Raw genomic sequence first — 115,343 nt, 5'->3', positions numbered from 1 at the left:
GCACTGTCCCTGTTTCTTCCTCTTCACCGGTCACGTTTTCGGTTTGTTCCTCTTCAATTCCGGACTCAAGACCCGGAGTTACTGTTTCCTCGGGCGTTTCGTCCTCTTCAGCCGTTTCTGTTTCTTGCGGCGTCTCTGCTTCTTCTAATGTTTCCGTTTCTTCAGATGTTTCCGTTTCTTCAGATGTTTCCGTTTCTTCAGATGTTTCCGTTTCTTCAGATGTTTCCGTTTCTTCTGGTGTTATTGCCTCTTGCGGTGTCTCCACTCCTGTTGGTTGCTGTGTTCCTCCTGAAGTGCCACCCGAACCCCCGGAATCCCCCATGGCTTCTTCTCGCTCCTGATTTCCTCCCCACCAGTTCATGTAGGCAAACACTAATACTGCCAGGACTACGAGGAGCAGAATGAGTTTTTTTATCACTATTATTTCCCCCCTGTGTAAGTTTTCCTTTTTTACTCCCAATCCAATATAATCCTCATTAAATAATAATACTTTCTTATATTAAGCCTTGTTTTAAAAAATAGTTTGTTTGTAGGCGATTTTGCCACTTCTGACCTGAGAAACGACTTTCTGAAAAAATAGTTAATCGGCTAATTGGCTGGCCTATCAGCTATTTATTGGCTGATTTTTTGCTTCCGGGCCTTTTTCTTCAGGAGGAAGAGGTAGAAAGATCATGGAAATAGGGTCGGGAAGGTTCAAAAATCAAAATAAGCAGGAAAGTTCGGAAGCTAAAAAAAAGTGAATTTACTGGAAAGTTTTGCTTACTTTCCAGATAGCCGTACATGCCTTTTGAGTTATCCTATCTCTCGGTCCCTTCGAAAAATTTCTTCAGGTAATTTTTTCAGGGTTCGCTCACAGTTATATTTACACTCATTTTTGGTTGCCCGACAACGGTAAAGTTGTAAGCTCCTGTTTCATTGAAAGTGTAGGGAAAGGAACGCCTGTACACAAGGCTCTCGTTTTCAAAGAGGCCCTGTTCGCTAACAAGGGTAAAGACTCTCCTTGGGCTGTCCTGATAGTTCATCCAGGCAACCGTTTCCCCCTGTTTAATGTTCAGGCTTGTGGGATATGCTCTGTAACTAACAAGCCTTACGAGATAGGGAGTTGTCTTTATATTGGATGTGTTAATAGTCGGTCCTTCTTCTGTTTCATTTTCAACCGGAGTTACTACTTCTGTTTCATTTTCCTCCGGGGTTTCAACTTCTTCCTCGGTCTCCGTTACTTCCGGGGTTTCGGTTTCTTCTGGAGTTGAAACTTCCTCCGGGGTTACGGTTTCTTCAGGTGTCACGTTTTCTTCCGGGGAGGTTTCTTCATTTCCAGCGCATCCCGAGAATAAAACTGCGCTTAAAACTAGAAGCAGAACAATGATTTTTGCTTTCATTTTATTCCCCATGATCTCTTTTGGTTATGGAATTAGAACTCTACAGAAATAATTCCAAGTTCCATACAATTTTTTTAATGTAATTCCAAATTCAATTCAGTTTTTTTGATGTTTTACTTTAAAGTCTCTAAATCTTTCGAATATTAGTTTTTTATTCTTGTTTATTTAATATCTAATGTTATTTAATCTTAAGTTCCTGCTTTAATGGACTTTTCAAGCTTTCAGCTTTGTCTGTACATTCAAGTACATATAAATATATTTTTGTATTTTTCTTTTATATTGCCTGTTTTCAAGGCAAAATTCTTTATGAAATCTAAGTGCTTTGCTTCCATATAAAGATATTTTAGACTTCTTCGGTCACAATTCGAGCCGGGATAAAACTGTTTTCACATCAAACACTTCTCACCTTAAGAAGTTCTTTAAAAATCTAAACAACCCACACAATACCTTAGATATCCTACATATTGATGTAAAAAAGTAAGTTCGGCCATAAAAAAAATCTTTCCAGAGCTTGTCCTCGCTTACAAGGACAAAGATTCTTTTTGGCTTGTTCAGGTTGCGCCATATAACTGTATCATACTGGTTTGTTTTGAAAAGATGAAAACTCCTATTAATGATATGAAGGCGCCTTAATACCCCTTATTCTCTCTTTTTGCTTTCTCTCACCGGATGTTCCATAAAAGCAAAGCAATGGTTCCGGTTAATGCAATGATTCCGAATGCTTTTTTGGAGAGGGAAAATAGGTTTTCAGAACCTGATATTCTTGAAAGCAAAATTTTATTTAGAGTACTTATGATGCTTGCGAGCACTGCAGTGTTTGCTGCGACTTCGTAAGAGATATTTCCGTTTACGGCAAGGAGGGCTACGGAGACTATCACTCCTGAACTGCTGACAAGCGCGCCGAGGGCGGTTACGTATATGCCGGCAGTCCCTGCAAAGTCATAGGCATAGTTTCCTATGATAAGAATAAGGGTAAAGGCAATGCCGAATTTAAACGCCTGTCCCAGAGAGAAAGGAGACCGGATCTTAAGTTCTCCCCCATCTATAGAGCAGAATTTCTTACTGTGCCTGAGGACTATTACTATGGAAACGGCAATGAGTACAAGCTGGGGAGGGAGCATAAGCAGGGTTATCTTTCCTTTCGGGTCAACTATAAAGGCGAGTATAAGGTTTCGAATGAGCATGGAAATATTGCAGAGTAGAATTCCCGTAAGGACAGGATCGGCCATTGTCTCTGTTTTTTTTGAGAGCCCTGCAAGGGCTCCTGTGGTAGCTTCACTGTTAATAAAGCCCCCCAGAAAGCCCGAATAACAGAGGCCGCGTTTTGCCCCGAACTTTCTCAGGAGGACATAACTTAAGAAACTGATCAGGGAAACAAGAATCACAATCAGAATTGCAGACCTGAGGTTTACAAGCCCGAGGATTTTTTTTTCCGGCATCACCGGATAAAGTATGAAGGCGACAGCCAGAAACTGTACGGCATTGAAAAGCTCTTCTTTTGTCAGGCTCCCCGCGAACTGGTGGAGGGGCTGCTTCTGGATCAGGAGAAAAGCTACGACTATTGAGGAGACTATGGCAAACATGCCATAGTTATAGCCAACAAGGACTCCCATCACGAAAATAAAGAAGAGGGTGATAGGACTTGTAACCCCTATCCGCCTGTAGAGAAATATCTTGGAATAGGTAATTATGGAACAGATAGCTGCAAAGAAAAGCGTGGCTACGTACACGAAACCGGGACCTGCCGATTCGCTTGCAAGAGCAACCAGCATGCCTGTTATGCAGGTTATGCTGTAACTCCTGACTCCTGCAAAAATCTCGTGTTCCAGGCCTCTGTGCTCCCTTTCCACACCTACCAGGATCCCTATCAAAAAGGCAATGGCAAGTTTTGTCAGGAATTCCACAAAAACCGGGTCGAAACCGAAATCGTTGATTACGTCCGTAGCTAAACCTCTTATCTTTTTTTAGCTGTATGTCCCATATTCTATAAAACAAAATATAATTATATAGTAAGGATGTTCTTGCTAATGAATATACTCCTCAAAGGAGAAAAAGGTTCAGAGTGTACGGAAATATCCAATAATTTATCCCAGTGCCTCTGAATGTCCGAACAGAACTTTTTCAGACTTCCACTAATTCAACTTCGATGGGCTTTTTTCCGTTTTCTTCAATCTCTATAAGGGCACAGGCTCCTTTGCAGGCTTCTCCGGGGTTTACGACAATGGTTTTCCCGACTTTTTCCATACCTTTTGCTTCATGGATGTGCCCGCAGACGATCAGGTCAACCCTGTCCAAGAATTTCTGGATGGATTTGCTGCCCACATGCCCGAAAGGGAGTTCGTCCCTTGCTCCGAGGGGAGGGGCGTGAGTCAGGAGCACTATTGTCCCGCATTCCCCTGAATTTTCGGCGGAGCAGACCATTCCTTCAAGGGCATTTTCAATTTCTTCTTCGGAAAGCTCAAATGGTGTGTTAAAAGGAGTGGGGTTTGAGCCTCCAATCCCGATAAACCGGATTTTTCCAATCTGTTCGGCTTTTCCATGAAGGTTTACGGCTTTTGAATTTTCAAGGGCTTCGAGGATGGTCCTCTGGTCGCAGTTCCCGGGAATTGCAAGCAAGGGCTTATCAAACATCTCAGCCAGTTCATCCACCTGTTCATCGGGCCCGAAATTGGTAATGTCTCCGACTACCACGGCAAGGTCAAAGTCCCCGGCTTTTTCTATGATCTGTTTCATCTTCGAGTAGTCCCCATGGGGGTCGGAAATTGCGAGTATCTTCATCCGTATCCCATCCTTAATGATTTATTTAATTCTCTTATCGTTAAATTATAATTTTTTAGTTCTTGTTTGAATTCTTAGATACAATCTCTTTTACACTTTCGTTATGTGTTTTTCTGTGAACATGCACACATCTTTTATATCCCTTACGTAATATACTGCCGCATGCGTGATATCGTTATCATAGGGCACAAAGCAAAGACGAGCGGCGATTTTTCTTTAAACGACCTCCCGGGGTCTGCAGGAAGAATGGATATACTCTGCCGCTGCGTAAGTTCTGCCCTTTTTCTCTCTTTCGGAATGCGCAGGGATGTAAACGTTCACCTGCTCCTTCTGGGAGATCCTGAGCCCGGAAAAATTATCCGATTCGAAGGCCTCCACCTGAGGTACCTCAACCCGGATGAAAGAAGCAGCGGGTCTCTGATCCAGAAAGCCCTTCAGAAAAACATAACCGAAAGAGACATCCGGTCAACTCCCGGGGTCTGGATCCGGAACGGAGACTTAAATACCCTGCTGGCTTCTTTTGAAGGGAGGACCCTCCTCTACCTTCGGGAAGACGGCGAGGATATCCGGGGACTTGCGGGAGAAATCCGGGACCCTGTCTTTATCCTGGGCGACCATACAGGCGTTACGGAAGAAGAGGAAAAACAGCTCCTAGAAGCCGGAGCAAAAATTATCTCTGTTGGGCCTATTTCCCTTCACTCCAACCACTGTATAACCCTTATCCACAATGAACTGGACAGGGCCGAAGCGGAAAGAGGGGAAATTCCGGGAGGGGAAAAATTAAGGGTTAAGGAATAAGCTCCGGTTTTTTCCAATTATAATCCAAAAAGTTATATTACACTTCCCTGTATCAGGATAGAAACTTATCCGGATACGCTTTTTAGAGTACATGCTTCAATTTGCGCATTCCCTTCAATGTAATCTTTAATTATCTCCAATCCAATCTACCAATCGATCCAATATGTCAATACTATTTCCCATGTCAATATTTTTCCCAACATAAGCTTTCAACTCATCTTTCAATTAAACTCTTAAACTCTAAATTACCCTCAAACACTCAAATAAATTCAATTATCCACTTCCAGGTCTATTCCCCGAACAAAGAGCTTAGAGAAAGTGAAACCAAATGGATGTACTTGAAATATCAAAAAAAATTCTGCACGAAGGTCCTGTCTGTGACCACTGTCTTGGCCGTCAGTTTGCAAAATTATCTACGGGCCTCAGCAACAGAGAACGCGGGCAGGCGATGAAACTCGCGCTTGCCCTTGAAGGGGACCGCATTTACAAAAGTGAAAACGACGACTCCCTCTTAAAGGAACTTGTTCCCTGCAGTGCCTTTGCAAGAAAAGCCCTCCGGGTAGAGGGGGAAGACGAGCAGTGCTGGGTCTGCCTTGACCAGTTCAAAAAACTGGACGATTGGGCGGCTGAGGTGGCAAAGGCTCTCGAGGGGCTTGAGTACTCCACCTTCCTTGTCGGTACGAAGGTAAGCGGGCTTCTGAGTGAAAACGAAGAGATGCTCTGGGCTGAGGCAGGGACTGCCTATGCCGAACAGTTGAAAACCGAGCTTAATCGGGAAGTAGGCAAGAGGATCGCAGAAAAGGTTGACAAGGAAGTGGACTTTGGAAACCCGGATATTGTGATTACCCTTGACCTTGCAACACACAAATTCGAGCTCCAGGTCCGTTCGGTATATATTTACGGGCGCTACCTCAAAAAAGTCCGCGGAATTCCCCAGACCCGCTGGCCCTGCAGGAAATGCAAGGGCAGGGGCTGCGAAAGTTGCGGATTTACCGGCAAACAGTACCAGGAGTCCGTAGACGAGCTTATCAAAGGGCCGGTAGTTGAAGCATTCGAGGCAACTGATACGGCTTTCCACGGATCGGGCAGGGAAGATATAGATGCCCTGATGCTCGGAAGCGGCAGGCCTTTTGTGGTGGAAGCAAAGTCTCCTGTAAAGCGCAGTACTGACCTTGGGGCACTTGCTGCCCGAATTAACGAAACTGCCGCAGGAAAAGTTGAGGTAAAGGATCTTCGCTTTGTCGAAAAAGGCATGATTGAGACCCTCAAGAGTTCCAAGGCGGATAAAACTTATAAGCTTAAAGTTACATTTAAAGAGCCTGTTTCAGAGGAAAAGCTTAAATCCTGCCTCGAGGCTTTGAGTGGCAAGGAGATTGCCCAGCAGACTCCAAAGCGCGTGGTTCACAGACGTGCAGATCTTGTCCGGAAAAGGTATGTGCACAGCATCACGCTTGACGAGCTGAAAGATGACGGAAACGCCTACATAACTGTGAACTGTGAAGGCGGGCTTTATGTCAAGGAACTGATTTCCGGAGACGAAGGCAGGACAAATCCGAGCCTTACAGGGCTTTTAGGATTCCAGGCACTTGTGGAAGACCTCGATGTGGTCAACGTCGAAATTTAAGCTCCGGGCATCTGAATCTAATCTGAATAAACCAAATCGATCCAATCTAAATCAATCTGGATTTCAATCTGGGTCCGTTTCATTGGCCGATCGGGACACAGAGAACGAGTGCCTTAATGAACGGTTCATTTAAATAATATCCATCTTATTTAGAGGAAAATCAATTAATTGAATAGAAAATTTCTTAGAGAGAAATTACTCGAGCATTCTAACGGAGGAACATGCGATGACAAATTCCCACGGTGAAAAACGCTGCACAAGGTACAAATTACAGAAGACGGTTCGCGAAAGAGGGATTTCCCCTGTAAGCAGGGCAATTCAGGAATTCGAAGAAGGACAGATGGTTCACATCGACATCGACCCGAGCGTCCAGAAAGGTATGCCAAATCCAAAATTCCAGGGTTCTACCGGAAAGGTTATCGGACAGCGTGGTCGTTCATATGTGCTGGAAGTCCGCAGCGGAAACGCAATGAAGGAAGTTATTTCCCTTCCGCAGCACCTGAAGCCGCAGAAGTACTGATTCTGGGCAGTTAGGTTTTTACACCCTAATTTCCCTTTTCTTCCGAAATTTAAGGTATTCAGGCTTCCGACCGGAGGTTTGAAATCCTTCCGGGAATTCCGGCAAATTACAGCTTGAAGAACGCCGTTAAAGGATTGGATGTGACAGAACTGGTATCCCTTAAACTAAAAGGGCACACTTACAGGGGATCTGGAACAACTGCTTTTTGAAAATTAGTCTTTTATCCCGGAAAAGGAACATCTATAATTATATATCATTTGTAAACCATATAGCTGAGATAGCTCAGGATAGTGTTATTCAATACAGTTCCGGCTTATCGGGTGATGCCGGATACTGAAAGGCAGAAAATGCTTGCAGCAGGAATTAGGGTTCACAATAAAATATCAATTACAGGTTGTTCTACAAGGAAGCAAAACTACCTGAAATTTTTAAGTTAAAAGAGTGTATTCCAATGATAGTTAAGGAAGTCCTCAATGAAGAGTTATTGACATTGGCCGAGGTCAAGGATATACTTACAAGGATCGCTGACGAGCGCAGAGAGAAGGGGATTGAGGTAGCATACAGCTTTAGAAAAGCCCTTCATCATGCGGAACAGTTCTCTAAAATCAGCGGAGAAAAGTCAAGAGAACTTGTTAGCAAGTTGCTTGAGCTTGAAAAAATGAAGCCAGTTATTGCGGTCCGGATCGCAGACATCCTGCCTCAATCCAGAGACGAACTAAGGTCAATTTACGCTAAGGAAAAGTACACCCTGAGCAATGAAGAGCTGGATCAAATTCTTGACTATGTATTTGAAGCTATGGAATAATTAGAAAGTAAAGAGGATAAGCTATATAGCAGTTTATCTTGTTATTTATGAGGGAAGTATCCGAAATCTGGCTAGAGTACTTTAAAGTATAAAGAAAGTATCCCGGCCTGCAAAATTTAGGAGCAGAGGCTTCTCCGTTTCTCTAAATTCCCGAGAATGCCGGGATACAGGTCAGTCTCCAGTTTCGGAAACTGGTGTGCGGGGAATAGTTCGACAGGCCTGGTAGCTTGGAAAAAGCCTGAACCAGACAGGAGAGCTAAAGAAGCTGGGCATATCTATGTGAGAAATCCCCGGCTGGAGTATAATACACCGGACATAAATCAGATTCATGGGGTTTCATATTTATTTACAGGATGGGTGCTGATGAAAATAGAGAAGTCGCAATCAGGTAGACCGTACACTGGCAGATCATCTGCCGAAAGACCTTCTTCTGGCGGCAGGCGGCCGACAGGCAAACCGCAGTCCGACAGGCAGTCAGAAAGAGCTCCGCGCTCATCCGGGAAAGGCATGGAAGGTTCGCAGGACAGGGAGGAATATGTATGGGTGCTCGATTATCTTCCCTATGGAAAATCCGTTGACGGCACTTCAGCGTACCAGAAAAAACCTCTTGTACAGGCCGTAGGGGATAAAAAGTTTACTCTTATGGAACTGGTCCCAAAAGTCGGCGTAATACCTGATATCCAGTCAAGAGTCTATATCGGACCCGGGGATAGGGATGAAATAGACCACGTAAAGCAGAGGATAGGGTATACTGACCTGACTACCGGAGCAAACCTCGAATTGCCCTTCATTCTCGAAGCCGTCGTCAGGCATAAAGAAGAAAGGTTCGTAAAGTTCTTCAACGATGCCCATTCCATCACAACCCGCCTGCATATGCTTGAACTTCTTCCCGGGATCGGGAAAAAGCTCATGTGGTCTATCATTGATGAACGCAAGAAAGGGGAATTTAAGAGCTTTCAGGATATTCGCGAGAGAATCCCGAGCCTTCATGACCCTGCGAAGGTCATCTCCCACAGGATCGAAGAAGAGCTCAAGGACGATTTCATCAAGTACAGGCTGTTCACCACTCCTCCTCGCCGGCAGGGCTCGAGTGGGCGGTGATCCTTTTACTTTCTTTTTTCAATTCCATTTCCGGCTATCTGACTTCTGACGGTTCGGCTTTTGAGAATTTATCCAAATATTACTATTAAGAACTCTTAATCTACTCAGGAGGTTTCGGCCCTGGTTCGTTCTATTCTTAAAAAGTACAATATAAAAGGAGGTACCTTTGACCAGCACTTCCTTATTGATATCGGTTACCTGGATCGGATAGTTGCTGCTGCCGAGCTGAGTCCGCAGGATACGGTTCTTGAAATCGGCGCAGGGATAGGAAACCTTACAGAAAGACTTGCAAGGCGAGCAAAAAAGGTAATTGCAGTCGAGCTCGACCCCTCCCTCGTTTCAGTCCTGCACGACCGTTTCGATAAGGTTGAAAATATAGAGGTTATGGCTGGCGATGCCCTTAATGTCGATTTTCCCGGGTTTGACAAGGTTGTTTCAAACCTCCCTTATTCCATCTCCTCGGAAATCACCTTCAAGCTCCTGCGACACAAATTCAAGCTCGGAATCCTTATGTATCAGTACGAGTTTGCAGCCCGCATGGTCTCTCCACCGGGGCGTAAGGACTACTCCCGCCTGACGGTCGATACCTATTACTTTGCCGATGCGTCCATCATCATGAAAGTCCCAAAAGGCGCCTTCCAACCAGCCCCTGAAGTCGACTCTGCAGTGGTCAAACTGGTTCCGCGCCCGTCTCCGTTCGAAGTCCGGGACGAAGCCTTCTTCCTTGAATTTGTGGTCGCAGTTTTCAGCCAGCGCCGAAAAAAGTTGAGAAATTCGATCCTGAACACAAACAGCATGCTCAAAATTCCGGATATCAAAGAGGTCGTTAACCAGCTCCCGGAGGACTTCATGAACAAAAGGGCTGAAAACCTGACTCCTGAAGAGCTTGCCAGTGTTGCAAACATGCTTTTTGACCTCAAATCCGATAAGCCATGGTTGAAATAGAATACAAAAATACCCGGGTCAAACTCGGAGCCTCAGACCTTGTCTACGAGCCTGCGGAAGATTCCTTCCTGCTTACGGACACAGTCCTTGAAGAAGCAGAGCCGGGTATGCACGTCCTTGAAATAGGGACAGGCTCGGGTTTCGTATCAGCCGTGCTCAGGACAAATGTTAAGGGCATCCGCGTCCTTGCAACCGAGATCAACCCCCATGCAGCCCTCTGTGCAAAAGCAAACGGGGTTGAGGTAATCCGCACCAACCTTTTCAGTGGCCTGAAACCGGGAAGCTCGAAAGCCTCCTTTGACCTCATCCTCTTCAACCCCCCCTACCTTCCCACTTCCGAAGAAGAAAAAGTCCCAGGCTGGCTAAATTATGCTTTTGACGGAGGGATCAGCGGACGGGAAACCCTTGACCGGTTTCTGGACGAGGTTGGAAACTACCTGAAACCCGGAGGAAAAATTCTGGTGCTGATTTCTTCAATTACCGGGCTGGAAGCTGTTACGGAGAAGATGAAGAAACTGGGATTCGAGATCGGTGTTGTTCGGAGAAAAAAGGTTTCATTTGAGGAATTGATGGTGGTCAGAGGGAAACTCAAATAATCTTCCCTTGATCCGGTAAGCTATTTTTATCTTTAAATTATTGGAATGCCTCCCGCAGACTTGCTGGCGACCTGCTATAAGATATTGTATGAATGAGGAAGAATGACCCGTATAATGAATATCGTTTTTAACCAGGAAAATTCGGACTGTACGCTACTCTAATCATATATAGAACAAAACCCAATAGTATAAGCATTATGAGCCTCACAAACAGGGAAAACCCCAGTTACCCGAAATTCATCGTAGGCATAGAACCGCCGGCCGGAAGGACCGAAAAGGCTCTCTGGTTCATTTTCCGGGGGCGTGATATTCTTTTCAAAGTCAGGAAAAATCCCAGTGCTATTCCGAAGCTTGTGGACTTCGGGGAACTCGGGCTTCCTGTGGTAAGGGAACAGTACCTTGGTATGCTTGAGGGGACACACTGCTACTCTGTGGAGCTGCCTGCAGATACGAAGGCTCCGGAGGGGATGGAGTTTGTCGACCTCAGAAAGGCACATTCGGAGATCAGTGAAGGGTGCTTTGAACTTGTGAATAAGGCAGTGCAGGTAGTGGAATGGGACCGGACAAACCAGTTCTGCAGCCGCTGCGGAACAAAGACCGTGCAGAAACCCGGAGAAAGAGGAAAAGAATGCCCCTCCTGCGGAGAACTTTTCTATCCCAGGATTTCGCCTGCTATAATCGTGCTTATCAGAAAGGGTCATGAGGTTTTGCTTGCAAGGTCCCCGAATTTCCCTCCCGCTGTGTACAGCCTAATAGCCGGTTTTGTCGAGCCCGGAGAAACGGCCGAGACAGCAGTTGCAAGAGAAGTCTGGGAGGAAGTCGGGCTCAAAGTAAGGAACATAACTTACTTCGGAACGCAGGCCTGGCCTTTTCCGAACTCCCTCATGATCGGCTTTACCGCAGAATATGATTCCGGGGACATCCGGCCTGACGGGTTTGAAATTGAGGATGCAAAATGGTTTTCGGTAGAAGATTTGCCTGCTCTACCCGGGAAGATCAGCATTTCCCGAAAACTGATCGACCATTTCCTCAAAGAAGAAGGGTTGGAAGTTTAAAACGGATTCATATTTGATTCAGAGTTTTATTCATCCTGCTGTGACCTTTTTCTATTCTTCTTTCTTTTTTGTTTCGGAGGCATTTGCAGAGAGAACCGCTCCACCTCCGGATAATTTTATTGGTATACTTTTATTGGTATACTTTTATTGGTATACTTTTACGATCTCGGGCTGAATTCGCCTGTTTCGTATGGAACAGGCGTGAATCAAGAATATAAAATACAACGGAGGTGAAAAAATTCAACCTCAAATTCTAAAAAATTTAAGATTTTTCTCTCTTTTTCTTCCCAGGTGCCACAGGCTCGGTTAAAAAGAATCCAAACGATGTGAAATCTTTGACATCCATTTTGTGAGATTCCTCACCGGAAGAGATAGCAGGAGTAATGAACCGGAAAAACTCACTGGCAAACTGCTCGTAGCTGAACCCCTCTGCCTCGATCACCAATTTCCATTTATTTTCCATTGACAGGATACCCATGAAGGAGATCATAAGGTACATCGAGGTCAGGAACGGATCGAGATCGGCCCGGATTGTACCGTCATCGATACCCTCCCGGATCGCATCCCGCAGGATCAGACGGCAGGCACCATATCCCTTTCCAATCTCTGCGGTACACGGGTTCTCTCTGGAAAAACGCTCAGAACCGTAAAAATGGATCATTCGAAGATAATCGGGGTATTCCTGTGAAAACTGGTAATAAACCTGGCCCATCAGGGCTACCTTGACAATACCCGGGACCTCTTTTTCCATGCATTCCATGTATTTTTCTTTAAGGATCCGGACACCACGGAGTACAATAGTTGCGAAAAGTGTCTCCTTATTTTTAAAATACAGATAAATAGTAGCCTTATTCAGTTCGACCTCGCGGGCGATGTCTTCCATGGAAACATCTTCATAACTTCGAGAAAAAAAGAGACGTTCGGCTGCCTCGATGATCTCGGTCTTTCGCTGTTCCTTTTCTCGTTGTCTTCTATCGGCAATTCCCATAGTTCCACTCCACCTGATCCATATTCACAAGCCCATATTTACATTATGACTGTTAGTTATAAGATTCAAGGACTGACTGTATCCCAATTTTCCGCTTTTACCAACCGGGACATATTCGGGCTATATTCATTAGATAAAACATTCAGGCTCCTTTCGCTGGCTATAGAGCGTATGGAGACGCACTGATGCGTCTTTAACCAGCCCGGGTTTCATCGATCTGGCATTTTGCGGGCAGTTTTTGATACACGCACAGCAGGTAATGCATTTTTCGATATCAATCAAACGGGAATTTTCTGCATCAACAGCACCAGCAGGACACACCTCCGCACAGGTTCCGCACTGTGTACACTCCTCACTGACTGCGATAAAATCAACAATCCACAGTTTTGTATCTCTTCTATAAGGGTAAGTGCCAGGCACCTGCACATCAGAAACCTGAGAGATTGATGAAACAGATTGCAGTTTTTCACGTATTTTCCGTCCAAAGACTTCTGCATGGTGTAAATCATCTTTATCGGGACGTCCCTCGGCTGTTGGCATCTCGGAATTTGAGAATGAGTGTTCCCCGATATATCCTGCACAGGCAATGGGAATACACCCACATTTCGTTACAATATTTTTTAGTTCGAGTAATGCATCGTCATATTCCCTATTGCCATAAACCACAACACAAACCGTCGGTGTATTATGAGCTTGAATTGAATTCAGCCATTCATTTAATAATGCCGGCACTCTCCCCATATAAACAGGAACTCCAAGTACAAGCAGTTCATTTTCCGAGGTCATTAACGGTTGTTTTCTTGCATCCGTTCTGGTAATATCAATTAATTCCGTGGTGCCTGGATTAATGCCGTGCGCAATGCCCTGAACAACCGCTTTTGTTGTCCCGGTAGGTGAAAAATAGACTAATTTCACAGATTCTATGTTCATTTCATTTACTCCATCAATTGTGTAACTCCAAGTTATAGTATAACTAGTGATTATTAAATAACTATTGGTTAGTAAATAACTGATAGTTAGTTTATAATTGTTTTCCAGGGAAAATATCAGATATCTGGAGAAGGCTAAAATTTTGTATGGGGTGAAGAAACAGAATTATTTAAGGTAGTAAATGTATCCCTGCAGGACACGATTGAGAAGTTTGTACAACTGGCAACCGGAACGGCAGAAAATCAAAAAGAACATTTTACAGGAAAATATAGGTGTAAAGGTGAATATATCTGTCTATTCTGGACAAAACACTTGAAAACATGAAATGTTGCAGGAAGAACTACCCATGATTTTTCCGGTAGTACCATAATAGAATACGATACAGTTTTTAATAGTAACTATGCTTGGTCGACTACCGATGAATGTCCGCCTAATTGTCTTGATGTGCGGAATGTTGCTACTCATGAATTCGGACACTGGCTTAGATTGTTAGATCTGGACGGTATTTTCGATACCCAGAAAACAATGTACTATCAAACCAATCTAGGTGAAACAAAGAAACGAAGTCTTGAGTCGGACGATATCTCAGGCATTAAAGCTATCTATCCTTAAGAGGTGACGATTTATGACAATGAGAAATAATACAAAATATGGAATACTTTTAATTGGGGCGATTTCTTTGTTGACATTAGCTGTTTTAGGGTTATCAAATTTCTCAGATGGTAGTGCTAAACTAGCAAATAATCACTCACAAGATAGTGCCAAACTTGTAAACAACGATAAACCTTTATACGCTGAAGTCAGTGGATCACTTATAGGGTTCAACCACACAGAATTAAATAACCGCTCCGATACAATTGTCATAGGCACAGTTAAAGAGATACTTCCACCCAAGTGGAATACTGTCGATGGAAAAAAATCCGGTGAAGATGTTAAATTCAGTATACGTAATACTATTTATACTGATATTATCATAAGTGTGGACGAGTATGTTAAGAATCCATTAGCATCAAACGAGGTTAGGGTGAGAGTAGAAGGTGGAACAGTCAGAAATGATACCTTGGTAGTTGAGTATGAACCTAAATTCCAACCGGGTGAAAAGGTTTTGCTCTATCTGATGAAAGACGATAATCCTGGTACTAAGGATATTGACCCTGAACACTTCATAGTTACAGGAGCTTTACAGGGTAAGTTTACATTAACAGATGATGGGAAAGCTATGCGACCCGACGAAACGGTTAATAAGGATGAATTATTGAACACAATTAAAGAATGAATGTAACTCATATAGCTTCTTTTTCACAAAATAAGGTAGTAGTGTTCATAGATTTTATTGCATCCCCAGTAAATCTTCTTACCAATATTTTGGTAGAATACATTACAATACTAAAAATGATTTTTTTAAATAAAGTCGTTTGTTTGTGCTTTGATTGTTCTGTATGCTACGGACTTAAATTTACTGCTGTGTTTTTGCAAGATAACTATTTTCCATAAATTTAGTGATCCAGATTCTTAAATTCTAACCCATGAAGTCCTTCGATAGTTCCAGGGAATTCATATGCTACTATAATTTTTAATTTTGAGCCTATCCCAAAAGCCATCTTTAATCCCATATTGGGAGGTGCCCATGACTATTTTCCTGATCAGTAATTCGATTGTTCCTTTCAAAACAAGATTCAAAGAAGTAGTTTTTGAGTTTTGGGATCAGCTCATCCAATATATTACATGAAAGTGAAACCGGCTGCTCTTCTTGAATTCACAGAAAAAGTTAGAATAAGCAAGAGATCTTTTAAGAATTTTCCAATATTCCTTATTTATTTGGAATGAAAGTAAGTTACTATTTATTGTTCACACACTCTCTCTTTCATTTTTTCCTAAAAGCTGCTCCCAAAGCCAATCCAAGAGCAGGTCCGAGAGCAAACCCCAGGGCTATATTATCCGTCATAATGCCTATTATCAAACCCAGTGAGATGCCGAGGGCAAGGCCTGATCCCACTGCATCCTCGTTCCCGTTTTCATTACCATTTTCATTCTCGTTCCCGTAGCTTTTTGTATATTTTCCAGTCTGATTTACTTTTTTCCCCTGCCGGTAGGAGACGAGGAAAAGAGCTCCTGCTGTGACAGCCAAAATTATAAGTATTGGGATAATAACTGGATTGTCCATCAACCTAAACTTACTATTTTAATATAAAAAGAGTTTGAAACATTGACAAATGTCCGGACGAAGAAGATTTGCAGCTGGTGAAGGAAAAAGTTTCAGTTGAAATTGGTCGGAATCGACCGGTAACGGATAAAGTATCAAAAGAAAAAGACTTAACCATGTAAAACTGATAGTCAATTTAATGAACGAGCATTGCGAAGCAGAAAGTCCGGATCATAGTTCAGATAACAGTTCTGACAACAGTTCAGGTAATGACCGCATGAAGGTTATTCCCGGCTGGGACGAAGAGCTTGAATCGGCCTTTTCGGTCTACCAGAGTTCCTACCTTGCCGGAAGAGTCGCATCAAGGCATAAAACGGTCTGTGAGATCCTTATTCCCGGGGCAGTCGTACAGGCGGGAATTTCCGGAGCCCTCCAGCGAATTGGCAAACAGCCGGTTGTAGGGGATTTTGTCGTTTTGCTTGACCAGCCTGAGACTGGTTCACGCATGGTTGTGAATATCCTGCCCCGAAGAACCTGCCTTTCAAGGGGTGCAACAGGAGATGGGGGCGGAGAGCAGGTGATTGCCGCAAATCTTGATACCATCTTTATCGTTACTTCCGTAGGAAAGGACCTCAACCTTCGAAGGCTTGAACGGTATCTCGCCATCGTATATTCTTCCGGGGCAAGCCCGGTGATTTTGCTTAACAAGATCGACCTTGCGGATGACCCTGCCCTATTGGTCGAAAAAATCCGGGGAATTGCAGGGGACGTGCCGGTTATTCCCTTAAGTGCCCTTTCAAAAACAGGGCTTGACGCACTAAGTCCTTACCTCAACCCGGGAGAAACAGTTGCACTCATAGGTTCTTCAGGCGTCGGAAAGTCCACGCTTATTAACTCTCTGCTTGGTGAAACCGTCCAGAAAACCGCAGATATCCGAAAAGACGATGAAAAAGGCAGGCATACAACTACAGTCCGCCAGATGTTCCTTCTTCCGAACGGAGCAGTTCTTATAGACAACCCTGGGATAAGGGAAATCCAGCTTGGGGATTCTGCCGAAGGGCTTGAAAAAGCGTTTTCCGAGATTGTTGATGCAGCCCACAATTGCAAGTTTAAAGACTGCACCCACCGGGACGAACCGGGCTGTGCTGTCCTGCAGGCAGTAAAAGACGGGCTTATTCCTGAGGAGCGGCTGGAAAGCTATCACAGGTTAGCTGACGAACTCTCATTCCAGTCAAAAAAGTCAGAAATGGGGCTGAAACGGCTTGAAAAGGAAAAATACAGGGAAATAGCGGTAACCAGTAAGAAATATCGGAAATTTACAGGCAAGCCATGAGATGAAGCTCGTTTTTTGAAACTTCACAAAAGATGTATACTGATTTGTAAATATTTGGACGGATCATTGGCCAATTACAAAATTCTGGATGTGTTTTAAGAAGTAGGGAACCATAGTCGAAGGATTACTTTCGATCGACAATAGTTTAATTCCATTTTCAAAATGATGTTTTTTCAAATATTCTGCATGCATCATAGCGATTTCCATGTCTTTTTCTAAGACATCATAATAATCCACATTTTTCTTATAATCGCTTATGTAGTTTTTCAATTTCGCTTCAAGACCTTCTTGGCTAAGTGGCTTATCGCACAATTCAAAGTGTAGAAGATACCAAAGCTCAAAAGAAGGATTTGATAGGCAGATGTTTACTTTGATTTTGCTCCCGTTTTTGTTTCCTTTTGCTAGTTTTATAGCTTGATTGATATTTTCACTTTTGTTTGCGTCACAATCTATAACACAGATTAAGCAATCTCCATCTCGATCCGAAACACCCTCATTTCTTGCATAACTATTTATGAATTCGATATTAGCAATTGCTCCACAATTTTTAGAAGGGATCACTTTAACTTCCGGAAGTTTTCGCCTTATGCATCGTCCTTGACATATCTTTGATTTATATCTTTCAAAGTATGTTTTTTCTGTCTTCAATCCCTCACAAAAAATATATACATTCCCACGGGGATATCTAGTATTTTCTTTTCTTTTAAGTACTTTTTTTTTAGGATTTTTCATACAAATACGTCCCTAAAACCTTTTAAGTAGGGTATTGCTCCGTACTTTCCTTTCAGATATCCTTTTTCAAAGTTTACACCTTGCCTCTGCTTGATCTCAAGCAGTGAATAGATTTCAGTATTTCCTGTATCGATATTTTTTTCGGTGAACCATATTTGGTCTCTTCTTAATAATTCTGAATTAATTAGAAAGGTATTGTGTGCGGAAAAGATTAACTGAGCATTAGAGGTGTTAGATTCCGGACTATTAAACATTTGGATTAAGTATTCGCAGAGTAGAGGATGTAATTCACAATCTAATTCATCAATTACCAGTACTATCCCTTTTTTCAATGCATCAATCCAAGGTCCCATCAATGAAAACATTTTTTGAGTACCATCTGATTCTTCTGAAAATTCAAATGGAATTGTAATATCATGGTGCTCTTCATCAAACCCCTTATGAAAGATTTGTAAATCTAAGTGATTTAAGCTATCAAGTTTTTTTTCTGAAATGTCTATTATTTTTTTAAGTTCCTCTGGAAGTTCTTCATAAGGTACTTCTTCAACCTTTGATTCAAAATCAATAATACCCAAATCAGCATAAATTAATGCCTTTTTAATGTTCTGCTTTAGAACTTCGTTTTTACTAACTAATTCTGCTGTGAAACCAATGGATATTTCTTTCGGAGAAACAATTACAGCTAGTGTTTCTTTAAACCACTTAAAAGCCTTAATTGTCTTGTCATAATTTCTTTGTGAAGAACTTGCTAAATAGAATACATTCTCATTAGTATCGCTTGCAATTCTGTTTTGCTTAACTTTATCAACAGTAAAGCTATAATCTTTAGTATTGACTCTTTCAAATATTGTTGAAATAGAACCTTTCGGATAGTAATAAAGATATTCATTAATTACTTTTTTAGCTGTGAAAGAAGCTCCATAATTGTATCTTATACCCTCATAAATAAACTCAATATTAAATTTGCAAGGCTTATTTAAGCATTTTTTGTCAAGTTTAAATGGGTAGAAAGGAATTTGGTCCCCTGGCATAGTTTTAATTGAATTTGTAATTATATGTTTCAAATAACCAAGAGCTTTTAAGGAATTACTTTTTCCTGAAGCATTTGCCCCGTATATTGCAGCACTCCGGAGTAAATTATTACCCTTTCCCAGTGAGTTTCTTGTGATACCACCATCCATATTTATGGCTTTCTCCCCCAAAATTAGATTTTTTTCAAGAGAGTGATCACTTTTTGAAGCCACCAGACTAAAAGAAAACCCTTCTTTTAAAGAAAGATAATTCTCGATATTAAACTCAATTAACATATTCTACCTCCTCTTTAGTTAAATAATTCTTCATAAGGAAGGCCAATATTTTGCAGATAATTGTAAATTTGACATTTACTTAACTAATAATCCATATTGAAACATGAAGTATAATATATTTTTGGTAATACCTCTAGTGTCGCGTCAACGATGAAAGGACTTAAGAGATACATAGAATGATCTTCATAAGTATCATTTATGATTAGATATACTGTGACACTTACTGAAGATGAACGTAGATCTCTTTGTGAACTTGCTTCAAAGGGAAAACATAACTCTCAACAAATTCTCAATGCTCTGATCTTGCTTAATTGCGATAAAAGTGAATTGAATGTTACCCATTCAACCAATGAAGAAATCTCACGTGTCCTGAATATTAGTATGAAAAAAATTGACCGTGTTAAGAAGCGATTTGTTGAAGAAGGACTTGAAGTTGCCCTCAACGGGAAAGAAAGTGATCGCATTTATAATAAAAAAGTTGATGGTGACGCTGAAGCCCATTTAATCGCCCTTAGTTGCAGTCAACCCCCTGAAGGTTTTGCAAGATGGTCTTTGAGATTATTAGCCGATAAGGCTGTAGAACTTGGCTATTTCGAGGATATTTCTCACGAAACAGTACGGCGTACTTTAAAAAAACGAAATCAAACCCTGGCAAAAGAAAGGATGGGTAATTCCTCCGGAACAAAACAGTAGCTTTGTTGCGAATATGGAAATGGTTCTGGATGTTTATAAACGTCCGTTTGATCCACGAAATCCTGTTGTATGTATGGACGAATCCCCAAGACAACTGATTGCAGAAACCAGAATTCCTATTCCCTGCTCACCAGGAAAGCCAGCCAGGTACGATTATGAATATGAGCGAAATGGAATGTGCAATGTATTCCTTGCCTGTGAACCGTTGACAGGGAAAAGAATGGTAAAGATTACTGAAAGAAAAACAAAGCTAGACTGGGCTTATTTTCTGGAAGAAATAGAAGTTCAACATGAAAATGCAGATAAAATTACTTTAGTAATGGACAATTTAAACACGCATATACCTGGATCTCTCTACGAAGCATTTCCACCACCCAAAGCAAAGGCGCTATGGGATAGATTTGAGTTCGTGTACACACCAAAACATGGAAGCTGGTTGAACATGGCAGAGATTGAACTGAACGTACTTACAGGTCAATGTTTAAAAAGGAGAATGGATAACATCGAGCTTGTTAGTAAAGAAGTATTCGCATGGCAAAATTACAGAAACAACAAAAATTCAAAGGTTAATTGGCAATTCACAACAGATGATGCAAGGATAAAATTGTCACGTCTTTATCCGACAATTGAGGATTGACTCGACACTAGCCCTCTTTCAACTTTTAAAAAGTTCATCTCTATTGCCTCAGTTAAACACTAATATTTTTTATTAATTGTTTTTGAACCATTTTGGTTCCTGTTACAAATTTAAAATCGGTAAGTTTTCGAAATTATAAGTTTCATTGTTACATGTTTTGAATACTCAAACTCCAATAGATATCCATTTTATTTTTCGAGTTTCAGATTATTGAAAGAGGAAGTTGTGTGTAGAATCTGCATTTTACTTTCTTCCTTAACAGCGTAACACCTAAAAATGAAAAAGGCTTTCTTGACTACACAGGACGGGTAGAGTAATCAATTCGATTCATTTGATTTGATTTAATTCGATTTCTTTCATGGGAGGTATTTGAACGGCAAGTAAAGTCTATTTCGCAGACCTGAGGGCAAAAAACCCGAATGAAAACACGATAAGCAAGATCCAGAGACTTTTTGACGAAGCAGGTTTTGTCGAACTGCTGGGAGCAGACGACCTGACGGCAATCAAGATCCATTTCGGAGAGTACGGAAACGACGGGTATATCAATCCGGTCTTTGTCCGGCAGGTGGTGGAAAAGGTCCGGGCAGCCGGGGCAAAACCGTTTGTTACGGACACGAACACCCTTTATTCCGGAAGCCGGCATAATGCGGTTGACCACCTGACCACAGCCATTGAGCACGGGTTTGATTTTTCAGTTGTCCGGGCTCCACTTATAATCTCGGACGGGCTCAGGAGCCAGAGCATCGCAGAGGTCGAGATCCGGCAGAAGCACTTCAAGTCCGTAAAAATCGGGTCCGACATCGTTTCAGCTGACTCCATGATCGTGATGTCCCATTTCAAGGGGCATATCATGGCAGGCTTTGGAGGCGCGATTAAGAACCTGGCAATGGGCTGTGCGCCTGCGGCAGGCAAAAAGGACCAGCATTATCCGACAAGCCCGCATGTTGTCGAAGCAAAGTGCATTGGCTGCGGGAGATGCGTGGAAATCTGCCCTGTGGGAGCAGCATCTCTTGAAGGGGATGTTTCCAGGATTGACCCGGGCATCTGCATCAGCTGCGGGCAGTGTATGGAGGTCTGTCCCGAAAGCGCTATCGACATTAACTGGGAAGAGGACATCCCCGAATTCCTGGAGTGCCTGACCGAATATGCGTACGGCGCAGTAGAAGGAAAAGAGAGTAGGGTAGGCTATATCAATTTCCTGCTCAAAATCACCCCGGACTGCGACTGTGTGCCCTGGAGTGACGCCCCTATTGTGCCTGACATCGGAATTCTTGCATCAACCGACCCCGTGGCCCTGGACCAGGCAAGCTACGACCTTGTGAACAGGCAAAAAGGGCTTGTTGGCTCTGCTCTGGAGTGCAATCATGAAGCCGGGGCCGACAAGTTCAAAGGTATCTGGTCTAAAATTGACGGTACCCACCAGCTTGAATATGCTGAAAAAATAGGGATGGGAAGCAGGGAATACGAGCTGATCGAGGTCTGAGTTAAACGATTTTTGACTTTTTGATCAACTCATTTTCATTATTTTTTAATTTCTGTATTTTTTGGTGATCCTGTATTGATCCGTTGAGCTTATTCAGCTATCTAAGACTGGTATCTTTTATTTTTGATCCTACCCCTTGCAGGGCTGAACTTGTCTTGTCTCCAGCGCAAACAAGGAGCAGACAAATTCATATCTTGACCGAATGAACCTTCTTAAAATTCACAAATAAATATAAGCGCCTCCGCCAGCTTGTCTGGCGGCCCTACACAAAAAACAGAAAAAGCAAAAAACAGGAATTATAGGGCTTTCCGGTCACTTCTAGCTGTTAGTTTTTTTCCGTTCCATTAATTTTTTTTATTTGTTAGCTTTTATTTCTTTTTATTTCTTTTTTGCGGGAAAAACCGCTCTCCTGCGTCGAGCGGGACAAGAACGACTCGATATAGAGAGTAACATTGTGTGGGGCGAAGAAATCTTAATTTAGTTCGGCTGAGTGAAGCGCCTGTCTCTAATCTATAAAGTAGTCTGCTTGAGCGTAGCGAAACAGACCTCGTGCTCCCGAAGCGAAACTCGGGAAGCGAAATTCGGGATATCAACCATGTAGAGGTGGACGAACTATTTTTTAATCCCTTTATTTTTTAATTTCTCTTCCTAATTTTTTGTCTTTTCTAATTTTTGTGATTTTTTAATTTCTTTTTCTAATTTTTGTCTTTTTTAATTTTTGTGATTTTAGGGAAGTGTTTCTTTAGGGAAACATTCAGGGATTTATAACTCAGCAGGTCACATGGAACATTGCGATTACCCTGCCCCTGTCTTTATTCCAGAGTTTGATTGCTTCAGGGGTTGGGTGGAGTTTGACCTTACAGTCTTTTTTCCTGAAATATTTCTTTGCTTTTTTCGAAAGCTCCACATAGCCGGTCTGTCCGGTTCCAACAACGAGCTTTTCTGCCCCCTTTTCGTAGATATATTTCGCTTCGGCAAGCGAGATCTTATGAGACGTCCCGTAGAGCTTTTTCGAGAGCTTCTTTCTGCGCTTTTTGACCTGCCCGTCCAGCCGGATGAGGATGTCGTTCTCAAAAGTTTTTCTTTTGACCGTAATCGAACCGAAACTTGTGGAATTTATCTCTGGTTTCATTATAGCCTCCCCTTTCAAAACAAATGATCTTCTTCTGACGTGGAAAAAAACCTCCGCAGGAAGAGAAAAATGCAAACAATATTGTTTATGAAACCACAGGCTTATTACCCTGCAGGAAGCAAACGAACAGGGGACAACATTATCATACCTTTTTCAATAACTGCATAATCTGAAACAGGGGATTTAATATAATGATTCAGGAAGCCATGTTTTATGAGAAGCTTGAAGACAACAGGGTTCGCTGCAAGCTCTGCGCCCATAGGTGCAAAATCAATCCCGGAAAAAGGGGCATATGCCGGGTCCGGGAAAACTGCGAGGGTTCCCTCTTTTCCCTGGTCTATGGGGCTGTTGCAAGTGAGGCAGTGGCAAATATCGAAATAAAGCCTCTTTACCACTATTACCCTGGCTCCCGCGCCTATTCGGTAGGGACCGTAGGCTGCAACTTCAGGTGCAGGCACTGCCAGAACTGGCTGCTTTCCCAAAAAGCTCCGGAAGAGGCTTTTCTGGAAACCCTCAGCCCTTTGCAGCTTGTCCTGCAGGCTAAAATGGCGGGCTGCCAGTCGGTTTCCTGGACTTACAATGAACCTACCGTCTGGTACGAATACACTTATGACGGGGCAAAACTTGCAAAGGAGGCAGGTCTTGGGACAAGCTACGTGACCAATGGTTACATCACTTCCGAAGCCCTTGAGCAGCTTGCTCCTTACCTTGATGCCTTCAGCGTGGACATAAAGGCATTTTCCGAAGAATTCTACCGGGATGTGTGCAGTGCAAAACTGGCTCATGTACTTGAAGCCACTCTGCTTGCAAAGCAGCTTGGAATCCATGTGGAGGTTGTAAACCTGATAATTCCCACCCGCAACGACTCCCCTGACGAGCTCCGGGAACTTTCCCGCTGGGTCTACAAAAACCTCGGGCCTGACACTCCTCTTCACTTCAACCGCTTCCACCCCCAATACGAGATGAAGGATCTTCCTCCGACCCCTGTAAAAACCCTTGACCTGGCACGCTCGATTGCAATTGAGGAAGGAATGCATTTTGTGTATGTGGGCAATGTCCCCGGTCATCCCCATGAAAATACTTACTGTCCCGAATGCGGGGCTCTTTTGATTGCAAGAGGTTTTTTTGAGGTCCAGGAGTACAAGATAAGCCCTCAAAATACCTGCCCGAAATGCGGAGAAGTTATTCCGGTTGTAGGGGGATATGTCGGGGAAGAATAGATTCTATTTTCTAAATTGCCGGGCTGGCTTGAAGGTTGTGTTTTTCCGGTCGGGGCCGCTCTTTAGATCCCTGCGGCGCAGGAAAGAAAAGCTAAGAGATTTCCTTCGGGATTCCGGAAATTATCAATTGACTAATCCAAGGACACTTAGTTTTAGAAGGAGAATATTTCGAAAGTTTTATAAATCTTGAACCTTTTTTCATATTCGAGCATAAAAATCTAAAAAATATTAACAACAAATGCTAATTCAATTGCTCTGAATTTTAATTAGTACTTAATTAATCGGATGTTGTATACAAAATTAATTGGATGTATATCCAAAATTGAAAACTTTCTTTGTTTATTGAAACAATAAAGTTCAAAGAGAGGTCCAAAAATGAAAGTTCTTGTATGCGGAAAAGGTGGAAGTGGCAAAAGTACGATTACTGCCCTGCTTGCAAAGGAAATGTCAAGAAAGGGGTACAATGTGCTCGTGGTGGACAGCGATGAGTCGAACTTCGGGCTGCACAGGCAGCTTGGGGTTGAAATGCCGGAAGATTTCATGAATTACCTGGGAGGAAAGAAGGCCCTGGGAGAAAAAATGATGAAAGCTTTTCAGAGTGGGGAAGCTGCAAGCATTTTTGATGAGAAATGGGGAATATCTGAAATTCCTGAGACTTACACGGTGTCGAATGGGAACATAAAAATGATGGTTGTAGGAAAAATTCATGATTTCGGGGAGGGATGCGCCTGTCCTATGGGTGCGCTGGCAAAGCACCTGCTGAAAAACATTGAAACCACATCCGAAGACCTGGTGCTTGTGGACACCGAAGCTGGTATCGAGCATTTCGGGAGAGGTGTTGAGGAGGGTTGTGACCTTTTACTGATGGTGCTTGATCCTTCCTATGAATCCATAAGGCTTTCAGAGAAAATAAGACAGCTTGCAGAAATAGCCGGAAAACCCCTGTATTTCATTCTCAACCGTGCGGACAAAATCGGGACCCATTTTATGCTTGAAACCGTGGATAAGACTCATGTCCTGGCTTCAGTGCCATCGGATATGGATGTTTTCCGGGCAGGGTTTGCAGGAGAAGAGCTGAACGTGGACCTCCCGGAAATAGGAGCTGTTGCCGATTTCCTTATTTCCGGGGACTGGACCTGAAATAATTCAAGGAAGAATGTTTCGGGAAAGGGAATTACAATGAATAAACGGGTTTCTGGACTGCCCTATAGGCTGCCGGGCAGACGGCTTGAAAATAGACTATATAACTGGAAAACGAAAAATAAGGATAGAATGGATGCGCAGAGAATGAAGAAGTTTTTTCTTCCCTGCGTTTTCCTTTTCCTGTTGGGGCTTGCCTTTCTTCCCACAGGAGCTGCAGCAGGACATGTGAATGTAAAAAGTATTACTAGAGACGTGCCTGATGCATTTTCCGGGGGGGAACCGATGGAAGTAACCCTGAACATCGACGGAGAGCTTCCTCTGGCTGTGGGAATAGTAGAGAAAATCCCTGAAGGCTTTCAGTTTCCGGAAAATGATGAGGAAGTGTCGGATGCTGCCTATTTTCAGGTGGACCGGGAAAACGGAAAAATAGCTTTTTCTGCGCTTAACGTAACAGAAATCAAATACAGGGTCGTTGCTTCTTCTGCAAAGGGAAAAGACGGCTTTGAAGGACAGTGGGTTGATCTTCTGGTACAGACCCAGGAGCTTGATGAAGGAAAAGAACGCTGGGAATCCGTATTCGATTCCAATACACTTGCCTCTGATATAGAAAGCAGAAATGTAAAAGCTGCCAGTGGAACCGATGCCGAAAATAAAGAAGAGTCCGAGGCTTCGGCTCCGGGATTCGGAACGAGCCTTACCTTGCTTTCCCTTCTTTCCTGTCTGTTTGTATCCCGTATTCAGGTTTCAAAAGGAAAAATTGGGGGGAATAAATAATGAAGAGGACCTTTTTGCGCTTTACCCTGCTGTTGTTGTTTTTAACTCCTTTACTGCTCCTGATGAACCCTGCTGCTGCGTCCTCGACTCAACTCCCCTGTGCCGGGGAGGACAACGAGATAAGTAAAGAAGAACTCTCGGCTGTTGTCTGTGCCTACATGCTCGGGGACGAAAGCTATTCCCTGGACGATATCGGAGATGCGGCTTTCGTTTATATATTCTGGGATGGAAGGCCAAAAACGCTTACTGACATGAGCGACCGCCAGGTGACTTTTTACAGGCCTGTCGAGAGGATCATAACTACGAATCCTGACAATTCCAGAATAGTTATCGCGTTAGGGGATCTGGAAAAAATGGTGTCAACGGATGAGGCCACAAGGGGAAGCAGCGTACTCCCGAAGGATGAGGAAGGAAACAAGCTTGCCCCCAAAGCCTGGGAGGCTTTGCAAATTTACGGTGGCGGTCAGCTTGATGAACTTCCCGAAACTAATACGCGTCGTGAGATTGATTATGAGACTATGGCTCTTCTGAAACCTGATGTGGTCTTCGATAGCCTTGGGTACAACCGTGGAGACCTGGTGGAAGAAAAGGTCGGATGCCCTTGTGTGGATGCTGATTTCGGTTTTACCTTTGAGGAGAACTATATCCAGATTCGTCTCCTGGGTGAGGTGCTTGACAGGGAAGCGGAGGCAGAAGACCTTGAAAACTTTGTCCAGTCTAAAGTTGATATGGTAAAATCCGTGACAGACCAGCTTGACGAAAGTGAAATCCCGACCGTTTACTTCGCTCCCAGAGGAGCAAAAAAGGGGTTCTACGATTCCGTAGAAGGCAGGGACTTTACAAGGACAGAAGCAGTGTATGAACCCCTTACCATTGCAGGGGGAAACAACCTTGCAAAGGACTGTACCGGAGAAAATATCAACGTAGCCCCTGAACAGATCGTTGCCTGGGCTCCTGAATATATTTTCGTTGCCTGGAGCAGCTGGGATAACCAGACCGGCAAAGACTTCGTAATGGAAACCCCGGAACTGTCCGGGATCCCTGCTGTGAAAAACGGGAATGTGTACGACTGCTTCTACCCTTATTCCAGAGGCCGGCCTCTTGACCGCAGCCTTTTGAACATGATGTATATGGCCAAGTGCCTCCACCCCGAGGAATTCAAAGACCTTGACCTGGAAAAGGAAGGGAACGACATATATAAAAAACTTTTTGGAGTTGACGGAGTCTTTACGGCCATCACTGATTATCAGGAGTTTCCCAAAGATGTTTACTGATAATTCAAAGCGGGAAATGATGTCGAAAGTTTCAGGGAGGAGAAAATAATGGGAAGCTTTCCGGGAAAGCCGACCCCGGGTATGGAAGGAACTTTTTCCAGCAGGTCAGCCTACCGCCGCTATGTAGGGAAAAAGCTTCTTTTCATGGTCTTTCTCCTTTTTCTGGTCGTATTCCTCTCAGGTTTCATCATAACAATAGGCCCTCTTGATATTTCAGTCCTTGAAGTCTACCGCATCCTGCTTGACAGGTTTATCCCCGGCTACTTTGCCACGGATAGCCTCCCTGTCCAGATTGTGTGGAACATCCGTTTCCCCAGGATAGTGGGCGGGCTTCTTGCAGGGTTCGGGCTTGGAGTCTGCGGCTGTGTGATGCAGGCTGTCCTGAAAAACCCAATGGCAAGCCCCTTTACTCTCGGGATTTCCGCAGGGGCTCATTTCGGGGTTGCGGTTGCAGCCGTTCTCGGAGTTGGAATCATAAGTGGGCCCTACCTGCTGGTGGGAAATGCATTTTTGTTTGCCATGCTCTGTTCTCTTTTTATCATATCTCTTTCAAGCCTTAGAGGGGCAAGTTCCGAGACTCTGATTCTTGCAGGCATAGCTGTAAATTACCTTTTCAGTGCACTCAGCAGCCTTTTTCAGTACTTTGCAACTGATGAACAGCTCAGGATTATGGTAAGCTGGGGTATGGGAGATCTTTCGGCTTTTTCCTGGAGGAACTTTCCTCTGATGTTTGGTCTCTTTGCAGTTTGCTTACCCTTTATTTACCTGAAGGCAGGAGACCTGAACATTATGACCGCAGGAGACGAGAGCGCAAAAAGCCTTGGGGTCGATGCAAACAGGGTCAGGATATTCAGTATGCTGCTTGCAAGTCTGCTTGTGGCAACAATTGTCTGCTTTACGGGCACAATTGCCTTTATCGGACTCGTTGCTCCCCACATGGCCCGGATGGTCATTGGGTCCAACCACAGGTATTTGTTCCCTGCTTCCGGCATTCTGGGAGCTCTTATCCTGATTTCTGCTGATGCTCTGGGTATGAACATCATAAGGCCTACGATTATTCCCACAGGCATTGCCAGTTCGCTTCTTGGAGTCCCATTTTTCATGTACCTCATCCTGAAAAGGAAAAGAAAAGAATTCTGGTGATACGGAACGCAGGAGAATTGTGAAAGAAGGAATGGAAGAAGAGGATGGAATGAGGAGTGGAAAGAGGAGATGCTAAGATGGTAAAGTTGCAGGTAAAAGACTTAGTCTTCGGGTATACGGGCACTAATATCCTGAAAGATGTCTGCCTTGAGATCGGGGCTTCGAGCCTGGTCAGCATTGTAGGCCCCAACGGGGCCGGAAAGTCTACACTTTTGAAATGTATCGACAGGATCCTTAATGTAAAAACCGGGAAGATTATTGTTGACGACAAGGACATTAAGCAGATGGGTCGGCTGGAAGTTGCAAAAAACCTGGCTTATGTTCCCCAGAGTTCGAACCGGGTATTCCCTACTTCCGTTTTTGAGACAGTGATGATGGGAAGACGCCCTCATCTCAGCTGGTTCGACGGCAAAAAAGATGAAGAAAAAGTCTGGGAAGTTCTGGAAATGCTTGGGATCGAAGACCTGTCTCTCTCTATTTTCAATGAACTGTCGGGGGGGCAGCAGCAGAAAGTTTTGATTGCAAGGGCTCTTGTTCAGGAGACAGGAGTAATTCTCCTGGATGAGCCGACCAGCAACCTTGATATCTGGCACCAGCTGGACGTTATGGAAACTGTACGGAAGCTTGTACGGGAAAAACAGGTCACAGCAATCATGGCAGTCCATGACCTGAACCTGGCTTCCAGATATTCGGAGAGTATAATTATGATGCAGCAGGGAAAAATCATTGCTGCAGGTTCCCCGTGTGCGGTGCTCACCTCCGAAAACATAGCAGAGGTCTACGGGGTTGAAGCTCGTATAAGTACACATGCCGAAGTCCCGTATGTCGTGCCTCTGAGGCAGCTTGAAATCGCCTGAAGAGCAGGCTTGAGAATGGGGCCTGAGAATTGGACTTTTAAAGTTAAAAACTCCTATTTATTCATATGAACCCACGTCCCAAATGTAAGATTTGAGGTTGAAAACTTTGTTCCCCGGGGTTCAGGAGCAATTTTACACTCGTCTTATGCTCAGCCCTTCAGCTTTACGTCTGGATTTGCCTGTTTTTAAACTACTACGGAAGTATACGGTTTCTGCTGCAGAACCGAAAGCTGGTTTTTGGTTGGAATCAATTAAAGTTGATTTAATCGCAAATCTATTTTTTAAAAAGATACATATAGAAGATTCCACCAGTTAATATATAGTATAATATTAACCCAATTTTACTGGAGATGAATAGAAGTGACCATCTGGGAATACGATGTTAAAGAGATTAGGTTCAGTGAGTGGTCAAAAGCAAAAGAAGATCTTAACAGCCTGGGAGTTGAAGGTTGGGAGCTGATCAGGTTTTCAAACGAGATTGACGAAAACGGCATGATCACAGCTGTTTTCAAAAGACCCGTAGATTACGTTGATGCAGCTTTCTAATACTCTGTTTTCTAATTTATCATTTCCTGTTTCTGGTTTCTTCTAGCAAAGTTGCAGATCTTCATCCTGAGTTTCGCTTCCCGAGTTTTGCTTCGGGACAGAAAAATCTATGATTTTTCTTTTAGTTTCGATGTAATCACAACAGCCCGTTGTTCTTTTCGCTCGCTTGCATATAAAGTAGTTGCAGCTTTTTTTTATTGCTGCAATTTCATAAAAACGATACGTAAGCTGGGATGGTAGTTCCCCTCGCTTACGGCAATTGCCCGGCTTAATCTGTCTCAAAAAGTTACCGGGGGAACGATGCTCTCTGCTTCTTTTACTACCTTTATGTTTTTTTGAGGGGGCTGCCGGACAAGCTTACGGAGACATTTCATAACTTGTGATTAAACAACTACTCCCGGGTCTGATCAGAACTTTCATTTCCTGAAGCTAGCAAATTTATTAATACTAGAAAATATCTTGACTGATGAAATGAGAAGAGTTTACTTCAAGGAAAAATGAGCCCGTTAAAAATCCTGCAGTCTGGAAAGGACCGTCTTTTATGTGAAGATGGTATGGATCTTCCTGCCGGGCTCAGCACTGAAAACCTTTATCATTTTTTTGAATATTTTGGTCAACGGGCTATGGATCGCAGGCTATAGATAGAAAAATGACCTTATGTTAATTAAGAAAATGTAATTTTAGGGAGTAGAGGGTCGAAGTGTTTTGTGGGGATCGTTTTAATGAATCAAAGTATAACAAGTACTGATGAAGCAAAAGAAGCATCTGTAACCGAACTCCTGGAGAAGCTATCTTCAAGTGAAAGAGGGCTTACCGATTCGGAAGCAAAAGAGAGGCTTCAAAAATACGGGCCCAATGAAATTACGGAAAAGAAGACCAGTGCACTCGTCAAGTTTTTGAGCTATTTCTGGGGGCCTATTCCCTGGATGATCGAGATTGCAGTAATACTGTCGGGAATCCTGCATCGATGGGATGATTTTGCAATTATTCTTACTTTGCTGCTGCTGAATGTAACAGTGGGCTTCTGGCAGGAACACAAAGCCGATAATGCTATTGAGTTATTGAAGCAGAAACTGGCTTTGAGAGCAAGGGTCCTACGCGACAACAAATGGCTTGAAATATCCGCAAATGAAATAATACCCGGAGATGTGATTCGACTCCGGCTTGGAGATATTTGCCCTGCAGATGTCAAACTCATTACAGGAGATTACCTGCTTGTCGATGAATCCGCATTGACAGGAGAATCCCTCCCTGTGGAAAAGCACATGTCCGATGTCGCATACTCGGGTTCGGTTATCCGGCAGGGAGAAATGGATGCGCTGGTAGTTGCAACCGGTATGAACACCTTCTTTGGGAAAACTGCGAGGCTGGTAGAAGAGGCTAAAACCCGGAGCCATTTCCAGAGGGCTGTCATCAAAATAGGAGACTACCTTATTGTTTTTGCCCTTGTCCTTGTTGCCTTTACTTTCCTTGCGGTGCTCTTCCGTCATGAAAGCCTGCTTGAATTTTTCCAGTTTGCTCTTGTCCTGCTAGTAGCAGCAATTCCGGCCGCCTTGCCTGCAGTCCTGTCGGTAAGCATGGCAGTAGGCGCAGTTACCCTGGCCAGGGATGGAGCTATCGTAAGTAAGCTGGCGGCTGTTGAAGAAATGGCAGGAATGGATATCCTGTGTTCGGATAAGACCGGGACCATTACCAAAAACGAGCTTGTTCTGACCGAAATAAACCCTTTTCAGGATTTTTCCGAAAACAATGTACTTCTCTTTGCCAACCTGGCTTCAAGGGAAGAGGACCGGGACCCGATTGATGATGCAGTTCTCGCCAGAACAAAAACACTGCAGGGTTTTTCCGAACTTGCCGGGAGTTACAGGGTACTTTCGTTCAAGCCGTTTGACCCGGTTTCAAAAAGGACGGAAGCCGAAGTAGAGGACTCGGCTGGCAATAGGTTCCTGGTAACAAAAGGGGCGCCTCAGGTCGTTTCGGCTCTCATGGACAGTGAAGCTTCCGTAACCAGTAAAATTACCATTGATAGCAAAGTTACCACGGATGACAGTGAGAATACAGTAGGGTCTCAGGTTGAGAAATACGTTGACGAGTTTGCTTCCAGAGGGTACCGGGCTCTGGGAGTTGGTCGAACCGATGCTCAGGGAAACTGGCATTTTGCGGGGCTTCTTGCTCTCTACGACCCTCCTCGTGATGATTCGGCAGAAACCATCAGGACCGCACAGGCCATGGGCGTGGACGTAAAAATGATTACAGGCGACCATCTTGCTATTGCAAAGGAGATTTCCAGGCAGGTAAACTTAAAACCGGATATCATGCTTGCAACGGCCTTTCTGGATCTGCCCGACCGAAAAGCAGAGGAAATAGTCGAAACTGCAGATGGTTTTGCCCAGGTGTTCCCGGAACATAAGTACCATATCGTGGAATTGCTACAGCACAGGGGCCACATCATAGGCATGACCGGAGACGGGGTCAACGACGCACCAGCCCTGAAAAAAGCCGATGCGGGTATTGCTGTTTCCGGGGCTACGGACGCAGCCAAGTCCGCTGCCGACATCGTGCTGACAAAACCCGGGCTTTCTACCATTGTCAATGCACTCAAAGAAAGCCGTAAGATATTCCAGCGGATGAATAATTATGCCCTGTACCGTATTACCGAAACGATTCGAGTCCTGCTTTTCATAACATTTTCAATTCTTGCGTTTAAGTTCTATCCCGTTACTTCCCTGATGATAGTTTTGCTGGCACTTCTAAATGATGCCCCAATAATGACTATTGCTTACGATAACGTCAAATACTCCGATCTGCCGGAAAAATGGGACATGCGAATTTTGCTGAGTATGGCAACCCTTCTCGGAGTTATCGGGGTCATAAGTTCATTCGGGATCCTTTACATAGGCCTCCATACTTTTCAGCTTAGCCACGAAATCCTCCAGTCTTTCATATACCTGAAGCTTTCCGTAGCGGGTCATTTAACAATATTTGTGGCAAGGACAAAAGGCCACTTCTGGTCGGTAAAACCGGCCAAAATCTTATTCGCAGCTGTGGTAGTTACACAGATCATTGCCACACTCATAACCGTGTACGGATTCCTGCTTCCTGCAATGGGCTGGAACCTTGCCCTTTTCGTCTGGGGATATGCGTTGACTGCCTTCATTATAACAGATTTTATCAAAGTCCAGGCTTACAGGTTGCTGAACCATACCGGGATAAAGTTTCATGTATGAAAGGGGCTGGAGTTTCTTCGGGATCTTCCGGAGAATCTTTTAGAGGGAAACTTTAAAATTCCATACCTTACCAAAATAATTTAGACGATTTTCAGGCAAATTATAATAAATACAGGAGCCTGATCAGATGTCATTGATAAGTGTTAAAGACGCACCAGGGAAAGGCAGAGGCGTATTTGCACAGAGAAATTTGAAAAAAGGTGAAGTAATAGAAACCTTTTTATGAATAATTTTTATTTATACATTTTATGTTATAAAATAAAATACGTAGCTGTTTAATCCTTAATAAACCACAATATGCTTTAATATCCGTCACAAAACGGCTTGTTCTTTGAAGCTCCTCAGGGGCTGCAGCGGTCGGTATCGATCCAGGATCTTTTTCCCTCCTAAAAACGGAAGAGGCGCCTTTAATGAAGAAATAGAATCCAGAAGTGAGAACACTTCTTTTAAAAAAGAAGCTGCAGAAATAATCTGCAACTTTTCCTGCAATAAACAGGTTACTTCATTTTAAATTTCATCCTATTAAATGGTTAAACCTAAAGGGTTAAGGTTTTACCTGTGCATATTAAGAGCAGGGGCTGACATGCCGTCGTAGGTACTTGCCATATGCTCGGGTTTGACATCCTGCATATCGGCACGCTGGGCACGAAGCATACTGTCCACGCGGAGTACCATTGTTGCAGCTTCGGATCCTGCTTTGATAGCGTTGACCTTTACCCTGAGGGGATCAACAACACCCTTTTCAAGCATATCTTCAGCAGCACCGGTCTGAATGTTTAAACCGGCATTTTTGTTTTCTGCATGCTTTGCACGGAGGTTGAGGACGGAATCGATAGCATCCAGGCCTGCATTTCTTGCAATTGTCCTTGGGATTTCTTCAAGAGCTTCGGCAAAAGCTGTGATTGCCGTCTGTTCACGCCCGCCTATGCTGGAAGCATAGGAACGGATGGAGAGTGCAACTTCCATTTCCGAAGCCCCGCCTCCGGCAACGACTTTGCCGTCTTCGACCACACATTTCACAACTCTGAGGGCATCATCAATTGCACGTTCCAGATTGTCCACCACATGCTCGGTCCCGCCGCGCAGCACGATTGAGACCGATTTTGCACCCCTGCAGTCCCTGAGATAGGTTTTGCCCTGGTCTTCGTCCCTGTCCTGCTCAAGAAGCCCCGCATGCCCGAGTTCTTTATCCGTGAGTTCCTTGATGTTCCGGACAGGTCTTCCTCCAGTAGCGTCAGCAAGGTGCTGCATATCGTCGTTTTTCACCCTGCGGGTTGCGTAGATTCCCCTGCTCTGGAGGTAAGCTGCAATCTTGTCATCCATGCCTTTTGAGCAGAAGACAGCATTTGCGCCTGCCCTGATAATGTAATCCGCCATCTTAAAAAGGGAAGCATCTTCCTGTTTCACGAAATTTTCAATCTCGCTTACGGTACTGATCTGCAGCTTTGCCTTGTTTGCGGTCTTTCCGGTTTCCATAGGGGTATCAATAAGCGCGATATTGGGATTTACAATTTTTAGAGGGGAACTCTTATCGAGTGCAACCTTATCGATTACAACTCCTTCTACGAATTCCGTATCCTCAACACGCCCACCTACATCTTTTGTAAGGATGACATGTTTAAGGTCGGCTTTCCCTCCCTCGTGAATCGCAAGCACTGCACTCACACAGAGCTCTGCGATCAAAAGGTTATATTTTTCGGAAGCCTTGCCAGTGATAGAGGTGCTTGCAGTCTTTACAAGCAGGTTTCGGTCTTCCTCGCCCGCGGAAACTGCCAGGTTCTCAAACATCTCAACAGCTTTCTCGGCTGCAAGTCTGTACCCTTTGACAACAACTGCAGGATGAACTCCCTTTTCAATAAGGTTCTCGGCTTTTTCCAGCAGGGCACCTGTGAACACGACCGCGCTTGTTGTCCCGTCCCCGGCAGAACTTTCCAGAGACTGGGCAACTTCTACAATCATCTTGGCTGTAGGATGCTCGATGTCCATGTCATGTAATATAGTGGCACCATCATTTGTGATGGTGATGTCTCCCAGAGGATTCACAAGCATCTTGTCCATGCCCCGGGGTCCAAGCGTACTCTTAACTATGGTTGCCACTGCTTTTGCAGCTGCAATATTCATGCTTAGTGCGTCTCTTCCCTTTGTTTGTTCTTTATTCGGATCTATTATGAAGACTGGCTGGCCACCTTTATCCATTTGAACAAAACCTCCTGAAAATCTATAGTACGAATTGAAGGATAAATGATCGATAATTTGAATTATTATCCGGCTTGCGGCTGCTTGCTCTCAGGTATCGGACCCAAGAACCCTGTTTTGAACGATTTGTTAATCTTGCAAATTGTAATTGATCAGGAAATTACTGATAATACTTCTATAAAAATATACCGGTAAGACCTGCAGCTTTACAAAAAGAACACTGGTTCTGCTTCCTGTTATGCTTGAGATGAAAAAGGCAGTAACCTGTATCCTGCTTGCCACAGGAACCTGAAGGAAAACGTTTGCAGGAAGCACTTCTAAGAAGCACTTCCAGGAAACCCTTCTCTCTTTAACTCCTGGCTTTAATTTTTTGGAATCCTGTTTATTTCTGCCGGGTTATAACCTTCACAGACCCGTCCTTGTTCCCTATGTAAAGCTCGTCCACATTGCAAAAAATCCCATGCCCAACTACACCCGGGATTGAAGATAGTTGAAGGGCGAGTGCCTCAGGTTCTTTTATAACTCCAAATTCGACGTCAAGGACAAAATTTCCATTGTCGGTTATTACAGGCCCGTCTTTTTTTACAGCAGACCTGAGCTGGGGTTTTCCGCCCAGTTCCCGGATCTTTTTTACCACAGGTTCTTTTGCAAAAGGCAGGACTTCCACAGGCACGAGTTTATCAAGCTGCTTGCTCGTTTTCGACTCGTCGACTATAACCACAAACCGTTTTGCAGAAACAGAAACTATTTTTTCTCTTGTATGAGCCGCTCCTCCTCCTTTAATCGCACGGAGTTCGGAATCGATCTGGTCAGCCCCGTCAATGGCAAGGTCCAGTTCGGGGTGCTGGGCAAGGGTTGTCAGCCTGATCCCGGCCTCTATTGCGAGCATCTCGGACTGGTAAGAGGTAACTACTCCCAGGATATCGAGCCCTTCCTCCCTCACCCTGCGCCCGAGTTCCTTTATTGTGTATGCAACGGTTGAGCCTGTCCCGAGTCCTACAAGCATCCCGGAGCTGACAAGTCCTGCTGCAGCAATTCCTGCTGTCCTTTTTTCTGGGGAATCAGTAGAAGTATTTCTTTCCGTCATGTTATGTTCCGCCTTTCAGCTCTAAAAAAGGAAAAAATATTTTTCAAAAACAGGATGTCCTTTCAAGCTTAAAAGGAAAAAATGGGAGGATCAGGGAGAAAGTCTTCTCCTGTCCCTCGGGAAGAGTACCGTATCTCTGATGTTTTCAGTTCCGAGCATTGTCATGATAAAACGCTCACAGCCCATTCCCCAGCCTGCATGAGGGGGCATTCCGTATTCGAAGGCTTTAAGGTAGAACTCAAAACCATCAGGATTCAGGCCCTGAGACTCGATCCGGCTCTTGAGCAGCTCAGGAATGTGAATCCGCTGGGCTCCCGAAGAAAGCTCCATTGTGCGGTGCATCATGTCAAAGGACTTGCTGAACTCAGGCCTGTCCTCATAAGGCATGGCATAGAAAGGTTTGATCTCTGTTGGCCAGTCGATGATAAAGTAGTGGGATTCGCCTGTTGTTTCGTAGACATAATTTCCGACCGTGTGTTCACCGAGGGTACCAAGGTCATCTCCCCAGTGCATTTTTTCTTCACAGCGGCTGTTTACGATCTCAATTACCTCGTCATAGGTAAGTTTCAGGAAAGGAGTCTTCGGAACCTTCAACTCAACCCCGAGTATTTCAAGGGAGGCTTTGCAGTTCTCAATTACCCGGGTATAGACATAAGCAACCAGGTTTTCCAGAATTTCCATTACATCAAAGTGGTCGGCAAAACTGACTTCCACATCGATAGAAGTGGCTTCGTTTAAGTGCCTGCGGGTATCGTGTTCCTCTGCCCTGAAGATGGGCCCGATTTCAAAGACCCTGTCAAAACCGCCGCCCATGAGGATTTGTTTGAAGAGCTGGGGGCTCTGGTTAAGGAAAGCTTCCCTGTCAAAATAAGTGATAGGGAAAAGGGCAGTTCCGCCTTCGGTTGCGGTAGCAACGACCTTGGGGGTTGCGGTCTCAATAAAGTTATTCTTGACAAAATATTCCCTGATCGCCTGGAGAGACTCGTGCCTTATCTTAAAAACCGCAGTCGTCTCGGCTCTTCTCAGGTCAATGAAACGGGAGTCAAGCCTTGTGTCCAGTTCGGCTTCTACTTTTCCGGTCGTGTCCATCGGAAGGGGAGAACCTGAAACGTTCAGGACCTTGATCTCTTCAGGAAGCAGTTCGTAGCCGTTCGGAGCTTTTTCTTCAAACTTGACAGAACCGGTTACGGAAATCACGGACTCTCGGACTAGCCTTCTTGCTGCATCGAAGAGTTCTTTGTCAATTTTTTTCTTTACAAGTGTAACCTGAGCCTTTCCTTCCCTGTCCCTGAGAACAACGAAACAGATCCCTCCGAGGTCTCTGACCTCATAGACCCAGCCTGCAAGGGTAATTTTCTGGCCGTTATCAACTTTTTCAGGTTTGACGTCGGCTGTATAATGTGTTCTGAGATTTGCTAAAGACATAAATTCACCTTAATTCGGGGGTAAATTAAACGTAATTATGAGAATGAAGCTGAAACGTAGGTGAATAGTCATAACTCATTATTAATGTATTTGTTGCACCGCCCGAATTTCACTTCGGGAGCATGAGGTCCTTTTCGCTCGCTTTGCTCGCTCAAGAGGTCTAATTATGGGTTTATTATTACTTTTCTTCATCAAAGATCATTTCCGGCATTTTTTCAGGTAGAGAAAAACAATAACGTGATAACTGAATAAAGTCATACTTGAAATTTACGTATATAAGACTGCATTGATCATGGAATTAAAAATCAAGGAAATATAGTCCTTAAAGAGATATGGTAAAAACAATCACATTCTGCTTAAATGTAAAACCTGTAAACGTTGTTTTAGTGAAACCAGAAGAACAATATTTTTCGAACTCAATGATGCATACGAAAGCGTTTGATTTATTCCGGGCATGGTATAACTTCATAAAACCTCATAAGCCTCTAAGATTAGGAATAAACTCTGGAAACAGAAAATGGTTCCAAAGGACTCCAGCAATGGAAGAGGGAATAACTGATCACATATGGAGTTTAAAGGAACTATTAACGTTTAGAGTTCCTGTTCAATAATTTGAGGACACTACTCCTTTCTTCCTTTCAGTTAATTGCCTTACACAGCCTGCTCGATAACTTTATATCCAAGATCATATATAATTCACAATTGTGAATTTTTCCTGTATACTCCTTAATCAGGTTATTGTCAGGATCAATTCAGGTCGGAATAAACTGCGGAGAAAAGCAGATTTCAGGAAAATGAGAAACGAAACGGTGAAAGAGATGGGTCAAATATACTCGGACATAACCCGGACAATCGGGAACACACCGCTTGTCCGCTTAAACCACATCACTGAAGGTCTGCATGCGGATGTGCTGGTTAAGGTGGAGTCCTTTAACCCGATGGGGAGCGTAAAGGACAGAATCGGACTGGCAATGCTTGAAGAATCCGAACGTGAAGGAAAAATCAAAAAAGGCACCACAATTGTTGAAGCCACAAGCGGGAACACCGGAATCGCCCTTGCAGGGGTGTGTGCTGCCCGTGGCTATAAACTCATCCTTGTTATGCCTGAGACGATGAGCATAGAACGAAGAAAGCTGCTGAAAGCTCTGGGCGCAGAACTAGTCCTGACTCCGGGCTCCGAAGGAATGAAAGGGGCAGTCAATAAAGCAGAACAGATAGCTGCAGAGGACCCCGATCTTTACTATATGCCACAGCAATTTCAGAACCCTGCAAACCCTGAGGTCCACCGCAGGACAACTTCCGAGGAGATCTGGAGAGATACGGATGGGAAAGCGGATGTTCTCGTAGCAGGCGTGGGGACAGGAGGGACAATCACAGGTATTGCCGGAGTCCTCAAGAAAAGGAAACCCGGATTCGGGGCGATTGCGGTCGAACCTGCCGAATCTCCCGTACTCAGCGGCGGAAGCCCTGGCCCGCACAGGATCCAGGGAATAGGTGCGGGTTTTATCCCGGATGTCCTCGAACTCGGCCTTATCGACGAAATTATCAAAGTCCCTTCAGATAAGGCCATTAACATGGCTAGAAGGTTGGCCAGAGAAGAAGGCATTCTTGCAGGCATATCTTCAGGAGCAGCCACATACGCAGCCCTGCAGGTAGCATCCAGGAAAGACATGAGCGGAAAGACGATTGTTGTCATCCTGCCGGACACTGGAGAGCGTTATCTGAGCACGGATCTGTTTGACTGAACTATTTGACTGATCTACTTTCAACCATACTGGAAGATTCAAATGGGAATCAGGGAAGATATAAAAACAGTTTTTGAAAAAGACCCAGCTGCAAGGTCAACACTCGAAGTGCTCTGCTGCTATCCGGGCCTGCATGCTATCTGGATGCACCGGATAGCCCACTCGCTCTGGAACAAAGACCTCTTTTTTCTTGCCCGTTTGACATCTCATCTCTCAAGGGCGCTCACGGGTATTGAAATACATCCTGGAGCAAAGCTCGGGAATCGGGTATTTATTGACCACGGGTCAGGAGTGGTAATCGGAGAAACTGCCGAAGTAGGGGATGACGTCCTCATATACATGGGAGTCGTGCTCGGAGGGACTGCCCTTGAGAAGAAAAAGCGACACCCCACTATTGAAAATAATGCTGTTCTCGGCTCAGGTGCAATTGTACTCGGACCAATTACGGTAGGAAGAGGGGCAAAAGTAGGTGCTGGTTCGGTTGTGGTTCGGTCAGTCCCACCCGAAGCCACCGTAGTCGGAGTCCCTGCCAGGATTGCAGGAACGCCACAGTCGTCCGTACCCTCAGAGCAGCTGGATCACAATAAGTTACCAGACCCCGTGCTTACCGTAATAAGTCAGGTGCTTGACCGCATGAGCAGGTTAGAGGAACGGTTCCAGGCCCATGAAAAAGCATCAACCACGCCCGTGCCATTGTCCTTTATAGGCTCAGAGAGCCTCCCCAAAAAAGATGAGCAGATTTATTCCCTGCTAAAAGATGTGATCGATCCTGCAGTTGGAGTAGATATCATCAACCTGGGTTTTGTCAAGGAAGTTATAGTGGACGGGAAAAATGTAGATGTAGATCTTGTATTGACATCGAGTTCCTGCCCCATGATAGAATACTTTAAAACTCAGGTAAAGAGAAAAGTAATGAGCATTAAAGGAATAGAAAACGTTACTGTCAATATCCTTGACGAGCCATGGAAATGGGATCGGGACAGCCGGCAGGCTTTCCGTTAAGCCTGCCATGAGGTTTGAAATTACAATTTCTACTACCGTTACAACCTTATTCACTTTATCATGTCGTTCATTTCCCGCCCGAGTTTCGCTTCGGGATCACAGGAAATCGGAGATTTTCTGGGAGTTGCGATGTAATCGCAACAGCACGAGGTCTGTTTCGTTACTCTCAAGCAGACGCCTATGGGAAAAAGTAATCCATGCTCAAAGAAGACTTACTTAAAATAATGGTAAAATAAAGAGATGCAGGAGAGCGGTCTTTCCCAAAAAAACGATGAGAACGCTAAAAAAGAGGAAAAGAAAGTAGAGGCAGCCCGGAATTCTAGTTATTCTACTTTTGTGAAGGGCCGCCAGACAAACTGACGGAGACGTTCTATCTTCTGGAGAAATGGCCTTGGGGGCCAAAAAAAGGTATTTCTCTGCTAACAGGCCGGCTCCATCCCTGTACGGCATGGGTAAGGAAAAAGGAAAGGTTCAAGTTCCCGAGGCCCGGTAGTATATTAACCGGCTGATTATTTTCGGCCTGAGTTTTTTATATGACGAATAATCTCAATAAACTCTCTGGTTTCCCTTTTTACATCGTCGCTGCAAACGACTGCAGAAATTGCAACAAGGCTGTCAGCTCCGTTTTCAACCACAGGTATGCAGTTTTCCTTGTTTATTCCGCCAATGGCGACGACCGGAATTTTTATCGCGTTTTTTACTTCCCTTATGCTGGCAGGACCGATCCCCTTTCCGGCATCTTTTTTTGTTGAGGTATCGAAGATGGAGCCCAATCCAATATAATCAGCACCACTTTCCTCGGCTTTGACTGCTTCCTCTACGTTGTGAACGGTGAGGCCGATAATCTTTTCCGGACCCAGGAGTTTTTTTGCGATTTCAATCGGCATGTCATCCTGGCCTATGTGAACTCCGTCCGCATCGACTGCCAGAGCAACGTCAATCCGGTCATTTACAAGGAATATTGCTCTGTCTCTGCAGATTCTCTTAATTTCGGATGCTTCGTCAACCATTTCTTTTGTGCTCTTGTTTTTCTCCCGGTACTGCACAATCTTGCAGCCTGCGTCAACTGCTTCTCTTACATCGGATAAAGTCCCTTTCTTTGAGAGTCCGGAGTCGGTTACAAGGTAAAAGTCGATCTCTTTTAGAAGGGAAATTTTTCGGGGAGGATTTTTCGGATCGGAGTTTTTCTGGTTCATAATACTTCAGCCCATTCATCATGAGTGTTTTAAGAATAATTAGAACCCAGCCGGTAAATTGTTAATATTATAACAATCGGCTTTTCAGTGTCTGATATTTATGTCTCCATTTCTTCAAAGACAGGGGGTCCGGTTGCCTGGACACATAACTAAATAATAGGGAGATTCCGTTCAGGATTTACTGGATGGGTCACTGGCAGGGAGGCACTTGAAGGGCGCCTGAATAGTATCCAGGCCGATTCAACAAATCGGGGGAAGTTCCTTTTCTAGATTCATTTTTCTTCGACATTCTTCATACTTTTTACTTTCTCATCGGACAGGTTGAACACTTCGTCATAGAGGTGAACCTTGAAACTTCCGGGTCCGCCGGATTTTGCAGCTGCCAGTTCTCCTGAGACTCCGAAGTAGCATAAGGCATCTTTGGCGGCATCACAGTAGTCCCGATTGACCGAAGCAAATAAACCGATTATGGAGGCAGCCATGCAGCCGGTCCCTACAATTGACCCCATCAGTTCGTGCCCGTTTTTTACGATAAAGGTCCTGTTTCCGTCACTTATTATGTCTTCTTTTCCTGTCATTACCACAACACAGGATTCTGCTTTTGCGAATGCTTTTGCAACTTTTGCAGGGTCGGCATTAATTGAGGTTGCTTCTACGCCTTTTGTTTCAGCTTTTTCGCCTGCAAGTTTTGCAATTTCGGAGTAATTGCCTTTGATGATGTCAATATGGACCGAAGACAGGATTTTTGCAGCCATTTCGTCCCTGAATTTCGTAGCCCCTACGCCGACTACATCGAGTACCACCGGGATATCCCTTTCGTTTGCAGCGGCAGCGGAAAGCAGCATGGAATCTATGATTTCGGATGTCAGGGTTCCGATATTAAGTACAAGAGCCGACGAGATCTTTGTCATGTCAGCACATTCTTCAGGGGCATGTGCCATTACTGGAAGCGCGCCGAAAGCCCTTGTCATATTGGCGCAGTCGTAAATAGTTACCCAGTTGGTGATGTGATGAATCAGGGGTTTTGTTTCCCTTATTGTTTTTATTGGCTCGTTCATCAGTATTCCTCAATAGACGTTTTAAATTGTATTTGGTTACATACATCAGAAAGCCTGCCTCGCAGGCCTCTGGAGAATGGATAAGACTCCTGGTTAAGCGCCGGGATTTGTAATAAGCATCAGTAGAAGCATTGACCAGCATGAGTAGCACTGAGACCTGTAGTTAAACATACAGGACTCGTAATAGTGCATTAAGGACTCATAGTTACAAGTGCTCCTGAGTTTTGATTCTTTCCGTGTATAAAAACCCTGTTCCGTAGAGTGTGGTGTTCCTTGCTTTTGTCATGCCGTAACCATCATACGGAGAACAGATTTCTAAAACACTGGCAGAAGGATAGAAAAAAGACATATGTTAAAAATGAATTAATGAAGGTGAACCTGCCCATCTGTCAGGAGCCAAAGGCATCACCACCAATTTTCTGTGACTGCTTTCTCCACTCCTTCTACCGCTGGAATTCCTTTTTATTACATATATATTACATATATTATATTTTTTATCACTTGTGTCGTACTTATTTTACACTTATTGTAACTAACTTCGAATCCGTACCGTTTGCGTTGTTTACGGTCAGACAGGCTGTATAGTTTCCTGCTGATACATATGTATGAACCGGGTTCTGTTCGTTTGAAATCTCGCCATCCCCGAAATCCCAGTACCACGTATCCGGTGTTCCCGTACTGGTGTCAGAAAAAGAGACGTTCAAAGGGGCAGTTCCCTTACTAACATTGTCGGTGAAATTTGCGACGAGACTATTCGATGTGTTTGAGAGATCATACAGATAAATATCCCTTGCTTCACAAAATTCCGGATTATTGCGACAATCTGCATATACTATTTTATCGCCGTAGACGGACGGATTGAATGCAAAAGTACTGTTAGTTATGCGGGTTGTCCTGGCAGCAGGTATCTCATACATGTAGATGTCTTTATTGCCCCCAATATAAGGATTGCCTATCGTATATACGATCCGGTTCCCGTAGATTGCAGGCTGGTATGAATTTCCGTTGCTTGTTACCGGAGTTGTTTTATTGGCAGCAATATCATGCATGTACACGTTGTCTGATTCTGTCCATACCACGACATTTCCGAAGATCTCGAGTTCGGATTCGGGCTCTGATCTATTTGTAGTTGCTATTTTGCCTGTTTCTTGAGTGGATAGGTTATATAAGTAGATATCATAAGCACTGCTGTTATTCTCCTGCGACCACACTACTCTGTTACCGTATATGGCAGGAAAGCTGTAAACTGCAGCGATTTTGGTTTCATTCTGAGTCTCCAGGTCGTAAAGATAAATCCCATCATTCTCCTGATCCTGATTATAATAATAGTTATTGGTATAGACTATGTAGTTTCCGTAAATATCAGCGACACGCCGTCCGTCTGCTATCATGGTTTTATTACCTGTAGAAATGTTGTACATATAAACGGATTCCCCGTCCCCGGTCCATACCACCTTATCTCCGTATGCATTAATTTTACCTCCTGCCGAATTTCCGGTAATATCCGCTCGGTTTCCGGTAGTCAGGTCGTAAGCATGTACATCATTCCCGGCACTCTCTATCCAGAAAACATAGTTTCCATAAATTGCCGTGCGCTGTGTTAATCGCTCATCCTGTGTGAGCTGAGTTTCCGTTCCAGCCAAGGCAACTGTCCCCAGTGCAATAAAAATTAAAAGGACTACACATATTGTCCGAGCTTTATTTTTCATATCCAATCCCCACGTGTGCCACTAAAAGACCTTAACTCTGCCTATTTATAGGGACTATATCCTCTAATTTGCTTATTTTTTCTCATTTTTAATATCAGTAGAACGATTTCAAATCGAAACTTATATATGTCTATATTCCCTACATAATAGGGATTATGGAACCCTGGGCAAGATGCTGGCTTGAAGATCAGCGTAAAGCTGGAGAAAAATGTCTTGAAATCAAAGTTCGAGGCGCTTGTCATTATGTTTATCGCTCTACGAGTAAATATGACAAAAAAATTAAGAAGGGTCGTAAAGTTTCAGTTTACATTGGTAGACTCGACAAAGATTACGGCTTTATACCTAAAGGTGAGAAACCTAAAACTAATGTGATACCTGTGCCTCACTCTGTCACTGCCTATGGAAATTCAATGATTTTACATAATATGATGGGAGAGCTCAAACCTTTTCTCATGAAAAATTTTCCGGAATATTGGGAAGAACTCTATGCAATGTCAATTGTTCGTGTAAATGGATATGTCCCCCTCAAACGAATTAAAGATACTTGGGAAGATCTCTATAATCTTGAAGGTATAAAACCAAATCTTAATCCATCCAATCTTTCAAAAGTGTTAAGGGAAGTAGGCTGTGATAGGTTTGGGCAGAATGAGCTATTCAATCATCTCAAAAATGCAGACACTCAACTCGTCTATGACTTAAGTTCCTGTTTCTCTCGATCTATGAATATTCTACAGGCTGAAAAAGGCTACAACAAAGACTGTATTCAAGTTCCCCAAATCAACTTTGCCCTTCTTTGTGGTCTTGATAGTGAAATGCCTACTATGATCAAATCAGTTCCAGGCAGTGTGAAGGACATAAAGACATTATACAAAACAATAGAAGAGTTGGATATCAGCGATAAGATACTTCTTCTTGATCGTGGTTTTTTCTCAGAGAACATCCTTAACTGCTTAGAAGAAAAACATATCAAATTTGTGTTACCAACAAAAAGGAACAGCCACTATTATGACACAAGAATACACCTTAATGAAGAATTCATCTATCATGATAGACTCATCAAATGTGGTAAAAGAAAGTTAGGAAATAGGTTCCTATATTTATATGAAGACCTGGATCTAAGACTTGAAGAACAGAAGACGATCTTCAGAAAGAGAGAGGAAGGGAAGATCAGCGATGAAGAGTACTCTTTAAAACAAAATAGAGCGGGGAAGTTCTTGATTATCTCCAATTACGACATAGGAAAAAAGGAGATGTATGAACTCTACAAAAAAAGAGACTCGATTGAAAAGTTGTTTGATGCATACAAAACAACATTAGACGCTGACAAATTGTATCTTCATGATGATGAGAGCGTTTATGGGCATGTGTTTGTGGCATTTCTTTCATTATATGCGTACTGTAAATTGTTGAAGGCAATTAAAAAAGCAGAGATAAATGACAAGGTCTCACCCATTGATATCCTATTGAAGTTTAGAAAAGTGAAAAGTATAAACTTTGGTGAAAAAAGTATCATTACTGAAGTTCCTAAGAAAGTAAGAGAATTAGATAAAACTCTCAAATTCAACATATTCCCTACAAAAAATGGGAGTTAAGGTAAAAGAGTTTAACAGATTTCTGATTTAGTTTTACAGCATATATTATTTATTTTGTATTATAAAACATATGTATATATATAATCCTTAGAAAGTAATCTGTTATTAAAGTTAAAACAGGGAAAATAATCAATAGCAAAAATAATCAGTAGCAGATGCGAAAGAGTTGAGAGTCAACAGCTAGTAATCTGCCGACTCCCGCTGAAATAACCTGAATCGTACCTCCGGTAACAGTGAACCGGAACCGCTGACACCAGAAAAAAATAATGTAACATTTAGAGTTTATCCGGTATCGGTGTTATCTGTCGTTGTTATTTGTCTGTGTCCTCCGTCTTTAACTGGTAGAAGTGATACTCGTATGGTTTCCAGGTGTCTTTGACGGTCCCATCAGTAACGGTCACGGTTCTGTTCTCCCACAAGACATCATACGTCCCGTCTGGTACGCCGGTAATTGTTGCGTTATTTGCCGCGCCGTTTGCTTCGGTAAAATCAAGCATACTGGATGATGCAATCAATTTTCTACCATCCGCGTCCGTGAACATATAAGCAGTAACCGCATCGATTATCCCGCCCGGGTCCGAAGTTATATCTGTCCTGCCGCTGGTTACGTTTGTTGTCAGGAGTGTCCGGTTTCCTTCCATAATCCAGGGCCAGATCTGTTCATATTTCGGCTTAAAGCTGACCCACCCGGTATAGCTCGGAGTATCTTTTGCGTATTTGTAAGCATATGAGAAAACACCCTGCGCACCGCCTAAAATTCCCATTACAATCTGACTTTCATGACGGTCAGCTACTTTCTGCGTAGTGTTCAGGTCCGGGTCCAGAGCATTTACCTCAGTAGCCTGACCGAAAGCTTCCGTTGTTACGTATACTGTTTTTCCCGCATTTTTCCAGTCAGGGGCGTTAGCAATAAGATTCCCATATACCCAGGCGTGCGGGCGTTCAGGATGAAATTTCGTGTAGGTGGTGAAGTAACTAACATCCAGGCCCGGAATAAAATCTTCATCGTCAGGCCCGGTCTGCATATCCCCTAAATAATCTCCTGCAACCGCGTTAGGGAAGTATTTCTTCATAGCTGTGTACATTGCGATAAGCGTTGAAGGATTTCCTTCCTCGTCAGGGAAATATACCCCGTAGAAATCATTGTCAGTAACTCCCATATCTTTGACATCTTCCCAGAAGCTTTCGGAATCCATTTGCGGACCGCTCGTCGCTACCAAATATTTCGGGATTCCCAGCTCTTTGCCTCTGTTAATGTTATCGACAAACTGCTGTGGCGTTATGGAAGTGCTCCATCCGAGGTGAACAAGCGTAGCGTTATCTGTTAAAAATTGAGTGCCGGTCTCCCATCCCATCATCCCGTATGGCGGGGCTGTACCGCGCGGATACGGAAATTCATTACTGGTTAATGAAACATCATCCGAGGTGTTTTCTTCGCAGGATCCCAGTGCAGTAGATGAGCTGATAATTAAAAAGCAAAGCAGGACTGCAGAAGCTAAAAGTGCTAGGGACAAATTATCCCTGGTTTTCATCTTTCCCATCCCCCATTTCCTATCTGGTTGTGTATGTAAGTTATCTCGTAATTATTATAAAATTCAAGGATATTTATAATTACAGGTGCATGTGAGATTGATTAAGAGTTTTTCAGAAAAGTAAAGAGTAATACGGTATAGCAGGCGCATAACCCTCTCAGATAGCTGGGAGTTTAGTGAATATGAGCAAATTTTAGAAATGCCGTTAAAAAGTATTATTGTCGGGACGTAAACTAAATATTTTTTAATTTTCAGTTTTGCCATGAACCTGGGTTAGTAAGGAATATTGGAGCACATATTGGAGAGTTAATGGTCAGGCTTGAAATAATAAACCAGGGATACACCTCATTTTCCTTTCCGAATTCAGGCCTGTTCTACCAGTTCCTTTAATTTTCCAAATAATTCGTCAGCCAGTTTTGTCGGATCTTCCGTACTCTGGAGTTTGAGCTGCATTTCTTCTGCAAAGTCCCAGAGGAGTTCGATGCATTCCCTGTATCTTTCGCAAGACCCGCATTCTCCTTCGTGTTCATACCAGACCTGCATCCCGTGTTTTGCCGAGACAAAAATTATTGCGTTGGCTTTGAAAGGAATTGATCTCCCGAAGAGGATTCCTTTTTTTGAGTCCAGTTTCTCCACTTCTATCCTGTTTGCCCTGGCCATCTCAAGCAGAGTTTCTTCTATACGTTTATCCATACTGAGGAGGGCTCGCGAGACTGCCTGTCTGGAGACCCCGAAATGCTTTGCAATATTGATGTTCGGGAGCCCGTTTCGGCTTAAGACCCAGAATTCAAACTGTTTTTCACCTGCCGGAAGAAACATATGTAAACGTATCAAGATTGACAATATATATTTTTCTGTTTTAGAATTTTTTAATTAATATAACTATTATTCCCTTGAAATTAAGAACAATGATGGCAGTTCTTATCCATTAACATCCAATATTAGTTTATAAATCCGGAGAATTGCTGGAAAATATGGGTACCTTGTTATAAAGGTTATAATACTCACCTTTTAATTCAAGCAACTCCTTATGTTTTCCACACTCAACAATCTCTCCTTCTTTTAATACATAAATTACATCCGCATTTTTTACTGTGGACAACCGGTGTGCGATGGTTATTACTGTCATATCCTTTGAGATCCTATCAATTGATTCCATTACACGCTGTTCAGCTATGTTGTCAAGTGAACTTGTTGCTTCATCCAGGAGCAAAATTTCAGGCTTTCGCAAGATTATCCGTGCAATTGCAATACGTTGCCGTTGTCCTCCTGAAAGTTTGATGCCCTGGTCACCAATTATTGTATCGTAACCTTCGGAGGTAGACATAATGAATTCATGGGCATCGGCAAGTCTTGCAGCTTCGATAATTTCGTCATCATTGCAATCCAGACCAAACCTTATATTTTCTTTGATGGAGTCGTGATAAATAAATGTCTCCTGCCCGAGGTACCCCAATCTCTTTAAATAATCCGAATGTTTAAATTCATTAAGATCTGCTTCATCAACGAGGATTTCTCCGGATGTCGGCTGATACAAAAGTGCTAGCAGGTTTGCAATTGTAGTTTTTCCAGCACCGGAATTACCGACGATTGCAGTTTTTGTGCTTTTTTTAATTGTAAACGACAAGTTCTTGATTGTATATTTTTGAGTGTCATTGTATCTGAAAAAGACATTTTTGAAAATAATCGAGTTTTGAAACCGGAATTCTCTCTTCGGCAAATTATTAAGATGAGTGTTCTTACTGTTGTTCTCCTGCAAAAAATCGTAGACTGCTTCAATTGCAGGAAGCTGCTGTACAATTGTACCAAACTGTGACTGGCAAGCGTTTAGGGCGGGTATTGTCCTGTAAAGAGCAAGCAGGAGCGTTCCAAATATCCCTATGTATGGTAAAAAATGACCATCAGTTATATAATAAAGCCCTGCAGCACCAAGTGCAATAATCTGAAAAATTAGAAGGTTATTTGCTGCGCCTGGAAGCCGTTGGAGAATCATAGAAAATACGTAACTTCTTCTAATATTATATACCGCTTTATTATAATTGCCGGCCCAAAAATCGATTGAATCGGTAATAAATATTGTTTTAATTCCTGAAATAAACTCGTTATATATGACAGATTTTGCGCGTGCGAAGCGGTTCAAAACCAGTGAATGTTTGTAAATTCTCGAAAAAATAATGTTTTTCATGAAAAAAACATAAATGGCTCCGAGAATCAGCATTAAAGTACTGATCTTAAAGGATAAAATAAAAATAAATGAAAGGTAGAACAGACAAAACAGTATATTCTGAAGAAACCCTACCACATTAAAAACGGCAAGTCCTGTCTGTTCAACTGCCTGTTGCCCGATATATAGAATATCCCCCTGCTTATGGCTGGCAAAATATTCATAAGGCTGATTTTTCAGGTTATTAAAAACCGAGCGATCAGTTGTATCTCTTACAGTAGCAAATGTTTTGCTTCCAAGATATGAAACGCCTACTTCTACTCCTGCAATTATTATACTTACAATACTGAGCACAATAGCATATACAAGAAATGGATGAAGATTTCCAAAGCTAACGGACTGATAAATCCTGTCAATTAAAGTGGAATTCTGATTAATGTTGAGTCCATAGTTGATAAGCGGGTAGATGAGGAACACCCGCAAAACATCCAAAAAGCTGAATACAAGAAGACTTACGAAATAGATGCCTAACAGTTTTCTATGTGGTCTGAAAAGGAAATAGAGTATATGAAGCGAATTATTCTTACTGGTCATTAGAACAAGTTCCCTGGAGCGTTTCTAAAATCACATTTTTATTACATTTTTCTCATTTTTTAAAGTTGATAGAACCCAATCATCTATTCTGTGGAACCCTGAAGCACTATTAATGCTTGAAGTCCGCTTCATCCATGGCTCAAAAGCGCAAACTATCTTTTAATTTACAGAATGAACATGTGCAAATGTACGGACATTGACAATATATATTTATCCATGGTTCCATTATACGTAAAAATTAGCCTGTTTCTCCTGCTAATTTATTAAGCGCAAAAAAATTCTGAGAAATATAAAGCATTAAAACACAACCATTCGGTACATTAAACGCTGAAGCTCCGGCAGAGATATTGTTTTATGTGGGTACGGATAATTCAAATGGTAATATCTTTGAGATGGGTTGAATGTATTGCAGGTATCTCGTTACAGCGAATCCGGATTACGATACCGAATTCTATACATGCGAAGTTGCCCCAAAAAAAGGCAAGTTACCTGCCGAAGTGCTATCGAAGTACTGCAAAGGCGAATACGAAAATTGTCAGAGATTTACATATCGCTCACGTTTGATGGGCTGAGAAAAAGGTTCAGGATTCTATCGTTTTTTAACTGGACTGTTTTTGTTCATGGGTTCGAATCCCATCCCTCGCACTGACTTTGTTATAATTTCTTATTTTAGTTCAAATTTTCCTGATACTAACTGTTTTTACTTTATTGGTGGCAAGATTAAGTCTTGCAACCGGCCCAGAATGTAATTATCATATACGAGGAATTACGTTATCAAACATTTTCGCAAGTTTTTTAAACTGTAATTTAGTATTTAATGCGTATGCCCGTGCTAAATCTATACTTTCTCGCCTTTGAGATTCTGGTTTTAGTGCTCTTTCTGGCCTGTCTGCAAAATGCATGGCAACGAGGCTCCCGGGTAGTCTGGCAACTTCTTGCCGGCGTGTTCTTCGGCTTGCTACTGGAATGGGCTACAATCCAACAGCTTGAAGCCTACGAATACGGACGCTTTCTTGTAATGCTTGGGCCTGTTCCTGTGGTCGTTGGGGTAGCCTGGGGAACTATCATCTATAGCGTCCGCTCTTTTTCCGATAAAACCAATCTTCCGGAATGGGCACGACCGGTGCTCGATGGCCTGATGGCCTTGAGCATCGACCTTTCCATAGATGCAATAGCCATCCGCCTGGGCATGTGGGATTGGGGAAAAGGTTTTGATCATCAGTACTTCGGTGTTCCTTACAACAACTTCTGGGCATGGTTCTGGGTTGTGTTCTCATTTTCAGCAAGCCTTCGATTGCTATCAAAGCTCCCTGGCTTCTGGGGACGCCGGTTATCTCCTGCAGGAGCTATAATCTGCGGCACTACGGGCGTGCTTATTACCAACCACCTCATCACCAACATTCCCAATGAACTGATACATTACGCTACTATCGCTGCAGTCTTAGGAGGCGCTCTGCTATTGATTTTGGCATTGCGCCCGGAAGTCTCGGCCCAGTCTCAGGCTGCATTTGTCTTTCTTGTGCCTCTCGGATTTCATGCCTATTTCCTGATAGCAGGATTAGTTTCAAACGCCATCCTGGACCCACCCTTTTTGCTGGTGGTAAGTATAGTTATGAGCATAACAGCACTTGAAATTCACCGGGATGCTCTAAATTACTGGTATCGGTCTAACAGAAAAAGCAAAACAGAGAAAGCAAGTAATTAGGCCACCGATTAACCCTTATCTTATAATCCTTTCATGTCCGTTTTTTAAGGGAGTTTTCAAATTGCGTCACATCTCTAAATGACAAATTAAGTTAAAACTAAAATAATTTAAAAGCAAAGAAGGTTTGGGTGGCTTTTGGCCTATTATTCCGATCCTCTGATCAGTCGGCTTGAATGCAAATAAAAACAATCAGTTTTTTTCTACTTATTTACCTAAGATTCTTAAAGAAATTAACTTCAATGTACACTACATACATTAGATAAATATAATATCAGCATCAGTCAGTTCATTTTTCGAAAAATTTATATGCTGCTGATATTTATATATCCTGATGTAATAGTGAGACCAGCGGCAAATGTCATAAAATATCTGCTGATAAATTGCTCTATTTTGAAAACAAAAGCAGAATCGGGCATTTTGAAACCCTATTGCAAAACAGCTCCCAGCAAGACAAGGACTGAAAAATAAAAAACAAAGGAGGAACATATATAAAACGAAATGAAGATGATTGGGATAAGGAACTTAAGCCAGACATGAAATACTATCGAGGCTGGCATTTGATAGGTCTGGTTCTTCTTATGCTTGTCAACGTATATATAGAAGTTAAATGGCTTTTCTTTAGCTAAAAATTGCAAAACGGCTTTTTTGCAGGATAAACTTGTTCAAACTTCTAATCTAAAAATATTTTTATATGTAATATACTTTACCTCTACCATTTTTTCAACAGCAACCTTCCTACTTATCTCGTTTTTGTTTTCATATTGGTTTAATGAAAACTTGAGCTCCAATTACATCCAAAAGCTGATCCTCAATATTATTGGCTTTCGTTCCAATGTAGACCAGCCCATCAGCTTGAATGTGTTTTCTCTCTAAAACTCCGATTTCCCCATCAAACTTGTATATTATTAATCTTAAAATGGTTTTTCTATATCTTTACAGATAGCAGTTTTAGCTTCCATGTAAGAGTTAATTGCTACATTCATTGTTCCATTAACATTGATAATCTTCATGTCAAATATTTTTGCAAATTCGGAAGCATTCCTATGAAAATTAACATCTTTATAGTCTTGATTATTAATCTTAAAAAGAAGACTGTACATCGGAGAGATTAGATATTTGCTGATCTTTTTATAAGCTTCAGAAGATTTGTAATTAGTTCCATTCAGGTCGGAAAGCACCATTGGTGTTGCATACATGGCACCTTTGCCATTTCCCGATAACATCGTTTTTGTGTAAATCTCGTTTCCTCCGAGAGCTACGCTTATACAGTCATCAACAATATTTCTCCCCTCATCCCTAAGAAAATAAACAGGACAACCAAGTTGCTGCAATTCTGCTTGCATTTTTTCAGAACTAAAGCCACATTTTCCATAGAATAGAAGAATACCATTCGAGATTTTTGACATTTCTCTGGCGTTCAGATATACTTCGGATTGCAAAAGATCAACATCCGAGTGTAAATCTCTTCTAAGAAGATTCACAACAACAGTTAATCCCTGTTTCTTCTCTTTACGGAGTATAAAGTCGTATATTTTCTTACAGAAAGGAATATTTGAGAGTTTCCTCGTAAAATTATCGGGTGGCTCTCTGAGCGGCTCTTTGAATGGCTCTCTGCGCGACTCTCTATTGATTTCCGATACAACAGGATACAACCTGTCAGACGGAAACATAAAAGGCTTAAGATTTTCAGACTTAAGTTTTTTTACAAATCGGAAACTGTTTCTGTTCTCTACTACAAACAGCCTTTTAATTTCAGGGTCTTTTGAGAGAACATATACTAATTCATCTTCAAGCATTTCACAGGCAACTATACTTAAGACCGGCATAATTATCTATTATTAACAGTTATCACAGATTTCATCCTTTATTGAAAGATAACATTTCTCGAATATTTCCTGATTACCGCTGATCTCAAATGTGCTGTATCCGAACAATTTAGCATATTCTTCGATCTTTGCATCGATGTCCTTTACATATGTCAGACCTGTATTGACTTTTGCAACTCTTGAATATCCTGCCAGGTCATTGACCATTTTTGCCATTTTCAACGCTTTTTCAGGATTAGAATGAAGTTTATTGATGTTCAAAAGTTCTTTCCATGAACTGGCATACATAGGTGTAAAAAAGAAAGCAGGCTCTTTACTATGGGTTTTAAGCAATTTAAGGTAGTTTGCACCACCACCTACCGTTGCTCCTATGCAGTCATCTACAACTCTTTCATCGTCCCTCAGTATCCGCACAGTACAACCATCTTTTTCCAGGCAGAAGTCTTCCTCCACATCGCCCAGAACGTTACCACAAAGACCGTAAAAAATGAGTAGCCCATTGGAGAATGGTATCATTTCCCTGATATTTTGATAGACTTCGGATTTCAATATTTTTGGCGCTGCATGAAGTCCGAGTTCCATAAGGTTGACTACAACAGTGAGTTCGTCCCTATCGACATTATTAAGCGCCTTTGGTAGCTTTTCGAACGGAATAATGTCATAAGGGATGTGCTGTTCATCCAGTTTTCCTGTAAATTCGGAGATATTCCCATTTGCTACAATTAAAGTTCTCTTTATTTGCGAATCGTTTGCAATAAGCCAGATAATTTCATCTTGAAGAATTTTACAGCCCAATATACTCAAAACGGACATTACAAATCTCCTCCAAATTTATGTATCCTGTTAGTTTCAATTCTTTTGAGTAAAATTGATTTGATAATTAGAACCTGTCTACCTATATATAGGTAAGTTCGGGATTGGAAAAAAAAATCAATCCTTCCACCCAAGGTCAGATTTGATTAAGGAAATAGATCTGACAAGTGTTTTTCTGCCCTGGATGCTGGATAACAGTCTGGCACCCATCAACGTTTCGACTACCAATTCCGCGCGTGCTTCGACGGGGTCTGAAAAATTGAATTCCCCCTTTTCCAGGCCGGTTCTGAGAACGTCGGATATCCAATCCAGTATATAGTGCAGTAACAGCAGATTTTGCTTTTTAACTTCCTCTGGAAGTTCTTCAAAATCAAGGATCACTGAGCCAGGAGGGCAGATACTTTTACCTTCATCAAACTCCTTCAATGCATAATCGAGATAGTATTGAAGCTGCTCGCGAGCAGACCCTCCGGATTCCACTATTTGGGTAATCTTCTCAGCTAAATTCTTTCTGCTCTCTTCAAGCAAGGAAGCAACCAGATCTTCTTTTTTAGGATAGTAATGATGTATTGAAGCGTTTTTTATCCCCAGCTTCCGGGAAATATCCTTATAACTAAACCCGTTATAACCCTGACATTGTAAAAAATCTCTTGCGTAACGACGTATTTGTTGATTGGTCTGGCTTATTTCTGTCATATAAATACACATGTTTCTTATAAGTGCTTGATTAATAGTCAATCATATAAAACTTAGTTTCTGGGTCGGTCTGAACAAAAAACACCTCGCATTTCATATGCATTAGATACCAAGTTGCTTACAGTCCCACAATGCATTATTGCTAATCAATGCAGTATTGCTAATATTCCTATCGGGAGTGAGTTGAAAGATACACTTTCCCCTGTTCATTGATAAAGGCATGTTCAGAGCTCCGGTGGACACGAATCTATACATTTGTTACACTACCGGGACAATTTAATGAATGTGTAGACATATCATATTCAGTTTCACTGTCTTCTTCTATCGAATCCACTGGTGTTATCCCACATAAATCGTAACTATTTCCAAGGCTTTTTCTTTGATACGTGATGAGAGATGTGTACTGCTCAATTAATTGCTTCCCGAATTTATACAAAATTTCCATACTCTAATTGATTCTCATACAACATTCCTACCTATATGCAGGTAGATACCTGCATGTAAGTAGATGTTTTTTCATATAAGTAGATGACGATTAAAATGTGAAGTAATAAAAAAAACTCTGATTTAGGGGAATCGAAATAACTCTTTTATATGAAACCTCTCGGAACCGGGTATGCTGAAGATCTCACACAAAATAAAGTGTGCATCAAAACTAGAAAATTCGTCCCTCTCTGTTTATTCCTCGATAGAGAGATTGTTTAAAGCTTCATCAATTAAATATGGAGCTTCTATTGGTTCAATCCCCTTTTTCCTTAATTCTTCCTGCGGCCTGCTCCCGATTCTGGCGCAAAGTAAAGCCTTGCAGTCCGAAACCACGGAAATTGTTTTATTCAAAATCTCCTCCGGGTTCCCGTAATCCACCGAGCCGCACAGAGGTGTGCACTCTCTTACTTCCAGAAGTCGGATTTTGCCCCCGCCTACTTCAAATATGTAAAAACAAGAGGCTTTTCCAAAATGCTGATTGATAACCTTACCGTCAGTTGAAATAACAGCGACTTTCATTTCTTTAATCTCCATTTTCTCCTGTTTACGGCTGAATAGATATTGACTTTTTGTAATCTCACGCGGTTTATTATATATTATTCGATGAATATGATTAATAATATCTGCGTGCAGAGAATGGTCAGGACTCGTATTCAGGTATTAAGGGCTCATAATTAAAAGTACCAATTATATATTTAAAAATCCTCGTTATATAATTAAAATTCTCCTTATATGATTAAAACTCGTGAAGTCGCCCATTTTACAGGTAACTTTTGAATTATCTCAATTCTTTAATCAGGATATAGTTCCGATTTCTTAGAAATTGATTTACAATATTTCTTGCAATGCTCCATTTTGTTTCAAACCATGTAATATAGGTTCTTATTCTTTGCATTTCAAATCTGAGAGTTTTCCTTGCCTTACATCGTTCCACTCCACAATACACTTCCTGTAAAAATGAAATGTATACCTGGGGGTGGTGGTTCCTTATATCGAACTCAAGCGCTGATATTGTAAACAGGCTCATTGACGGTCAGACAAATTATTGAGGGATTTTTCATAATCGAATAGAGAAGTAAGAATATATTGAAAATAGACATATATAGATCTATAGATTATATAGAGCGGCCTAAAATATATGGAAAACATAAAATATAATGAAATTGTCTGGAATACCATAAGAGACATTGATGAAACATGGATTTAGGAGAACACGTTGAGACTCCGTAAATCAAGCATGAAATTGAAGAAATCAAGAATTTCTCACAATTATAACAGTTTTGGAGTTTAAAATCTCGGAGTAAGGAAAAAAAATGGATTTACTTGTCATAGCAATTATCCTCGCAGGCTTATACATGGCCTGGAACATAGGGGCAAACGACCTCGCAAATGCTATGGGGACTTCAGTAGGAACGGGGGCCCTTACAATCAAGCAGGTCATTATAATTGCCGCCGTGTTCGAATTTCTGGGTGCCGTGTTCTTCGGAAAACGGGTAACCTCAACAATTGCAAAGGGGATCGTCCCCATTGATATGATCAGCAGCATTCACCCGGATATCGTGGTGCTGGGGATGCTGGCTGCAATTCTTGCCGCAAGTTTCTGGGTCACGCTTGCAACCTTTTACAACCTCCCCGTCTCAACCAGCCATTCAATCGTCGGCTCGGTGCTTGGCTTCGGGTTGATAGCATCCTTTAAAGGAATTATCTCTTTTTCTGACATTCACTGGTTAGTCCTTCTGAAAATCATTGCCAGCTGGTTTATATCACCGGTTCTTGGAGCTGTTCTTGCGTTTCTGATATTCTCTGTAATAAGGAGCCTTTACCTGCACAGAGCATCGGACTTGCCTGGCGTTGAGAAAAAATTCATATTCTTACAGCTCATAACTGCCTGTTATATTGCATTTGCGCACGGGTCAAATGATGTCGCAAACGCTGTAGGTCCTCTCTCAGCCGCACTTAATGTGATGGGAGTAACAGGAACCGAAATCCCGATCTGGGTGCTTGTAATGGGGGGCCTCGGCATGGTAATAGGCATGGCAACCTGGGGCTATAAGGTGGTCGAAACCATAGGGTCAAAGATCACGGAACTCACCCCAACACGTGGCTTTTCCGCACAGTTTGCAACCGCGTCTGTTGTTCTGCTCCACAGTTACAGCTCTCTCCCTATTTCAACCACGCACACCCTTGTAGGTTCGGTAATTGGGGTGGGGCTAGCAGGAGGGCTTGCAGCCGTTGACCTGGGCGTAATCTGGAAGATTATTTCTTCCTGGATAGCAACAGTCCCCATAGCTGCCCTTACATCGGCAATAATCTTTGTAGGGCTCGAGGTGATCTTTTTATGAAAGACTACATCCGTTCCGTACTTGACGTGGTCGCAGAATCTCCCTTCGTCCCCCTTGAAATGCACGCCAGAAAAGGGGTGCTTGCCGTCGAAAAACTTGCTGAAGCAATGGAAGCTTACTGCAACGGAGATCAAGCCCTTCTTGATGAGCGTACCGAAGAAATCGATGTCCTGGAGCATGAAGCCGACAAAATCAAACAGAAAATCAGGGCAAGTATACCCTCTTCCGTCAGGCTGCCGGTGAACAAGAAAGATCTCCTTTCTTTCCTAAAGCAGCAGGACTCCATAGCTGATTTTGCCCAGGCTTCAGCCTACTGGATGACCCTGCGGCCCTGCAAAGACCTCCCTGATGAGATAAAGGAAGGCTTTCTGGAACTCATGGCAAACTCTCTGAAAACCGCCAGGGTGTATGACCAGCTAGTAGGTGAGCTTTACAAGCTTCTTGCCACATCTTTTAGCAAAGAAGAAATCAAAGAGACTATGCAGATCGTCCCGGAGGTCGAAAAACTGGAACATGATGTGGATGTACTTGAGACAGCCCTCTTAAAAAAGATCTTCGAACACGAAGGCGAGATCGGAGGGGCAGGCGTCTGTCACCTTATGGGGCTTGTTGAAAGGATAGGAGGCATTGCCGATAAGTCCGCAAGCGCAGCCGACCGCCTGAGGTCCATGATCCTCAGAAGGTAATTCTTCTTTTTGTTTCAGCTTCTTTTTATTCTATAACTCCTTTTTTATTTCATCTTTTTTCGTGAATTCTGCAGTTTGGTGAGTAATCAGTGTATCTACTCAGGGTAAGTGCTGGAGCTTTTGTTTTTCTTTCCCTGCGCGCCGCACCGGGCCTGAACCGGCCCGTCAGCAAGATAAAAAGCTCCCCGAAAAGGCACTGCAATAAAGAGACGAAATACATTGGAATAAATTCCCCCTGACCAGGAGAATCCATACTTAACCACAAAAACCGTTTTTTAATTCATATGTAAATATCAGCGCCTCAGCCAGCTTGTCTGGCGGCCCTTCACAAAAGGAAAAAGAAGCAGAAATTTAAGAGAAATGAGACCAAAGAAAGACCTCTCTCCTGCGTCGAGCGGGACAAAACTCCCAGAAAATCTCCGATTTCCTGCGATCCCGAGGCGCAATTCGAGTGTTGCAACTCGGGTGGCTCAGCCAGGAAAGTCCAGTTAATGTGTCCGGGAGAGCTAACACCGGACTGGTTTTTCCGCTGTTACAATAAAGCTTAAATTAAGTACAGTAATACTGAATAAACTAATTGGCGTGCAGTGAATGCTTTTATCTGTCGGAAAAGTGCAGTTTCGCTTTTATGGATAGGAATATTTTGTGCGTCAGATATTTGTCTTAAGTACAGTATATAAGCGGTCGGTAAAGAACATTAAAAAGACTTTTAATATACTTACTGTAGATTCGGTACTTACGGATCAGAGCTTTGTTATAGTATGCTGACCAGTAATTTACCCTGAAATTTGCCCTGAAATCAAGCTTACTGATTAGAGTTCATTGTACGAGCTTATCGTTGTAGAACTTACTGTTTATCAGTTTTCAGTAGCAGTTTCTAAATATAAAAATCAGTATTAGTATTGTCACAATTCAGTATTGTCACCGTTTGCTGGTTATCAATTTATAATGAGTTGTCCGCCAGCCGCAGGGTAGGTCCTGCACAGGCGACGTTTATTTAGTTTATCTTTCATCAGGGAGACCCCCATATGATAAAAGAAATCACTGCCAAATACGATGCAGAACAAATCGAAAAAAAAGTAACGCAGTTCTGGGAAGACAGCGATGCCTACCGGAAAACCCGGGAGAGACGCAAGACCGGAAAAAGGCTTTTTTTTGTTGACGGCCCCCCGTACACTACAGGACACATCCACCTGGGGACTGCCTGGAATAAGATCATTAAAGATTCCATTCTCCGCTATTACTCCATGAACAACCGCTACATCCTTGAACGCCCCGGCTGGGATATGCACGGGCTCCCGATTGAGGTAAGAGTCGAAGGTGTGCTCGGTTTTAAATCCAAGAAGGATATCGAGAGCTTCGGGGTAGAGAATTTCATCGAGAAATGCAAGGAATTTGCCATTACGCAGAAACAGGCAATGACCGAGCAGTTCCAGAGGCTCGGGGTCTGGATGCAGTGGCCGGAACCCTACATGACCTTAAAAGACGACTACATCGAGGCTGCCTGGTGGACTCTCAAACAGGCCCGTGAAAAAGACCTCCTTGATGTGGGCAAGCGGTCGGTAAACTGGTGCCCGCGCTGTGAAACTGCAATTGCCGATTCAGAAGTCGAATATTCCGAGCGGACTGACCCTTCGATTTATGTTAAGTTCAGGGTCAAAGGTGAAGAAAACACTTTCATAGTCATCTGGACAACCACGCCCTGGACAATTCCTGCAAACGTAGCCGTAGCTGTTCATCCGGCTTACGAATACTCAAAATTCAGGGCAATCCGGCAGGACGGCTCGGAAGAGGTCCTTATTGCAGCCACGGAACTGATCAAAAATGTCCTCAAGCAGGGAAGGTATACGGACTTTGAAGTGCTTGAGACAATGCTCGGAGAAGAGCTCACAAATCTTGAGTACGAAAGCCCCGTCGGAGACCTGGTGCCCATCCAGAACGAGATTAAGCACGGAGTCTATCTTGCCGATTTCGTAACCGTCGAAAATACCGGCTGTGTGCATATAGCCCCCGGGCACGGTATGGACGACTTCACCCTCGGGATAAAGCACAAACTTCCGATCCTCTGTCCTGTGGGCCCAAACGGCTCCTACACCGAAGAAGCCGGGGAGTATGCAGGCAAGAACGTCAGGGAAGCAAACCCCATTGTTATCGAAGACCTCAAGGCCCGTAACAGGCTCCTTGCCGAAGGGACGGTCACGCACAGGTACGGACACTGCTGGCGCTGCAAGACTCCCATCATCTACCTTGCAACCGAGCAGTGGTTCCTCAAGGTCACCGAGATCAAGGAAAAAATGCTCGAGGAAATCGATGCTGTTGACTGGTACCCTGACTGGGCGGGTTCAGCCCGTTTCAGGACATGGGTCGAAGGGGCAAGAGACTGGTGCATCTCCAGGCAGCGCTACTGGGGAATTCCGATCCCTGTCTGGAAATGTAAGAAGTGCGGAAAACTTGAGGTAATAGGGACAAAGGCCGAACTGCTCGAAAAGGCAGGGTTAAGCGGGGATATCGAACTGCACCGACCCTATGTGGACAGGGTTACCGTGCCCTGTGAGTGCGGAGGAGAGAAAAAGCGGGTTGAAGACGTTTTCGATGTCTGGTTTGACTCGGCTGTTGCTTCCTGGGCAACCCTGAAGTTTCCGCAGACGCATGATCAGTTTGATGAATGGTGGCCTGCTGATTTCGTAACCGAAGGACATGACCAGACTCGCGGCTGGTTCTATTCCCAGCTCGGGGCAAGTATGGTTGGCTTTGGTCGGGCACCTTATAAGAGTGTGCTCATGCACGGCTTTACTCTGGATGCAGGCGGAAAGAAGATGTCCAAGAGCCTTGGAAACGTGGTATCTCCCCTGGACATTATCGATAGGTTGGGGGCAGACACACTGCGTGCCTACGTACTTTCCTCAAGCGCACCCTGGGAAGACCTGAAGTACAATTTGGAAGAGGTAGAAACCGTCCACCGTTCTATCAATATCCTCTGGAACGTTTTCAGGTTCCCGCTCCCGTATATGGCGCTTGACAATTTTGACCCGATGCAGGTCAGCCTGGATTCCGTAAAAGCCGCCCTGAGAGAAGAAGACCGGTGGATTCTCTCAAGAGCCCAGTCCGTGATAAAAGCCGTGAACGAAGCAATGAGTGGATACCTCCTCCATAAGGCAGTCCGTGAGATCCTGGAGTTTGCCCTTGAAGACCTCTCCCGCTGGTATATCCAGCTTATCCGTCCGAGGACATGGACCGAAGCTGACGACCCGGACAAGCTTGCGGCTTACTGCGTACTTTACGAAGTCTATGTAATAATCACAAAGCTGATCTCGCCTTTCATGCCCTACCTGGCTGAAGAGATGTACCAGAACCTGATCCGGAACGTGGACCCGAGTGCTCCCGAATCCGTGCACATGTGCGACTGGCCTAAGGTCAATGACGCTTATCTGGATCCCGAACTTGAAGAGGCCATGGACACTGCTCGCTCGATCGTGGAAGCCGCTTCAAACGCCCGCCAGAAAGCAGGAAGAAAGCTCAGGTGGCCCGTATCAAGAATTATTATTTCGCCTGAAAACGAGGCTGCTACAAAGGCAGTTGACAGGCTGCGTTCCGTACTTATGGACCAGACCAATTCCAAAGCCATTGTGCTTACCGGGATTGGCAAGAGCTGGGAAGAACTCGGGCTTGAGGTAATCCCTGACCCGGGCAAGATAGGACCTGTTTTCAAGAAGGATGCCGGAAAGGTTATCCCTGCCCTGCAGAAAGTAGAGGGTTTTGCTTTAAAGAAAGCCTTTGCCGAAACCGGGGAATTCGAACTTACCCTGGCTGACGGAACCACTGTTACAGTCACCTCTGACATGGCAAACTTCAAAGAAACCCTGCCTGAAGGCACAGCCAGTGCCGAGTCCGATGCAGGCCTTGTGTATGTGGACGCAAACCTTACCTCTGAACTCGAAGCTGAGGGCTACACAAGAGAAGTCATCCGCAGGCTTCAGGACATGAGGAAGGAACTCGATCTTGTTGTAGACGAAAACATCCGCGCTTCTGTCAGGATAGAGGACGAAAAGGTCCTGGCGCTTGTTGGAACTCTGAAAGACCTGATTGCAGAAGAAGTTAGAGCCGATGTATTTGATCTCGGCAGCGGGCTTGAGGTTTCCGGAGCCCTGGTAAAGGACTGGAATGTCGAAGGTACTGCTATGAAAATGGGAATTGCAAAGAAATAACTCTGTAATTGACTCTGTAATTAAGTTTCGGAACGAAACTCGATAATAAAATCTAAGTTCAGAAACGAAAAACAGGAAAGGAGTGATTTATACGGATTTTGCTGTCTGGGAACCTATCTACGAACGAATTCTTGAAGACTTCGGGTTCGACCGTACAGGGGACGAAGAGGCAGCCCGATTCCTTTCTCTCATGTTGACCGAGAAAAACACTGCCAGCACCTCCGAACTTAAGGAAAGGATCTCAGGGAAACCTGTTCTGGTCTGTGGGAATGCTCCCGGACTCAAAAACGAGCTTTTAGCGGTCAACCTCTCTGCTTTTGTAATAATTGCAGCCGACGGAGCCACCGCCGTCCTTATGGATATCGGCCGCGTGCCTGAAGTTATCTGTACAGACCTTGATGGCGCTTCTGATACTGATATTGAAAAAGAGATCCTTGCCTGCGAAAAGGGATCAATGGTCCTTATCCATGCCCACGGGGATAATCGGGACAGGCTGGAAAAATACGTACCCCGATTCAAGCGCTTTATCGCAACTACCCAGTCAAGGCCCTTTGATCGAGTATACAACTTTGGCGGGTTCAGTGACGGGGATCGCTGCGTTTTTGTAGCCCTTCATTTCGGAGCTAAAAATGTCAGGCTGGCTGGGTTTGATTTTGAAGACCCCGGAGTGAGTTCGATTAAGAAAAAGAAGCTGAATTGGGCGAAAGAATTAATCGGGATGACAGGGATTTGAGGGCTGAAAGGCCATGTGGACAGCCGGATTGCAGGGACCGCCTGGTCCAAATCTTTTTCATTAGATGGTTGGCCGGAAAATCTTTCTCCCGGGGAAGAAGAAACTTTTAAGGAAAAATAAGTAATTTGCATAGTTTGCAAATAGAAAAGGTTATTCGCGTTTTGAGGTAAGTTAGAAGTCTCTAAAGCTCTAGATAAAATTTGATCACACCGTTTACCCTTTACTTTTCCTGAACTGCTTTACTTTTCCCGGATTTAGGGAAAAGAGGGATAAAAGCTTTATTCTGGTGTCTTACTAACAAATTTATGACACATAAATTAAATTTATAAGTTAATCCTTTTGTTTCCATATAATTTGTTCAGATTTTCAAGGACTATTTAATGGTAAGTAGAGTTTATTCTGTCGATTTTATATATGTTGTGAATATATATTTATTTATACTCTCAGGCAATTAAAATCCAGTCTGTTATCTCTTGAATGGAAAATTAGCGTCCAGACTAGTTTCTAAAAATAATTGCCATGAGTATTAATGAGTATTAATTTGATGTTGGGGGGTTGATAGAGAGCTTGATTACAGGAGCGATACGCTATTAGAAGGATACATACTTACACTCAAGAAAATTTTACTCATAAGTTTTCAGTTTGAAAGTACGTAATGCTTTCGGCTTAAAAGTAGTCTCTGTGGGATTTTACTAATGTGGGGTGTATGGTTTCGACTACAGATGACTGAAGTATAACGAGAAGACGAACAAAGATAGATTAAAGATGGAGGGAGCTATAATGTTTTGTTGTTGCTTCTATTTTAGATGCGTATACAGATACTTCTACTGCAGATCCTGGTGGGGCTGCTGCTAAATCCCGGGCCTATCTCTGATCTCAAATGAAGTGCATGTCTTTCGGAGATTACCATTATCATTTAAGGCCATTATGACCATGTTTTGAAATGGTCATGATGGCAACATTTTATACGATTATTTCAGTCGAATACCCCGTTAGCTTGCTGCGGGATGGAAAACTTCCTCGGCAACTGTTAATGATAATATGATTTATCAATTCCACCTTCTGGTTTTTAATTTCTGCTTAAACTAAATTGCTTAGGGTTGTTGCTTTCTTTAACGGAATTTGGAGCGGTGGCGCGAACATACCCCGTTGCTTGCAGCGAGGTGCGCCAGCGCAACTTTGATTTAGCCAACAATGACTATTAACTGTCTTTTTTTACGAGATTCTGATATCTCAAAAACCCGATCCGGTAAGATGAAGAGTCTGGGAAAGTGCAGTTCATGCCGAAGGTGAGCTTTAATCTTCCGGCTGCTCATTTGAAGCCTCTGTATTTTCTGTATGATTTCCTTCCTATCACTTTCCCTGAACTTTCATCTCAATTACCGCATTCCTGCCTTGTAGAATCCTGCCTTGTAGAAAGTCGACGGTTTGCTTTAACACGCCTGTTGAAACCTGAAGGACCCGATTGCAGAAGAGGTCAGAGACGATGTCCTTGACCTCGGCAGAAATACTGATGTTCCCGGAGCTCTTGTAAAGGACAGGGATGTTAAAGACATTGCCATGAAAACGGGAATTTAAAAAAAGAACTCTGTAATTGACTCTGCAATTAAGTTTAAAAACGAAACTCGATAATAAAATCTAAGTTCAGAAACGAAAAACAGGAAAGGAGTGATTTATACGGATTTTGCTGTCCGGAAGTCTATCTCCAAACGAATTCTTGAAGACTTCGGGTTCGACCTAACTTAAAACAGAGTCTCGGAAAAGCCTGTTCTGGTCAGCGGGAACGTACAAGGATTCAGAAACGAGTTTTTGAAGCTCGATCTGTCTGCTTTTGTGATAGTTACAGCCGACTGAGCCATTGAGCTGCTTTGAGAGAGGATTTTTGTGTGTCTGCCTGGAGTTATCCGCACAAATCTTGACGGTAATCCCGAAGCTGACATTGAAAAAGGGACTTTCGTCTTTTTAGGGGGATTATTAGTACTTATACGTAATAATAAGGATAATTGGGGGAGATTAGAATAATAAAACCTATATACAAGCTTTTTATCGAAATTAGTCGGGAAAAATCTATTAGTAAAGTATAAAAATCTGATATATTCATTTATTAGATTCAATGTGTTTTTATAACTCTATTTTTCCTATTTAAAAGCATTAAAATATTTTAATTTAATTTAAAGATTCTAAAATAATCCTATTAAGCAAAAAAAGCTGAATTGGACGAAAAAATTAATCAGGATGCTGAGGATTTGAAAAACCAAAGGTCCTACGGTGGTCGGAGTCAGAGGACATACAGATTAAAATATTTATATTAATATAAATCTTTAAAATTTTTTCTCCGGGAGAAAAGCATACTTCTAAAGAAAAAAAGCTAATTTAGATAGTTCATAAATAGAGGATGTTACTCGTTTTTTCCGTTATATAATCAGGCTTCAAAGCTTTAAATCAAATTTTATTATGCCTTTTACCCTTTATTTTTCCTGAACTGTCTTACTTTGTCCTTATTTGCAGAAAATAGGGGTAAAAGCTTTATTCTTTAATACACTTACAAATTTATAACCTGTAATTTAAATTTATAAGTTTGCTTCTTTGTCCCCACGGGATTCTTTCAGATTTTCAAGGACTATTTAATGGTAAGTATTGTTAATTCTGTTGATTTTATATATGTTACGAATATATTTTTATTTATACTCTGAAGCAATTAAAATTTAGTCTGTGAACCTGCAAATGAAGATTAGCGGCCAGACAAATTTCTAAAAATAATTGCTATGAGTATAATCTTGGTGTTGGGGGGTTGATAGAAAATTTGATCGTAGAAGTATACACTATTGGGAAATTATTCTAAATTCACAAAACTCCATTCATTTCAAATTATGTAAATGGATAACCAGACAAGAAGAACACCAGACAGGAAGAACACATTCAAATTTGGAGGAATATATAATGGGATTCTTTACTCTTGCTTACAGCAAAGTCGTCATGTATTATGAGAGAACCAGTCTCTACATCTGGGGTGCCTGGGACTAAATAACAATGGATACGGATTAATAATATCTATTTGAACTGAAAAGTAATCGCTTCCTTAGCTATCTTTTCGGAAGAACAAATAAAACAGGAATCGAAATCTGGAGGAATATACAATGGGGTTCTTTACTCTTGTTTACAACAAAGTCGCCATGTATTATGAGAGAACCAGTCTCTACATCTGGGGCGGCTGGAACTAAATAACAATGGATACGGATTAATAATATCTATTTGAACTGAAAAGTAATCGCTTCCTTAGCTATCTTTTCGGAAGAATAAATTGAACAGGAATCGTAATCTGGAGGAATATACAATGGGATTCTTTACTCTTGTTTACAACAAAGTCGCCATGTATTATGAGAGAACCAGTCTCTACATCTGGGGCGGCTGGAACTAAATAACACTGGACGTGGATTAATTGATCGCTTAAATAGAGAAGCAATTGTTTCCTTTTCCATCTTTTCAAGATATAAGGATAAAATCACGGATTCTTTTTATCTTGAATTGATGGCTACGGTTTCTTATTTTTCGGAGCTGGTAACTACATATCTTTTTATCATGGTTCATTCCGTATGATCCGGGTAATTTTTACATTTGAAACCATATTTTTCATGTTTTTTTATTTGTTCTTTTTCTATTGAGGTTTTGCCATTTTTCACATAATCCCTTTATTTCCGCTAATATTTAACAACATAGCTTATTTAGTAAAAAATATATCCAATAACAACTTAAAATCTATTTAATTTGTTATTTATATCTATAATTAAAATTGAAGTAATAAATAACTCATTTTTTGTGTAATTTGTGTAAATAAGTTGCAATAAATTCTAATTTTTGAAGTAAATGTAATATTATATCAATTTTTGAGCTTAACTCGTATTCAAAGACACTTTGAAGTATTATTTCAGAGGCTTTAAAGGTAATTTTTTGTCAAAATAAGTAATTTTGACCGATTTGTTTGCTTTTAGAGCATTTTTGTCAATTTTAATAGAACCTCAATAATTATGAATCAAAAACAGAGCCTTGTATGAAAGGAAAAAATCGAAAACTCGGCTGCTTCGTGCTTGACTTCCAAAGGATACTCATTTTGAAGAAAAAGACTGAAGTTTTAATGTTTAAAACCGAAAAATGTTACTGTTTTTTTTCAGCAAAATCAGTCCCGTTAAGGGGTTTTATATTAATTAAATTCAAGAATGGAGTTTATTTATTAAGAAAAACTTTTTCTTTTGATTGAATAGTAAAATAAAGACTAAATCTCCGGTTTTATTGAGCGCTTTTAAGAATTATATTTTCTAAATTAAGAATAGAAGAAAACCTTCAAGCTCTGGCGGCTGTTAACCCGAATTTTCGAAGACTATTTAATGTTTAGTATAATTTATTCTATTCTTTATATATAATTTAATCTTATTATTTAGCTATATACTCTCGGGCAATTAAAACCAAATCTGCTCCTCTCCAAATAAAATCAGTACGAAGAATAATTTCAAAAATTGCCGTGAGTACAACACTTATTGGGGGTTGATAAGGGTTTAATCAGGAAGGTACACACCATTAGGAAAATAAGCACTTAATTTTAATGAATTCATTTTCCTTTAATGTTCAATAATGAGTGTGAAAAGAATAAGGTAAATAGACGGAGGTAAGTACAATGTGTTGTGGATTTAATTGGGGCTGGTGGGGCCTCAGACATCGCTACTGGGGTCGTGGCTGCGGCTGGGGCCGCGGCGGCGGCTGCGGCTGCGGCTGTGGTTGTTAATAACAACCACTGAGCCCGATAATAAGCAATGAATAAGATAAATTAGATAAATATGGTAAATAGACGGAGGTAAGTACAATGTGTTGCGGATTTAACAACTGGGGCTGGTGGGGCCTCAGACATCGCTACTGGGGTCGTGGCTGCGGCTGCGGCGGCTGGGGTGGTGGCTGCGGCTGCGGCTGTGGTTGTTAATAACAACCACTGAGCCCGATAATAAGCAAATTTAAAAAAATATAATTCATAGTCATCTTTTCAAGTATAGAAGATAATTTCTAAGAAATCATCTTTTTTTGAATTGATGACTATGTGTGTTTGTTTTTCTAAATTTAGTTGTACATTTCTTTTTCAGTGATTCTAGTGAATACCAGTACGAGGCGGATCACTTCATTTGAGCTTTTCACTTACTTTTCTGCCCTGTTACATTTTGAGCTTTTTAACATTTTCAGTTTAAACACGGTTTCTGCAAGGCTTTTGTTTATATTTGAGTAATGATCAGCTGGAAGTGTTTTGAAACTGTCGTGAACTACCTCTCAGATAAAGACTGAGTGGCTTCTTGGCTCATTTTTCCCTCCATTATTGGGGCGAAAACACATTGTGGAGCGATGGATATTTTGCTTTTACTATCGGAAATGTGAGTAAAGAAGCCGCCGAATATTATATACGGAACCAGGATTGAAGTTGACGCTTATATACCCTGAGCTAAATACTCAGGGGTTTTTATGCTTCGTTATATAATGGCTACATTTTTTAACGGGCACTGTAGATTTCATACAATTCGTTTTTCTCCTGATTGTGCACTTCCGGGGTATTCTGGATTCCCTGAATGAAATGGATAATGCTATGTCTTATGCTGCTTTTTCTTTCCGGTATATTCAACTGCTCCAAGCAAGGCTGCAGCTGCCCACAGGATGCCTGTGAAAGGAATGCTTTTCGTATCCGAGGAGGAATTGGGACCTATTGGCTGCTCATCTGCAGTCTCCGTATTTCCGGTCTGATTTTCTTCCTGCCATTTTCCCTGAATTTTCAACTCTTCAATTACAGCATCTCTGTCCGATGAAGGGTGTTTTCCGGGAGAGCCCACAGAGACGCTGAAAAGCTGCTTTTCGGGGTCTTCGTTCCTGAGCATGAGGAGCACGGACTCATTGAGGGTGAACTCTGCCTGGTCCTCAGTCCAGAGATACTTTCCGGTCTCGGTTCTCACGTCTATTGTTTCGGCGGGAAAAGGATTATAGAGCCATTCCTCAACTGTAATTGTGAAGATTGTATGGTCATAGTGTTCCTGGATATCACTTACCGTGCCGATAACTATTCTGTCCGAGGCATTAATCTGGGAGGAAATTTCGGCAGCTTCCGGGGTCAGTAAAGCGACTGCCGGGCCTGTGGCATAAAGTAGCAGGAACATTGCAGATAATATTAAAAGGATATTTAGTTTTCTCATTGAATTCTCCTATTTTATATTCCGGATTTATTTCTCCTGTTTTTGGTTCAATTTCGTTTTTAATTTCCTGGTTTTTCTCCATTAATCCTTTATTTTCTATATTATCTCTTATTTATGCTTTTTTTTAAACTGCTGATTTATTTGAACCTTTTATTGTCCCGTCTGAACCTTTGGGAGGAAGAACAAGTCTTTGAGGGTTGACAAGACGACTTAAGAGAAGGAACCATGACAAAAAGGATTGATAAAAGCCATTTTAACTTCCAGAAACGTATGGGAACACAAATAATATGGGACCTCGACATATTTAATATATTTAATTGAAGAGAAATATAATTATTGGATGACAACTTTAATTACTCGAGGACAAATATGAATATTCGATGCGAATATGAAATGCTCATTCTTTTTTGTGGGGGCAAAAAATGAGGGGTAATTTTACAATCAGATTTACTACTTTTTCGTAAAAAAGTACTTTTGAAGATTTCTACAAAACCAAATTTCATTGATGACGTGGGGTACTGCAAAATGAAGAAGGGAAAATGTCCGAAATGCGGGAGCGAAAATCTCGATATAGGCCATATAATTGGAGAACGTATAGGTTATGAGTCTGATAGCGAATGCTATTTTACCGGGCCCATGCGCGAATTTAAAGTGTATGTCTGTTTAGATTGCGGATATGCTGAATTTTATGTGGATGTAGGAAATCAAAAAAAAAGTTGAAAGTTGAATCCAAAGTATAAGAATATATGTGGTGGGTCTGCATTGTGATATAACTAAGCATTAAATTTTATGGAAAAGTATTGAAAATTGATCCATACAGTGCTTATGCATGTGATAAAAATTATGCACGGAATAAAAAAGGTGATATCTTCTTTTTGTTGAGCTGAAAAACAGTTTTAGGTCGGCAAAAATGGTGGAAAGGCTGAAAACAGCTATCAGGAAGATGTTTGTATCCAGGTATCGTACAAGGTTGAGGCGTTTCATACGATACATTATGAGGCATCGGTCTGGATGGATACGACTTCATCAAACCTCTCTTGCCTTTCCACCGCATCTAATATAAGGCTTTTTGGCCTTACTCTACCACTTTCTTATCATCTGTTGCCCAATTTTCGTCAGTTCTTTGCCCATCTATTAAACGACTCACTCATTTAACGCCGGGGTGGAGTGATGATCGTAATGGTAGCAAAGAACTTTTTCATGCATTTCTGCATCACAGAAATACAGAGTATGATTGATTTTTATTATTATATATAATTTTCCGGACAACTTTTTTGGGGACTCAATTATTCTTAATCTTGAAAAAATAAAACAAAGATGAATAATCGTGAGGTAAATTTTTCTTGTTTTAACAGGTAGTCTGGACTATTTATATAAATGGATTATGAAGTTTTCAAGCTCTAAAATATTATCAAATTTGAAAAATGGAAGGAAGAGAGGAAAGGCTGAGGTGCAGGTTTTAGGAGAAGCGAACAGCAGTTTTTAAGGTGTTATTGTACATAGCTAAGGCCTGGTATGTACAGTTTTGAGGCGTATAAAAAACGTTTCTGCTTGTTTCATCCTTTTTGCTTTTACCTTTCCGCCGGAAGGAGCAGGCTTGAAGACTTTTGAGGCATTTCCGATTGTCTGCCACACACTTTTTCTACCACTTTTTATCTACACGTTTATTCTGCCTGAGATCCGGTTTTTCTGTTCTTTCCATCGCCCATCACCTTAACGACTTCCCAATAACCAGGGGTGGATATGGATTGTGACACTGAGGTGAAGAGCATCTCATCATATCCTTTTATATGAAGAGATACTACAATACCATTCCGACTTTTTATATATATAATTTGACAGAATAAATATATTTGAACAAAAATTTCCCTTAATAATTATCCTGAAATTCATTATCAGAGTATGAAAACACAATAAATAAAGATAAAAATCCTTAAAAATAAGTTAACCGATAAATAAAGGTTAAATAGGGTTCAGAATTTTTTTAATGAATTATAAGTTCCATAACTTCTTAGAGTAGTCGGATGGCCGATACCCCTTAAGCATTCTCTATCAGGCTCGCTTTATCTGGTTTCTTTTACTATCTTGAGAGAGATTGTTCCAGTTCCTTAAACCTCAGGCATGATCTTGTGAATGTGTAGAGGGGGAGATTGAACAGGAGGGCTCGTTTTCGGGCTCCTCGCAACTTTCATTATAAAAATTGCTTCTCTGCTCTCTGAAAAACTCTATACTAGCGGAATTCGGATAATTGGCGGAACTCGGGTAACTGGTGGAACTACTGGGGTTAGAATAACAATTAAATAATATTATTGATAATAAAGTAATTCCAGTACATTCTCCAGTACATTCAGCTTGAAGTTTCAGGTTAGAAGAATTCATTGATATGAGGGTGATTACCTGGCTTACAGGACTCCATCCAGAGTTTCCGGAAAACCTTCACGAAGAAGCATTATGTGCCTTATAGGGCTTCATAAGTGGAAAAGAAGTGGAGGTTTGAACATCTATGCTTCAAATGTAAGGGAAAAGTATTTTGTGTGTACGAGATGCGGAAAACAGAAAACGACATATGAGCCTAAAAAAGATTAAAACTTTGGAAAGGTTCCGGGAAATTAATGAAACTATATATTTTCCCATCACCATCTGCTACATATTTTTTTAAAATTAAACCACGTTCAATCGACCCTACCGATCGATGCAATCTGTATGAAAAAAATCATTTAATATCCCGACATTTTTACACTGTTGTCCTATGATACCGGTTCTTTACTCTGGTTTTGAGGCAGGAGTTAAATATTATTTTTTCAGTGAAACGTTTATCTTGCTGAGAATTAAAAAATAAGCACTAATTTGAACTAATCTTGAATTATCAGGCGAAATTTAAACTGGTTCACACTTAAGAGCGTTTTTTTTGGTCAGACACAACGAAACTACAGGAAGAGGCCTAATAATTCGAAATTCAACTACATTTTCTTTTTTTTAAGAATCAAAAATTTTAAATTCTCATAAGTATTTAAAGCTGTTCCAGAATAACTATATAGTTTTACCTCCCAAATTATTACGATCATATGCAAAGACTCAAAATTCTCCCTCTGATTCTTGACCATCAAACCTTTTTTCAGAACCCCTCTAACATAATCCCGCGCAACATTTCGGTTTCCCCCTGCCTGGACGGGCGTGAAATCAATTTAATCTACGGCCCGCTCCATGCGGGCAAGACTTCCTTCTTAAAGTATGTCGCAGGTCTTGTGCAGGGTGTAAAGGTCTACATTAATTTTGGAGACAGCAGGTTTCAGGAATTGGGACCTGAATGTTTTCAGGAAATTGAGGAAATTGCGGCTGAAGTCTACTTAAAAGGAAACGAAAATGAAGCCGAAAACGTCTACTATTTCTTAGATGAGATTCAGAATTTCCCGGGGTGGGAAAACTGGGTTGATAGGCTTAACAGGGAAGGGGCAGGAGTTTTTGTAACCTCCTCATCCTCAAGTCTTCTTAATAAGGACATCGCTTCGCGCTTTACCGGCAGGACCAGGTCCCTCAAACTTTTGCCTTTTTCCTTTAAAGAATACCTTACTTTGAAAGGGCTCAGGGTCCCGAAACCCAACTTCCTTACGCCTTCCAGATGCGATGAAATGCTATGCCTGTTCCTTAAATATTTTGAAAACGGAGGTTTTCCCGCTGTAATAAAAGACGGAAACTTCCTGCTTTCCGGAGAGTATTTTGAAGAAATCTTGAATAACGGAGTTATTTCCAGATACAATGTTCAGGACGCAGAAGGACTCAAAAAACTTGCAATTTTCCTGATCTCGAACATGGCTTCGGAGTACGCCATCGATACCCTGAAAAGAGCGAGTGGGATTGAGAACGAGGATACTGTCCGCGCCTACCTTGACTATCTGGAAGAAGCTTTTTTGCTGTACCGGAATCCTCTGCTTAACCCCGTATCCGAAAACGAAAAAGAAACCAACCAGGAAAAAAAAGTCCCATGTAAAGTTTATGCCGGAGATACGGGTTTCTTCAAGACGGTCTTCCCCAATTATCCGGACAGTCTGGGGTTACGATTTGAAAACCTTGTATTTCTCGAACTGCTCAGGCGGGATAAGCAGGTCTCATACTTCCGGGACAGGCGAGAGTGTGATTTCCTTCTAACCGAAAAAGACAGCCAGGCAGTTCAGGCTGCGGTTCAGGTATCGGTCTACTTCGGAACCCCGGCAGTAAGAGAACGGGAGGTCCTCGGGCTCCTAGCAGCTATGGAAGAATACGGGCTTAACGAGGGGCTCATCCTCACCATGGACGATGAGGGAGTCATTGAGATCCCGGATGAAGATAGGGAAAAGAAAAGAATAGTAATTAATTCGGTATGGAAGTGGATGCTGGAATAATCATTTTATCTCATCCTATCCTGACTTTCCTGGAAAAGATCAATCATTTAATAAGGACCATCTGGAAAGAAGAGAATCCAGAACAAAAACAAGAACTTAAGAAAAGATTCCGGAACAGGAATGTTCCGGCTTAATTTGCGTTTTGAAAAAATCCATCCTCCACTTAGGCTCAGGGGAGCTTAAGAGGACGGAAGGATATATTCTTGAGCTTAAGTTTTTGTTGAAGCTTCGGTTCTCATCCTGGTATTCAGGCGGTAAACGCTTCTTTTTCTGCAGCCATTTTTTCTTCGGTCTTTCTTGTTTCTCTCTGAGAGTAGAACCAGAGCGGGACATAGAGGCAGAGCACGAAGAAACCGACTCCCGTGGTGGCCCAGCCAAGTTCGAGGCTGTTAAGGTAAATAATTCCCACAAGGAAGAAGGGGATGTTCAGGATGGCAGTTGCCATTGCCACGTTTTTCCAGCCGTTGGGGGCCTTAAAGGGCCTGTCCAGTTTTGAGAGTTTGGGGTCGTTTCTGACTTTTACATAGGTATAGAGGCTGATCCCGTTTGCGAAGATATACCCGATAGCAGAAGCTGCAAGGATTGCAGTCGGGGTTCCGAGCAGGATAAGACCCATGTTGAACATGGCATCGGCAATCATTGCGTTCATCGGGTGCCCGTGTGAGTTTAATTTGCTCAGGAAAGCCGGCAGGTTACCTTCGGCTGACATCGAGTAGATCGACCTTGCCGAAGAGAGGAAGGCGGTCTGGATGATAAGGAGCATTGCCCCTACAAGCATGATAATTGCAATTGAAGCTCCAAGTGCGCCCAGGGTAAGGTTGGCTATGGGGAGCATCGGAGATATGGGTTCGGAAAGCACTCCTTCAACTCCAAGGGTGCCTATAACCGAGGTCTGGACCAGCACGTAGAGCACAAGGCAGATTCCTCCGCAGACCAGCAGGGCTTTTGGGGTGTCGGTGTTCGGGTTCTTATATTCAGGCCCGTAAATTGCTGCGGTTTCCCATGCACAGGCGCTCCATTCAGCCATTGCAAAGATTCCGAAGAGGATAAGGATGTGTTGCATGTCCCATGTCCAGTCAGTCGGGAACCAGGAGCCTGTTATGTTGGTAAGGTGGAAGTCTCCGGTCAGGAATGGGGCAACGGTAAGGACAATAAGGGGAATCAGAGAAACAACTGCCAGGATGTATCCGGCCATTGCTCCGTTCTTGAGCCCTTTTGAGTTAATGATTGCAAGGGACCCGAAAATCAGAGCCCCTACCATTAAAGAGAGCAGTGTATCCGGAACTCCTGAAAAGGCAGGTACAAGCCCTTTGAGGTAGCTTCCGATGAGGATTGCATAGATTGCGAGCACGGGGCTCCAGCCGAACCAGTAACTCCAGGCACTAAATCCGCCTATGAATTTCCCAAACTTGAATTTGCCTTTATTATTCTTATTCGAACTCGAACCAAAAACGGTCTGGGTGTAGCCCGGCAGGCCTGAAGCCTTCGGGAAGACGGTTGCAAGTTCTCCGAAGGCAAGGTTCTGGAAAAAGCCCAGGAAAATGGTCAGGCCCCAGATAATTATTGAAAAAGCCCAGACGTAACCTGTAAAGTAGCCGATGGAGGGGAGGATCAGTAAGGGGACCCCGAGAGCAATTGCAAGCCCCTGTTTCCAGTCAATGGATCTTTCGAGTTCATTAAAGTCACAGCTTGCCCTGCTGCATTCCTCGGTATACTGCCAGTCGATTTTAGAAGAAGGGGTATTGTCGTCCATAGATATCACCATTTTTTAAAAGGGTAGTTTGAGCCCCTGATTCAGGCAAGCTGTGCCCTGAACGTTTCACAGGAATTGATCTTGATTCCGAGCAGCTTCTCGATATTCATCTTCGCAGCAATGCCCTTTGCAGCTCCGGGTACGGAGGTGATCACGCCGATGTCGAGCTCTTCACGGAGTTCGCGCATAATGTGCTCGTCTACGAGGTCCATGGTGTCAACGTTAAGCTTCTTTGCCACGTACTCTTTTGCCTCTCCGATGCGCATGTTCTTTGAGAACTGCATCCTTGCAACAAGGTCGCCTGCCGCTCTTATCCCGGTCATTCCGGAAGCCATTATGTGGGAAATCGGCATACCCATAGGGTCGCCGACCCCGATCTATATACCGTCGACGCCGGCAATCTCAACCATTGCTTTACTTGCTCGTGTAACAGCATCTATCGGAGGGGTTTCAAGCATAGGGATTCCACCCACACCCATACCCATGTTCACATGACAGGGGATCGGGGACGCTTTTACTGCCCCCTTTATGAAGGTGACAGCCCTTGCCAGGTTCCAGGCTGAGGTCTTGCTGGTGTTCGTGTTGACCACGGGACCAAAGACGTTTGCTCCGGCTTTTGCAACCAGTGGGGCCTGTTCATGCGGCCAGAGCCCGGCAAGCCGAACGTCATCGTACTCCAGTTCCCCGTGCATCCCGAGTACCATCTCTCCTGCCATGCCCACTTCGATGTACATCTCAGGAAACTGGGTCCTGAGGATTTCGACAGCCCGGAGGGTGCCGTACATATCCGCATCTCCGGCAGCAGCGGTTGTATCAAAGTTAACTCCGTCTGCCCCTGCTGCAAAGAGTTTCTGCATAACCCAGACCGTGTCCCTGGTCAGATGGTCTGCTGCATGTTCCATGGACTTCCTCGCCTTATCGATCTTGAACATTTTCATTAAGTCGCCGGGGTTTTCGAAGGGTCCGTCAGGGGTGTAGTATAGACCCATATTCGGCATTGCACCATAGAAAAGGGGAATAATCATATTCTGCTGACAGACTTCCATTGCCTGACACTCATTTGAAACCACAGGTTTTACCGGCTTGAAACTGTAGTCGATGTGCCCGAGTTCCATTGTGTCGGCACCAAAAGCCCTCTCGTGCGTCATGCAGCCGACCAGACGGCTGGAAGGAATTCCAACTCCGCTGTTGCCCTGGTCCCCGTCAAGCCGGATTGTACCGATGTCGTGGGTAACCGGGACTTCCATCCCCTGTTCGACACTCACGGCTTTGCCGGGCATCATAAGGATTTCAGCGAGCTTTTCCATTTCATCCGAGCTGAGCTCCGGGATTTCTCCCAGATCGGCGGCATTTGCCGAGCCGGCTTCTATCTCACTGAGGATTTTTTCTTTTGTGAGGTAGATCTTTTTGCCGTCGCCCATCCTCAAAGCGTATTCAGTTACCATTTTTTATCCTCCATTGCTCAAATTAAACTGATTAAAATCGGATCGATCAAGCCCGGAATGATTAAACCGGATTAATCAGACCTGGAATTCTAATTTTGATCGACAAGACCAGGAACGATTATTTCGATTGACCAGACCCGGAATGATTAACTTCAAACTGATCTAATTTTAAAAGAAATAGGGGTTCAGAGCAGCATTTCTTTTGCTTTTGCCACTGCTTCACTTGCGTTTTCTGCATAGCAGTCAGCACCTATTTTGTCTGCCCATGCCTGGGTTGCAGGAGCCCCTCCGACCATTACCTTGACCCGGCTTTTCAGCCCTTCTTCTTTCAAGAGCTCAATAACGTCCCTCTGCCCCTGAAGGGTCGTGGTCATAAGGGCGGATATCCCTATCATATCGGCATCGGTTTCCTTTGCCTTTTCAACAAAATTCCTGATAGGAACGTCCCTGCCTATGTCATGAACTTCAAAACCAGCGGACTGCAGCATGGTTGAGACTATCGACTTCCCTATGTCGTGCACGTCGCCTTCCACAGTCCCGTTAACAATAACTCCGAGCTTCTTTTCAGCCCCTTCCGGGAGGTCGGCTTCAAGGAGCTTGACGCCTGCAGTCATTGCATCTGCTGCCATCATCACATGGGGAAGGAAGAGTTTTCCTCTCTCAAACAAAACCCCTACCTGATTCATGCCAGCAGAAAGCCCTTTTTCAATAATATCTGCCGGTGGAACCTCAGCTCTGGCTTTTTCCACCGTCTCGAGCACCTTTTCTTTTTTACAGGAGATTACCGCATCGGCAACCTCGTGTAGTAATCCTTCATTATCTGCCATTTTTTTTCGTCCTTTTTTTCATTTCAAATTAGTTGTGAATTAGATCCCAATTACTAGGAAAACGGTAAGTTGTTTCCTACTTCATATATATCTATTTTTCTAAAAATGAAGCAAAAATATTATGATGTTGCCAGTGTTTGAGAAAAGTATTACATTACTGTGACAGCCCTTCTTTCCTGTGACAGCCCTTCTTTCTTCCAAAAAAAAATTCAATGTAAAAACCTGAAATAAATTCAATGTAAAAACCTGAAATAAAAACATAAAATAATATAAAGAGTTTATATGGACTTTGTATTTATATCAGGTCAATGGCTGCTCAAAAGGTGCTATATCTTTAAAAAGGCCTTTAATTTTCTTTATTTTCTTCCTGCTTTCTTCTGATTTCTGTCGAAGAAATTCCATCATCCTCGTATTCGCCCATCGGAACAATCTCGCAAAACTCAAGGATCTCAGGGTTGACGGACATGTGTACGGATTTCCTCTGAAACACCAAAAACCGTATATTCTTTTCTCTGAAATGCCTCAAAATGGCAGAGATATCCACTTTGCCGCCATAGTATTTTGCATCAAACAGCCGGTTGAAGGTATCAGCTCCGATGATAAAGGTGCTGTTCGGGAAAAGGTCGGCTTTTTGCAGGAAAAGCGGTGCATTGGTCAGGCAAACCCCGCCCACGAAAGTTTCGTTTCCGTATTTCCGCAGCGAGTCAAGCCGCTGATTCAGCGAGATAAAATCTATGGGCGGCTTATCAACGTTTGTCAGGGATATTTCAAAATGGACAGGCACCCCAAGCTTCTCCGAAGCCAGTTTTGCCATAAAAACATGATTTCTGTGGCAGGGGCCAAAAGAGCCGGGAAATACGAGCCTGATATTTTGGAGCTCTTCGTTTTCTCTGTTTTCTCCGTTAGTTTTTGCTTCTTTTTTTTGTGCCCCATTTAAATCGATTCTTGCGATACCCAGGGTTTCATAAGGACTTTCCTGACTGTATATTTTCTGTTTCAGGAGATCCCCTACAGGTCCGGAAACGGACTCATATTTTTCAGTTATCTCTTCCTTTCTTTCTTCTTCGGTCCCAATCCTGTCCGGCAAATCAACTTCAGGAATGCCACAGTGGCGGGCAAGCACATTGAAAATCAGGAACGTGGCAATCTTTTCTTCCCCTTCCCTTGTCCTGTCTGCGTTCAGTTTCAGTGTGATGACGCCTGTTTTACAGGCTGCCTGGATGGCGACGTAGACTTCATGTTTTCGTCCTTCCCGCTCGTTTGTCGCTTTAAGCTTGCAGGTCGCTCCGATCCCGACTACATCATAGGCTGCAGACTCTTCACCTTTCGAAAGGTCCAGAGCTCGCTGGTAGGCTACCATTGCCATCAACCTCGCAGTTTTTTCCGAACAGTACATTTCAGGCTTCCTGCCAAGGAAGTTATCCATCGCCTCCATACTGTACGGAACGACCGCATCCAATACTGTTGCAGAACCGCTGCCGTGGCGGAGAAGTTCCCCTATTATTTCTGCCCCACCGCCGGTTATTGCAAGAACGATTTTGCAGGGAGATTCATGAATCCGGAAAATGCTTTCAACAGGCACACTGTATTTATCCGCAGCCAGATTGTCTACCATCAACTCTGTGGATACACTTAATGAGGTTATAAATATTATTATTCACGTCATTTCTCCGCTGCTTACCAGATTAGACCGGGTTAGTATTCTCGCGAAGATTTAAAAAAAATAAGGGTTAAGGAAAAACTTATCTTTTCTCGATGGCCCCGCAGGCAATCCGCGCACCACTGTTGCCGGAAGGATTGGTTAGCTGGTCGTCAGGGTCGGCATGGATAACCAGTGAAGTGCCGTTGGCCGGAAATAGCGTGGTATTTCCGGATGACAGCGTCACAAGGTTAGTGGTGACATCCATATATCCCGTACCATCCTGCCCCACTAAGAGATTGGGCAGATCCCCGGCATGAGGACCTTTCGGGTTGTAGAGCCCATGCTCTTTGCCCAGAGGGTTGTAGTGTCCTCCCGCAGAAGTGAACGACGGCCCGGTGCAGTTTGCTTTCTCGTGGATGTGGATGCCGTGCAGGCCCGGCGTCAGGTTGCTAGCAAAGACCTGAACCCGAACCATGCCAAAGTCGTCTTCGGTAAAGGTAGCAAACCCTACAGTACTGCCATTCGCGTCCTTTATGACAGTTGCAGCACTGTCTGTGGAGTTATCCTGGGCAGAGCCCACGGTTGCAAACATCAGTACTGTCGAGATGATCATCAATAATATCAGTCCGGTTTTCATCAGCTTATTCCCCCTTAAAAGCGACAATTTTAATGTAAAAGAAGTATGCCTGTTAAATCATGGATGGGATGAATAATGATCTCCCACTCTGTAACTGGTCATGTAGAATGCTCCGTCTCCCCTTTCCAGACATACTCCCGGACAAATAAACGGCCAGATAATATAAAAGCGTTATTATATAACTAAAATTATACTCTGGAGCCTCAAATTAGCTCTTAAAATCCCTGATATAGAGTAAATTCTGCATTTTTCACGGTTCATGCAGATAGAATTACAAGCAAACCCTTTTGATAAAATACATCTTTTCCAGTAAAATGCGAATTTTTTACTATTTTTCTATTTACGAACCTGAAAGCTGTTTCCCAAAATGGGATGTTGATCTGGCAAAGAGGTCCGGAATTTCTGTTCAAAGCAGAAAACCTGAACACTGATTTTGGATCAGATTTGAAAAATAAAATCCACCCTACAGCTATCAGTGTTTTCCCTAATTACGGCCTCGATGTGATAACCGACATGAACTACTACTTCTTCAGCAAAAAATCACCATGTGAAGAAGAGTTCTTTATCCATACAATTTTAATCGACCCCTACAGCCCTATTTACAATTCATATGCTCTTGCACTTGTCCCCAGGCTTGGATCAAAAAAAATTTTAAAGTATGCCATTTATTACGATATTGAAGCTCACGTCAGGACCCTTCTTGAATATCTCGATAAAAAAGAGACAAGCAGCAACTTTGTTCTTCCCTGGAATGAATATCAGGAACTGCTTGAAAGCCTGGTGTAAACATGGCGACCTTCAGAAGAACCTATCTGGAAACCGAGTTTTAGAAACTCAATAACAGGTTTCCCGAGCATGTCGACCTTTATCTTATCGGTGATGTAGCCATGAGCTTCCAGAACCTCAAGGTCGCCACAAAAGACATCGATATTGTTCTCAGGTCAACCCGAAAACTTGAACTCACCAGAAACGCACTTTTATCCATGGGCTATTTCGTCCCCTGTGTCAGGGGGGCCTATGCCAAAATGAATACAAGTGTCATACTTGAAAATTCCGATGGCTTCAGGTGGGATCTCTTCGTTCAGGTAGTCTGCAACGGCCTGCAGCTTTCCGAATCAATGGTTAAACGTTCCATTGAATGTTTTCCCTGGAAAACATCTCAGTATACATGCTGGCCCCGGAAGATATCTTCGTTTTTAAAAGCGTTACCTCAAGAGACCGGGACCGTGAGGATATGTACACACTTTTTACCAGGGGCCTGGACTTTGACGTCATCAGGGATGAAATCCTCTGGCAAAATGAACAGGACCGAAGTTTTGCCTGGATAGCCTTTTTCTTCGACGGGCTGGAGGAGTTCGCAGACAGATACAAAATCTCTCACTCTGTCATTGGTGAACTGCACGACCTTGCTTATCAGGACATGCTGGCCCAGATGCTTATTGAAAGACTGAAGGGCGGAAATAAGACTTTTGAAGAGCTAAGTCAGGATATGGACTCCAGGGATGGAAAAAAAGCGATTAAAGTACTTGTCAAGAAAGGGCTTATTAAACAGGTTGCTGAAAGCCAATTTTTATTGAATGATTTGTCCTGATTTATGTTCAGGTAATTCTCTCAGCAGTGTTGAGACTTTTTCATCTAGCAGGCCGTGCCGATGGGTCTCATTTTTTTGGCTGATAGCTTCTACTACGTTTCAGGCAAAAAAAGGTAGATTATGCAGCAAGCTGCTGCACAATTTAGGAAGTCTTTCCTTGGCAGATGAACTGACCGAAGTTTTTGTAGTTCAATTGTCTATGCAGTGAGTAGACAATTTACTCATGATCCTCTAAAGCAGCTTAAAAACCTCAAGCAATTATTTGTTGCGAACCCGAGGAAACAAGTGCTGTTGCTGTTATCTGTTCCAGCGCTACAATCAACTCATCCACCTGAGCCGAGGTGAAAAGCCCATCTGGGCCCTGGGGCGTAAGGTCGGTAAATGGTGATTCGTAAAGTAATGAGGCGTCCATTGCCCCATGTTCGGTAAGATGGTCAATTATCAGGTTTATGAACTCTATCTGGTTTGCAATTAGAGTCTTACCTGCCAGGAATGTGGCAAACGACTGTTTTGCAGCTTCCCTATCCAGCCCTATCAGTGAGCGCACGAAGAGACCGAGTCCGTTTGATACCTCTTTGGCATGGGCAATTTCTTTCGGTCTTCCCAATCCGCTTTCAGAGAGTATCCGCTCCAGTTCTTCAAGATCTGCTGCAGTCAATGGCATGTTCATCCTTAGCTTATGGATGACGGCCTGGTCCTGATGTTCCAGGAGGAAGGTCCGGGTTTTGGCACGAAACTTTTCGAAATCCCCGGCTGCAGCAAAGCCAGGCAATTCAACATTGTTTTCACTGCCCATTTCGTCTTCGAAATCTGTGTAAATAGGCTTTCTGCGGTGTTTTTCAATCAGTTTCACAAGGTCACGGAGACGCCGTCTAAGCGTTTCCAGCATGGGAGTTGTAACATTTTCCCACCATTCGTCGGTCTGCACATCCAGAATCAGAGCCATTTGATCGCGTACCATCGGAATGGCTGATTTTTCTTCAAGGAGACCGGCAATATCTTTCACTTGCTTTTGCAGGCGTTCAAAGGCGGGTTCGGCACGCAGTAAAGCCAGCTGAAGGTTCAGGATAAGGAGGTCAAAACGTTTTGCTTCTTCCGCTTCCGGTTGAAGTTCCGAAGGCAGACCTGCTACTTCATGGGAAAGCTCGGAGAGGTCTTCCCCGGACAGCTTTAACCAGGCTTCGGATCTTGAGTATCTCTCGACCAGCCGCCGTTTGGGACGCACGACGAAATTGTCCAGATTCATCGAGGCAATTTCACTGTGCAGCGTTTCGGCAATTGAGTGGCGAACTTCGGCTTCTGTTCTCGGTTCGCCATAGATTTCACGGGTCTCTGTACCGACTTCACAATCGCTGTCAGCTTCCAGTTTTTTGTCCAGTTCAGAGAGTAATTCAAGTCGTGATTTGAACAGGCGTGTGCCAAGAGAATCGCCCAGTGCACCGTCAGTGGTTTCCGGGTTCTGGCTGAAGAACTCCAGGTTCTGGCAGTAATCGAAAAGATAAAAGAACCGTTTGTCTTCTCCCGGTTCGAAAAGGTCAGGACAGAGCCTGGTTCCGCGCCCTACCATCTGCCAGAACTTTGTCTTTGAACGCACCAGTTTGAAGAATACAAGATTCACTACTTCCGGCACATCGATCCCGGTATCAAGCATGTCTACCGAGAGGGCAATGTGGGGGTCTTTTTCCTTGATCGAAAAATTGTCTATCAGGCTCTGGGCATATTCGGTCTTGAAAGTGATAACGCGGGCGAATTCACCTTTGAAATGCGGATAGTTGACATTGAACCTTTCGGCAACATACTCAGCATGAGCTTGATTTTTGGCAAAGAGAATGGTCTTGCCCAGGCGGTCACCGCCAGCGACTTTCAGGCCCCTCTCCATCAGGTGTGCCAGCACTTTGTCCACGGTGTCCTTGTTAAACAGCCATTTGTTGACGGCTTCGGCTTCCACCCTTTCAGGGATTTCGCCGTCCTCGTCCCCCCAGTCCAGAGCTTCCCACTGCTCCTTATCCTCATCGGAGAGCTCATCGTAATTAATCCCCTGGCGCTGGAATTTCAGGGGCACTGAAACCGCTTTTGGAGGGACAAGGAAACCGTCTTTTACGGCTTCTTCGAGCTGGTAGGCGTCGGTAGGAACCCCGGGTTCGAGGTCAAAGAGGCTGTAGGTATTACGTTCGATTTCATTTTTGGGCGTTGCTGTAAGGCCCACAAGGAGGGAATCAAAGTAATCGAAAATTGCTCTGTATTTTTTGAAGACTGAGCGGTGGGCTTCGTCAATAATTACAATGTCGAAGTGCCCGACTCCAAAGCGTCGCTGTCCGTCGTTCATCTCTTCGATCTGTTTCATCATTGTAGGATAGGTCGAAACGAACACCCTGCCTTCCGTATCCTTTTCAGTGACAAGGTTTACAGGTGCGGAGTCGGGCAGGTGCCGTTTGAAGGCGTTTACTGCCTGATTGACCAGAGCCACCCTATCGGCAAGGAAGAGCACACGTTTAACCCAGTTGCAGCGCATCAGGAGGTCGCAGAGTGCAATGACCGTGCGTGTCTTGCCTGCGCCTGTTGCCATTACTATCAGAGCTTTTCTGTCGTTGTCCTGCTCGAAGGCTTCCCCGATGCGGCGGATGGCCCGGGTCTGATAGTAGCGTTCGACGATGGCGGAGTTAATCTCTGCTTCGGAGAGAGGCCTGCGGCTGCTGCGCCGCTGGATGAGGAGTTCCAGTTCGGCTTTTTTATAGAAACCCTGAACCTGCCTCGGAGGATATCTGGAATCGTCCCAGATCCAGGTTTCGTACCCGTTTGAGTAGAAGATAACCGGTCTTTGCCCGAACTGATTTTCGAGGCAGTCGGCATAGAGTTTTGCCTGCTGCTGGCCGACCCGCGGATCTCTTGTGGTGCGTTTTGCTTCCACGAGGGCAAGGGGCTTTCCGTCGTCGCCCCAGAGCACGTAGTCTACAAAGCCGATTCCGTTTTTGTTTGGCATACCTGAGACTTCAAATTCCCTGTCCTGAGCTCTGTCAAGGGGCCAGCCGGCTTCTTTAAGCAGGAGGTCAATCAGGCTTTTGCGGGTTTCGGCTTCGGAATAGTCGTGGGTGTCCGGTAGCAAGGCTGAAGCTTCTTTTGCTTTTGCAACCTCGGCCCGCAGGCGTTTGAGTTCTTCGTCCATTGCGGATTTGTCGGCGAGGAGTTCAGAGAGTTTTTCGTCTTTTTCCCGGAGGCTTGCTTCCAGCTTCTGGAGCTGCTCTATCGTCTGCTTCGGGACGGTTGTTTTCGGCAGGTCTTCAGGGTTGAAGCTCAACCCGGGTTCAGGCTTTTCTTTTCTGGCATAGGTGCGGGCAAGCCAGTAGCTGATGTGGAAAAGCTCACTCACGGCTGTTAATGAATCATGCAGCAGAACTGTGCTGTTGCTGTGCACGGCCTGGTTTCCAAGCCGGATAATGACCCGGGCTTTGTTGAAGATTGCCTCTCCCGCAGCTTTCTTGAATGTGGGCTCATGGATAAGAGCACTCAAATTATCCTGATACGGCAGGAGCAGTGTGTAATCGTGCTTATACATCCACTGCACAGCCAGTTCCAGAGCTCTGCGAGCGTAAAAACAGGCAGTGCGAGGGTCAGGATAGACTGCATTTGAGGCTTTTTCGGCTGCCTCATACAGAGAAGGCCATTCGGCTTCGAGAAAGGCAAAATTGGTCATTAATATCCTCCGTTACCCATCTGGTGTTCGAAAGATTGCCGCACCAGACCTATTACATAGGGCAGTTCGTTCAGTGATCCTAGGCCTACTTTTACGTCGCCATTACCCCAGCAACCAAAATCGGAAACATCCTTGCAGAGTCCTCTTGGGTCGTTTATATCAGAAAAAGGCAGATTGAGCGACAGGATCAGCCGTTTAGCTTGTGGTACCACATCCACAAAATTAGTCTCAGCTTTATAGGCGACATAAAGCTTGAGAAACTCCTCGGTTACACAGGGATCAAGAGCCAAGACTTCCTTGCGGAAGGCTTCGAAAAGCTCATGCACTGTTCCCGTTAACAGGTATGGATGGTCTTCAATTGTGTAACCAGATACTGTATCCTTTGGCCTGTACGCCTCAAGGGTATCGGTAGTCAGTTTTGGCATTGCCCATACATTAAGAGCTATTTCTGCCAGCCCGCTTGCCCTTTCTTTGATAGTCTCTTCATTCCACCGGTCGAGCTGACCAAGTCCTTTATTGAGTTTGAGCGGGCTTTCCTTAAAACCGCCAGGCATGTCACGTTTCTCTGCGAAAGCCCTGTCACTATATTCTGAATTGTAGCCAGTGAGTGTGAGGTTGCCAAGGGTATGCAGCCACGTTTCATGAATTCGTTTCCACTCTATGCCAAGTTCTGTTTCCCAGGCAGTGGGGAGATTCTCATTCTGAGGCATTATATGCTCGATAGTGTACTCATCTACCTGCACACGTTCTTTACGTTCGTAGTTTTCCAAACGTCTGATCCAATAGCTGCGACTTCGGAAGTTGTAGATGTCCCGGATTTTCAATTCACGCTTGAACTCCTCATCGTTTGGAAAGCGGCGATATGAAGGCAACTGAAAAAAGTGTACTTGGATGCTTTTGAGATAATGATCCTTTTTTAGATATCTGGAAAAGGTTGCAAAGGTCTTGTTCATCGAGTTTGTGGGAATAGAACAGATAGCACGCCGGAACACATAGGATTCGATCAGCCGAACTGCTGCAACAAAATCTTCCCTTGACAGCATTCCGGTTGCATAGTCATGATAAAGTTCGAGCAAGAATGGATAAGCTACATCTACTCTAAGCTCGCGTAAGTCGTTGAATGCAAGTTTCAAATTCGGATCTTTCTCTTTTCCGAGCGCCATAGCGCAGAAGTAGCGGGAAAAGGTCCGGATGTCGGCTACAAGCGCTTCTACTCCTGCATGTGCCGTTTTTGTGGAACTGGCGTGAACTTTAAACGCCTCATACACTTCCCCTATTCTGGGAATCTCTCCGGTTTTAACAGTCAAATAGTGGCGCATGAAACCGTCGAACTGGTCACTGTAGGCTTCCTGTCCAAAATCCACTTCCATTGGCCGCCAGAACTGTTCATAAAGCCTTGTCTGCAACTGCGGTTCCAGCCCCATCAAAATATAGTTGCGGATCAGGTCAGCCTGGCTGAGCTCTTTACCGGTTGAGTTCATGCTTTCAAAAATAAGCTGCGGGTTGTCCTGATCGCGGTTAAGTGCAATATCCACCACTACAAGCTTGGCCAGCCCTTTACACAGGGGCATGAGATCGTCTTTACACCCGGCAATCCATGATTCAAAAAGTTTGAAATTCTCCATCACCCTCAGAGAGTACTCTTTTGGCTGCTCTCTGCTGCCGACAATAGAGGTGAGTGAGTCTTTATCTGTCTGCGACAGGATAAGCTTGTAGTGCCTTTCTCCTTCTTCTTCCGGGTTGAGCAGATAATAATTGCGCAATTTGCGCGGAGAAAATCCATCCAGAGGCTCACGTTTTTCTTCATCCAATTGGTCAAGCGCTCTGGAAAGGGCAGCTATCAGCAGGGTTACTGTGGTCAAACGCTGCTGGCCGTCGATTACGAGCAGAGGAGACTGGCTGGATACCTGATAGATCCCTTTTTCTATGTAGACAATAGAGCCGACGAAGTGGGCTGAGATTTCGTCATTACTACCTGTACGCAGGATATCGTCCCACAGTTGCAGACACTCTTTTTCAGTCCATGAGTATGTGCGCTGATAGATTGGAATTACAAATTGGGGGGATTTCCTGAGAAAATCAAGTAATTTGGCTTCAGTAGCTTTCATAAAAATCAGTCTCCTTTTAGTTCTGTCACGGTAGACTCATCCAGTTTCCTATGCAGGAGTGAGATAAGAGAAAGATAATCAGCAGCATCATCTTCACCCTGCCAGAGTATTTTTGGTTCGTGAGCTAATGGATTACGAACAGCTGCAAAACAACCTTTTAAAAGTAGAGCAAAACCTTTGTGTTCAGATCTTTCGGTCTCAGTTCGCAATGAATTAATTGCCAAGATCGGCTTTTCTATTGAAAAAACCTTATCGATAAGAGCAGCGCCATCTGTCTGTACCCCAGAAAGATCTCTTATCCGCTGAGCTAATCCCTTAGAAGCTTCAAATACCGCATGGAAATAATTATCCTGCAAAAGCTCAGGTCGGCAATACTTCAAGACTTCCGAATGTATTTGTCTTCCCTGAAACTTTGCCCGGATAGTCCGTGCCCTTTTTTCAGCTTCATCGAGAGTTTTTGCAATCTTACACTGCCTGAATTTTCCATCCTTCCCGTATTCCAAACCTGAGAACGAAAGTATAGTGTTTAGATGCTGGCGATTTGCTTCAAACTCGTCATTGCGCCCTACGAAACGAGCGGGGGTTAGAAAAGATTGAATAAAGTCAACTATCAGATTCGCGCACTGGTGTTGTTTTTGGCATTCCAAGAATACCCAATAAAGCCGTTTCCATTTTGTAGACTCACCGGAATTATCCACCAAGCCCTTACGGATAAAAAATCGAGAAATATCGCTACCAGTTCCGCATTCTCCAAGCAATTGCGCAAGTGCTTCAATTTGACCTTCTGAGAATGGCGGAACTGCACTCATCTTATAGTTCACCCCTGAAAGCCCGATACTGAAGAGAGGCAAAAAGCTCATCAAGTTCTGTCAATGAGGCTTCGTGCTGTGTTTTTAGTTTCTGTAAGGCTACTACACGAAGAGCGAAGTCTTTCTGAAGGGAGATAGGGGGAAGGAACATTTTGATTTTAACCATCCGGGTTAAGCCCAGATCTCGATTCGCAATTCCGTGTGTCAATACCTGTGACTGTCGGTAGCAGAACTCGTTATTAAGCATCGATTCTAACCATATAGAGTCTACCTTCTGCGGGTCAGGCTTCAGGAGTGAAACATGAACCCAGATAGCAAATGGTTGGTCCGTCTGTACTGTCGCCGCAAGGCCCGTGGTTCCACCCTTCGTGTATAGAATGTCACCTCTTTCGGGTTTGCACTTTTTCCACTGAATTTCAGCATCTTCTTGGCTAATAAATTTCAAATCCTCCCATATTATCTCCCCTGCTCGTACATGCCGCGTTGAAAGGAAAGGTATTCCGGCTTCCGTATATGGTGGGCTAACGTGAGGCCCATCTGAGGCACTGAATATTAAGTCTCCAAGCTGCACCTGCTGCCACTCTTTTGGATTCTTGAGCGGATCGCCAAACATATCAATAAAAATAGATTGAACGAGTTCATCAAGCTGGGAAAGGGCTGCTCGACGTTTAGCTCGAAGAGCCTCCGCACGGTCCAGAATATCTGCAATTCTTTCTTGATCTGGTAAAGAGGGGAGAAACAGCTTTGTATTTAGAAATTCGCCTCGGTTTACATGTTGCATGGTTGCTCCATGTAAATGCCGCTGCATATCAAGAAGCGCGCCCTCAAGTGCATAGCGAAGATAACGCTTTTCTACTTTATTTTCATCAGGCAAAACACGAAATATGTGCTGATTTAGTAGAGCTTCGTCTGGTCCAAACCACTCAAAAACGCCAAGTGTTGCAGACCATGAAACAAGCAGATCGTGGGGCCTAACGTGATACTTATCAGATACAGTTCGGTTGGTTCTATTGAAGGGTTTGGTTGAATCCGTAAGATTCTGAATACGGATTATCTTTGTACCTGAATCTCCCCAATCCTCTGGCTTGAAAGCAACACCATTGATGAACTCTGCAACTGAACCAAGCTTGACGAAGGTTGCACTCATCCTAACATCCCTTCCAGTTCTTTCATCCCCTGCTGAATCTCAGCTTCCAGCTTTGCGAGGCTTTCGAGTATCTCTTTCGGGGCTCTGTATTCCACTTCCTCATGCACAACTTCCTTGTAGCGGTTGAGGGAAAGGTCGTAGCCCTGAGCTGCGATGTCGGCTTTTGGCACGCAGAAGCTCTGTTCGGTCCTGGCACGTTTGAGTTCGCCGGAATTGCGTTCCTGCCAGCGGGCAAGGACATCAGGAAGGTTATTTCTGGCGTGTTCCTCCTCGCTAAGCCCGGTTGAAGGGACAGGACCCAGTTTGTCCTCGCTCAGAAGCGGGCTCCGTTTATCGTCAAGGCTCCAGCCGTCGGCCTGCATATCGTAGAACCAGACGTGGTCCGTGCCTCCTGAATTTGTTTTCGTGAAAAGGAGGATGGCAGTAGAAACCCCTGCATAGGGCTTGAAAACGCCGCCCGGAAGGGAAACAATGGCATCAAGCTTCTGCTCCTCAACAAGCATGCGGCGAAGTTCCTTATGGGCTTTGCTTGAGCCGAAAAGCACGCCGTCAGGAACGATAACAGCAGCCCGTCCTCCGGGTTTGAGCAGGCGCATGAAAAGGGCAACGAAAAGCAGTTCGGTCTTTTTGGTCTTGACGACCTTCAGGAGTTCCTTTGATGTGCTCTCGTAGTCCAGTGAACCGGCAAAAGGAGGATTTGCAAGGACAAGCGTGTAGGCTTCTTCGTCGCTGGCATAGTCCTGGGCAAGGGAGTCGCGGTAGCGGATATCCGGGTTTTCCACGCCGTGCAGGAGCATATTCATGCTGCCTATGCGGAGCATGGTGTTGTCGAAATCGAAACCGTGGAACATCCCGTGGTGGAAGTGCTGTTTCAGCTTTTCGTCGTGCAGGATATTCGGGTGGTGTTCCCGCAGATGTTCGCCTGCACATACCAGAAAGCCGGCTGTCCCGCATGCGGGGTCGCATATGATGTCTGTCGGCTGCGGGGAAGTAAGTTCCACCATCAGGCGGATTATGTGGCGTGGGGTCCGGAACTGGCCGTTCTGGCCTGCAGATGCGATCTTGCCGAGCATGTATTCGTAGAGGTCGCCTTTGGTGTCTCGGTCTTCCATCGGCACGTCGTCGAGCAGGTCAACCACTCTTGAAAGCAGAGCAGGCGTGGGTATGGTGAAGCGGGCACCTTCCATGTGTTTGGCATAAGTGGAATCGTCTCCACCCAGAGTGCGCAGGAAGGGGAAGACGTGTTCGCTGACAACCGTATACATCTCTGCCGGGGCGAAGTTTTTGAAACGGGACCAGCGCAGGTCTTCGTAGGGGAGGTCTTTATCGTCCTTGCCTTCGGGAAAAATCCGGCGTTCCATTGGGCGTTTGAGGTGGACTGATTTGTTTTCTTCCAGCGTGTGGAGGTCGTCCAGCCTCCGTAAAAACAGCAGGTAGGTAATTTGTTCGATAACTTCGAGGGGGTTGGCTATCCCGCCGGACCAGAAAGTGTCCCATATGCGGTCTATTTTGTTTTTCAGTTCACCGGTGATCATTTTTTATTCCTCTGTAAGCCCGGCATGCAGCCTCGTAACTGTTCCACAAATGCGGTTCGATTAACGTTATTTTCACTCATTTTTTAGCCTGAGATCTGTTCTCGTTTAGTGTAATAATGAGGGTTTTGATCAGCTTCTAATTTTATAATTGAAAATTTTCTATGAAGGTATATCCACTAATCTTTTTAATTCTTGCTCTTTTTCACAATCTTTTCGAATTTAAGGATAGTTTCTTCTATCTTAAACTGTTCCTTTTCTTTCAGTTTCTATATCTGTAGCAGGTTACGTGTAAGCTCGAAAAATAATGTTTTCGCTTTTTAGTCTCTCTTTTTCATTCTCATTTTGAGAAGGCCGGCTGCTTCGCACCCGGTGAGAGCCCGGGGTCCTATGAAATTGAAAAAATAAAAACGGGTGTCGGAAAGAATCATGGAGTAATTTAAAGACTGTAAGGGTAAGAACTTTCAAAAAAGTTTAACTCGTTCCCGGATGATTTTGTGCATCATACTTTTGGATGTTGAGGGCACGGAGTGATCAATACAGGATGCTCGTTGTCTTCATAATCTGACTTTGACTTTACGATAAATGGATTTGAGTTTACGATTTCTTAACGATTAGCCTTGCCATCGGAAGATTACAGCGGAAAATTAGAAGATTATCGGAAGATTTTAGGTATTGAACTTTCGGATGTTTTGGGTCCGGGGTGATAGATTAGGGCTTTTTGGTGATAGATAAGTGATAGATTTGCCTGTCTAGTTAGATTTCTCCACGGTCTTGATGCTATCTGGACCGCTTTTCGGAAGAAACAGGTGAACTGAAAAGCCCTTAGGATCTTTCTCTATTACTCGTATACTTCCAATCTTGCCTGCGCAGTCTTAACAGCACGCTGCAGCCTTTCAGCCAGCAGTTCACGGGGTGGCAGTTCAGTCAGGTATTCAGCCACGTGGATACCGGAACTGTTCAGTTCCAGCAGTTCAATTTGTTCCTCTTTCTTTCCGGCGCAGAGAATGATTCCCAGAGGGGATTCTTCTCCCGGCTGCCTTTCGTATTTGTCCAGCCAGCGGAGGTATAGCTCCATCTGGCCTTTGTATTCGGCTTTGAAATTTCCGAGCTTCAGGTCGATAGCAATAAGCCTGTGCAGGGGACGGTGGTAGAAAAGGAGATCTATGTAAAAATCGTCGTCGTCGATTTGTATTCGCCGCTGCCTGGCTACAAAGGCGAAGCCGACACCGAGTTCCAGTAAAAATGACTCAAGTTCGCGCAGGATTGCATCTTCCAGGTCCTTTTCCAGATAACGGTCTTTCAAGCCGAGGAAGTCCAGGACATAAGGGTCGCGGAAAACAAGTTCGGGCGTCAATCTATCCTTGTCCCTCAGGTTGGCAAGTTCGTGACGGATCACTTCTTCAGGCTTGCGTGAAATTGCGGTGCGCTCATACAGCATGGAATCAATCTGCTTTCGCAGAGTGCGCACACTCCAGCGTTCTATTCGGCACATCTCAGCATAGAATTCGCGCTGAAGAGGGTCTTTTAATGGAACTAAAACTAAGAAGTGAGACCAGCTCAATTGTCGCAACAGTGTCACGACAATCTCTTCCGGGAATACCTCCGAAAACTGGATCATCCGACGCAGGTTTTTCACTGAGAATCCATTGCCGTACTCAGATGCCAATTCTCGACCCAGTGAAGCTACAATCTCCTGCCCGTACTCTGCTCGTTCACCTTTGAGGATCTCCTCATTGATGCGTTTGCCGATATTCCAGTAGAGCATCGTCAGGCCGGCGTTAACGGTAGCAGCCACTGCAGAGCGAGTTGCTTCGATCATATGACGAATATCTTCCAGTAACATAGAGTTGTTTGAAGCCGGTCCAAGTTCCTGTTTATCCCTGCGGCTCATTATACATTTCTCCAGAGATTTTTTCCAGCAATTTACTTTCTTTTTCCCCGTTTTTTTCGATGGCTAAGAGGCTGGGTATCAATGAATTTGTGCAAGAGATTCTTGCACAATTTCACACTTTGGCAAACTGAAATATATCTGGTTCACTCGTCTCTGCACCGCGACAATTCTCTCTTCGAATTGTCGTATCAGTGTCACGATAATTTCTTCTTAAATAACTGTGAAAGTAATACATAAATCTCTTTTCAACAAGCTATGTATTTGAATAAATCGTCTGAAAGTAAAAATCGCACCGTTCGTTTCTTTATTCAAGAGTGAATATCCACAATCATGCTTCTTCCTCTTTTATCAAGCTACGTTGTCAATTAAGGCGCTAATTAATAAGATTAATTTTTAATCAAACGATATTGGGATTTATCTTTCAACTAGATGATTTGACCATAAAAATTTAGTAAATTAAGTCCAATTTTCCTATGTTACATTGTAAAAATGGGTAGAGGGCTCAAGCTGAACTTGCAGAATCGGCTTGAACTCCAGAATTCCCGGAGTCGGGGCTGCAGTTGGTTTTAGGGATACCGAACCTTGTTTGAATCTTGCATCATGGAACAAGAAGAGGTGAAACAGGTGAAGATAAATATGAAATTAGGAACGGGTGTATTGCTTGTAACAATAATGATTTTAAGCGTAGTAGCCGTTCTATCAACTGCACCTGAAGCGGATGCCAATTCGGATATTCTAAATGATATTGACTTTGACAAAACGTCGCTTAAATTCAATGAGATACTGGATAATTTTGAAACTGTTACTACAAATTCAACAACTTTTCTAAATGATGTCTCTGATGGTCGGGTCACGCTTGAACTGCTGGGACAGGAATTCGACCTTGATCTTCAGGAAATGGACTCGGTAAGTAATGACGCAGTAATTATAACAGAAAATGGATCCATGATACCTGCTCCTGAAAGCTCTACGTACAAAGGAACAGTTGTTGGAGAAGCAAATAGCAACGCCATATTAACAGCGACGGATGATGTTATTCTCGGAGAAATAAACGTTGGAGATAAAAGTTATTTTATTGAACAGACTTCTCGGAAATATAAAGGAAAAGTTGTTCATGTAGTCTATTCTTCAGATGCGATTAAGGATAGAGAAATTTTGGAATATAACCCCTGCTGAAATGCGAATGCCGACGGCTTTTACAAATCATTTTTACAATTGCTTACGGCTGCTTCTTATATCATAAAACTTCCAGGACTGCGTCTCTGAAATACTGAAAGCTAAGAGAATGATTGTGCTGCCAATCGATTTGGTGCCCCAGCTGGCGTGCAGCTTCTATTTTGCGCAGGCCTCCCTGAAAATAGCCAGCCTTCTTCATCAGCCGCTCAAAGGCTTCCCAGGTGCCGCCGGAAATTGCGTCTGGATTGTGATAAGCTTCCTTTTGTGGGACATTCGCGTTCACTCTGGGGTAGGCGCGTTTAACGGCTCTCCAGTCCCCGAAATACCATGCTTCGAGTTCTTCGATTGCGATCCGGTTTACCACCTGCCAGTGGGCTGAGTCACTTGAGCGGGTGCGAAGACCTTCTCGGAGGACGATTTCATCCATTCTTTGCTTGAGTTTTCGGCAGTCATCATCGTCCCTGTCCACAACAACGATTACACGCCAGTCTGCCGGAAGCCATGATGAGTAGCCCCTCAGTCGGGAGGAAAGTTTGGAAAGAAGGTCATCTTTGCACTGGAAAGGATAAATCTCAAAGCTCACTTTATCTCCGAGCATCCGGGGGAGTAATTCTCGGAGAAATGCCTCCATGGAGGGTTCTTCAACCAGAATTTCCAGATGCCCGGTATTCATGACTTTCCACCTTTGCGTGAAGGAGCTCCTTGGTTTACCAGTGGGTCTCCAAAGCCAAAGCGCCCTTCAAGCCAAAGATATCCGAGAGAAGCCCCAGCTTCTATGAATTCCGGGATGCCCCGGATGTCTGCCGCCCGGACTGTCTGGGTGTAACCACGTTCATCGCGGTAGAGTATGCGAACCTCTTCAGGCCTCAGAGCATTGACGAAAAAAGGTGAATGAGTGGTGACAAGGAACTGTCCGCGGGCACTGGCTGCACGGCATTCTTCTGCCAGTTCTGGTAACAGGCGCGGGTGAAGGAAATTTTCAGGCTCTTCAATACCAATGAATGAAGGAGGTTCGGGATCATTAAGTAACACCAGATAGGCCAGCATCTTGAGCGTACCGTCAGATGCAAAGCGGGCAAGCACTGGGTGGTCAAAAGGAGCGTCCTTAATCTGGAGCAGGAGGCGGCCATCCGGCATAGCCTCAGCCAGCACCTTTTCTACATGAGGGACGCGGTTTCGTAATACTTCGAAGATATGCTCCAACCGCGAGGGGTGCTGCTCGGCCAGGTACTGTATGACATTGGCAAGGTTGTCGCCCGTGCGTGAAAGTCTTTCCTGTGGTCCTGCCTCCGGCTGGCCACGTGTATCATCCACCGAAAGATAAGATACATGCCAGCCTGTAATAAAATCGCGCAACGAAGCCACACGTGGGTGGTCGGCGAATTGTCCCAGAGCATTTACCGCAATAAGATCCGGAGATTTGAGTGGGATTTCAACCCGCTTGTCCTGCTCATCCGGTTTTTCGCCGCTAATTGCACGGCCTTTTCCTTCGCGGTATTCCATAAATCGGAAGGGTTTACCCCTTGTGCCTCGCCTCCACTGCAGCCACTCTTCCACCACTACAGGCGAACCCTTACGTTCGTCTACAGCCAGATGATAGGTTATTTTCGGGAATCCCGGTTCTTTGTATTTTATCTCTATGACCACAGGCCCTTCACAGCCGCGTGTCTTGAGTTCTTTTGCCCTTCCCCGACGATCCCAGGCCCGTCGCAGTCCTGATTCAAAGCACTCCGAAAGGAAAGCGAAAACATCAAACACCGTAGACTTTCCACTGCCGTTTGGACCTAAAAGCACTGTCATTGGTGTAAGGTTCTTAAATTCAACCTGGCTCAGTGCCCGATAGTTCTCCACCCTCAGATACTCGATACGTGCCGGCGTCTTTCTTTCCCTTTCACTCATGGCGTATAACTCCGGTTTTCTGGCCTTCATACTCTACCGTTTTTATGAATGTGTTAGGGTTCTACCCCCTAACTCTGCCTTTGATTAGCTTCAATTTTTTATTCATTGACAATTTACTGTTCAAGTATATCCGCTAATCCTTTTAACTCTTGCTCTTTTTTATATTTCTTTTAAGTTGTACATTTTTTCTGATTCCACATTTCAAACATGACTAGTAACAGTTTTTCAGTAGCAAATAACTGTGATAGTCTTCTTCAAAATAAAAAGTTTTAAAATTGATCTTAATAAAAAACGGCCGCCTTCACGCTTGATGAGAGCTCTATATCCTATGAAGCGATAAATTAAGCAAGTGCCTGAAAATCAATGAACTAATCAAAAATAGATCGGGGAATATTAACTTAAATTGAGCTTTCTCTCTTTTCCTGCACCTTCAGATCAGCAAATCCTCAATCCCTGCCCCTCTCACGATATCAATCGCATCTGTCTGTTCTTCCAGGGTCAGATGCCTTCCGAGGTCCGGGTATTCCATTGCCCGGTAGCAGGGCCTGTACTGGAACATCAGGTTGAACCTGGTATGCGGGGTGTGTTCTGAGACCCATTCGGCAATCGGCCTTGTGCAGCACTCGATATGGCCTGGGAGGGCGAGGTGGCGGAGGAGGATTTCGGCTGTTTCGTAGGCGAACTCGAAGTTGGGCCGGACGACTTCCAGGTAGTTTTTCACCTTTGAAAATTTCAGGGCACAGGCGTTGTTGCCGTATTTGAAATCTCCGAGGTAGACATCCACCACGCCTTCCAGGATTTCGGCGATTTCTTTTGAGTGGTACATGTTTGAATTCCAGATAACCGGCGTATTTGACGACATTTCCCGCACGATTTTCAGGACAGTATGTGGGTGCGGGGCAGGGGTTACGAAGTTTACGTTTTTTGCCCCGTGCAGCCTTCGGAAGTCAACAAGCTTTGCGAGTTTTCGGGGATCGATTTCGGTTCCGCATTCCGGGCATGTGGAGATGTCCCAGTTCTGGCAGTAGACGCAGGCAAAGAACGCAGCCCGGTAAAAAAGATCGTGTGGGAGGGGACAAGTTCGGGCTCCTCTCCCATGTGCAGGAACTCCGAAGCATAGCGTGAAACATCAGTCAGCCGGCAGAAACCCTTCTCACCCTCTTTCCTGTTAATCTCGCAACGGCGTTCACAGCAGGTGCAGTTTTCAAGCATCCTGTTCACAATTGCAACTTTGAGGTCCATGAGAGAGGAGATGGCTTTAGAGATATCAAGAAAACTTTCGGTATACAGCTTCAACCTGTCCGAAATATCCGGATAAGCAAGGGCTTCCATGGCTTCGATATCAAGACTTTCCTGCAGCTTCCTGTATTCCTGGATGCTTGCTTTATGGATATCCCTGAGTTCTTCAAGCTCCATTTCCGGATCGAATTCAACCGAAATTCTTTCCGTTATCCTGGAAAGGACAGGCATTTCATTTCCCTGCACCATAAGATAGCGTTTCAGGTACTTCGGAGCTGCCATATGGAAATATTTGTCTGCATTGGTTATAGGTTTATGGTAACCAGGTTTATGGTAACTGTTCCGGTTTTTACTTCTATTCCTTTCTTCTAACCTTTAAAATGGGCTAATAATTAATAGATTGCAGGACAATATTAATAATTAAGCTCGTGGGGTTGAATCACACATTCTGATTACTTTAGCAGCGCCCGCGGAAGGTTTAAGGGGGAGTTAAGGGGGAGTTTTTCTGGCTACTTTTGATGTTTCGACAATCAGTTTCTGGGATTTAATGTCTCTTTTTTTCATACTTTTCTTCCTGTACGCTGTAATCTATCCGCAGTCGCAACTCAAAAGAATTCGGATGCAGCGTATGGCAAAAATAAAAGCTATGGAAAAAAACCATGCCTATAAAGTGCTCACGATGATTCACAGGCGAGAAGCGATCTCTCTTTTCGGAATGCCTGCTTACCAGTATATAGACGAAGAGGATGCCGAACAGATTTTGCGCTGGATAAGGCGGTACAAAGACTACCCTCTTGAACTCATCCTGCACACCCCCGGAGGCCAGCTCCATGCCAGCATTCAGATTGCCCGCGCTCTCAGGAAGCACCCCAAAAAGACCAGGGTTATCATCCCTCACTACTCGATGTCAGGTGGCACAATAATCGCCCTTGCAGCTGACGAAATCGTGATGGATAAGGATGCGATTATTGGGCCCATAGAGCCACAGATAGGAGATTTCCTTCGCGTACTTACCCCGCTCCTTCCTGGATCTATGCTGCAGAAACGAAGAAAGAAAAAGCAGAAGACACCACTCTTGTAATGAGCGATATCTCCAGAAAAGCCCTCAAGCTTACCCGGAATGTCGCAAAAGAACTCCTTGAAGGCAAGGTAGAGGCAGGGCCTGAAGGGAAAAGAAGACTCGATGACGTGGTTGAAAAGCTGGTAAGTGGAGAAATGATCCACAGCACTCCCCTCTCATCCGCAGAGGCTAAAGAACTGGGGCTTCCCGTAAGCACGGATTTTCCCGAAGATGTGCACGAGTTCATGAAACTCTTCCGGCCTGTGAAAAGGAATGTGGAATACGTGGAATAAAGTCCCCTCCCGTGGAATAAACTTTCATCCAAGGCAAGTAAGGGCAGGAACTGGAAGAAAGACAGAAACTGGAAGAGGACAGGGACTGTAAAAAGGACAGGAATGGAAGGCTCTTGAATGGATGTAAGCAGAGTTACTCGCTCAAAAAAGGCAGCTAAAAGCAGTTATGACCGGTTGGGCAAATGGTATGATTTATTTGTCAGCCCCTTTGAGGGAGAGTTCATAGATACCGGACTTCATAAGGTGCAGGCTGCTCCCGGAGAAGTAATACTTGAAATCGGCTTCGGGACAGGTCAGGGTATCCTCAAACTCGCCAGAGCTGTCGGAAATTCCGGAAGAATCTATGGAATTGACATTTCTAATAAAATGTGTGAAATCACCCGATTGAAAGTAGAAAAAGCAGGATTTTCAAAATGGGTGCAGCTGATAAGTGGGGACGCCCTTAGTCTCCCTTTTCCAGGCTCTTCTTTTAACGCGATTTTTATGAGCTTCACACTTGAGCTTTTTGACACTCCTGAAATCCCTCTGGTTTTGAAGGAATGCCAGCGAGTGCTTAAAAAAGACGGAAGACTCTGTGTTGTAGCCATGAAACAGAAACATGATCCCACTCCAATGTTGAAGCTCTATGAATGGGCTCACAGAATTTTTCCGAATTATATTGACTGCAGGCCCATTTTTGTCAGGGAAATGCTGGAAGAAGCCAGTTTTCATATCCTGGACACAGCCGATTTTAGCAGCTGGGGGCTGCCAGTCGAAGTTGTTGTTTGCAGAAATGTGAAAAAATGACTAGTTTAAGCAGCCAGGCGGGAAGAGTGTCCGGAAAGAGAGTGTGGAAAGGGAGTGTATCCGGAAAGAGAGAGTAGCTGAAAATACTGGCTTGAAAACTCACCGAGCAATATTCCGAATTCGAATACTTGAGGTTTTGCCAATTTCTCTATTAATGCTTTAAAATTAAATTAAGAGCATTAAATTCCCTTTTTTAAGAACAAATTACTTTTACTTGCTCAGACATTCAACCTTCTAAAAGCTCCTGGCGCTCTTATCAGGTCATGTCTTCCAACCTCAAAAGCCGTAAGTGCCGTAAGTAACGCGGCAATATTACTTATCGACACATAAGTTTTGGCCCATAAACTCCCTCTTGTCGGTGTTTTTGATCTATTGTATCCAACGACATCGTTTGAGTTTTTCCTTTCAACAGTGGTTCTGATATTGTATAATTTTCCAAGTAATTTATGATAAATTCTTGGAATGTATTGTGCTCTGAAATGGGTTCCCTTTTCTGTTTTTAATATATTTCCAACACTATTAGCTCTTGCAGCTATGATTGGAATAATCCCCTTCTCAATTACGGTTTCATTGGAAAGATGACTATCCGGTCCTGCATCCGCGATCACAAAAACCGGTTTTTCTGTTGCTGATTTCATACACTGGTTTATTGTATCCTGAAATATAGTGTTGTCATTTTTACTAGCGTTTACTGCATCCCAATAAACAGGCAAACCCCACCAGCTATCAACAATACATGTATCAGTGTATCCTGTTCCTGATAATACACTATATTTGCCTGTTTTTTTGACATAATGTCCAGCATCTGGATCGGAAAGCTGTCCAGTCTCTTTATTTTTCAAACCACTGCAATTACACTCAAAAAATCTTCGATCCCAAATCCAGATTTTGTTACCAATAAGGTTAAGATTTTTACATTCTTGGATCAATAATTCTGCATATTTGTCCAGATAAGGATAAATCATTTTTAGGTTTCGTCGATAAGAAGAAAGAGTGATTTTTTCTCCGCTTTTGATTTTTAATTCGTTCCTTAGAGCTTGGTTCTGATTGTAATCTCTGATAAATGATTCAAGATTAGAATATCCAAGTTTGCACCTTGATACTTCTAACTTGAAAATGTTATTAAAAGCCAATACTTCAAGTTGAGGTGTATATCCCAATGAAACCTGAAGATTTGTGAAATATGAATCAAGTGAAGGGTTTAGTTCAAAAATGTTCCTCAAATATCCTCTAAATTTTTTAAGATTTTGAAAAGCGAGTATTTGATTCCAGGGAAGGACATTTTCCATATAGTCCTTACTCTTCACAATTAAAGGTTTAACCCTGTAAGGGATATTAATTTTCCTTTTAAGGACATTTATCATGTCTTCAAAGAAGTCGGAAAGTACTCTTTGAGATATAGATCTGACACAAAGTCTACTGTTTTCCGCTTTTTTCTTATTCTTTTTATCACTCCCTAGGAGTATTATTTTAAATTTTGAATTTTTAGAAAGAAAATGATCCTTGAAAGTGGCTAAACATATTGTTTTTTCGAAAAGATCTCCTATAAAGTTTGTAAGTGTTAACTGGTTAATGTGAATAGTAAGGATTCTTGAATTATCCTTTTTGTCTTCGAATTTTCTTCCAAATATCTTTTCATATTTTTTCCTGCCTTCAACACTCTTCAAGCTTACGACTATTGTTTTTGTAATCTCTAAAAAGTCACTCAATTGAAGCAAAAAATACTTATATCCCTTACCAACAATTTTTATCATGGGTTATACCTTTTTACGGTTTATTTTTGGATTGGTAACTTAAAATAGTCTTAATTAGGTATAATCCTTATTATCTACTTTGAAATTAGATTTTAAAGATAAATAAGTAATATTTTTACAAAATAATCTCTTTTGATTTTTTTTGGAAAAAAGAAGTAATTCAAAGGTAAATGGCAAAACCTCAACTGTGTATTATTATGCTAATATACTTATTTTCCAACCACATTATAGAAAACAAAAAAGGTATCATAATGCAAAAAAAATATCTGCTGTGGGATTTTGATAATACTTTAGCTTATCGGGATGGAATGTGGGGGCAGACAATATATTTCCTATTACAAGAATATGGATATCATAGCGTTGAACTTGAAGATATTAAAACACATCTTATCACGGGCTTTCCTTGGCATACCCCGGAAATATCTCATGAAGAATTTTTTGGTGGCATCCAATGGTGGGATTATATGACGTTGCATTTCTCAAAAATAATACATGAATTTGGGATTAATGAGATATTATCAACTGAAATTGCAAGTCAAATAAAAATGAAATATTTGGATATTACAAAATGGCATCTTTATGATGATACAATTCCTTGTTTAGAACGAGAAATAGATGAAAGTTATGAAAATATAATAGTTTCAAACCATGTACCTGAATTATCCCATTTGGTAAGAGATTTGAGAATAAGTAAATATTTCAGTCAAGTATATTCATCGGCACATTTAGGCTATGAAAAACCAAATCTCCAAATATACAGGAGGGTGCTTGACAAACTTGAAGATACCAGTGACGTAACAATGATTGGTGACAGTTATACTGCAGATGTTGAAGGGGCGAGAAATGCAGGAATCAAAGCAATATTGGTAAGAAAAGAGAACACTCACAATTATCAAAACTATTGTAAAGGTTTAGATGAAATTTATAATATCTTACTCTAGGGAAATACAAGAACTCGAAAAAGACGATCCAGGTTAGGATGTAGCTTGACTAAGTTATTATGTTTATCACAAATACCTTTACCGTTCATATATTTCCTAAAAATTAAGAATGCAGAAACATTTAAAAGAAATAGCTAATCCACCAACGCTTCTTACTTCATTCAACAATCAATCCCACACACTATTATGACAACTTGTTATTGTTTATCGATAGTTGAATTTGTATATAAATTTTCGTAAGGTTCAATCCTTGTTTTAGTGTCCATAGTATTCAGCCAACGAATTATTACAATCATAGTCAGCAAACATCGCTAATCAAAAATAATACTTACCTATCAGCTCTTTGCAAGCCCTGCAACGAGTTTGTATCGAAAACAGATAGATTTGCACTAATGAAAAGAAAATATTGAAAGACAGTTAGTAACAGGAAAATACGATTTTTCGGAAAAACATTGATGTATTTTACATTTCGACCCCCCTCTTAAAAATATGATGAATTTTTCAACAACTGATTCAACTTATTTAATCCGTTGCGAACACATAATCAATAAGTTTGATGAGTTTGACTTGAATTCTACATAGTTCTAAAAAACCAAGTCTAAATTTAAGGGATCTACTGAAAAATAAAACAAGATTTGCTAAAATTTTTCAAAATTATTCTTAAATGGATGAGTATAGGTATAATTAGCAATAAACTTTATGAATAAAAAAATTAAGTTGGTTTTTTTGAGGGGGGGTCGAAATGCAAAATGTACAAAAAATATATTTTTTGATGCTAGTAACACATCCGCTGAAATTTAAGGGAAAAATTGCCTGAAAGGCAGAAAAGCGTGTAAGTTCTGATTTTAGAAAAAGTGGATCAATGTTTATTCATTGCTTTACCAGAACTTACACTATCTTTTTCCTCGCACGCTTCAATCTCGTTCATTTCTTCTCTTTCCTGCCCTTCAAATGGATGTTCATTTGGAACGCAGTCCGTTAACGATTTCCTCAAGGAGGAGGAGAGAACCCGAAACTCCCAGATATGTTTTAGGAATTAGGTGGATATAGCCTTCTTCCGGAAGGGCGATTTCGATGCCGGTTTTACAACATCCCTTTGCTTTTAAAAGCTGAAGGGTAGGGCCGTCAGCAAAAGCGATATCAGCCGATTCGAGGGAAGGATCCCGGTTCCAGGCTTCGCAAAAGCCCTTTTCCTCCAGAAAAGTCCTGAGAGATTCTGCTATTTCGGGGTCGCTTCCGGGAAGTAGTTTTACTGCAAGGGGAGCCATTCCCAGATAGGAGTAAAGCCAGTGTGTAAGGGGAAAAGCAAGGGAGCTTTCAGCCCTGATTGAAAAACTGGCTCCTTTGGGAAGCCCTGAATAAGAATGAAAACGCGAAATCTGCCGGTAACTGACCTGTCTGGCTTTCCGCACTTCCGCAAGGGCAGGCGCAGGATCGATATCCAGGGCGATCGCAACTTCCCTCAGCAGGCTTTCAGTTGCATCAAATCCCAGGGGAGCCCCGAAAGAAGAAAACACGATAGGGGTCCCTAAGCGTTCCCTGTACCATTCTGCGATCCTTCGGCCGTATTCGGGGAAAAGAACGATATTACATACGGCATCGCCTGATTCCCGGATTTCGTCGAGGGAAGTGCCTGCAAGGAAAGCGGCCCCCACTTCCAGCCCCAGGAAAGCCAGAAGCCGCTTCATTTCTGCAACAGACCCTTCCCAGTATTTTTGGAGAAGGGAAAGCCCTATCAAGTTCACTTTTTTCTTTGAATTCTGGCGATGAAGGGGACCGTGGATGGAATGGGGTTTAAGGTGTTCGAGCAAGGCAATGGAAACATTTTCAAAACCCCGAGCTGCGGGAAGGGAAAAACCCGGGTTTTCCACCACAAAACAGCGGTCCTGCATTCCCGCCTTTTTGATCACACTCTCAAGATCGTCTCCCACAAGGCTTGCTCCTGGGGAATTAATCACCATCAGCAGGTCTTTTTCCTTTGCTGCTATTGCTGCAAGTGCCCTTTCAAACTTTTGAAGGGAACCACGGATGTAGTCTTCCCCGTCCAGGCAGGTGCAGGGAACCCTGGGCTGCCCGAAATAGAACTCGTCCTGGAACGCCAGGGGGTCATGGGAACTTTCCCTGGGAAACTGCCTATCCGAGAGAAAACTGTGGTATAACTTGCACCCTGTAGGCCCGTTCAGGATCACAGCCGCATCCCTGATTCCTTCTACTGCGAGGATAGAACCCGTAAAAGCGTCAGGGGAAAAAATCAACTTTCATCACCTCTGTCGTACTTCCACCCTTCCGTAACCGGTAGCCGCAGAAGTGTACTCCAGCGTTTTGCAAGTTCAAGTCCGCTCAGGAACCCGACCTGCGGGGAGAAGGGAATGGTATCGTAATGAACTCCGTCTTCAGGAACCGAAGGAGCATAATTCGAAAGGACAAGGTCCGGCATGAGAATCCTGACATCCCTGGCCCTTTTTTCATCCGTATAGTCCCTCTCCACATGGAAGGCGTCAGAGGATAGGAAACCCGGGCTTCCCCCCCCGAAAAACGAGACCGAAATCCCAACTTTGACGATTTCCATTCCCAGGTCCCGGATAGTGTCCAGAACCCAGCCGATATCCTCGGTGTAGCTCACCACAAGTACTCGTTTTCCCGAGAGCTGGGGTGCATATTTTTCAATCCCTGCCCTGTAATGCTCTTTTTGTTCCTCCAGCAGGGGAGAGGGATCTTCTCCGGGAATCAGGTGTGCTGTTAGGGCTTTTACCCAGAGGGAGCTTTCCCGGAAACCCACAGGAAAGGGAAGCTCAAAAAACTCAAGCCCGAAACGGTCGGAGAGGTATGCCTGCAGGGCCCGGGTATCGGGGTCGTCACAGGCCAGCATGTTGATTTCCGCTTTTTTAAAAGAGCGAAGGGAAAGGGTATCTGCCCCTTTTAAAAACCTGCAGTTGACTCCGTACCCTAACTTTTTGAGCAGCCCTTCGATCGTACGGAAGTGTTCCTCTTCTCGCAGGGAAAAACTCCTTTCTCCGATAATGTTGACCAGGCATTTTTCGGGCGTTACGGAAGGATCAATCAGGTCAGCAACCCGTTTGTACCCCTCAAGCAGCCCGGCAGAAAAGTCTCCCGTAAGTACCCCTTCTACGGGGACGGGGATGACCCTTGCTCTGGGAAAACGGGTTTTTACCCTTGAAGTTGCCCTTTTTACGTCATCTCCTATGATACCTCCCGGGCAGGTGCTCACCACAAAGACCGTTTGCCAGCCGGCTGAAAGGGCTTCTTCGATTTTTCTCTCAAGCTTTTCAAGCCCTCCGAAGATGATATCCTCTTCCTCCATATCTGTTGGCAGGAGGCCTGGGACCTGCTTTACTTCACCTGCATTTATTCCGCCCCCCCTTAAAAACGAGCACGTAAGGGCATCGGCCGTGATATGGGTACAGCTCCTCGGCCCGTGCAGGACCGTGGCGGCATCGCTAACTTGGAAAGTAGCAGTTACAGCCCCTGAAAACGCACAGCCGTAAAGAGGAGGCCTGGAAGGAAGGGGCGTAGGGGACTGTATGAGCACTTCTTCGGGAGTTTCTGCAGAATTTGTTTCGGGAATTCCGGACGGGATTTCTGCAGAAGGTCCTTTTTCCTGGCAGCGGGAACAGGACTCTGCACCGGTTTGTTCATAAGGTGCAGGATCTGTAGCGAATGGCTTCATGCAAACCCTTTCTCGTCTCCCCAGCACCAGAGCTTCAAGCTCAAGGTCACCGAGGGGGTTTGCAGGATGAAGCAGATTTCGATCCTTTTCAAGAGTTTCAACATACACTGCCAGATCCCTGAAGATTCCTGCAGAAGCAGAAGAAGGGAAGGCTTCTGCCAGGGTTTTTCCGGCTTTTTCAGCTTGAGAAAAGACCTCGTCCCTGGGGATGGAGGCAAGCACAGGCAGCCCTACTGCCCGGGAAAAGGTAAAGACCCTTTCTTCCCCGGAAAAAAGCCCCCGGCTGTTGAAGATGATGCCTGCAACCCTGGGTTTTGTGTCTTCAAAATTCCGAATACCCCGAAGTATGTTGTTGGCTGCGTACAGAGACATATATTCCCCGGAAGTTACCAGAAAAACCGCATCTGCATATTCTTTCCTGAGGGGGACTGCAAACCCGCCGCAGACTACGTCTCCGAGTACATCGTAGAGGACGACGTCAAAGGAAGAAGCCCTGAGTCCCAGGCGTTTCAAGACCTCAAAACTGCTCAGGATCCCGCGGCCTGCACAGCCGATCCCGGGTTTCGGGCCCCCTGCTTCCACGCAGGCGGTTCTTCCGTAGCCTTCAAAGACCAGGGCTTCAAGCTGCTGGGTTTCTCCGGGGGTTTCACGCATATAGTCCAGCACTGTGGGGATGGCAGTCCCACCGAGAAGCAGGCGGGTGGAGTCGTGTTTCGGGTCGCAGCCGACCTGCAGTACCCGCTTATTCAAATCGGCAAGGGCAGCCGAGAGGTTTGCAGAAACGGTTGACTTGCCTATACCTCCCTTGCCGTAGAGTGCAATCTGGATCACGTTTTTTCCCTCGATGAACTCCTGAACTTAAAAGGGAAAATATGCGGAAAGAGATAACTAATTGTTTTTCCTGTTTTGAAAGTCATATCTATATCCTTATTTACGATAAGCAATTAAATTTGTGCTTTACAACCCTGCCCGTATATTGTTATTATTTGCCATTATGTAATCAAAAATAATTCTGCCACTCCCCACTACACACAGAGTAATTTTATTGTTCTGCAGGCTGGGAGAGTTGTTGAAGTCGATGAACCTGAAGTTGAATGGTGTCCTATCTTTGCCAAGTTGCGTGGAATTCAGAAGATAACTTCGGAAGACTTCAGGAAGAACATGGAGTTCAGATCAGCGATTTCGGGATGTTTACTGAAAAACGCAAGCTGGAGCTCGAGGACTTTGTAAGCTTTGATGCTAGCGAAATTATGATGACGGATCTGAGCATGGGGTTACTTGACACAACAGTGACAGCCTGTGAAGGCAGCGACATCCCGTGAAGGCGCGGAACCGGCCACTTCCAACAACCTGATTGTCCAGGGAATGGGTGGAAGAATGTCCGAGCTTATCGAAACCGGACCTATCGATGGCATAATAAAATGAATCAAGGGACCCAGTAGAATCGTGCTTGACTCCCTCAACTGCAAAAATGGATCCAGTTGAAGGCGTGAAAAAGGCAGCCTAACTCGGGTACAAAAAGATCGCAGTAACCTCACCGTTTGGTGAAACTGCAAAAAAGTTAAGGAAACTTGAACCCTAACTCGGGCTTGATCTGATAGTAATCGGAGCCCATGTAACAGGTCTAAGTAAGGAAGATGTCCAGACACTTGTTGAAAATGCAGACATAGCTGTGCTTCAAAGTACATGAGAGAGCTTGTAAAGCCTCTTGCTCAGGGAGGAACTGCAGTACCACTTTTCGCCCTTACCCGGAAAGGAAAAGAACTTATTATCGAAAGGGCAAAGGATGTTACAAGCCCGACCAGGTTTTTCTATTGGGTCATAGCCCTTAAAAAGTAATTTGCCTGGATGAAACATGTCTATAAATATGAAGAAAGTAATATGTATCCTGTACTTATATAAAATCTCAAGCAACCTGGTTTCTGTGAAGAATTCCAATTTTGTTTGAAGAGATGTTTTTATGAACAGTAGCACAGCAATTAAAAATCTTGGTACCGGACTGGCAGTCATAGGCTTCATCTTGCTGCTGGGATGTGGTCTTTATAATTTTTTTACTACAGATTTCGGCCTGGTACTTAAAGTATCTATTGGAGCAATCATAACAGGCATAGTACTGGTTTTGTTGACCTTGATAAAGGAAAAAACGAGTGTTGGGGATAAGGAAACCGAAAGAAGATACTAGGTGAAAAAATGATAATCGCAACCACGGATACAGTAGCAGGAAAGGAGATTACACAAACCCTTGGAATGGCTCGCGGCAGTACCATTCAGGCCAAGCATCTTGGAAAGGATATCATGTCAGGACTGCGCAGTGTCGTAGGGGGTGAACTGACAGAATACTCCGAGATGCTTGAAGAGGCGAGGGAAAAGGCGATCAACCGTATGGTAGTAGATGCCGAAAAGATGGGGGCCGATGCAGTGGTAAACGTCAGGTTCATGACCTCAATGGTAATGGCAGGAGCAGCCGAAATACTTGCATACGGGACAGCTGTTAAAATATTGAATAAATGATAAAAGAAAGGGGATGAGGGATGGTCGTTTTCTCTCAGATTTAAATCCTTATAATCTAATTTAATAGTACTATCGAGGTTTTTCGTTCTCTTTTAATTTTTTTCTCTTAATTTTTCTTTCTCTTTTAATTTTCAACCCGGCGGTAGTTTTCTGTAAGTAAAAGAAGCCTCCGATTTCTTAAGGTATTCCGGGAAGAAGCTCAAATGGAAGAAGCTCAAATACAATCAGCGTGCGGAAAAAATCACAAAAAACAGGGAGAAAAGCGGATTTTTACAGGGCTCTGCCGTGGCAAGCATGAGCCCTGCATTTTTATGGGGATAAAGTTACCGGTTTGTTTTAAGATCCTGTCGGACTCAGGCAATATGGACGTAAGAGTCCACAAGTTTCTTGATTTCTTCGTTCTTGCCGTAAAGCCTCTCACTGAGCTGGTAGTCGTCGAATGATTCAAGGAATTTTACAGTGTCGTTGATCATGCCTTCAGTGAAGACATCGTACTGGGTGAAGACGTCCTTACATTTCTTCAGGGCCTGGGCGGACTCGTAGCAGGAAGCCGGAAGGTGCTCAAGCTGAGCAAGTCTGTCTTTGTGTTCGTCCTTGAAGATGTTCACGTCGATGTAGAGGTTCTTTGCAACCTCAAGGGCGTTGTCCATTTCAAATCCGTGGCGGATACCTACAGCAAAGGCTGCAAGGAGGAGGTAAAGGTCAGCTGAGGGGTCTGCAGCGCGGAATTCGAAGGTAGACTTATAGCTGTGGCTCTTGAAATCCTCGCTGTAGTTAGGGTTGACCTGAGCAATCATCTTGCTGCAGTTGTCGGAGAACCAGCCGAGAGGGACACGGATCAGAGCAGAACGGTTCCTGTCTCCCCAGCAAATGTTGGTTGGGGCTTCCTGGTGAGGAACGAGACGCAGGTAGGATGTTGGGACCCTGTTTCCAAAAGCGGTGATTCCTGCTGAAATATCAAGAAGGCCGGCCATTGCACGCTTTGCAGTGTCACTGACATCGCCATTCTCGACCATTACACTCTTTCCGTCCTTCAGAAGCTTCATGTGGACGTGCAGTCCGCTTCCTGCTTTTCCTACAGTGATCTTAGGGGCAAAGCTGATAACCACACCGTACTGGTCCGCAAGCATCCTGAGCATCCACTTTGCAATAAGCAGGCGGTCAGCACTGTTTTCAAGAGTGTCGGTTTCGAATTCGATTTCGTTCTGCTCATAGTAGTAGTTGCCATCAGTGAAGTTCCCTACTTCGGAGTGGCCATACTTGATTTTTCCGCCAGCTTCGGAGATGTACATCATTGCTTCTTTCCTGAGCTGGTCGTATTTGGTAAAGGGATTGGACTCGTGGTACCCTCTCTGGTCAACAGCCGGGAAACCCATGTTGACTTCCTCTCTGTTGGCAATGATGTAGTATTCCAGCTCGCCCATTGCCTGAAGTTCGTAGCCCGTCTTCTCAGTCAGGACCCGGGAAGCCTTCTTCATGACGGTTTCTGAAGCGCTTACGAGAGGGGTTCCATCCTTGTCGAAGTAAGAACAGAGGATGTCCACAGTGGGGATTTCCTCAAAAGGATTCACGAAAGCAGTCCTGTATTTGGGGAGCACATAGAGGTCGCTTGTGTCTGCCTCGATGTATGAAAAAAGACTTGAACCGTCTACCCTCTCACCGGCAGAAAGTAAGTTGTCAAGGTGCTCTTCATCTCTGATCACAAAGGTAAGGGCTTTAAGTCTCCCATCGCCACCGACATAGCGGAAATTCAGCATTTTAATTCCGTTTTCCTTGATGAACCTTATAATGTCATCCTTGGTGAACTCGCTTGCTGGCTTATTGAGGTACTGTACCAGTTTGTTCGGATTCAGTTCTACGTTTGATGTTTTCATAAAGTATCCCTTCTTAGTTGATTGATGAAATATTCGAGTATTCAAAGCCTCATTTCAATACCGAATAATTTCAGGCTTAATGGTTGCCTTATCAAGCATGATAATGTAAATTTTGCCTGAATAGGAAAGTGATAACTTACTGCTGTCTATATAAGGTTTTTCATTTTTTTATTTTTTTTGAAAAATATTGGGTGTTAAAAAGCATTATGAGCTTATGCCTTCTAACTATTTTTCCGATAGAAAGAACAGGTAAAAAATAGAGGGAGTTTCTTGCCAAATATATTTAATTGGAATAATAAATATAGGAAAATATAGTAAATTAACATAGCTCCAACAAATTATGTTTTGAGCTTCGGGGGAACAGTTAAAAATTTCTGTGTATTGAATTTTAGTATATTTTATTTTGGGAGTTAATGATTCAGAAGAGAGATGGAGGTAAAGTATGGAAACCTACAATATCCCGGAGATTACAAGGAATGTTTTCGCGGTTGGGTCAAAAGACTGGAACCGCAGGATCTTCGATTCTTTAATCCCGCTGCCAGAGGGTACAAGCTACAATGCCTATCTCGTAAAAGGCGAGAAAAAGACAGCACTTATAGATACCGTTAATCCGGGATTTGAAGAAGAATTGGAAACAAAAATTAACGTGGTTTCGGACCTGGAAAAACTAGATTACCTGATAATGAACCATGCCGAACCTGACCATGCCAATGCGATTAGATTTGTCCTTGAAAAAGCTCCTGAGGCCCTGTTTGTCACGACCGAGAAAGGAGTAAAGATGGCAAAGCTTTATCACGAGCTGCCTGAAGCCCGGATCAAAGTCGTTGCCGAAGGGGACAGCCTTGACCTTGGAGGAAAGACCCTTCATTTCATAGAAGCTCCCTGGCTCCACTGGCCAGAAACCATGTTCACATACATTCCCGATGATAAGGTCCTTTTCTCATGCGACTTTTTCGGGGCACATACAGCACAGGGAGTATACGACGAAGATATCGAGGAACTCGTTTCTCTTGCAAAGCGCTACTACGGGGAGATCATGATGCCCTTTGCGAAAATGGGAGCCAGAGCCCTTGAGAAAATTAAGGACTTTGGGATCGAAATAATTGCCCCAAGCCACGGGCCGATATACAAAAACCCGAAGCGAATCCTGGACCCGTATGAAAAATGGACTCAAGGAAAAACCGAGAACAAAGCCCTTATTGTTTATGTAAGTATGTGGGGTTCCACCCGGGAGATGGTCCGTACAATTGCAGAAACCCTGCTAAAAGAAGGAGTCGATGTCAGAATGTATGACCTTGCGGCCTCGGATATAGGAGATGTTGCAAGGGAACTGGTTGATTCCCGAGCTGTAGTCTTTGGAACGCCGACAGTCCTGGGAGGTATGCACCCGCTTGCCCTTTACGGCACTTACCTGGTAAAGGCCCTCAACCCCCCGGCAAAGTACGGGGTTGTGCTCGGGTCCTTTGGCTGGGGAGGAGGGGCACTGAAGCAGGCAGGTGAACTCCTGGGCCCTTCTAAAATGGAGATTATGGGCACCCTTCAGGTACAGGGCAGGGCCAGCAAGGAAGACTTAAAAAAAGTTGAGGAAATAGGGCGAGAACTGGCTCGAAAAATGAAGACATAAATATTGAAATAGGATACAAATATTTAAATTAATGATTTAAGTTTTCTGGCCGAAAAAACCTATTTTACCGATTTCCCAGGTTTCTCCCGGGTAATCCGGCTGAGGAGCCATTCTTAACCTTTTGAATAGCATTTTTGAATATCCGTAAAGGGAAACACCCAGAATTGCTCCCCATAAATGTATAGGACTTTCGACTCCTGCCCATCCTCTACAAGCTGAAAATGCTTAGTTTTTGCGCATTTTATCCAAATTCATAGTACAATTTTTCATTAACTTTTGTGTCATTTACCCGAATTTAGAAATATAATTTCATCTGGTATATAATGTTTGAAGCTAAATATAATTCTGAAAATCTTATGGAAAGGAAATCGGAACTAAAAAGAAACCTGAGTTTACTCGAAATTACTCTGGTCGGAATTGGAGATATTCTTGGAGCAGGGATCTATGTGCTTATGGGAAAAGCTGCGGGTCTCGCTGGCAACATGGTCTGGGCTTCCTTTCTGTTTGCAGGATTTACCGCTTCACTTTCCGCTCTAAGCTATATGGAACTTTCTTCCATGTACCCTCGAGCAGGAGCAGAGTATGTGTTTGCGAGGAAGGCTTTTGGAGAACGTACAGGTCTATTTGTAGGGCTGCTGGTCATCTATTATGTAGCAATTACCGCTTCTGCGGTTGCTCTCGGCTTTGGGAGGTACTTCAGTACTATTTTCGGAGGTGGAATTCTAATAGGGGCGATAAGCCTGTATATACTCCTGAGCCTTGTAATGGTTTACGGGATCAAGGAGTCAGCCCGACTGGCTATTCTCATGACCTTTATAGAACTCTCAGGTCTCCTGATAATTATTTACGTAGGGATTCCCTATCTTGGTACGGTAAATTATTCTGAAACCCCGAGCCTCTCAGGAGTTTTTGAGGCTTCTGCCCTGATTATCTTTGCATTCCTGGGGTTTGAAGATATTGTAAGGTTATCCCAGGAAACAAAAGATGCGGAGAAAGCAACTCCAAAAGCTTTGTTTATTTCCATCTTCGTCACCATTTTCCTCTATATCTGTGTGGCAGTAACTTCTGTGAGTGTGCTTGATTTTCAGGTTCTCGGAATTTCGGATATCCCGCTTGCTGAAGTTGCAGCTGTCGCTTTTGGGGAAAAGGCTTTTGTCCTTCTTTCCTGGATCGCGCTTTTTTCCACAATGAATACAGTACTTGTGGTTATGCTCGGAGGGTCAAGAATTGTCTACGGCATGGCAAATTCGGGTTCGCTTCCGAAAATCCTCGCACGGGTACACCCAAAGCTCAAGACCCCCTGGACTGCAATTTTCGGAATTGCATTATTTTCAAGTCTGTTTGTCTTCCTTGGAGACATAGCAACGGTAGCAAATATTGCGAATTTTATGATTTTTATTGTCTTTTTTATAGTCAACGTCTCCCTAATAAAACTCCGATACACCGACCCGGAGAGAAGGCGCCCTTTCAGGGTCCCTGTCAGTATAGGCCGTTTTCCCATAATTCCAACTCTTGGGGCTCTATCCGCTGTTTTCCTTTTTTCCCAGATCAGTAAAGAAGTCATGCTTTACGGATTTTTCCTTGCAGGAATAAGTGCAATACTAGTGTTACTTAAAACCGGAAAAAGGAAGGATAAGCTCTTAACTGGCTGATACATCCAATTTCAGTTAAATCTCTTTCTTCTCACCTTATTTTGCTTATCTCATTTTGCTTATCTCATTTTTCAAATTATAATTACTTACGTTAAACAGATCGAAAGATAAATATTATAAAATAGTTAAGTGCATAAAGGCATTTCAGCCAGGAAAATTAAAAGGAAAATAAAGAACTATTTAGTCAAATAAAAGTTCATATAAGCTTTAATACAAAATTATTCCCATAAAAAGGAGTTTTTCACCTTGTTTATTCGGTTAAATTCTTATTTTACATTTAAACAGCAAGCATATATTTCCGAAAAATACAGGCTTTTATGGAGAATTTCAACATATAAGCAGGATTATACTGCTTTTAATAGGTGAAAAAAGAATATAGAGGGATTTAATTTCTTAAAAAAGGCAAATAAAGGATTTTTCACTAATTTGACTATTTATGGTGAATATTATTTGATTTTAGCTCTTTTTGAGTCTTGATATTCAACAAGAATTAGTTTTATATACATAAACTCCAATTTGATTCGTTTTATTTCAGGGATTATCTGCATTATTAATTATAAATCTCAAAACCGAAATAAATCCATAATTTACTAAAAATTTATAAACAGAATTGCTCAAATATAACCCAACGGACTATTACTCGGTCCGTAATAAAATTTCAACCCCGCTTACAAAAAATTTAAGGTTAAAAAAGGGAGTAGATATGAGAAAAGAGCTTTATGAGTTCCCGCTGGAGGACTTCATTCCCAGAGAAGAATTTAACAAAATCAAGAAATTCTCCCGGGCTAAAGAAACACCGTTCCTGGTCATTGATCTTCAGAAAGTAGAAAGAAGTTATGACGAACTTGTAGAGCACATGCCTTTTGCAAAAATTCACTATGCTGTAAAGGCCAATCCTATGGATAAGATAGTGCTTGCTCTGAAGAATAAAGGTTCCAACTTTGATGTGGCAACGGTTTACGAACTTGATCAGGTGCTGAGGCTCGGAGTGGGGCCTGAGAGGATAAGCTACGGAAACACTATCAAAAAAGAAAAGGATATAGCTTATGCCTATGAGAAAGGGGTAAGGCTCTTTGTTACTGATTCAGAAAATGATCTGAAAAAATTATCCAGAAAAGCTCCTGGCTCAAGGGTTTTTTTCAGGGTTCTTACCGAAAGTGACGGGGCAGATTGGCCTCTTTCCAGGAAATTCGGCTCCCATCCTGACCTTATATACAAACT

The 115,343-nt window shown here is 43.4% G+C and carries 88 protein-coding genes and 5 pseudogenes (2 of these 93 running past the window's edge); 49 read left to right on the top strand and 44 right to left on the bottom strand.

What is annotated here, in order from left to right:
* The 4 genes from MSSIT_RS08090 to MSSIT_RS08075 all read right to left on the bottom strand — a co-directional run.
* Positions 1-418 carry the 5' portion of a cupredoxin domain-containing protein gene (locus tag MSSIT_RS08090; protein WP_231590478.1) on the bottom strand. It extends 272 nt beyond the left edge of the window, so the window shows 418 of its 690 coding nt (coding positions 1-418); its start codon is at positions 416-418; its stop codon lies beyond the left edge, outside the window.
* Positions 419-839: 421 nt separating this feature from the next.
* Positions 840-1,379 (bottom strand): cupredoxin domain-containing protein, encoded by a 540-nt coding sequence (locus tag MSSIT_RS08085; RefSeq protein WP_048171493.1) that lies wholly within the window; start codon positions 1,377-1,379, stop codon positions 840-842.
* A 662-nt stretch (positions 1,380-2,041) separates the two neighbouring features.
* A complete protein-coding gene (locus MSSIT_RS08080; protein WP_048171491.1) occupies positions 2,042-3,283 on the bottom strand; it encodes an MgtC/SapB family protein in 1,242 nt (413 codons plus the stop codon).
* 217 nt (positions 3,284-3,500) lie between these two features.
* On the bottom strand, positions 3,501-4,157 hold the full coding sequence (locus MSSIT_RS08075; RefSeq protein ID WP_048171489.1) for a metallophosphoesterase family protein: 657 nt from the start codon (positions 4,155-4,157) through the stop codon (positions 3,501-3,503).
* 162 nt (positions 4,158-4,319) lie between these two features.
* Here MSSIT_RS08075 and trmY point away from each other — a divergent pair, with 162 nt between their 5' ends.
* The 8 genes from trmY (at position 4,320) to nudC (ending at position 11,601) form a co-directional block, all read left to right on the top strand.
* The gene (gene trmY / locus MSSIT_RS08070) at positions 4,320-4,955 is read left to right on the top strand and encodes a tRNA (pseudouridine(54)-N(1))-methyltransferase TrmY (protein WP_048174608.1); all 636 of its coding nucleotides are present in this window, start codon (positions 4,320-4,322) and stop codon (positions 4,953-4,955) included.
* Between the two features lie 328 nt (positions 4,956-5,283).
* Positions 5,284-6,579 (top strand): tRNA pseudouridine(54/55) synthase Pus10, encoded by a 1,296-nt coding sequence (locus MSSIT_RS08065; RefSeq protein ID WP_048171487.1) that lies wholly within the window; start codon positions 5,284-5,286, stop codon positions 6,577-6,579.
* A gap of 226 nt (positions 6,580-6,805) precedes the next feature.
* A complete protein-coding gene (locus tag MSSIT_RS08060; RefSeq protein ID WP_048171485.1) occupies positions 6,806-7,099 on the top strand; it encodes a 50S ribosomal protein L21e in 294 nt (97 codons plus the stop codon).
* 451 nt (positions 7,100-7,550) lie between these two features.
* On the top strand, positions 7,551-7,904 hold the full coding sequence (locus MSSIT_RS08055) for an RNA polymerase Rpb4 family protein (RefSeq protein ID WP_048174607.1): 354 nt from the start codon (positions 7,551-7,553) through the stop codon (positions 7,902-7,904).
* A gap of 363 nt (positions 7,905-8,267) precedes the next feature.
* Positions 8,268-9,005 (top strand): DUF655 domain-containing protein, encoded by a 738-nt coding sequence (locus MSSIT_RS08050; RefSeq protein ID WP_048174606.1) that lies wholly within the window; start codon positions 8,268-8,270, stop codon positions 9,003-9,005.
* Between the two features lie 120 nt (positions 9,006-9,125).
* Complete coding sequence (gene rsmA / locus MSSIT_RS08045) at positions 9,126-9,950, top strand: 16S rRNA (adenine(1518)-N(6)/adenine(1519)-N(6))-dimethyltransferase RsmA (RefSeq protein ID WP_082088916.1); 825 nt, start codon at positions 9,126-9,128, stop codon at positions 9,948-9,950.
* Positions 9,938-10,546 (top strand): HemK2/MTQ2 family protein methyltransferase, encoded by a 609-nt coding sequence (locus MSSIT_RS08040; RefSeq protein ID WP_048171481.1) that lies wholly within the window; start codon positions 9,938-9,940, stop codon positions 10,544-10,546. Before rsmA ends, MSSIT_RS08040 begins: the two co-directional genes overlap by 13 nt.
* Positions 10,547-10,743: 197 nt before the next feature.
* Entirely contained in the window at positions 10,744-11,601 is an 858-nt protein-coding gene (gene nudC, locus MSSIT_RS08035; protein ID WP_048171479.1) for an NAD(+) diphosphatase, read from the top strand.
* Between the two features lie 262 nt (positions 11,602-11,863).
* Here the strand turns inward: nudC and MSSIT_RS08030 are convergent, their stop codons facing one another.
* Together MSSIT_RS08030 and MSSIT_RS08025 are read right to left on the bottom strand one after the other, a co-directional pair.
* Entirely contained in the window at positions 11,864-12,589 is a 726-nt protein-coding gene (locus MSSIT_RS08030) for a TetR/AcrR family transcriptional regulator (protein WP_048171477.1), read from the bottom strand.
* A gap of 129 nt (positions 12,590-12,718) precedes the next feature.
* Positions 12,719-13,519: an EFR1 family ferrodoxin gene (locus MSSIT_RS08025; RefSeq protein ID WP_048171476.1), complete on the bottom strand. Its 801-nt coding sequence runs from the start codon at positions 13,517-13,519 to the stop codon at positions 12,719-12,721.
* Between the two features lie 354 nt (positions 13,520-13,873).
* Here MSSIT_RS08025 and MSSIT_RS25645 point away from each other — a divergent pair.
* A pseudogene (locus MSSIT_RS25645) lies at positions 13,874-14,131 on the top strand (matrixin family metalloprotease); the annotation flags it as partial.
* A 13-nt stretch (positions 14,132-14,144) separates the two neighbouring features.
* Positions 14,145-14,795: a hypothetical protein gene (locus MSSIT_RS08020; protein ID WP_048171474.1), complete on the top strand. Its 651-nt coding sequence runs from the start codon at positions 14,145-14,147 to the stop codon at positions 14,793-14,795.
* A 588-nt stretch (positions 14,796-15,383) separates the two neighbouring features.
* Here the strand turns inward: MSSIT_RS08020 and MSSIT_RS08015 are convergent.
* Complete coding sequence (locus MSSIT_RS08015; RefSeq protein WP_048171472.1) at positions 15,384-15,683, bottom strand: hypothetical protein; 300 nt, start codon at positions 15,681-15,683, stop codon at positions 15,384-15,386.
* 178 nt (positions 15,684-15,861) lie between these two features.
* Between MSSIT_RS08015 and rsgA the strand changes: the two genes are divergently transcribed.
* Positions 15,862-16,995, top strand: coding sequence for a ribosome small subunit-dependent GTPase A (gene rsgA / locus MSSIT_RS08010; RefSeq protein ID WP_048171470.1), 1,134 nt, complete (start codon positions 15,862-15,864; stop codon positions 16,993-16,995).
* Between the two features lie 63 nt (positions 16,996-17,058).
* On the opposite strand, the gene MSSIT_RS21165 is transcribed toward rsgA, so the two are convergent.
* Both MSSIT_RS21165 and MSSIT_RS08000 read right to left on the bottom strand, forming a co-directional pair.
* On the bottom strand, positions 17,059-17,727 hold the full coding sequence (locus MSSIT_RS21165; RefSeq protein ID WP_052721574.1) for an RloB family protein: 669 nt from the start codon (positions 17,725-17,727) through the stop codon (positions 17,059-17,061).
* The gene (locus MSSIT_RS08000) at positions 17,724-19,034 is read right to left on the bottom strand and encodes an AAA family ATPase (RefSeq protein ID WP_048171468.1); all 1,311 of its coding nucleotides are present in this window, start codon (positions 19,032-19,034) and stop codon (positions 17,724-17,726) included. The genes MSSIT_RS21165 and MSSIT_RS08000 overlap by 4 nt, the downstream gene beginning before the upstream one ends.
* A 198-nt stretch (positions 19,035-19,232) precedes the next feature.
* Between MSSIT_RS08000 and MSSIT_RS21780 the strand changes: the two genes are divergently transcribed.
* Positions 19,233-20,364 (top strand): IS630 family transposase gene (locus MSSIT_RS21780; protein WP_231590477.1). Its coding sequence is split into 2 segments (ribosomal slippage): positions 19,233-19,666 and positions 19,665-20,364, totalling 1,134 coding nucleotides; the frame shifts between segments, so codons are not numbered across the junction.
* 400 nt (positions 20,365-20,764) lie between these two features.
* The gene (locus MSSIT_RS07985; RefSeq protein ID WP_048171462.1) at positions 20,765-21,847 is read left to right on the top strand and encodes a DUF362 domain-containing protein; all 1,083 of its coding nucleotides are present in this window, start codon (positions 20,765-20,767) and stop codon (positions 21,845-21,847) included.
* A 769-nt stretch (positions 21,848-22,616) separates the two neighbouring features.
* On the opposite strand, the gene MSSIT_RS07980 is transcribed toward MSSIT_RS07985, so the two are convergent.
* Positions 22,617-22,979: an Mth938-like domain-containing protein gene (locus MSSIT_RS07980; protein ID WP_048171461.1), complete on the bottom strand. Its 363-nt coding sequence runs from the start codon at positions 22,977-22,979 to the stop codon at positions 22,617-22,619.
* 191 nt (positions 22,980-23,170) lie between these two features.
* On the opposite strand from MSSIT_RS07980, the gene amrS reads away from it, so the two are divergent.
* From amrS to MSSIT_RS07940, 8 genes are all read left to right on the top strand, one after another.
* Positions 23,171-24,199, top strand: coding sequence for an AmmeMemoRadiSam system radical SAM enzyme (amrS, locus tag MSSIT_RS07975; RefSeq protein ID WP_048171459.1), 1,029 nt, complete (start codon positions 23,171-23,173; stop codon positions 24,197-24,199).
* Positions 24,200-24,574: 375 nt separating this feature from the next.
* Complete coding sequence (locus MSSIT_RS07970) at positions 24,575-25,339, top strand: ATP-binding protein (protein WP_048171457.1); 765 nt, start codon at positions 24,575-24,577, stop codon at positions 25,337-25,339.
* A gap of 147 nt (positions 25,340-25,486) precedes the next feature.
* Positions 25,487-26,116, top strand: coding sequence for a hypothetical protein (locus MSSIT_RS07965; protein WP_048174604.1), 630 nt, complete (start codon positions 25,487-25,489; stop codon positions 26,114-26,116).
* Positions 26,116-27,390, top strand: coding sequence for an iron ABC transporter substrate-binding protein (locus MSSIT_RS07960; RefSeq protein WP_048171455.1), 1,275 nt, complete (start codon positions 26,116-26,118; stop codon positions 27,388-27,390). Before MSSIT_RS07965 ends, MSSIT_RS07960 begins: the two co-directional genes overlap by 1 nt.
* A 48-nt stretch (positions 27,391-27,438) precedes the next feature.
* Positions 27,439-28,533, top strand: a complete 1,095-nt coding sequence (locus MSSIT_RS07955; RefSeq protein ID WP_048171454.1) for a FecCD family ABC transporter permease — start codon at positions 27,439-27,441, stop codon at positions 28,531-28,533.
* 77 nt (positions 28,534-28,610) lie between these two features.
* Positions 28,611-29,390, top strand: a complete 780-nt coding sequence (locus MSSIT_RS07950; protein ID WP_048171452.1) for an ABC transporter ATP-binding protein — start codon at positions 28,611-28,613, stop codon at positions 29,388-29,390.
* 360 nt (positions 29,391-29,750) lie between these two features.
* Positions 29,751-29,936: a hypothetical protein gene (locus tag MSSIT_RS07945; RefSeq protein WP_048171450.1), complete on the top strand. Its 186-nt coding sequence runs from the start codon at positions 29,751-29,753 to the stop codon at positions 29,934-29,936.
* 722 nt (positions 29,937-30,658) lie between these two features.
* Positions 30,659-33,163: a plasma-membrane proton-efflux P-type ATPase gene (locus MSSIT_RS07940; protein WP_048171448.1), complete on the top strand. Its 2,505-nt coding sequence runs from the start codon at positions 30,659-30,661 to the stop codon at positions 33,161-33,163.
* A gap of 552 nt (positions 33,164-33,715) precedes the next feature.
* Here the strand turns inward: MSSIT_RS07940 and thsA are convergent.
* From thsA to aspS, 3 genes are all read right to left on the bottom strand, one after another.
* Entirely contained in the window at positions 33,716-35,359 is a 1,644-nt protein-coding gene (gene thsA, locus MSSIT_RS07930) for a thermosome subunit alpha (RefSeq protein ID WP_048171445.1), read from the bottom strand.
* Between the two features lie 382 nt (positions 35,360-35,741).
* The gene (gene rpiA, locus MSSIT_RS07920; RefSeq protein WP_048171440.1) at positions 35,742-36,446 is read right to left on the bottom strand and encodes a ribose 5-phosphate isomerase A; all 705 of its coding nucleotides are present in this window, start codon (positions 36,444-36,446) and stop codon (positions 35,742-35,744) included.
* A 90-nt stretch (positions 36,447-36,536) separates the two neighbouring features.
* Positions 36,537-37,871, bottom strand: a complete 1,335-nt coding sequence (aspS, locus tag MSSIT_RS07915; protein WP_048171439.1) for an aspartate--tRNA(Asn) ligase — start codon at positions 37,869-37,871, stop codon at positions 36,537-36,539.
* A gap of 332 nt (positions 37,872-38,203) precedes the next feature.
* On the opposite strand from aspS, the gene MSSIT_RS07910 reads away from it, so the two are divergent.
* The 3 genes from MSSIT_RS07910 to cysE all read left to right on the top strand — a co-directional run bounded on the left by MSSIT_RS07910 (position 38,204) and on the right by cysE (position 40,618).
* Entirely contained in the window at positions 38,204-38,482 is a 279-nt protein-coding gene (locus MSSIT_RS07910) for a hypothetical protein (protein ID WP_148705171.1), read from the top strand.
* Between the two features lie 207 nt (positions 38,483-38,689).
* Positions 38,690-39,616, top strand: a complete 927-nt coding sequence (gene cysK / locus MSSIT_RS07905; protein WP_048174602.1) for a cysteine synthase A — start codon at positions 38,690-38,692, stop codon at positions 39,614-39,616.
* A gap of 42 nt (positions 39,617-39,658) precedes the next feature.
* Complete coding sequence (cysE, locus tag MSSIT_RS07900; RefSeq protein ID WP_048171437.1) at positions 39,659-40,618, top strand: serine O-acetyltransferase; 960 nt, start codon at positions 39,659-39,661, stop codon at positions 40,616-40,618.
* A gap of 509 nt (positions 40,619-41,127) precedes the next feature.
* Here the strand turns inward: cysE and thiE are convergent.
* The 3 genes from thiE to MSSIT_RS07885 all read right to left on the bottom strand — a co-directional run bounded on the left by thiE (position 41,128) and on the right by MSSIT_RS07885 (position 44,581).
* Complete coding sequence (thiE, locus tag MSSIT_RS07895) at positions 41,128-41,814, bottom strand: thiamine phosphate synthase (RefSeq protein WP_052721572.1); 687 nt, start codon at positions 41,812-41,814, stop codon at positions 41,128-41,130.
* A gap of 272 nt (positions 41,815-42,086) precedes the next feature.
* Entirely contained in the window at positions 42,087-42,872 is a 786-nt protein-coding gene (thiM, locus tag MSSIT_RS07890; protein WP_048171435.1) for a hydroxyethylthiazole kinase, read from the bottom strand.
* 512 nt (positions 42,873-43,384) lie between these two features.
* Complete coding sequence (locus MSSIT_RS07885) at positions 43,385-44,581, bottom strand: PKD domain-containing protein (RefSeq protein WP_048171434.1); 1,197 nt, start codon at positions 44,579-44,581, stop codon at positions 43,385-43,387.
* Between the two features lie 155 nt (positions 44,582-44,736).
* Here MSSIT_RS07885 and MSSIT_RS07880 point away from each other — a divergent pair, with 155 nt between their 5' ends.
* Positions 44,737-46,173 carry a transposase gene (locus MSSIT_RS07880; protein WP_048171432.1) on the top strand — a complete coding sequence of 479 codons (1,437 nt, stop codon included), beginning with the start codon at positions 44,737-44,739 and terminating at the stop codon, positions 46,171-46,173.
* 311 nt (positions 46,174-46,484) lie between these two features.
* Here the strand turns inward: MSSIT_RS07880 and MSSIT_RS07875 are convergent, their stop codons facing one another.
* From MSSIT_RS07875 to MSSIT_RS07865, 3 genes are all read right to left on the bottom strand, one after another.
* Positions 46,485-47,705, bottom strand: coding sequence for a hypothetical protein (locus MSSIT_RS07875; protein WP_048174600.1), 1,221 nt, complete (start codon positions 47,703-47,705; stop codon positions 46,485-46,487).
* Positions 47,706-48,068: 363 nt separating this feature from the next.
* Entirely contained in the window at positions 48,069-48,524 is a 456-nt protein-coding gene (locus MSSIT_RS07870; RefSeq protein WP_048171429.1) for a hypothetical protein, read from the bottom strand.
* A gap of 127 nt (positions 48,525-48,651) precedes the next feature.
* Entirely contained in the window at positions 48,652-50,463 is a 1,812-nt protein-coding gene (locus MSSIT_RS07865; protein ID WP_048171427.1) for an ABC transporter ATP-binding protein, read from the bottom strand.
* A gap of 401 nt (positions 50,464-50,864) precedes the next feature.
* Between MSSIT_RS07865 and MSSIT_RS23990 the strand changes: the two genes are divergently transcribed.
* Positions 50,865-51,035 (top strand): hypothetical protein, encoded by a 171-nt coding sequence (locus MSSIT_RS23990; protein ID WP_197080346.1) that lies wholly within the window; start codon positions 50,865-50,867, stop codon positions 51,033-51,035.
* Between the two features lie 251 nt (positions 51,036-51,286).
* Positions 51,287-52,168: a carotenoid biosynthesis protein gene (locus MSSIT_RS07860; protein WP_231590475.1), complete on the top strand. Its 882-nt coding sequence runs from the start codon at positions 51,287-51,289 to the stop codon at positions 52,166-52,168.
* Positions 52,169-52,830: 662 nt separating this feature from the next.
* Here MSSIT_RS07860 and MSSIT_RS25250 read toward each other — a convergent pair.
* The 5 genes from MSSIT_RS25250 to MSSIT_RS07840 form a co-directional block, all read right to left on the bottom strand.
* A complete protein-coding gene (locus MSSIT_RS25250) occupies positions 52,831-52,956 on the bottom strand; it encodes a hypothetical protein (RefSeq protein WP_269430814.1) in 126 nt (41 codons plus the stop codon).
* Between the two features lie 123 nt (positions 52,957-53,079).
* Positions 53,080-53,964, bottom strand: coding sequence for a DUF1638 domain-containing protein (locus MSSIT_RS07855; RefSeq protein WP_197080345.1), 885 nt, complete (start codon positions 53,962-53,964; stop codon positions 53,080-53,082).
* Positions 53,965-54,006: 42 nt separating this feature from the next.
* Positions 54,007-54,807, bottom strand: a complete 801-nt coding sequence (locus tag MSSIT_RS07850; RefSeq protein WP_048171421.1) for a DUF1638 domain-containing protein — start codon at positions 54,805-54,807, stop codon at positions 54,007-54,009.
* 117 nt (positions 54,808-54,924) lie between these two features.
* Positions 54,925-55,503, bottom strand: coding sequence for a TetR/AcrR family transcriptional regulator (locus MSSIT_RS07845; RefSeq protein ID WP_048171419.1), 579 nt, complete (start codon positions 55,501-55,503; stop codon positions 54,925-54,927).
* A 678-nt stretch (positions 55,504-56,181) separates the two neighbouring features.
* Positions 56,182-56,508, bottom strand: coding sequence for a NifB/NifX family molybdenum-iron cluster-binding protein (locus MSSIT_RS07840; protein WP_048174599.1), 327 nt, complete (start codon positions 56,506-56,508; stop codon positions 56,182-56,184).
* 794 nt (positions 56,509-57,302) lie between these two features.
* On the opposite strand from MSSIT_RS07840, the gene MSSIT_RS07835 reads away from it, so the two are divergent.
* The 5 genes and pseudogenes from MSSIT_RS07835 to MSSIT_RS21770 form a co-directional block, all read left to right on the top strand.
* Entirely contained in the window at positions 57,303-58,331 is a 1,029-nt protein-coding gene (locus tag MSSIT_RS07835; protein WP_048171417.1) for an inorganic phosphate transporter, read from the top strand.
* On the top strand, positions 58,328-59,017 hold the full coding sequence (locus MSSIT_RS07830) for a TIGR00153 family protein (protein WP_048171415.1): 690 nt from the start codon (positions 58,328-58,330) through the stop codon (positions 59,015-59,017). Before MSSIT_RS07835 ends, MSSIT_RS07830 begins: the two co-directional genes overlap by 4 nt.
* Before the next feature lie 1,028 nt (positions 59,018-60,045).
* On the top strand, positions 60,046-63,222 hold the full coding sequence (gene ileS / locus MSSIT_RS07825) for an isoleucine--tRNA ligase (RefSeq protein ID WP_048171413.1): 3,177 nt from the start codon (positions 60,046-60,048) through the stop codon (positions 63,220-63,222).
* Positions 63,223-63,304: 82 nt separating this feature from the next.
* The gene (locus MSSIT_RS07820) at positions 63,305-63,955 is read left to right on the top strand and encodes a 6-hydroxymethylpterin diphosphokinase MptE-like protein (protein ID WP_148705163.1); all 651 of its coding nucleotides are present in this window, start codon (positions 63,305-63,307) and stop codon (positions 63,953-63,955) included.
* Positions 63,956-69,303: 5,348 nt separating this feature from the next.
* Positions 69,304-69,408, top strand: a pseudogene (locus tag MSSIT_RS21770) (transposase); the annotation flags it as partial.
* Positions 69,409-69,570: 162 nt separating this feature from the next.
* Here the strand turns inward: MSSIT_RS21770 and MSSIT_RS07815 are convergent.
* The gene (locus MSSIT_RS07815; protein ID WP_231590474.1) at positions 69,571-70,170 is read right to left on the bottom strand and encodes a hypothetical protein; all 600 of its coding nucleotides are present in this window, start codon (positions 70,168-70,170) and stop codon (positions 69,571-69,573) included.
* A gap of 525 nt (positions 70,171-70,695) precedes the next feature.
* On the opposite strand from MSSIT_RS07815, the gene MSSIT_RS07810 reads away from it, so the two are divergent.
* Positions 70,696-70,890 carry a zinc ribbon domain-containing protein gene (locus MSSIT_RS07810; protein WP_048171411.1) on the top strand — a complete coding sequence of 65 codons (195 nt, stop codon included), beginning with the start codon at positions 70,696-70,698 and terminating at the stop codon, positions 70,888-70,890.
* A 2,345-nt stretch (positions 70,891-73,235) separates the two neighbouring features.
* On the top strand, positions 73,236-74,549 hold the full coding sequence (locus tag MSSIT_RS07800) for an ATP-binding protein (protein ID WP_048171407.1): 1,314 nt from the start codon (positions 73,236-73,238) through the stop codon (positions 74,547-74,549).
* A gap of 247 nt (positions 74,550-74,796) precedes the next feature.
* On the opposite strand, the gene MSSIT_RS07795 is transcribed toward MSSIT_RS07800, so the two are convergent.
* The 5 genes and pseudogenes from MSSIT_RS07795 to MSSIT_RS07770 all read right to left on the bottom strand — a co-directional run bounded on the left by MSSIT_RS07795 (position 74,797) and on the right by MSSIT_RS07770 (position 80,853).
* Positions 74,797-76,302 carry an APC family permease gene (locus MSSIT_RS07795; RefSeq protein ID WP_048171406.1) on the bottom strand — a complete coding sequence of 502 codons (1,506 nt, stop codon included), beginning with the start codon at positions 76,300-76,302 and terminating at the stop codon, positions 74,797-74,799.
* A gap of 41 nt (positions 76,303-76,343) precedes the next feature.
* Positions 76,344-77,747: pseudogene (mtbB, locus tag MSSIT_RS07785) on the bottom strand ([dimethylamine--corrinoid protein] Co-methyltransferase).
* Between the two features lie 185 nt (positions 77,748-77,932).
* Positions 77,933-78,574 carry a dimethylamine corrinoid protein MtbC gene (mtbC, locus tag MSSIT_RS07780; RefSeq protein ID WP_048171401.1) on the bottom strand — a complete coding sequence of 214 codons (642 nt, stop codon included), beginning with the start codon at positions 78,572-78,574 and terminating at the stop codon, positions 77,933-77,935.
* 346 nt (positions 78,575-78,920) lie between these two features.
* Complete coding sequence (locus tag MSSIT_RS07775; RefSeq protein ID WP_048171399.1) at positions 78,921-80,189, bottom strand: nucleotidyl transferase family protein; 1,269 nt, start codon at positions 80,187-80,189, stop codon at positions 78,921-78,923.
* A 127-nt stretch (positions 80,190-80,316) separates the two neighbouring features.
* Positions 80,317-80,853 (bottom strand): superoxide dismutase family protein, encoded by a 537-nt coding sequence (locus tag MSSIT_RS07770; RefSeq protein WP_048171398.1) that lies wholly within the window; start codon positions 80,851-80,853, stop codon positions 80,317-80,319.
* Positions 80,854-81,297: 444 nt separating this feature from the next.
* On the opposite strand from MSSIT_RS07770, the gene MSSIT_RS07765 reads away from it, so the two are divergent.
* On the top strand, positions 81,298-81,639 hold the full coding sequence (locus MSSIT_RS07765; protein ID WP_187151890.1) for a hypothetical protein: 342 nt from the start codon (positions 81,298-81,300) through the stop codon (positions 81,637-81,639).
* A 382-nt stretch (positions 81,640-82,021) separates the two neighbouring features.
* Positions 82,022-82,444 (top strand): hypothetical protein, encoded by a 423-nt coding sequence (locus tag MSSIT_RS21160; RefSeq protein WP_156158819.1) that lies wholly within the window; start codon positions 82,022-82,024, stop codon positions 82,442-82,444.
* Positions 82,445-82,694: 250 nt separating this feature from the next.
* Here MSSIT_RS21160 and MSSIT_RS07755 read toward each other — a convergent pair whose 3' ends face one another.
* From MSSIT_RS07755 to MSSIT_RS07730, 6 genes are all read right to left on the bottom strand, one after another.
* On the bottom strand, positions 82,695-86,135 hold the full coding sequence (locus tag MSSIT_RS07755) for a DEAD/DEAH box helicase family protein (protein WP_048171396.1): 3,441 nt from the start codon (positions 86,133-86,135) through the stop codon (positions 82,695-82,697).
* Positions 86,135-88,243, bottom strand: coding sequence for a GmrSD restriction endonuclease domain-containing protein (locus MSSIT_RS07750; protein ID WP_048171394.1), 2,109 nt, complete (start codon positions 88,241-88,243; stop codon positions 86,135-86,137). Before MSSIT_RS07750 ends, MSSIT_RS07755 begins: the two co-directional genes overlap by 1 nt.
* 5 nt (positions 88,244-88,248) lie before the next feature.
* Entirely contained in the window at positions 88,249-89,052 is an 804-nt protein-coding gene (locus tag MSSIT_RS07745) for a TIGR02391 family protein (protein WP_048171391.1), read from the bottom strand.
* Position 89,053: 1 nt separating this feature from the next.
* Complete coding sequence (locus MSSIT_RS07740) at positions 89,054-90,199, bottom strand: restriction endonuclease subunit S (protein ID WP_048171389.1); 1,146 nt, start codon at positions 90,197-90,199, stop codon at positions 89,054-89,056.
* The gene (locus tag MSSIT_RS07735) at positions 90,196-91,734 is read right to left on the bottom strand and encodes a class I SAM-dependent DNA methyltransferase (RefSeq protein WP_048171388.1); all 1,539 of its coding nucleotides are present in this window, start codon (positions 91,732-91,734) and stop codon (positions 90,196-90,198) included. The genes MSSIT_RS07740 and MSSIT_RS07735 overlap by 4 nt, the downstream gene beginning before the upstream one ends.
* A gap of 838 nt (positions 91,735-92,572) precedes the next feature.
* Positions 92,573-93,625, bottom strand: coding sequence for a PDDEXK nuclease domain-containing protein (locus tag MSSIT_RS07730; protein WP_048171385.1), 1,053 nt, complete (start codon positions 93,623-93,625; stop codon positions 92,573-92,575).
* 600 nt (positions 93,626-94,225) lie between these two features.
* Here MSSIT_RS07730 and MSSIT_RS07725 point away from each other — a divergent pair.
* A complete protein-coding gene (locus MSSIT_RS07725) occupies positions 94,226-94,801 on the top strand; it encodes a reprolysin family propeptide-containing metallopeptidase (RefSeq protein WP_048171383.1) in 576 nt (191 codons plus the stop codon).
* Between the two features lie 61 nt (positions 94,802-94,862).
* Here the strand turns inward: MSSIT_RS07725 and MSSIT_RS07720 are convergent, their stop codons facing one another.
* The 4 genes from MSSIT_RS07720 to MSSIT_RS24640 form a co-directional block, all read right to left on the bottom strand.
* Positions 94,863-95,474: a DUF4276 family protein gene (locus tag MSSIT_RS07720; RefSeq protein ID WP_048171381.1), complete on the bottom strand. Its 612-nt coding sequence runs from the start codon at positions 95,472-95,474 to the stop codon at positions 94,863-94,865.
* Positions 95,471-96,700, bottom strand: a complete 1,230-nt coding sequence (locus tag MSSIT_RS07715; protein WP_082088911.1) for an AAA family ATPase — start codon at positions 96,698-96,700, stop codon at positions 95,471-95,473. Before MSSIT_RS07715 ends, MSSIT_RS07720 begins: the two co-directional genes overlap by 4 nt.
* A gap of 430 nt (positions 96,701-97,130) precedes the next feature.
* On the bottom strand, positions 97,131-97,562 hold the full coding sequence (locus MSSIT_RS24645) for a hypothetical protein (RefSeq protein WP_231590473.1): 432 nt from the start codon (positions 97,560-97,562) through the stop codon (positions 97,131-97,133).
* 53 nt (positions 97,563-97,615) lie between these two features.
* Positions 97,616-98,221 carry a hypothetical protein gene (locus MSSIT_RS24640; RefSeq protein WP_231590472.1) on the bottom strand — a complete coding sequence of 202 codons (606 nt, stop codon included), beginning with the start codon at positions 98,219-98,221 and terminating at the stop codon, positions 97,616-97,618.
* A 265-nt stretch (positions 98,222-98,486) separates the two neighbouring features.
* Between MSSIT_RS24640 and MSSIT_RS07705 the strand changes: the two genes are divergently transcribed.
* The 3 genes from MSSIT_RS07705 to MSSIT_RS07700 all read left to right on the top strand — a co-directional run bounded on the left by MSSIT_RS07705 (position 98,487) and on the right by MSSIT_RS07700 (position 100,078).
* On the top strand, positions 98,487-99,020 hold the full coding sequence (locus MSSIT_RS07705) for an SDH family Clp fold serine proteinase (protein ID WP_231590471.1): 534 nt from the start codon (positions 98,487-98,489) through the stop codon (positions 99,018-99,020).
* Positions 98,969-99,292, top strand: coding sequence for an SDH family Clp fold serine proteinase (locus MSSIT_RS24635; protein ID WP_231590534.1), 324 nt, complete (start codon positions 98,969-98,971; stop codon positions 99,290-99,292). The genes MSSIT_RS07705 and MSSIT_RS24635 overlap by 52 nt, the downstream gene beginning before the upstream one ends.
* Positions 99,293-99,409: 117 nt before the next feature.
* Positions 99,410-100,078: a class I SAM-dependent methyltransferase gene (locus MSSIT_RS07700; RefSeq protein WP_048171377.1), complete on the top strand. Its 669-nt coding sequence runs from the start codon at positions 99,410-99,412 to the stop codon at positions 100,076-100,078.
* Positions 100,079-100,296: 218 nt separating this feature from the next.
* On the opposite strand, the gene MSSIT_RS07695 is transcribed toward MSSIT_RS07700, so the two are convergent.
* Entirely contained in the window at positions 100,297-101,832 is a 1,536-nt protein-coding gene (locus tag MSSIT_RS07695; RefSeq protein ID WP_048171375.1) for a transposase, read from the bottom strand.
* Positions 101,833-102,083: 251 nt separating this feature from the next.
* Here MSSIT_RS07695 and MSSIT_RS07690 point away from each other — a divergent pair, with 251 nt between their 5' ends.
* Positions 102,084-102,773 (top strand): HAD family hydrolase, encoded by a 690-nt coding sequence (locus tag MSSIT_RS07690; RefSeq protein ID WP_048174594.1) that lies wholly within the window; start codon positions 102,084-102,086, stop codon positions 102,771-102,773.
* Between the two features lie 959 nt (positions 102,774-103,732).
* Here MSSIT_RS07690 and MSSIT_RS07685 read toward each other — a convergent pair.
* Together MSSIT_RS07685 and MSSIT_RS07680 are read right to left on the bottom strand one after the other, a co-directional pair.
* The gene (locus MSSIT_RS07685) at positions 103,733-105,028 is read right to left on the bottom strand and encodes a nitrogenase component 1 (RefSeq protein WP_048171373.1); all 1,296 of its coding nucleotides are present in this window, start codon (positions 105,026-105,028) and stop codon (positions 103,733-103,735) included.
* On the bottom strand, positions 105,025-107,292 hold the full coding sequence (locus tag MSSIT_RS07680) for a nitrogenase component 1 (RefSeq protein WP_048171371.1): 2,268 nt from the start codon (positions 107,290-107,292) through the stop codon (positions 105,025-105,027). Before MSSIT_RS07680 ends, MSSIT_RS07685 begins: the two co-directional genes overlap by 4 nt.
* Before the next feature lie 117 nt (positions 107,293-107,409).
* On the opposite strand from MSSIT_RS07680, the pseudogene MSSIT_RS25520 reads away from it, so the two are divergent.
* From MSSIT_RS25520 to MSSIT_RS07665, 5 genes and pseudogenes are all read left to right on the top strand, one after another.
* Positions 107,410-107,783, top strand: a pseudogene (locus tag MSSIT_RS25520) (DUF2099 family protein).
* On the top strand, positions 107,761-107,886 hold the full coding sequence (locus tag MSSIT_RS25510) for a DUF2099 family protein (RefSeq protein ID WP_315968701.1): 126 nt from the start codon (positions 107,761-107,763) through the stop codon (positions 107,884-107,886). The pseudogene MSSIT_RS25520 and the gene MSSIT_RS25510 overlap by 23 nt, the downstream one beginning before the upstream one ends.
* 255 nt (positions 107,887-108,141) lie before the next feature.
* Positions 108,142-108,300: pseudogene (locus MSSIT_RS25505) on the top strand (DUF2099 family protein); the annotation flags it as partial.
* 121 nt (positions 108,301-108,421) lie between these two features.
* A complete protein-coding gene (locus MSSIT_RS07670) occupies positions 108,422-108,643 on the top strand; it encodes a hypothetical protein (RefSeq protein WP_048171370.1) in 222 nt (73 codons plus the stop codon).
* Between the two features lie 8 nt (positions 108,644-108,651).
* Positions 108,652-108,972, top strand: coding sequence for a YbjQ family protein (locus MSSIT_RS07665; RefSeq protein ID WP_048171367.1), 321 nt, complete (start codon positions 108,652-108,654; stop codon positions 108,970-108,972).
* Positions 108,973-109,325: 353 nt separating this feature from the next.
* Here MSSIT_RS07665 and MSSIT_RS07660 read toward each other — a convergent pair whose 3' ends face one another.
* Entirely contained in the window at positions 109,326-110,846 is a 1,521-nt protein-coding gene (locus MSSIT_RS07660; RefSeq protein ID WP_048171365.1) for a glutamine synthetase family protein, read from the bottom strand.
* A gap of 442 nt (positions 110,847-111,288) precedes the next feature.
* On the opposite strand from MSSIT_RS07660, the gene MSSIT_RS07655 reads away from it, so the two are divergent.
* The 3 genes from MSSIT_RS07655 to MSSIT_RS07645 all read left to right on the top strand — a co-directional run.
* The gene (locus MSSIT_RS07655) at positions 111,289-112,470 is read left to right on the top strand and encodes an FprA family A-type flavoprotein (protein WP_048171364.1); all 1,182 of its coding nucleotides are present in this window, start codon (positions 111,289-111,291) and stop codon (positions 112,468-112,470) included.
* Positions 112,471-112,793: 323 nt separating this feature from the next.
* On the top strand, positions 112,794-114,122 hold the full coding sequence (locus tag MSSIT_RS07650) for an APC family permease (protein WP_231590470.1): 1,329 nt from the start codon (positions 112,794-112,796) through the stop codon (positions 114,120-114,122).
* Between the two features lie 703 nt (positions 114,123-114,825).
* Positions 114,826-115,343, top strand: the 5' end (the start) of a protein-coding gene (locus tag MSSIT_RS07645; RefSeq protein ID WP_048171362.1) for a type III PLP-dependent enzyme. Its footprint extends 655 nt past the window's final position; only the first 518 of its 1,173 coding nucleotides appear in the window; its start codon is at positions 114,826-114,828; the stop codon falls past the right edge of the window.

Source organism: Methanosarcina siciliae T4/M (genome assembly GCF_000970085.1).
GTDB lineage: Archaea > Halobacteriota > Methanosarcinia > Methanosarcinales > Methanosarcinaceae > Methanosarcina > Methanosarcina siciliae.
This window is presented reverse-complemented; position numbering and strand designations above follow the sequence as displayed.

What these genes read in the sequence shown, in the direction of transcription:
- MSSIT_RS08085 (WP_048171493.1), bottom strand. Translation starts at nt 1,379, where the DNA reads ATGAAAGCAAAAATCATTGTTCTGCTTCTAGTTTTAAGCGCAGTTTTA.
- MSSIT_RS08075 (WP_048171489.1), bottom strand. Translation starts at nt 4,157, where the DNA reads ATGAAGATACTCGCAATTTCCGACCCCCATGGGGACTACTCGAAGATG.
- trmY (WP_048174608.1), top strand. Translation starts at nt 4,320, where the DNA reads ATGCGTGATATCGTTATCATAGGGCACAAAGCAAAGACGAGCGGCGAT.
- MSSIT_RS08065 (WP_048171487.1), top strand. Translation starts at nt 5,284, where the DNA reads ATGGATGTACTTGAAATATCAAAAAAAATTCTGCACGAAGGTCCTGTC.
- MSSIT_RS08060 (WP_048171485.1), top strand. Translation starts at nt 6,806, where the DNA reads ATGACAAATTCCCACGGTGAAAAACGCTGCACAAGGTACAAATTACAG.
- MSSIT_RS08055 (WP_048174607.1), top strand. Translation starts at nt 7,551, where the DNA reads ATGATAGTTAAGGAAGTCCTCAATGAAGAGTTATTGACATTGGCCGAG.
- MSSIT_RS08050 (WP_048174606.1), top strand. Translation starts at nt 8,268, where the DNA reads ATGAAAATAGAGAAGTCGCAATCAGGTAGACCGTACACTGGCAGATCA.
- MSSIT_RS08040 (WP_048171481.1), top strand. Translation starts at nt 9,938, where the DNA reads ATGGTTGAAATAGAATACAAAAATACCCGGGTCAAACTCGGAGCCTCA.
- nudC (WP_048171479.1), top strand. Translation starts at nt 10,744, where the DNA reads ATGAGCCTCACAAACAGGGAAAACCCCAGTTACCCGAAATTCATCGTA.
- MSSIT_RS08030 (WP_048171477.1), bottom strand. Translation starts at nt 12,589, where the DNA reads ATGGGAATTGCCGATAGAAGACAACGAGAAAAGGAACAGCGAAAGACC.
- MSSIT_RS08025 (WP_048171476.1), bottom strand. Translation starts at nt 13,519, where the DNA reads ATGAACATAGAATCTGTGAAATTAGTCTATTTTTCACCTACCGGGACA.
- MSSIT_RS08020 (WP_048171474.1), top strand. Translation starts at nt 14,145, where the DNA reads ATGACAATGAGAAATAATACAAAATATGGAATACTTTTAATTGGGGCG.
- MSSIT_RS08015 (WP_048171472.1), bottom strand. Translation starts at nt 15,683, where the DNA reads ATGGACAATCCAGTTATTATCCCAATACTTATAATTTTGGCTGTCACA.
- rsgA (WP_048171470.1), top strand. Translation starts at nt 15,862, where the DNA reads ATGAACGAGCATTGCGAAGCAGAAAGTCCGGATCATAGTTCAGATAAC.
- MSSIT_RS21165 (WP_052721574.1), bottom strand. Translation starts at nt 17,727, where the DNA reads ATGAAAAATCCTAAAAAAAAAGTACTTAAAAGAAAAGAAAATACTAGA.
- MSSIT_RS08000 (WP_048171468.1), bottom strand. Translation starts at nt 19,034, where the DNA reads ATGTTAATTGAGTTTAATATCGAGAATTATCTTTCTTTAAAAGAAGGG.
- MSSIT_RS07980 (WP_048171461.1), bottom strand. Translation starts at nt 22,979, where the DNA reads ATGAAACCAGAGATAAATTCCACAAGTTTCGGTTCGATTACGGTCAAA.
- amrS (WP_048171459.1), top strand. Translation starts at nt 23,171, where the DNA reads ATGATTCAGGAAGCCATGTTTTATGAGAAGCTTGAAGACAACAGGGTT.
- MSSIT_RS07970 (WP_048171457.1), top strand. Translation starts at nt 24,575, where the DNA reads ATGAAAGTTCTTGTATGCGGAAAAGGTGGAAGTGGCAAAAGTACGATT.
- MSSIT_RS07965 (WP_048174604.1), top strand. Translation starts at nt 25,487, where the DNA reads ATGAAGAAGTTTTTTCTTCCCTGCGTTTTCCTTTTCCTGTTGGGGCTT.
- MSSIT_RS07960 (WP_048171455.1), top strand. Translation starts at nt 26,116, where the DNA reads ATGAAGAGGACCTTTTTGCGCTTTACCCTGCTGTTGTTGTTTTTAACT.
- MSSIT_RS07955 (WP_048171454.1), top strand. Translation starts at nt 27,439, where the DNA reads ATGGGAAGCTTTCCGGGAAAGCCGACCCCGGGTATGGAAGGAACTTTT.
- MSSIT_RS07950 (WP_048171452.1), top strand. Translation starts at nt 28,611, where the DNA reads ATGGTAAAGTTGCAGGTAAAAGACTTAGTCTTCGGGTATACGGGCACT.
- MSSIT_RS07940 (WP_048171448.1), top strand. Translation starts at nt 30,659, where the DNA reads ATGAATCAAAGTATAACAAGTACTGATGAAGCAAAAGAAGCATCTGTA.
- thsA (WP_048171445.1), bottom strand. Translation starts at nt 35,359, where the DNA reads ATGGATAAAGGTGGCCAGCCAGTCTTCATAATAGATCCGAATAAAGAA.
- rpiA (WP_048171440.1), bottom strand. Translation starts at nt 36,446, where the DNA reads ATGACGGAAAGAAATACTTCTACTGATTCCCCAGAAAAAAGGACAGCA.
- aspS (WP_048171439.1), bottom strand. Translation starts at nt 37,871, where the DNA reads ATGTCTTTAGCAAATCTCAGAACACATTATACAGCCGACGTCAAACCT.
- MSSIT_RS07910 (WP_148705171.1), top strand. Translation starts at nt 38,204, where the DNA reads ATGGTAAAAACAATCACATTCTGCTTAAATGTAAAACCTGTAAACGTT.
- cysK (WP_048174602.1), top strand. Translation starts at nt 38,690, where the DNA reads ATGGGTCAAATATACTCGGACATAACCCGGACAATCGGGAACACACCG.
- cysE (WP_048171437.1), top strand. Translation starts at nt 39,659, where the DNA reads ATGGGAATCAGGGAAGATATAAAAACAGTTTTTGAAAAAGACCCAGCT.
- thiE (WP_052721572.1), bottom strand. Translation starts at nt 41,814, where the DNA reads ATGAACCAGAAAAACTCCGATCCGAAAAATCCTCCCCGAAAAATTTCC.
- thiM (WP_048171435.1), bottom strand. Translation starts at nt 42,872, where the DNA reads ATGAACGAGCCAATAAAAACAATAAGGGAAACAAAACCCCTGATTCAT.
- MSSIT_RS07885 (WP_048171434.1), bottom strand. Translation starts at nt 44,581, where the DNA reads ATGAAAAATAAAGCTCGGACAATATGTGTAGTCCTTTTAATTTTTATT.
- MSSIT_RS07880 (WP_048171432.1), top strand. Translation starts at nt 44,737, where the DNA reads ATGGAACCCTGGGCAAGATGCTGGCTTGAAGATCAGCGTAAAGCTGGA.
- MSSIT_RS07875 (WP_048174600.1), bottom strand. Translation starts at nt 47,705, where the DNA reads ATGAAAACCAGGGATAATTTGTCCCTAGCACTTTTAGCTTCTGCAGTC.
- MSSIT_RS07870 (WP_048171429.1), bottom strand. Translation starts at nt 48,524, where the DNA reads ATGTTTCTTCCGGCAGGTGAAAAACAGTTTGAATTCTGGGTCTTAAGC.
- MSSIT_RS07865 (WP_048171427.1), bottom strand. Translation starts at nt 50,463, where the DNA reads ATGACCAGTAAGAATAATTCGCTTCATATACTCTATTTCCTTTTCAGA.
- MSSIT_RS23990 (WP_197080346.1), top strand. Translation starts at nt 50,865, where the DNA reads ATGTATTGCAGGTATCTCGTTACAGCGAATCCGGATTACGATACCGAA.
- MSSIT_RS07860 (WP_231590475.1), top strand. Translation starts at nt 51,287, where the DNA reads ATGCCCGTGCTAAATCTATACTTTCTCGCCTTTGAGATTCTGGTTTTA.
- MSSIT_RS07855 (WP_197080345.1), bottom strand. Translation starts at nt 53,964, where the DNA reads ATGCTTGAAGATGAATTAGTATATGTTCTCTCAAAAGACCCTGAAATT.
- MSSIT_RS07850 (WP_048171421.1), bottom strand. Translation starts at nt 54,807, where the DNA reads ATGTCCGTTTTGAGTATATTGGGCTGTAAAATTCTTCAAGATGAAATT.
- MSSIT_RS07845 (WP_048171419.1), bottom strand. Translation starts at nt 55,503, where the DNA reads ATGACAGAAATAAGCCAGACCAATCAACAAATACGTCGTTACGCAAGA.
- MSSIT_RS07840 (WP_048174599.1), bottom strand. Translation starts at nt 56,508, where the DNA reads ATGAAAGTCGCTGTTATTTCAACTGACGGTAAGGTTATCAATCAGCAT.
- MSSIT_RS07835 (WP_048171417.1), top strand. Translation starts at nt 57,303, where the DNA reads ATGGATTTACTTGTCATAGCAATTATCCTCGCAGGCTTATACATGGCC.
- MSSIT_RS07830 (WP_048171415.1), top strand. Translation starts at nt 58,328, where the DNA reads ATGAAAGACTACATCCGTTCCGTACTTGACGTGGTCGCAGAATCTCCC.
- ileS (WP_048171413.1), top strand. Translation starts at nt 60,046, where the DNA reads ATGATAAAAGAAATCACTGCCAAATACGATGCAGAACAAATCGAAAAA.
- MSSIT_RS07815 (WP_231590474.1), bottom strand. Translation starts at nt 70,170, where the DNA reads ATGAGAAAACTAAATATCCTTTTAATATTATCTGCAATGTTCCTGCTA.
- MSSIT_RS07810 (WP_048171411.1), top strand. Translation starts at nt 70,696, where the DNA reads ATGAAGAAGGGAAAATGTCCGAAATGCGGGAGCGAAAATCTCGATATA.
- MSSIT_RS07800 (WP_048171407.1), top strand. Translation starts at nt 73,236, where the DNA reads ATGCAAAGACTCAAAATTCTCCCTCTGATTCTTGACCATCAAACCTTT.
- MSSIT_RS07795 (WP_048171406.1), bottom strand. Translation starts at nt 76,302, where the DNA reads ATGGACGACAATACCCCTTCTTCTAAAATCGACTGGCAGTATACCGAG.
- mtbC (WP_048171401.1), bottom strand. Translation starts at nt 78,574, where the DNA reads ATGGCAGATAATGAAGGATTACTACACGAGGTTGCCGATGCGGTAATC.
- MSSIT_RS07775 (WP_048171399.1), bottom strand. Translation starts at nt 80,189, where the DNA reads ATGGTAGACAATCTGGCTGCGGATAAATACAGTGTGCCTGTTGAAAGC.
- MSSIT_RS07770 (WP_048171398.1), bottom strand. Translation starts at nt 80,853, where the DNA reads ATGAAAACCGGACTGATATTATTGATGATCATCTCGACAGTACTGATG.
- MSSIT_RS21160 (WP_156158819.1), top strand. Translation starts at nt 82,022, where the DNA reads ATGCTGGCCCCGGAAGATATCTTCGTTTTTAAAAGCGTTACCTCAAGA.
- MSSIT_RS07755 (WP_048171396.1), bottom strand. Translation starts at nt 86,135, where the DNA reads ATGACCAATTTTGCCTTTCTCGAAGCCGAATGGCCTTCTCTGTATGAG.
- MSSIT_RS07750 (WP_048171394.1), bottom strand. Translation starts at nt 88,243, where the DNA reads ATGAAAGCTACTGAAGCCAAATTACTTGATTTTCTCAGGAAATCCCCC.
- MSSIT_RS07745 (WP_048171391.1), bottom strand. Translation starts at nt 89,052, where the DNA reads ATGAGTGCAGTTCCGCCATTCTCAGAAGGTCAAATTGAAGCACTTGCG.
- MSSIT_RS07740 (WP_048171389.1), bottom strand. Translation starts at nt 90,199, where the DNA reads ATGAGTGCAACCTTCGTCAAGCTTGGTTCAGTTGCAGAGTTCATCAAT.
- MSSIT_RS07735 (WP_048171388.1), bottom strand. Translation starts at nt 91,734, where the DNA reads ATGATCACCGGTGAACTGAAAAACAAAATAGACCGCATATGGGACACT.
- MSSIT_RS07730 (WP_048171385.1), bottom strand. Translation starts at nt 93,625, where the DNA reads ATGAGCCGCAGGGATAAACAGGAACTTGGACCGGCTTCAAACAACTCT.
- MSSIT_RS07725 (WP_048171383.1), top strand. Translation starts at nt 94,226, where the DNA reads ATGGAACAAGAAGAGGTGAAACAGGTGAAGATAAATATGAAATTAGGA.
- MSSIT_RS07720 (WP_048171381.1), bottom strand. Translation starts at nt 95,474, where the DNA reads ATGAATACCGGGCATCTGGAAATTCTGGTTGAAGAACCCTCCATGGAG.
- MSSIT_RS07715 (WP_082088911.1), bottom strand. Translation starts at nt 96,700, where the DNA reads ATGAGTGAAAGGGAAAGAAAGACGCCGGCACGTATCGAGTATCTGAGG.
- MSSIT_RS24645 (WP_231590473.1), bottom strand. Translation starts at nt 97,562, where the DNA reads ATGTCGTCAAATACGCCGGTTATCTGGAATTCAAACATGTACCACTCA.
- MSSIT_RS24640 (WP_231590472.1), bottom strand. Translation starts at nt 98,221, where the DNA reads ATGGCAGCTCCGAAGTACCTGAAACGCTATCTTATGGTGCAGGGAAAT.
- MSSIT_RS07705 (WP_231590471.1), top strand. Translation starts at nt 98,487, where the DNA reads ATGTCTCTTTTTTTCATACTTTTCTTCCTGTACGCTGTAATCTATCCG.
- MSSIT_RS07700 (WP_048171377.1), top strand. Translation starts at nt 99,410, where the DNA reads ATGGATGTAAGCAGAGTTACTCGCTCAAAAAAGGCAGCTAAAAGCAGT.
- MSSIT_RS07695 (WP_048171375.1), bottom strand. Translation starts at nt 101,832, where the DNA reads ATGATAAAAATTGTTGGTAAGGGATATAAGTATTTTTTGCTTCAATTG.
- MSSIT_RS07690 (WP_048174594.1), top strand. Translation starts at nt 102,084, where the DNA reads ATGCAAAAAAAATATCTGCTGTGGGATTTTGATAATACTTTAGCTTAT.
- MSSIT_RS07670 (WP_048171370.1), top strand. Translation starts at nt 108,422, where the DNA reads ATGAACAGTAGCACAGCAATTAAAAATCTTGGTACCGGACTGGCAGTC.
- MSSIT_RS07665 (WP_048171367.1), top strand. Translation starts at nt 108,652, where the DNA reads ATGATAATCGCAACCACGGATACAGTAGCAGGAAAGGAGATTACACAA.
- MSSIT_RS07660 (WP_048171365.1), bottom strand. Translation starts at nt 110,846, where the DNA reads ATGAAAACATCAAACGTAGAACTGAATCCGAACAAACTGGTACAGTAC.
- MSSIT_RS07655 (WP_048171364.1), top strand. Translation starts at nt 111,289, where the DNA reads ATGGAAACCTACAATATCCCGGAGATTACAAGGAATGTTTTCGCGGTT.
- MSSIT_RS07650 (WP_231590470.1), top strand. Translation starts at nt 112,794, where the DNA reads ATGTTTGAAGCTAAATATAATTCTGAAAATCTTATGGAAAGGAAATCG.